The organism is Pseudomonas sp. CDFA 610 (assembly GCF_021147865.1).
Lineage (GTDB): Bacteria > Pseudomonadota > Gammaproteobacteria > Pseudomonadales > Pseudomonadaceae > Aquipseudomonas > Aquipseudomonas alliivorans.
In genome coordinates, this window is the sequence record NZ_JAGTPM010000002.1 from 1 (window position 1) to 115343 (window position 115343).

A 115343-nucleotide genomic window follows, 5' to 3' on the forward strand; every position below is an offset into this window, starting at 1 on the left:
GGGGGGGGGGGGGTTTTTTTTTTACCCCCCCCCCCCACCCCCCCCCCCCCCCCCCCCCCCCCCCCCCCCCCCCCCTCCCACGGGTATGCATTCAGTCAGACGCTTTCGTTATGACCCTTTGCGCGTCTCCCGGGCCTATGTACAGGGAGAGCGGTCCGCATCGGTAAGCATCCTGCTCGACGCGAACGCAACCGTAGCTCCCCCCACAGCCCTCCCCCTCAAATCCCGCTGAACCAGTTGTACCCCTGATCCTCCCAATACCCGCCCGGATTCTCATTGCTGACGAATATCTCGACGATGTGCTTGGGGTTCTTGAAGCCCAGCTTGGTCGGAACACGCACGCGCAGCGGGTAGCCGTAATCGGGTGACAGCGCGACGTCACCGAAGTCCAGTGCCAGCAACGTCTGCGGATGCAGCGCGGTGGGCATGTCCAGGCTCGAGTAATAACGGTCGGCACACTTGAAGCCGACAAACCGCGCCGTGGTATCTGCGCCAATGTATTCCAGAAAGGTCTTCAGCGGCACGCCGCCCCACTGCCCTATCGCGCTCCAGCCTTCAATGCAGATCAACCGGGTGATGTCAGTGCGCTGCGGCAATTTACGCAAGGCTTCGATCGTCCAGGGCTGCTTGTCGCGCACCAGCCCGGACACCGCCAGGCGGTAATCGGCCAGATCAAGCTCGGGCACGTTGTATTCGGGGTAGAACGCATTGAACGGGAACGGGTTGGTCAACTGTGCCTTGCTGTAGGTCGGCGCCAGTTTCTGGCCATTGAACAGCCAGGCCTGAACCCGGTCGTTCCAGCGCGACATGGCCCACAGCGCCTTGTCGACCTGATCGCCATCCTGCAGGTTGCAGCCGGTCAGCATCGACATGGCACCCACGGTCAGACCGGTACGCAAAAAGGAACGGCGCTGGATGTCGATCAATTGCGTCTGTTGCGCAGGCTCCAGTCGAATGCGCTGGGTGATACGTTTGCGTGGCTCATTCATGGCTTGGCAGCCCCCTCTTCGTTCGGCTGGCGGCCGCCGGTGATCATCGGCAACAGGGTTCGCGGCACCAGCAACACCAGCGCCAAATGGACGACCACAAACGCGCCGATGGCCGTCATGGCGCCGAAGTGCACCCAGCGGGCAAAGTCATAGCCGCCCAATAGGTTGGCCAGTTCCTGAAACTGCACCGGTTTCCAAAGCGCCAGACCCGACACCACCACCAGCACACCCATGGCGAGCACCAACCAATACATCAGGCGTTGCACGGCGTTGTACTGGCCTTTGATGTGAGCCAGTTTGAAACGCAAGGCGTTGACCACGTCGCGCTTCACTTCGCCGGGCCGTACCGGCAGCAGATCACGCTTGAAGTGCCGACTGAACAGGCCGTACAGCACGTAGATCAGGCCGTTGACGACCAGCAGCCACATCACCGCGAAATGCCAGGCAATGGAACCACCCAGCCAGTCGCCAAGAGTCAGGGACTTGGGAAAGGTGAACGGCATCAGGGGTGCCGCGTTGTAGATGGCCCAGCCGCTCATGAACATGCAGACCATGCCAACGGCGTTGATCCAGTGCGTGAGACGCACCGGCCAGGGATGGATCGGGCGGGTTTTCATTGTATTGTTCCTCGGCATGAGGCGATGCAGAACGACAAGGCAGACAGGCGACCCAAGTCGCCTGCCGTTGCCGTCGTCAGCAGTGATTACATCGGAGGCGTGAAGCCGTCCTTGCCAACCGCGACACCGCGTGCAGACTTGCCGTCATCGGCGGGGAACAGCACAACCTTCGCACCGGCTTTCAACTCGCTGCGCTGGCCCGGTTCAACGTAGGCGATCGGCACGTCTTCCGGCACCACTAACTGCTTCTCGCCGCCCTTGTACTGAACGGTCAGTGTGCGGCCGTTGGCCTTGGACAGCGTGCCGACGGTGCCATTGGTCATGGTGCCGGTGCTGCCGTCGGCATTTTCCCAACCATAGTGACCTTCGCCGCTGCCCTTCAGGCTGGCTTCGAACACCGTGACTTCAAGCGCTTTCAGCGTTCCGTCGGCCTGTGGAATGGCGGCCGAGCCGACAAAGCTGTCAGCCTTGATGGTTTCCAGATCGGCCTTGGACACCAGGCGGATACCGGTTTTGTCGGTCAGCTGGATGCTCTGGTGCTGACCGGCGCGAGTGGTGAAATTCAGCGTATCGGCCTGGAGGCTGTCGACGGTGCCGCGCATCGGCTTGACCACCGGCATGTCGGCGGCCTGAGTCATGACAGCGGCGCTGAGCAGAAGCAGGCCGAACGTTGTGGACAGTGCAGTCTTCATCGGTAATTCCTTGGCAGAGGGGTCTGGACGCATCTTTACACCGCTACCGGCACCGCAGAATGACCGGGCAATGACATTTTTGTCATTCGCCGGACACCTTCCCGGCAACTGGTTAGACTTCGGCATCGGCGTGCTGAGGGCGCCTGCAGAGCGTAGCGGACATCACGATGCATATCCTTCTGATCGAAGACGACACCAAGACCGGGGAGTACCTGAAGAAGGGCCTGGGCGAATCCGGCTATAAAGTCGACTGGACTCAGCACGGTGCCGACGGCCTGCACCTGGCGCTGGAAAACCGCTACGACCTGATCGTGCTCGACGTGATGCTGCCCGGCATCGACGGCTGGCAAATCATCGAAGTACTGCGCGCCCGACAGGACGTACCGGTGCTGTTTCTGACCGCCCGCGATCAATTGCAGGACCGCATTCGCGGGCTGGAACTGGGGGCCGACGACTACCTGGTCAAGCCGTTCTCGTTCACCGAACTGCTGCTGCGCATCCGCACCATCCTGCGCCGTGGCGTGGTGCGCGAAGCCGATCATTTTCATCTGGCCGACCTTGAACTGGACCTGCTGCGTCGCCGGGTCACGCGTCAGCAACAGGTGATCGTGCTGACCAACAAGGAGTTCGCCCTGCTGCATCTGTTCCTGCGTCGCGAAGGCGATGTGCTGTCGCGCACCCAGATTGCCTCGGAGGTCTGGGACATGAATTTCGACAGCGACACCAACGTCGTGGATGTCGCCATCAAGCGCCTGCGCAGCAAGATTGACCTGCCCTACCCGGTCAAGCTCATCCACACCGTGCGCGGCATCGGTTATGTGTGCGAGGTGCGGCCATGCAGCGCAGACGCCAACCTTCCCTGACCCTGCGCTCGACCCTGGCATTTGCGCTGGTGGCGATGCTCACGGTCGGCGGTGCCGGACTTTACCTGTATCGATCAATCGAACAGACCGTGATGCAGCGCTCCGACCACGCCGTGCTGGCGCGTCTGGATCACTTTCGCAAACTGCTGCGCTACGACCTGACCATGGACAACCTCAAGGGCAGCCCGCAACTGTTCGAGAACATGCTCGACAGCGAGGAAGACATCTTCATCATTGGCGAACCGGGCAAGCCGCCGGTGATCTCGGTCAACCCGCAACGTGCGCCATTGCCGGAGCTGCCGACCGTGGCTCAGGATCAGCCGTTGCGTGTCGAAGACTTGCGAAGCGGCATGAGCCTGCAAGGCGTGCCCTTGCGTGCGGCGGCTGTGCAAGTGATGTCCAATGGCGTTGAAGTGCGTTTGCAGGCCGCACACCTGATGGTCAAGGAAATGGCCATGCTCGCGACGTTCCGCGAGCGTATCTACGCGGCCGTGGCGCTGGCCTTTCTGGTCACCGCCCTGCTCGGCTATATGCTGCTTCGGCGCGGTCTGCGGCCACTGCGCAGAATGGCCGCGCATGCCGCTGCCATCACCCCCGCCCGCCTGCACAGCCGACTGGACAGCCAGGACACCCCCGTCGAACTGCAACAACTGAGCGATGCGTTCAATGCCATGCTCGACCGGCTGGATGACGGCTATCGTCGCCTGACCCAGTTTTCCGCCGATCTGGCACACGAGATCCGCACGCCGGTGGGATCGTTGATGGGCCATTGCCAGGTCGCGTTGCGCCAGAACCGCAGTGCCGACGAGTATCAGGCGTTGCTGGCCTCCAACCTGGAGGAGCTGGAACGGATCTCACGGCTGGTGGAAAGCATCCTGTTTCTGGCCCGGGCCGACGAAGCCCAGTCTGCGCTGGAGCGCAAACCGCTGGACCTGAACGTTGAGCTGCACCGAGTGGCGGGCTATTTCGAAGGGCTGGCCGAAGAACGCAACATGATCCTGACACCCAGTGGTCAGGGCACTGTGCAGGCCGACCCCATTCTGCTGCGCCGCGCGTTGAGCAATCTGGTCGCCAATGCCATCCGCTATGCAGACGAGAACAGCGAGGTCCTGATGCGCGTTGCTGCGCTCGAAGGACACTGGAAAATCGACGTGGAAAATCAGGGGCCGGACCTGCCGCACGCCAGCCTGACGCGCCTGTTCGACCGTTTCTATCGCGGTGATGCCTCACGCCATCAACGCTCGGACTCCAACGGTCTGGGACTGGCCATCGTGGCCGCAATCATGCACCTGCACGGCGGTCGGGTCGAGGTTGCGCAACCCGCCGCCGGGCGTATCTGTTTCAGCCTGATATTTCCGGCGACGTGACGGGACCTGCCGGCCGGATCATTTCTTCTCGTGGGCAATGGCCAGCTTGTAGAACGTCGCCGAACCGCCCTCAGTGGTGTAACCGGTGTTGTCCTGGGTGTAGACCCCGGCCTTGAAGTAGAACAGCTTGGTGCTCCACGCTGAATCGAGCTTGGCCACCCAGACAGCATCGAAGGCGTTGACCGTCAGATCTCCCGACGGCGACAGGTTGATCGCGTAGTTGAACCGATGATTGAGCGGCACGCCCTGGGCAATCGTGATGACTTCGATTTCCGAGTCCGGGGTACGGCGAAACTTGGCGACGATGTTGCCGGTCTGCAATTTCTCCTTGTACTGGTACTCCACTTTCAGCAGCGGCTCGGTGCTCTGGTAGCAATGGATCTGGCCGATCACGATCTTGCCGCTGGACGGCACCTGGTCGACTTCCAGCGTGGCACGCAGAAAATTGTCGGCGCTGGAGTAGTTCCAGTTGAACGCCCTGCCATCAGACGTCGTTTCGCGTAGCTCGGAACGGGGGTACTTGGCGTTCTCTGTTGTAGAACCCGTCACAGGCGCCCAGAAGAACAGTGTATCGCCGGAGCGAAAATAACCGTCCTGATAACCCTTCATCAGTTTCGGGGTTTCGATGATGGTCGCGGGCGTCCCGACGGGGACGGACAGATTCCAGGTGGCAAGATCGATCATGGCGTTGCTCGCAAGGTGCGCGTCGCGCATCAGCAGAAGGGCTCTGGAACGGGCGCTCTGGCCCATTCGGTTCAACCAGACTATCGGCTGAATCGTTTATTTTTTAAACAGTATCGACAAAGCATTGGCGCCAATAAAACGTCAATTTATGGCTGAAGCCACTATTTTGATGTCAATTTTGAGAAGAGAGCCATTTGCCATCTTTGACCTGAACGCATCGGTCTGAGCGGACCTTGTCATTTCGGCAAGGCGTCATTTTTTTGAAGGAAGACCTTGAAAATCGATCATTGATCGGGTTATTTACCGACGAACGGTAGGCATTATTTTTATAGAAGAGGAACTTTTTCCGGATTTGGCTTACTACGCACGACCGTTTATCGCTGTATTGCGACCGACATCGCATCCCAGAGGCCCTGGCAATCTGAAAGGCACCGCTGAGCGATTCGAGGTTGACTGAAACAACTTGTTACGGGATATTAGTTAGCAAGCTACTAATATCCTCGCTAACAATATCGCTCCTAACTAAATTTCAGGTTGTTTTCCATGTCTGTCGATGCGCTTCACAGGGCGATCAGCAGCGGTTTGGTTGCGGCATCACGCCACTGGCGACGCAACTGCCAGACCACGCTGATCACCTACGGTATTTCCGAAGCCTGCGCGGGGCCCTTGCTGGCCATTGCGCGGTTGGGAGACGGCGTGCATCAGGTCAAAGTGGCGCATGCCGCAGGAATGGAAAGCCCGACCCTGGTCCGCCTGCTGGACCAGTTGTGCAAGGCTGGTATCGTCTGCCGCACCGAAGACCCCAACGACCGTCGTGCCAAAGCCTTGAGCCTGACCGACAAGGGCCGCGAGTTGGCCGGCTCGATTGAAACCGAGCTGACGCGCTTGCGTGCCGACGTTCTGAAGAACCTCGCCCCTGAAGACCTTGACGCTGCACTACGGGTGTTCCAGGCGTTTTCCGAAGCCGGACACGCTGATAACGGGGCTCAGGCATGAAGGGCTTCTTCTCCAGTGTGCCGCCGGCACGCGACTGGTTCTATGGCGTGCGCACCTTCGGCGCCTCGATGCTGGCCCTCTATATTGCGTTACTGATGGAAATGCCGCGCCCTTACTGGGCCATGGCCACCGTCTACATCGTGTCCAGCCCATTCGTGGGCCCGACCAGCTCCAAGGCGCTGTATCGCGCTGCCGGTACGCTGGCAGGCGCTGCGGCGTCGGTGCTGCTGGTGCCTATGTTCGTCCAGACGCCGTTCCTGCTGGCGGTGGTGGTCGGATTATGGACCGGCACGCTGCTGTTTCTGTCCCTGCACCTGCGCACGGCCAACAGCTACGCGCTGATGCTGGCGGGTTACACCCTGCCATTGATCTCGCTACCCGTGGTGGACAACCCGCAGGCGGTGTTCGAGATCGCGGTGTCGCGGACCGAAGAGATCTTTCTGGGCATCATCTGTGCCGCCGTGGTCGGTGCGATGTTCTGGCCCAGACGCCTGGCCCCGGTGTTTCAGGCGACCACGGAAAAGTGGTTCAGCGATGCTGCGAGCTACAGCGAACACTTCCTCAGCCGCACCTGCCAGCCTGAAGAGATCGGCACACTGCGCAACTCGATGGTCGGCAGCTTCAACTCGCTGGAAATGATGATTGGCCAGTTGAGCCACGAAGGCGCCCGCAGACAGACCGTGCGCAATGCCCACGAACTGCGCGGCCGTATGATTCATCTGCTGCCGGTCATCGACGCCCTCGACGACGCGCTGTGGGCGCTGGAACGGCGCACGCCGGAACTGCTCGCCAGCCTGTCGCCCCTGCTGCTGCAAACCCGCGACTGGCTGGCCAACACCGCCAACGGTCCACAACTGGAACAATGGCAGCAATTGCATCGATCCATGGAGCATCTGCAGCCGAACTCCGCCCAACTGGACGACCGCGATCAACTGCTGCTGTCCAACGTGCTATTCCGGCTGGGCGAATGGATCGACCTGTGGCAGGACTGCCGCTCCTTGCAATATGCGATCAAGACCGACGATCAATCGCAATGGCGCGCGGTGTACCGCCACTGGCGTCTGGGTCGGCTGACACCTTTTCTCGACCGTGGCCTGATGCTGTATTCCGTGGCCTCGACCGTACTGGCGATCATCGTCGCTTCAGTACTATGGATTCTGCTGGGGTGGAAGGATGGCGCAAGTGCCGTGGCGCTGGCCGCCGTGTCGTGCAGCTTCTTCGCCGCCATGGACGACCCTGCGCCGCAGATCTATCGGTTCTTTTTCTGGACCATGCTGTCGGTGGTATTCGCCAGCCTGTACCTGTTCGTGGTGCTGCCCAACCTGCATGACTTTCCGATGCTGGTGCTGGCGTTTTCGGTGCCCTTCATCTGCGTAGGTACGCTGACCGTACAGCCGCGCTTCTTTCTGGGGACGCTGCTGACCATCGTCAACACCTCGTCTTTCATCAGCATCCAGAGTGCCTACGATGCGGACTTTCTGAATTTCCTCAACGCCAATCTGGCCGGGCCTGCAGGTCTGCTGTTTGCCTTTATCTGGACCCTGGTGTTCCGTCCGTTCGGTGTGGACCTGGCAGTCAAGCGCCTGACCCGCTTCAGCTGGCGCGACATCGCCAGCCTCAGCGAAGACTCGACCCTGGCCGAACACCGGCGCATGGGCGTGCAGATGCTTGACCGTCTGATGCAGCAACTGCCGCGCCTGACGCTGACCGCGCAGGACACCGGCATCGCTCTGCGTGAACTGCGCGTCGCGTTGAATATGCTCGACCTGCTCGCCTACACCCGCCGCGCGACGCCACAGGCTCAGGTGTTATTGCGCCAGGTGATCGATGAAGTCAGCGGCTATTTCCGGCACTGCACCAGGGCTGGCGAGCGCCTGCCTGCACCACGGGGCCTGTTGATACTCATGGACCGCGCACGTCGCTCGCTGACCGATCAGGACATGAGCAACGACCCGGCCCGCGTCCACCTGCTACACGCGCTCAGCGGCCTGCGCCTGTCTCTGCTGCCGGGTGTGGAAATCGTTACCGTGGCCGACGAACTGACCGAGCAACTGCCGCACAACATCGATGGAGCGCCCTTATGATCGGCGATCTGGACGTCAGCGGGATCTTCGTCCCCACCTTTCTGGCCATGATGGGCATCGCCTATCTCATATTTCTCGGCGTGCATGCTGTGCTGTCGCGCGCCCACTTCTACCGCCTGGTCTGGCACCGGGCTTTGTTCAACGTAGGTCTATACGCTTTGTTGCTCGGCGCCGTGGATACTCTCAGTCGATACCTGATGACATGAAAAAACCGATACTGACTCTGGGCCGCGTGGTCCTGACCCTGCTGGTGGTGACGCTGGCCGCCGTCGTCGTCTGGCGCATGGTGATGTACTACATGTATGCACCCTGGACCCGCGACGGCCACATTCGCGCTGACATCGTACAGATCGCTCCGGACGTGTCCGGGCTGATCCAGAAGGTCGAGGTCACCGACAACCAGCCGGTGCAAAAAGGCCAAGTGTTGTTCACCATCGATCAGGATCGCTTCCGACTGGCCTTGCGCCAGGCCCAGGCCACCGTCGCCGAACGCCAGGAAACCTGGGAACAGGCGCGCCGCGAGAACAAGCGTAACCGAGGGCTCGGCAATCTCGTGGCACGCGAGCAACTGGAAGAAAGCCAGTCACGCGAAGCGCGTGCATTGTCGGCACTGGGCGAGGCCCGTGTGGCGGTGGACGCCGCGCAACTGAACCTGGACCGCTCGGTGATCAGGAGCCCGGTCGCCGGCTATCTCAACGACCGTGCCCCGCGCGAGCATGAGTTCGTCAGCGCCGGACGCCCGGTGTTGTCCGTAGTGGACACCGCCTCGTTCCACATCGACGGCTACTTCGAAGAAACCAAGCTCGATGGCATTCATGTCGGCCAGGGCGTGGACATTCGGGTCATTGGAGACAACGCGCGGCTGACCGGTCACGTGGTCAGCATTGTCGCCGGCATCGAAGACCGCGACCGTACCAGCGGCTCGAACCTGCTGCCCAACGTCAACCCGGCCTTCAGTTGGGTGCGGCTGGCCCAGCGCATTCCGGTGCGTATTGCCTTTGACGATGTGCCGAAGGATTTCCGCATGATCGCCGGGCGGACTGCGACGGTGTCGATCATCGAAGACACTGGGGAGGCCACACGATGAAACGGGCTCCTCGCCTGATGGTGCTGGGTTTCAGCGCCCTGTTGTCGGCCTGCCAGATGGTCGGGCCAGACTATGAATTGCCCAAGGATGGCGCGATCAATCGCCCGGATTTGCAGGGCGAACTGGCGGGCCAGTCGGTGAACACCGTGTCGGCGCCGGTGCCCGCGCACTGGTGGCGGCTGTATCGGGACCCGAAACTGGATGAGTTGGTGCGCCAGGCTATGGCATCGAACACTGACCTGCGCATCGCCGCCGCCAACCTGCAACGGTCACGCTATCAGGGTGCCGAAGCCGATGCCGCAGGTGGTTTCACCCACAGTGCCAAAGTCGGCGCGCAGCGCTTGCAGGAGTCGGGCGAAGCCTTTCTGCTGCCCGATAAAGTGCCCGTGGCCAATGTCGGCGATATCGGCCTGACTACCTCCTATCAGTTCGACCTGTTCGGCACCCTGCAGCGTGGCATCGAAGCCGCGCAGGCCAACATCGACGCGAGTCAGGCGGCGGCAGATACGGCCCGAATCACCGTGGTTGCCGACGTGGTACGCGCCTACACGCAAGTGTGCGCCGCCAATGAAGAGCACGACATCGCCCGCGAGTCGCTGGACCTGCAACAGCAGAGCGTGAAGCTGAACCAACGCCTGCGCGATGCAGGGCGTGGCGATGAAACCCAGGTCACCCGCTCCCAGACCCAGTTCAAATCTCTGCGTGCCGAACTGCCGCGTTACGAAGCGCAGCGTCAGGCGGCACTGTTCCGGCTGTCGATGCTGCTGGCCCGGCCTGTCGAGCAATTGCCTGCAGGCATCAGCACCTGCAATGAACTGCCGCACATCGCGCAGGTGATGCCGGTAGGCGATGGCGCCGCACTGCTCAAGCGCCGCCCGGACATTCGTCAGGCCGAGCGGCATCTGGCGATGTCCACGGCGCAGATCGGCGTTGCGACCGGCGAGCTGTACCCGGACATCAGCATCGGCGCGAATATCGGCACCGTTGGCATGATCGAGAACCTGGGCAAACCGGCGGCCAATCGCTGGGGCTTCGGACCGCTGCTTAGCTGGACCATCCCGTCCAACGGCTCACGCGCCCGCATTCATCAGGCCGAAGCCTCGGCACAGGCGTCACTGGCCCGTTTCGACGGTGTGGTACTCAACGCCATCCGCGAAACCCAGACGGGTCTGGCCCAATACACCGCCCTGCTCGACCGCCGCGACGCCCTTAAAGATGCTGAACAGTCGGCAAAAGAGGCTGCGGACCAGACCCACCGCTTCTACCAGGCCGGCCGGGCCTCATTCCTTGCCGACCTGCAGGCCACCCGCACCTACACCGACGTCCGCGCTCAACTGGCCGAAGCCAACACCGAGGTCGCTATGGGCCAGATCAACCTGTTCCTGGCGCTGGGTGGCGGTTGGGAGAAGGATGAGGTAGCGGGCCAATAACCGCCCTGCGTTCGTTTGAGTCTGTGGTGCGGAGCATGGGTACGATGAGTTGACATCACAACTTGCACTCCAGCCCCCATTACTCCTAGGCTCAGCCGATCTCTGACTCGGAATGCACCATGGACACCTCTCTCAGCCGCCGCGAGCGACTGCATATCGTTATTTTCGAGGCCGACACGCCCGCAGGGCGTCGCTTCGACAAGGTCTTGCTGGTCCTCATCCTGCTCAGCCTGCTGGTCACGATCATCGACAGCATCGAGCGCATTCATCGCGACTACTCACAGGTGTTTGCCTGGGTGGAATGGGGCTTCACGCTGATTTTCGCCATCGAGTATGCCCTGCGTCTGTATTGCTCGCCCCGACCGCTCAAGTACGCCTTCAGCTTTTACGGGCTGGTCGACCTGCTGGCCATCGTGCCGGGTGTGCTGGCGATCTACTACAGCGATGCACAGTACCTGCTGATCGTGCGGATCATCCGTATGCTGCGGATCTTCAGGGTATTGAAACTCGGCACGTACCTGCGTCAGGCCAACTACCTGCTTTCAGCATTACGCGGAAGCAAGCAGAAAATCATCGTATTTCTGGTCGCCGTGTCGACGCTGGTCACGGTGTTCGGCACCTTGATGTATGTGATCGAAGGCCCGGAACATGGCTTCACCAGCATACCCAAGGGCATCTATTGGGCTATCGTCACCCTGACAACAGTGGGCTTTGGCGATATCGTGCCCAAGACGCCAGTCGGTCAGATGCTCTCTTCGCTGGTGATGATCACCGGTTACTCGATCATCGCCGTGCCCACCGGTATATTCACTGCCGAGCTGGCCAATGCCATGCGCGGCGAACAGTTGAAGCATGACTGCCCGGTGTGCGCGAAGACATTCCACGAGCATGGCGCCGCGTTTTGCTCACGGTGTGGCAATCAGCTTTTTCCCAGAGAAGTCAATCAGGCATAAGCACAGACGTTTTTGGTATTTAGGCACTGGGATGCACGACTGATAGTGTCGCGGCATTGAGCCATCAGACAACAATGACCCTCCTTTCAAGGACTTTGCAGTGAACAGACTTTTCGCCGCTTCGCTACTGGCCGCAGGCCTGGCCCTTTCCAGCGCCGCCCAGGCAGCACCGACGCTGCTCAACGTTTCCTATGACGTGATGCGCGACTTCTACAAGGACTACAACAGTGCCTTCCAGAAGCACTGGAAAGCGGAGAAAAACGAAGACGTGATCGTGCAGATGTCCTTCGGCGGGTCGAGCAAGCAGGCGCGTTCGGTCATCGACGGCCTGCCGGCTGACGTGATCACCATGAACATGGCCACCGACATCAATGCTCTGGCCGACAACGGTGAGCTGGTGCCAAAGGACTGGGTCAGCCGTCTGCCGAACAACAGCGCACCCTTCACGTCCGCCACCGTGTTCATCGTGCGCAAGGGCAACCCGAAAGCGCTGAAAGACTGGCCGGACCTGATCAAGGACGGCGTGGAAGTCATCGTGCCCAACCCCAAGACCTCGGGTAACGGTCGTTATACCTACCTGTCGGCATGGGGCTACACCCTAAAGAACGGCGGCGATGAACAAGCGGCGAAGGATTTTGTCGGCAAGCTGTTCAAGCATGTGCCGGTACTCGACACCGGAGGTCGTGGCGCGACGACCACCTTCATGACCAACCAGATCGGCGACGTGTTGGTGACCTTTGAAAACGAGGCCGAGATGATCGCCCGCGAGTTCGGCCGTGATCAGTTCGAAGTGGTCTACCCTTCCGTGTCGGCAGAAGCCGAGCCGCCGGTGAGCGTGGTGGACAAGGTCGTGGACCGCAAGAAGTCCCGCGTTCTGGCCGAGGAGTACCTGAAGTACCTGTGGTCGCCGGAAGGTCAGGAAATCGCCGCCAACAACTACCTGCGTCCGCGTGACCCGGCGATTCTGGCCAAGTACAAGGACCGCTTCCCGAAAGTGGACTTCCTGTCGGTGGAGAAAACCTTCGGTGACTGGCGCACCGTGCAAAAGACCCACTTCATCGACGGTGGCGTGTTCGACCAGGTGTATTCAGGCAAATAAGCCGCCCCGCGCAATGCAAAACGGCGACCTTCAAGGTCGCCGTTTTCATGTGCGGCATTCAGTTGCTGAACTGACGCCCCAGCCCTGCCGGCACGCCGCTGGCGTCGGTCGGCTGCCACGGGCCGTTCGGGCTGGTCGACCAGCTCCAGCCGTTATTCCACTGGTAGTAAGTACGCTGGCGATAGAACGTGTTGCTCTGGTCGTCCATCACGTACACGCCCATGCGCGCATCCCAATGGCTGTTGCCGCCCGGCGGTGGCGCGAAGCTGGCCGATGTTTTCGGGCCTGTGGACGGTGCCTTGACGGGGGGTTTGTTCGGCGCCGGCGTCGGACGCGGAGCGCCGGGCTGCTGACCACCGGGTAATGACTGAATCGGCTCCTGGCTCGTCGGGGCCGGTGGCTGAACCGCACAGGCGCTCAAGCCCAGAGCAAGACCCAACAAGGTGATACGTGCAGTGCGATACATAAGCGCTCTCTTCTTCTCTGGCTGTCTATTTATCAGGGCTGTCGATGATCAGCGCCTGCTGCGCCCCGCTGTCGCTGGCCAGTGGCTGGCTGCGACCGACCCACTCACCGCGGGTCGGTTGCCCTGCGCGGGACACGCGAGCTACCAGTTGGACTTGCGGGAAGTTCGACAGTTTCAGCTGCGGCATCATTGCGTCGGCATCGCTGAGTTCGACCTCGGCGGGCAGCTCGGCAACCGTGATGCGTTTGACCGCCAAAGGCGCCGACGGGCCATCGATAGCGCGGACGAAAATGAACACACTGTCACGTGGCTGAACCTTGTCTTTCAAGGCGGGTGCCAGATCGACCCGCACTTTTATCGAGGCAGGCCTGTTGGCAGCCAGCGCCGGTTTCGCTCCTGCGTTCAGGTTGTCTCTGGCACGGGCGATTCCACCTTCCAATGCAGAACGCGATGGATCCTGCGCAGGCAGTGCGTTTAGCAGTCGGGTCCAGTAATCGACCGCCGCCTGATAGCGCTCGGTTTCAAATGCCGCGATGCCCAGCAACCCCAGGCTGGTGACTTCTTTAGGATCCGCCTTGAGCGCTTCGTCGGTCAGGGCCTGCACCTGCGGCGTGAAATGCTTGTCGCTGGCGAAATACAGCGCCTGCGCCCATTGCCCCAGCAGTTCGGGAGGCCGACCGGCCAGTGCTGCGGCGCGTTCGAACATGCGTGCCGCATCGCCCGGACGGTTCTGAGCCATGTAGCCGCGGGCCAGAAAATACAGGCTTTCGGAAGAATCGGGCTGAGCCTGCACGGCGCGTTCCAGACGCCGGGTCATGTCGGCCAGCGACGTGGGCGGCTGAGAGAATTCGCGGCTCAGTTCGACCCTGTCACTGGCCCCAAGCTGCAGATAAGCCCCCATGCCCAGCACCGGAACCAACACCGCCGCCAGCAACAGCCAGGGCTTGCCAAGCCGTGCGGTTCGAGCCTTTTCAGCACCCTCGGTGTCGGCCAGCAGCTCCCGCGCGGCTTCGTCACGCGCGCTCTGCACCAGCGCGGCTGAAAGAACGCCCTCTTCCTGCTGGCCTTGCAACTCGCTGAGCCGTTCCTGATACAGCGCAACGTTCAGCGCCGTACGGTCCTCTTCACGCTGTGCCCGCTGCCCGCGCAGCACCGGGATCAGCAGGAAACCCAGCGCCACCAACAGCAACAGCCCGGTTGCCATCCAGAAATCGATCATTTTCGGTGTTCATCCAGCAAATGGGCGAGGCGTTGCCGTTCCTCATCGGACAGCGTATCGACTTGCCCGGCAGTCAGGTTGCGACGTCGTCTGACGATCACCGCCATCACCACCAGCCCCCCAAGCAGCAAGCCTGCCGGACCGAACCACAACAGCCAGGTTCTGGCAGTCAGCGCCGGTTTATAGCGCACGAAATCGCCGTAGCGATCGACCATGAAGTCGATAATCTGCTGATTGCTCCGGCCGTCGCCCAGCATGCGGTAGATTTCCTTGCGCAAGTCGGCGGCGATCGGCGCATTGGAATCGGCGATATCCTGATTCTGGCACTTGGGGCACCGCAGCTCTCGGGTCAGCTCGGCATAGCGGGCGCGCTCGGCATCGTCGCGAAAGGTGTAAGCGTCGATGGCTGACTGAGCGATGCCGCTGAGCGCCAGCCCGATCACCAACAGCACAGCGCTTGACAAGCGGCTCATGGTCTCGCCTCGTCCACCAGCGCCTGATACCGCCCGGCAAGTTGCTCACGCCAGACGGTATCGTCGATGACACCGACGTATTTGTGACGAATAACCCCCCTGGCATCGATCAGAAAGGTTTCCGGCGCGCCGTACACGCCCAGGTTCAAGCCCAGCGAGCCTTCGTCATCACGAATGTTGAGGCGATAGGGATCATGAAAATCCTTGAGCCACTTCAGCGCGTCGGCGTTGGTATCCTTGTAGTTGACGCCGTAGATCAGCACGCCCTGCTGCGCCAGCCGGTTAAGCACCGGGTGTTCTACGCGACAGGCGATGCACCAGGTTGCCCAGACATTGACCAGCGCGGGTTTGCCCAGCAGATCGGCGCGGGTCAGGGTGCGTTCGCTCTGCACTTCACGCAGGGAAAACTCGGGGAATGGCTTGTCGATCAGCGCCGAAGGCAACTCGGCAGGGTCCAGGTACAAGCCGCGAAACAGAACGGCTGCCACGCCGAGAAAGACCACCAGCGGCAACACCATGATCCAGCGCTTCATGCGGTGGCCTCCGACAGGCCCAGTGCGTCACGCACCCGGCCTTTGACCTTGATGCGATAACGTCGGTCGGTGGCCGCCAGCACGCCGCCCAACCCGGTCAGCACGCCGCCGAACCAGATCCAGCGTACAAAGGGCTTCACATGCACCCGCACCGCCCAGGCGCCGTCGCTCAGCGGCTCGCCCAGCGCGACATAAAGATCGCGGCTGAAACCGGCATCGATGCCCGCTTCAGTCATCACCGACTGCTGCACGGTGTACAGGCGTTTCTCCGGGTGCAATGCCGTGACCTGTTCGCCATCACGCAGAACCCGGATGGTGCCGCGGTCCGAGGTAAAATTCGGCCCTTCGTAGTGCCTGGCGCCTTCGAACACGAACACGTAGCCGCCCAGTTCGACGGACTGGCCGGGCGCCAGACGCAGGTCGCGTTCGGCGCTGTTCTGGCTCGACAGCACCACGCCCAGCGCGCACACGGCAATGCCGAGGTGCGCCAGTTGCATGCCCCAGTAACTGCGGTGCAGGCTGCGTGCGCCCTTGATCAGGCCATTGTGCCGCGTTTTATCGAGCAGATCGCGCGCGCTCGCCAGCAGCACCCAGGCCGCCAGCATGAAGGTGGCCAGAACCGCCCACTGGAAATCACCCAGCGCCAGCCCGGCGATCACCGCCAGTACCGCGCTGCCGATCAATACCGGAGCCAGCATGCCCAGCAGCCATCTGACCGGCGTGTCTTTCCAACGCACCAGTACGCCCACCGCCATCACCACCATCAACAGGCCCATCAACGGCACGAACAGCGCGTTGAAATACGGCGGACCCACCGACATCTTCGCGCCGCTCATGGCATCGACCACCAACGGATACAACGTGCCGAGCAGAATCATCGAGGCCGCGACCACCAGCACCAGGTTATTGCCCAGCAGCAGCGTCTCCCGCGACCACAGACCAAAACCGACCTGGCTCTTCACCACGGGCGCACGGATGGCGAACAAGGTCAGCGAGCCGCCCACCACCATCAACAGGAAGATCAGGATGAATACCCCACGGGCCGGGTCGGAGGCGAACGCATGCACCGAGGTCAGCACCCCGGACCGCACCAGAAAGGTCCCCAGCAGACTCAGGGAAAAGGCAGCGATGGCCAGCAACACGGTCCAGCTCTTGAACACGCCGCGCTTTTCGGTGACCGCCAGTGAATGAATCAAGGCTGTGCCCACCAGCCAGGGCATGAACGAGGCGTTTTCCACAGGGTCCCAGAACCACCAGCCGCCCCAGCCCAATTCGTAATAGGCCCACCACGAACCCAGGGTGATGCCGACGCCGAGAAAGGCCCAGGCCACCAGCGTCCAGGGCCGAGACCAGCGTGCCCAGGCGGCGTCCAGTCGCCCGCCGAGCAAGGCCGCGATGGCAAAGGCGAAGGCCACGGAAAAACCGACATAGCCCATGTACAGCATCGGCGGATGCACGATCAAGCCGATGTCCTGCAACAACGGATTCAGATCGCGGCCGTTGGCTGGCATCTGCGGCAAAAGCCGCGCAAACGGATTGGAGGTCAGGATCAGGAACGACAGAAAGCCGAGGCTGATCATGCCCATCACTGCCAGCACCCGCGCCAGCATCACCTGCGGCAATTGTCGGGAGAACACCGATACGGCAAAGGTCCAGCCGCCCAGAATCAGTGCCCAGAGCAGCAGCGAGCCTTCGTGCGCGCCCCACACGGCACTGAACTTGTAGAACCAGGGCAGCGCCGTGTTGGAGTTCTGCGCGACGTAAGCGACCGAGAAGTCGTCGATCATGAAGGCGTAGGTCAGGCAACCGAAGGCAAAGATCAAAAAGCTGAACTGGCCCCACGCCGCGGGACGCGCCATGCTCATCCAGAGCGGATCGCCGCGCCATGCGCCGATCAGAGGAATGACGGCCTGCACGAGGGCAAAGCCCAGCGCGAGAATCATGGCCAGATGGCCGAGTTCGGGAATCATCGATCAACCCTGTTTCGATAGGGTGGAAGGCGCAGCAGGTGCGGCCTGGCCGCTGTCGCGCAACGCCTTGCTCACTTCCGGCGGCATGTACTTCTCGTCGTGCTTGGCCAGCACTTCGTCGGCCACCACCTCGCCTTGTGCGTTCAACCGGCCCAACGCGACGATGCCCTGCCCTTCGCGGAACAGGTCCGGCAAGATGCCACGGTAGGTGATGGTCACCGACTTGTTGAAATCGGTCACCACAAAGCGCACGTCCAGCGAGTCTGCCGAACGTTGCAACGAGCCCTTTTCGACCATGCCCCCCGCCCGGATGCGCGTGTCGACGGGCGCTTCGCCATTGGCAATCTGGCTCGGTGTGTAGAACAGATTGATGTTTTCCTGCAGCGCACCGAGGGCCAGCGTCAGGGCCAGACCGATGCCCGCCATGATGGCCAGAATGATCAACAGGCGCTTTCTGCGCAGCGGTTTCACGTGCGTTTCTCCCGACGCACACGACGCGCCTCTTGTTGCAGATGACGGCGACGCGCCGCCACCGGCAGCGCCACATTAACCAGCAGCACCAGCAGACAGAAGCCATACGCCGACCAGACGAACAGGCCATGGCGGCCCATGGCCAGAAAATCGCCGAACGAATCAAAACTCACGACACGCGCTCCGATTGACCGAGGCTGCGCAGGATCTCGGCCTGCACCCACTGGGTACGCGATTCGCGCCGCAACACCTCAAGGCGCATGCGCATCAGCAGCACGGCACCAAAGAAGCAATAAAACCCCAGCGTGGTGAACAACAAGGGCAGCCACATCTGCGCAGGCATGGCCGGTTTTTCCGTGAGGCTGAACGTCGCGCCCTGATGCAGCGTGTTCCACCATTCGACTGAATATTTGATGATCGGGATGTTCACCACCCCGACAATCGCCAGTACCGCACAGGCCTTGGCCGCGCTGTCACGATTGTTGATGGCATTGCCCAGCGCGATTAGACCGAAGTACAGAAACAGCAGAATCAGCATCGAGGTCAGGCGCGCATCCCATACCCACCAAGCGCCCCAGGTTGGCTTGCCCCAGATCGCACCGGTCGCCAGCGCCAGCGCGGTCATCCATGCGCCAACGGGCGCGGCCGATTGCAGGGCAACGTCCGCCAGTTTGATCTTCCACACCAGCCCGATCACGCCACAGATCGCCAGCATCACGTAGCAGGACTGCGCCAGCATCGCGGCGGGCACGTGGATATAAATGATGCGAAAGCTGTTGCCCTGCTGATAATCCGGCGGCGCGAACGCCAGCCCCCAGACCACACCGATGCCAATCAGCAACAACGCCGCGATGCTCAACCACGGCAGCAGACGTGTGCTGAGGCCGTAGAAGACTTTCGGCGAGCCAAGCCGGTGCAACCAGGCCCAACCGATGCTGCTCTTTTTAAGGGAATCGCTTTTCATCACGGTGCATCCAGGGTCTTACCGGGCGCCTGACAGGCAGGCCCCGGAACCTCAATTATTCGCCGACACTGATCTTCAGGCCAGCGGCTATCGCAAAAGGTGTCAGGGTAACCGCAAGTGCGGTCAGGCTGCCCAGCCACAGCAGATGACCGGTTGCGGGCATGCCTTGCAAGGCAGCCTGCAACGCGCCGCTGCCCAGAATCAGCACCGGGATGTACAGCGGCAGAATCAGCAGCGCCAGCAACAGTCCGCCACGTTTGAGCCCGACGGTGAGCGCGGCACCCACGGCACCCAGCAGGCTCAACACCGGAGTGCCCAGCAGCAGCGACAGCATCAGCACCGGCACGCAGCGTCCCGGCAAACCCAGCATCAAGGCCAGTAGAGGCGCGACCAGCACCAGCGCCAGCCCGGAAAAGATCCAGTGTGCCAGCACCTTGACCAGAACCAGAAGGGCCAGAGGGTGCGGCGAAAGGACCCACTGCTCCAGCGATCCGTCCTCGAAATCACTGCGAAACAGCCCATCCAGCGAGAGCAGGACGGCCAACAGCGCCGCCACCCAGACCAGTCCCGGTGACAAGGTTTGCAACAATTGCGTCTCCGGCCCGACAGCCAGCGGAAATAACGCAATCACGATGGCGAAGAACACCAGCGGATTGGCCAGCGCTGCCGGACGCCGCGCCAGGAGTCGTGCCTCGCGCTGCAGCAACAGGATGAAGACACTGCTCATACCGGCCCGCTTCCCGGACTCAGTTGTCGATAACCGGCAGGCTTGAGGTCCAGAACATGATGAGTGGTCAGCACCACCGCGCCACCCCGCTCGCAGTGTTCAGCCAGACAGGCTTCCAACTGGCTGATGCCCTGCTGGTCCAGCGCAGTGAACGGTTCGTCGAGTATCCAGATCGGCGGACCCGGCAGGTAAAGGCGAGCCAGCGCAACACGACGTTGCTGTCCGGCCGACAAGGTATGGCAAGGCACGTCTTCGAAACCGCTCAACCCGACGGTTTTCAACGCCTGATCGAAATCGGCAGGCTCGCCGCCCCCCTGCAGCGCATACAGCCAGGACAGATTTTCCAGTGGCGTCAGCAACTCCTTGAGCCCCGGCGCATGGCCGATCCACAACAGGAGACCGGCCAGCTCCGGGCGCTGACGATCAAGCGCAACGCCGTTGAGCATGACCTGCCCCTCTGTCGGCTGCATCAGCCCGCACAGCAACCGTAACAGGCTGGTCTTGCCGCTGCCATTGGGACCGCAGACCTGCAGCATGTCGCCAGCCTGCATCGCCAGATCGAGGTTCTCGAACAGCAGCCGTCCGTCGCGCTCGCAGGTCAGCGCAGTGGCATGCAGAAGAGGAGTCACAGCAGTCATCGAGCGCTTCCAGTATCGCGTTGTCTCGAAATGCGCCGAAAACAGCACAAACGGAGGAAGTGACAGTTCAAGTAGAGCATCATGCGGCCGTTACATGAAGGGAACTTAATGACGGCCAGAACGCTTTGGGTCGGTAGTATACATACGAGTCCTGACACCCAAGGGGCAATTTCTCAGGTCGGATATTCAATGACAGGCGATATCACCAGCGTTCCCGCAGCGGTCCCGACGACTGCACAGCTACGCGCCAGCGTCACCCAGGCGCAGGTCCTGACGTTGCTGCAAGCGTCGGCCCAGTTGATACCGGAAGGCCAGACCGCCGAAGCCGAAGTGCTGACCCTCAAGCAGGTCGACCAGAATTTCCAGTTACTGCTCAAACTGATACTCGCCAACGGCACCCAGACCAACCTGCCCGTCAGCAGCGCCGTGCCTTTCACACCCGGCAGCCTGTTACAACTGACACAGGCCTCGCCCAACGAGTTGACGCTGACTTTGCAGCAACTCAACAGCGCGCTGAAAAACTCGCTGACCAGCATCGATACACGGCAAATGCCCGTAGGCACGCTCTTGCAGGGCAAGGTGTTGACGACTCAGGTGATCGCTCAAGCGGTCAGCCAGTTGACCAACATGCCGGCGACCGCCGTCGCCGCGCCAGCCACTTATCGCTCTATCGTGATGCTGCTGAACACTGCACTGGCCGGCTCCAGCCTGACCATCGACAGCCCGCAGCCCTTGAAGGTCGGCAGCCTGCTCAGCGCTCAGGTGCAGGGCAATCAGGCCTTGAACTTTGTCGCCCTGCCCGGCCGTTTCGATCAACTGGCTGTGGCACAGCAACTGGCCACCCAGCAGAGCCGTCAGGGCTCACTGGAAAACCTGTTCAATGCGCTGCAAAACCTGCCGCGCAACAGTCCGGCGATCAGCGCGCCGTTGCAGGCCAGCATCAACCAGTTGCTGGACGACATCCCGGATATCGAACAGATGACCTCGCCCAGAACCGTCGCCCAGGCCCTCAACGCCAGCGGCCTGTTTCTGGAGGCGAAACTGCAGGCGGGCATGAACCCTATGCAGGTGCCGGACCTGAAGGCCAGCCTGACCCGCCTGATCGCGCAGATCCTGCCGGGTCTGCCGGATAACACCACCTATAACGCAGCAGCGGCGTCCAATACCCTGGCGCGGGTCATGCCCAACGCCATCCGCAACGCACTGGGCACTCTTGGGCTGGTGGCAGCGCGTACCCAGCCAAGCGTCTTTCCGCTGCCATCACGCTCGGTCAGCGGCGGCGAAAAGGAAGAGGACCTGGAAATCCTTCTCAAGCTCGCCGCAGCCGCCGTTTCACGCGTGCAAAGCCATCAACTTGGCGGGCTGGACCAGACCCGCACCAACGCAGACGGCACTCAGGTCACCACCTGGCAAATGGAAGTACCGATGCGCAACGCTCACGACATCGTGCCGTTGCAGGTCAAAGTGCAGCGCGAGGACAGGTCGGACGAAGAAGCCACGCATGAAAAGGCTGATGGTGACGTTCAGGAAACACGGGAAAAGCTCTGGAAGGTCGATCTGGCGTTCGATCTCGAACCGCTGGGGCCGATGCAGGTACACGCCCAGCTGTTGCGCGGCACGTTATCAAGCCAGCTATGGGCGGAGCGGCCCGACAGCGCAGCGTTGATCGGCCAGGAACTGGGCCATCTGCGCGAACGGCTGATCGCCTGCGGCCTGGCCGTCGGCGAACTGGCCTGCAACCACGGAACGCCACCCCAGGGTCCGCGAACGGCTCTGGAACAACGCTGGATTGACGAGAACGCCTGATGACCCGAACCGATGACACACCGCGCCAGGCGATCGCACTCAGCTACGACGGACAAAGCGCTCCGACCCTGAGCGCCAAGGGCGACGACCAGCTGGCCGAAGCCATTCTGGACATCGCCCGCGAATACGAAGTCCCCATCTACGAAAACGCTGAACTGGTCAAACTGCTCGCCCGCCTGGAACTGGGCGACAGCATCCCCGAGCCGCTGTACCGCACCATCGCTGAAATCATCGCGTTTGCCTGGCATTTGCGGGGCAAGTTTCCCGAAGGCCAGGACCCGGATGCACCGCCGGTGGAGCGGGATATTACGCCGCGTCGGTGAGGCGGGTCAGGTCATCGCGAAATAGTCTTGCGGCTCGTCTGTTGAGTGAAGGTAGGCCGGGCATGGATCTCAAATGGGTGTTTACTTAAGTCACGAGCATGTTTTGGAGAGCTTCGTGATGGACCACACTGCACGCAAGAATACTCATGCCAACCCGATTTCAGCAGAACTGCGATGTAAGCGCTCAGATACCGGGCTGATTTCATTGATCCCGGTACGCAGGGATCTGAAATTCGATTTGCCCCCTGATCGCGTCACGGACTGGCACGGCGGCTGCGTTCAGACCACCCATCTGTTCAACACCATTTCCATCATCACACCGCTGGCTGAGCGATATGTGATTGAGGGGCTGCATCAGTTCCGAAACAGTATCGACGACGCTGATCTGATCGAAAAAATCGACGGACTCGTGGCTCAAGAAGCCATTCATACTCGCGAACATCGGCGCTATAACGCGCTGCTTGATCAGGCCGGGCTACCCGTAGAGGAAGTCATGCGGTGGTGGCAAACATTATTCGACGCGACTCGCAGAACATGGGTAGCCCCATGGTTCAGACTGGCTGCAATCATGATGCTTGAACATCACACCGCCGCTGCCTCCTCAAGGCTACTGAAAATGCCCTGGTTTCTGGAAGACAGCGTAGAAGGTTATCGGGAGCTGTTGACCTGGCATTCTCTGGAAGAAATCGAGCACAAGTCGGTCTCATTCGAAGCGTGGGAGCAGGTGGTGAAACCCGGGTGGCGACATTACGTCTACCGCACCTTCACAACTCTGGTCATAAGCCCGCCGTTCTGGATAGCGTTTTATGCCTCGTTGTTTCGAGTGCTGCAGATGGACAAGCGGTCTGCCAAACCGCTCATGGGTTACTGGCATCTGTTCATGCTGATGTTCGGCCCGAGGGGGCTGATCACTTCCAACGCATGGGTATGGATCCGGTATTTCCTTCCCGGTTATCACCCATGGAAGGAAGACAACAGCGAAGCACTGGCATGTGCTATGAAGGCGTTGGTAAAACGCCGCACAGCACGTTAATGAAAAGACGCCTGTCGGCGCTTACATTGAAATCGGCTTGCGCCCAGCAAACGAGTGCGCCAGCGTGCCGCCATCGACCAGATCCAACTCGCCCCCCAGCGGCACGCCGTGGGCGATTCGCGAGGCGATGAGACCTTTCTGGTTGAGCAACTGAGCGATGTAATGGGCAGTGGCCTCGCCTTCTACAGTGGGGTTGGTGGCCAGGATGACCTCGGTGAACGTGCCCTGCCCGGCGATGCGCTCCATCAGTTGTGGAATGCCGATGGCCTCAGGGCCAAGACCATCGAGTGGCGACAGGTGGCCCTTGAGCACGAAATAGCGGCCGCGATAACCGGTCTGCTCCACGGCGTAGACATCCGTCGGTCCTTCCACCACGCACAGCAACGTGTCGTCGCGGCGCACATCGGCGCATTGCGGGCAGAGTTCTTCTTCGGTCAGCGTGCGGCACAGACGGCAGTGGCCGACACCTTCCATCGCCTGACCCAAGGCCAGCGCCAGCCGCGAACCGCCGCTGCGATCACGCTCCAGCAACTGCAACGCCATACGCTGCGCGGTTTTCTGACCGACACCCGGCAGTACACGGAAGGCATCGATCAACTGGCGAATCAGGGGGCTGAAGCTCATGAAGAAAAGTCCGACAAAAACACAAGACGCGGTTTATACCCGCGCGTTGCCGCCAGCGTCAATTCGGGGTTGAAGGGGTGCGACCAATAGCAGGTGTACACGATGCCTGACTGCGGGAGGCGGCTTGCCGGCGATCTGCCGGGAACCGGCAGCCAAATCTGCCTGTACGGTGCATCAGGTGTAAACGGGGGCCGTCCTCACTCCTTTAACGCCATCTCCAGAAACTCCATCAGCGCCTGCACCCGCGCACTGCGTTGTTTACGGACCGGTACCAGTAAATTGATGGGCGCGCGGGTCAGTTGCCAGTCGGCGAGCACGCGCACCAGTGCGCCGCTGGCGATGGCGTCGCTGACATCCCACTGAGAACGCAGCACGATGCCCAGACCCTGCTCGGCCCAGCGGCGGGCGACAGAGCCGTCGTTGGTCAACAGCGCCGGCTCGATACGCAACGTCTTCTTCGCGGCGCCTTTACTCATGTGCCAGAGGGTCACGTCTTCGTCGTTTTCCCGGATACAGATGCAGCGATGACCTGCCAGTTCATCAGGCGAGGCGGGAATACCCTGCTGCTCCAGATAAGCAGGGCTGGCGCACAGCCAGCGGTTGTTGTGGGCCAGCGTGCGGGCGATCCAGAGGCTGTCGTTGAGGCTGCCGATATGAATCACTGCATCGCTGTCATGCCGGTCCGGCCAGGGTGTTTCACGCAGATCGAGGTGCAGGCGCAGTTGTGGATGCAGTCTGGCAAAGCGCGCCAGCAGCGGCGCGATGCGCTGGCGACCATAGCCGAAGGGCGCGGCCAGCCTGAGCGTGCCGACCAGACGTTCGTCTCGCTGTTTGAAGGACTCAGGAAGTGCTTCCAGTTGCTCCAGCAACTGCGCGCTTTCCCGGGCAAAGCGCTCGCCATCGGCAGTCAGGCTCAAGCGCCGGGCATCACGGTTGGCCAGCGTAATACCCAGTTGCGTCTCCAGCCTGCGTAGCCGCATCGACAATGCAGGTGGAGAGACATTCAGTACCCTGGCCGCCGCGCTGAGTGACTCGCAACGCGACAGGGTCGCGGCCAGACGCAAATCTTCGATGGCAATCATTCACTTCAGCTTAAGGATTGATGAAGCCTGATTGAACCACAGCTTCATCCTCGAACAGTAGAGTGACTGCGTCCCCCGCCACGCGAGCGAAACGCATGTCAGCCGAATTGATGCCTAACGTACCGCCATTCCTCGACACGCCTGTCGCACTGATCGACGTGTCGCGCATGCAGCACAATATCCAGCGCATGCAGCAACGCATGAATCACCTTGGCGTGCGCCTGCGTCCGCACGTCAAGACCAGCAAATCGCCGCCCGTCATAGAGGCGCAACTCGCTGCCGGCGCCTGCGGCGTGACGGTCTCGACACTCAAGGAGGCCGAGCACTGTTTTGCCAACGGCATCGACGACGTGTTTTACGCCGTGGCGATGGCTCCCGGCAAACTGCATCAGGCGCTGGCCCTGCGCCGCAAGGGTTGCCGCCTGAGCATCCTGACTGACAGCATCGTTGCCGCGCACAGCATCGTTGCGTTCGGCCAGGAGCATGACGAGCGTTTCGAGGTGTGGATCGAGATTGACTGCGACGGCCATCGCTCCGGTCTGGCGGCTGATGACGAAACATTGGTGACCGTGGCGCAATTGCTCATCGAGGGCGGCATGCAATTGCGTGGCGTGATGACCCACGCCGGGTCCAGCTACGATCTGGATACGCCCGAAGCACTGCAGGCGATGGCCGAACAGGAACGCGCTCTGTGCGTCAGTGCTGCCCGGCGAATTCGTGATGCCGGACTGCCCTGCCCCGACGTCAGCATCGGCTCGACGCCCACGGCCCTGTCGGCGCAAAGCCTGGAAGGCGTGACCGAGGTCAGGGCCGGCGTTTACGTGTTCTTCGATCTGGTGATGCACAACATCGGTGTCTGCGCGGCCGATGAGCTTGCGCTGAGTGTGCTGACCACGGTTATCGGTCACCAACAGGACAAGGGCTGGATCATCGTCGATGCAGGCTGGATGGCCATGAGCCGTGATCGCGGCACACAGCGTCAGCGCAAGGATTTCGGCTACGGTCAGGTCTGCACTGAACGCGGTGACTGGATCGAAGGTGCTCGCGTCACTGGCGCCAATCAGGAGCACGGCATTATTACCCTGGCGGCCGAGGACAGTGGCGGCATCACCGAGCGTTTCCCGATTGGCAGCCGTCTGCGCGTCCTGCCCAACCACGCATGCGCCACGGGCGCGCAATTTCCTGATTATCACGCGCTGGATGCCGAAGGCAGCGTGCACACCTGGAGTCGCTTGCATGGCTGGTGATCTCGAGCTGATCCACACGCCTGATGCCGCAACGCCGGGCGGGCATTATTCCCAGGCCGTGCGGCATCAGGGTGTGCTGCATGTTTCAGGACAGTTACCCGTGCGTGCTGATGGCAGCCATAGCCTTGACGAGCCGTTCGAGATCCAGGCGGCCATCGCGCTGGATAACCTGCTGGAGATTCTCGCCGCAGGCGGGTGCTGCACCAATGACCTGATCAAGGTCACGGTCTACGTCACAGGCGTCAAACACTGGCCCGCTTTCGACCGAATCTACGCCCGGTATCTAGGCGAGCATCGGCCGGCCCGCGCCGTGGTTCCCGTCCCGGAATTGCACCATGGTTACCTGATCGAGATCGAAGCGCTGGCACGCAGCGTGTCGTGACGATTCACCCACCACAACCAGGGAGACCCCATGTCCAGGCAGCTCAAGCCGGTCACCCAGGCGATCGGCTGACAGCGGGTCTTGCACTGCCGAAACAGCTCCATGCGCTTAGCGGCCCGCATACAGCAGATTATTCTTCGCAGCCTTGAAGATCGGCGCTTTTTATCCAGATCGCTTTGTTAGCTTATTGATATGAAACGGATTGGCCTTCGCAGCCATCCGCCGCAGCCGATCCTCTATTGCTCCAGGGAGCCCGCTGGATGACCACACATTCCCCGAACAGCCATCGCGTCGATCCGCACACAGCGCAGCAGTTTTACATTGATGGTCGCTGGTGTTCTCCAGTAGTCGCGGCCACGCTGCCAGTGATCAATCCGGCCACCGAAGAGGTGGTGGCGCACGTCGCCAGTGGTACAGCGGCAGACGTGGATCGCGCCGTCGCAGCGGCACGAGCGGCCTTTGCCGGCTGGTCCTGCACTCCGGCAGCAGTGCGGGCTCAGGTGATTGGCCGCATTCATGAGTTGATCATCGAGCGCAAGGAAGAGTTGGCGCAGGCGCTGTCGCTGGAAATGGGTGCTTCCATCAGCTCGGCGCGGGCGATGCAAGTGCCGCTGGCGGCCGAGCACGTTCGGGTTGCACGGGATCTGTTGGGCACTTATGCGTTTCAGAGCGTTGAAGGCAGCACTGCGATCCAGCGCGAACCCATTGGGGTCTGCGGTCTTATCACGCCGTGGAACTGGCCGCTGTATCAGATCACCGCCAAGGTTGCTCCGGCCATCGCCGCAGGTTGTACTGTGGTGCTCAAGCCCAGCGAACTGTCGCCCTTGAGCGCATTGCTGTTCGCGCAACTGGTACACGACGCAGGCCTGCCTGCCGGGGTCTTCAACCTGGTGAATGGCAGCGGCCCGGAAGTCGGCGGTGCGATGGCCGCGCACGCTGACATCGACATGATTTCCATCACCGGCTCCAATCGCGCAGGCGCCCTTGTCGCCCAAGCCGCCGCGCCGACCGTGAAACGTGTGACACAGGAACTGGGGGGCAAGTCCCCCAACGTGTTATTGCCCGACGCCGATTTCGCCAAAGCCGTGCCGCTGGGCGTCATGGCGGCGTTCCGCAACGTGGGCCAGTCGTGCAGTGCGCCGACGCGCATGATCGTGCCGAAGAATCGTCTGGCGGAAGTCGAAGCGCTGGCTATCGAAACCGCCAACGCGATCATTGTCGGTGACCCGCAGTCGGAAAGCACAGTGCTGGGCCCGATTGCCAACGAAGCGCAGTTTCATCGCGTGCAGGCGATGATCGAGGCGGGACTTGGCGAAGGCGCAACGCTGATCTGTGGTGGGCCGGGTCGCGTCGAGGGCTTCGAGAAAGGCTTCTATGCGCGCCCCACCGTGTTTTCCGAAGTGAATACGTCAATGCGCATCGCTCAGGAAGAAATCTTCGGCCCGGTGCTGTGCCTGATCACCTACGAGACGGTGGATGAAGCCGTGACCATCGCCAACGACACGGTCTATGGTCTGGGGGCCCACGTGCAAAGCCAGGACCTGCAACAGGCTCGTGCCGTCGCTTCGCGGATTCGGGCCGGTCAGGTGCTCCTCAACTACCCGGCCTGGAACCCGATGGCGCCGTTCGGCGGCTACAAGCGCTCCGGCAATGGGCGCGAGTATGGGGTGCAGGGGTTTGAAGAGTATCTGGAGACCAAAGCGATTGTCGGGTTCGGGACGGACTAAGCCAGGCAGCGAACGTTCAGTCGGTACTCCGGAACGCGGAGCGTGACGTTCGAGAGCGTCCTGAGCGGCGTTGCCATGCTGGAGCGAAACGAACGGAAGTCGCCTTCACGCTGGTTGTGCCCATGCCCTGCGTGGACATGCAGCCCGGGACGCTCCGCATCCCATCTGCCCGGTCACACAGACGTTTCAGCGCCCGGCAAAACCCTGCGCCCAAAAAAATGCCAGGCACATGGCCTGGCATTGATACCCGCGACAGCGACCGTCAGAACGGCAGCTTCATGCCTGGCGGCAGTTGCATGCCGGCGGTCATGGAAGCGGTCTTTTCCTGGCTGGCCTGTTCGATCTTGCGCACGGCATCGTTGACGGCCGCGGCGATCAGGTCTTCCAGCACCTCCTTGTCTTCCTGCATCAGGCTGTCATCGAGATTGATGCGCTTGACGTCATGACGACCGGTCATCACGACGCTCACCAGGCCTGCGCCCGATTGACCGGTGACTTCCGCGTTGGCCAGTTCTTCCTGCATCTTGGCCATTTTTTCCTGCATTTGCTGGGCCTGCTTCATCAGGCCAGCCATGCCACCTTTCATCATGGGATATCTCCTCGAATATGGATGGTTCGTTTGCGCAGCGCGAGAGGCGCCGTGCCGTCAGTTATTGAGCCTGCGCTGCCGGAGCGTCCACAGGCTTGATCGTGTCTTCTCGAATCATTGCGCCAAACTGTTGCAGCATCTGCTGGATGAACGGATCGGCATGAATCGAGGCCTCGGCCTGGCGCTGGCGCTCGGCACGCAAACGCGATGCGGCCTGGGCAGGCGTTTCCTGCTCGGGCTTGATCAGCTCGATAGACAGATTGATCGTACGCCCCATTAACTGGTTCAACGCATCGTTCAACCGACGTTGCTGGGTCGCGTTGAACAGTGCGCTGTGCGCGGGGTCCAGGTGCAGCAACCAGTCGTCGCCCTCCTTGCCCATCAGCGTACAGTTGGCAGCGATGCTGCCGGTCATGCCAGAGATGGGCAGGCCGGGAAACATCTCCAGCCATTCCAGCGCAAGGCCCGTGGCAGGCATCGCAGCGGGCGTCGGCTCGGGTTCGACCGGTTCGGCGTCACCGACGCTCTCATGCGCCAGCTCATCGAGATAGGCGTAGGACGCAGGGTCGATGTCGACATCCGGTTCGACATAATCATCGTCCGGTGGCGGCTCATCGTCGCGGTCCATGGGGGCTGACAGATACGCCGCGTCCGGAATGGCTTCGAGCATGGCGGGCGTGACAGCCTGCCCGGCAACCGGCTGGGGTTCTTCGGCCGGCTGTTCCTGCGCCTGTTGCTCCTCGACCTGCGGCGCGTCCGGAACGGGACTTGCGGGCGCAGGCGTCGGCATGGGCGTCAGATCAGGCTGTTCGCCAAGGGTTTCCAGAACAGGCTCGGCAACCGGCACTTCGGCGGGTTGCGCGACGGGCTCAGGCGTCGCCTCGGCGACGGGCGTTTTCGGCTCGTTCCACGGCAGGTCGACTTCTTCGGCAGGCGCTGGCGGTGCAGGTTGAGCCTGCTCGGGCTCAGGCTTGACCGGCGCAACGTTAACCGGAGCCGGTTCGGGCGCAGGCACCGTCGCCTCAAAGGCGGGATCAGGCGCGGCCATGACAGGCGGTCGGGAAGCCACCGATGCAACAGGTATTGCATCGGCCACTTCATTCCGGGAATCAACCGTGGCCTGGCTGATCCCCACTGGCTTTAGCGGCTGCCTCGGTGCGTTCTCGCTATCGGCCGGCCGGAACGCCAGCATGCGCAACAGCACCATTTCGAAACCGCCACGCGGGTCGGGAGCCAGCGGCAGGTCACGTCGGCCTATAAGGCCCATCTGATAATAGAACTGCACATCTTCGGCCGGCAGCGCCTGGGCCAGAGCAAGGACGCGATCACGGTCGCCATGTCCATTGTCGACACCTTCAGGCAGTGCCTGAGCAATCGCCACACGATGCAATACGTTGAGAATTTCCGAGAGCACACCGTTCCAGTCAGGCCCCTGCTCGGCCAGATGCCGCACAGCCTCAAGCACACCACGCGCATCGCCTTCCAGCAACGCGGTGAGAACGTCGAACACCTGACCGTGGTCCAGCGTACCCAGCATGGCACGCACGTCGGCAGCCATGACCTTGCCTTCACCAAAGGCAATCGCCTGATCGGTCAGGCTCATGGCGTCGCGCATCGAACCGTCGGCGGCGCGGCCCAACAACCACAACGCGTCGTCTTCGAACGGCACATTCTCGACACCCAGAACGTGGGTCAGATGCTCGACCACACGCTCCGGCGTCATGTTCTTCAGGGAAAACTGCAGGCAGCGCGACAGAATGGTCGCTGGCAGTTTTTGCGGATCGGTCGTCGCCAGGATGAATTTGACGTAGGGCGGCGGCTCTTCGAGCGTCTTGAGCAAGGCGTTGAACGAGTGGCTGGACAGCATGTGCACTTCGTCGATCAGGTAGACCTTGAAGCGTCCGCGACTCGGCGCGTACTGCACGTTGTCCAGCAGTTCACGCGTGTCTTCGACCTTGGTGCGGCTCGCGGCGTCGATCTCGATCAGGTCAACGAAGCGGCCTTCATCGATTTCCCTGCACACCGAACAGACGCCGCAGGGCGTCGAGGTAATGCCGGTTTCGCAGTTCAGGCACTTGGCAATGATGCGCGCGATGGTGGTCTTGCCGACACCGCGTGTACCGGTGAACAGATAGGCGTGGTGCAGGCGCTGACTGTCGAGCGCATTGATCAGGGCCTTCAACACATGTGTCTGGCCGACCATTTCGCGAAACGAGCGCGGACGCCATTTACGTGCAAGAACCTGATAACTCATTGAAAACCGTCGCGACTGGTAAGCGGAAGACCGCCAATGCTAGCCGAGCAGGGACAAAATTGCATCCGGTGTCCTGCTTATTGTGGCCTGACGGCTGAATTTGCCTGTTCGTGAACATCATTTCATCAAAGGAGGCTGTTCGCACTGTAGCAATAGCGTCATATTCCGTCGCTACGCTCGCCTGAAATCTTTGGTAACACATAATCCAGACAGGTATTCGCGATGACCGACAGACCCGACGACGAGTCCACTCTCCAGCCTAGCCGTCGTCGCTTTCTGGGCGGCATGGCAGCGCTGGGCGCGGGCGTTACGCTCAGCAGTTACGTCACTGCCGGTGAAAAGCCACCGGCTGCAGCCGAGAAGCCGCTGACCGGCGCAGCACTGGACAAGGCGCTGCGCGATAACGTCAAAACGGTCGTGGTGATCTACGCGGAAAACCGCAGTTTCAACAACCTGTTCGGCAACTTTCCAGGCGTTGAAAAGCCGCTGTCTTCCCTTGAAGCCGCTGATTATGAACAGCGCGACCGCGATGGCAGCCTGCTGGGCAAACTGCCGCCCGCCTGGGGTGGTGTTCTGCAGGTCGGTCCGCAGAGCGTTGATGGCGTTACCTACCCGGCCGGTGTGCAGTTTCAGGAAAACCTGCCCAACGCGCCCTTCGCGCTCAAGGGCCCGAACCAGGAAGACCTGCCGCTGAGTCTGGTCACCCGCGACCTGTGGCATGTGTTCTATCAGAATCAGATGCAGATCAACGAAGGCAAAAACGACCGCTTCGTGGCCTGGGCCGATTCGGGCGGGCTGACCATGGGCAACTACGCCCAGACTCAATACTCGCTGCGGTTGTGGGACGTGGCGAAAGAGTTCGTGCTCTGCGACAACTTCTTTCAGGGCGCTTTCGGTGGCTCGTTCCTCAACCACCAGTACCTTATTTCAGCCACGGCGCCGATCTATCCCGACGCCGCCAACTCGCCTGCCAAATCGCAGATCGCGACGCTGCAAAGCGACAACCCGGAAGACCCGCGCCTCAAGCCGCTGGACAAGTCTCCTGCCAGCGCGATGGAAGGACCGCCGCAGTTCGGTCCCAGCGCGATCACGCCGGACGGCTACGCGGTCAACACCCTCGCGCCGCCCTACTGGCCGACCTGGCTGCGCGATCCGCAGAACCCCGACTATTCCAAACCGGACCTGGCCAACGTGCTGGTGCCGCAGAATCATGAACACATCGGCGACAAGCTGTCCAGGAAAGACATTGACTGGGCATGGTATGCGGGGGCCTGGCAGGTCACGCTGGATGAATTCAAGGACTCCACCGGCATCCCGAAGATCCCCAACTTCCAATACCATCACCAGCCGTTCAATTACTTTGTGAAACAAGGTCCGCAAAACCCTGCCGAGCGTAAGCGGCGATTGCGTGATGGCGGCCTGGGCGACGAGTCGAGTACCAATCGTTTTCTGGCCGACGCCGAAGCAGGCAAGCTGCCCGCAGTCACCTTCTATAAACCTCAGGGCAACCTGAACATGCACGCAGGCTATGCTGATGTGGCCTCGGGTGACCGGCATATAGACCGCGTGGTCAAGGTGCTGCGCAACAGTCCGCAATGGGAAAATATGGTAATCGTGATCACCATGGATGAGAACGGCGGCTGGTGGGACCACGTTGCACCGCCCAAGGGTGACCGCTTCGGCCCCGGCACACGCATTCCGGCACTGGTCATCTCACCGTTTGCCCGCAAAGGCACGGTCGACCACACGATATACGACACCGCCTCCATTCTGCGCCTGATTACCCGCGTTCACGGCCTGGAAAAGCTCGACGGCCTCAAACGCCGGGATGACGCAATGATCGCCCGCGGCCAACAGCCTATGGGCGATCTGACCAACGCCCTGCAGTTCAGCAACCACCACAAAGCCTGAATCGGCCGTCAGGCCTGAGCCTTGTCCATCTCCAGAGCGGTCCGTTTCGACGCTCTGGACTCGGGCAGCGACGCCACATACACCGTGCGTGAAGGGAAGGCAAAGCGCACATCCATGTCGGCAAACGCCTCCATGATTCCCAGATTGATCGTCTGCTGCACATCCATATAAACGTTGTAACTGGGGTCGAGCACGATGTAGACCGTCTCGAACTCCAGCGACGTCTCGCCAAAGCTGCGGAAGTGCGAGCGGTCGAAACGCGCGTTCTTCTGGCGGCGGATGATTTCTTCAACCTTCCTGGGCACTTCACGCACCTGATCCACGGAACAGTCGTAGGTCAGCCTGAAGTCGAAGACAATGCGCCGCTCCTGCAACCGCTTGTAGTTCTGAATGGTGCTGCCGATCATGTCGGCATTGGCCATGACAATCTGCTCGCCGCCCAGACTGCGGATGCGCGTGGTCTTCAGGCCGACGTGCTCGACGGTACCTGAAAGCGAACCCACGACAATGAAGTCGCCGATCTCGAACGGTTTATCCACCGCGATGGCCAGCGAGGCGAAGACATCCCCGAGAATGTTCTGCACCGCCAGCGCCACGGCAATACCGCCTACGCCGAGGCTGGCCACGAACGCCGTGATGTTGACCCCGACGTTGGACAGCATCGCCATCAGCACCGTGGCCCACAACAAGACCTTGGCACCCCAGAGACTCAAGGTCGCCAGCGCGCTGCCCTGAAAGGTGCTGGTGCTGCTGTGCCGTGCAAAATAACGATACAGCGCCAGCGCAATTGCCCGATTTGCCCATAGCCCGACCTGCAGCGCCGCAACCACGAACCACAGGCTGCTAACCCGCCCGAGCCAGCGCTCCGGCAGATCGAGCATGCCGACGCCGATCAGCAGCGATGCCAGCAATATCAGCGTATTGCTGGTGCCGGACAACACCTCAACGGCGATGTAACTCAGATGCGCATTGGGCGCAGAAGATCGCGTGCGGATCTTGCGCAGCACAAACCCGATTGCACCCCGAACCAGCACGAAGCTCAGCGTCGACGCGACGATGGCCAGAATCCAGTTCGCCAGCGATATGCCCAGAAATTGCGAGTCTGTAAAAAAAACGATGATGTCATGTTCCATTCGATCCCCCGGCTGCATTGCTGCGAGACGCCCGACCGAAAAGCCTTTGACACCCGCAGCGACCTGATATGCCCCTTGCCGTAACACGGTTTCAAGCGACGCGTAGAGGATTAGGCGGTGTTGATAATAAGGGGTTCAGTATAATTTTCTGTACATTCATCCAACCGTTACATTGGCGGACAATTTGCAGACAAATAGGCAGACTTGAACTAAGGATCTGCTGAAACCTGCCGATACGCCTCGTTCATGGCGTCCTGCAAGGGGCACCGTAGAGCGCTCGCGACACATAAGCGGGCACTTATCGCACTCATGCACTGAAAGAGTGAGCATCACCATCAACTAACCGAATTGTCGAACAAAAAGACAATTCCTCAACTAAGCGAACGACCGTATTCACGGCTTTATATATATTCATGAGCTGAACCCTTCAGCCATTCACACAGAACAGAATGGACTCAACCATGCTTTCGGTATCGACAGCACTTTCCAGCTTTTTGCACATGCATCAGGTGGACAACGCAACCTTTCACTTCAACCATCCACCCTCAGCAGAACTGCTCGACTCCGTCAGCCGCTGGTTCGACCAGCCCAAGAGCAAATCCCGCAAACGCATCAGCGGACCGTTGCTGGTGGGCGACACCCGGCTGTTTGCCAAGTCCCAACTGCTCGAAAGCCTGAAATCACGCCTGCGCGTGACACTGGGGCGACAGACCGCCGACGGCCGCTATGACTGGGCCGTGGAAGAACTGCATAACACCCTGGCCGCCAGCCAGCGCGGAATACCCTCACCCTCCATCATCGGCTTCGGTTACATACGCCGCGGCTTGGGGCTGGTGCAGGAAACACTGCTGCTCACCGAGCTGCTGGACGGGTATTGCGACGGCCAGGACTGGCTCGAGCAAAACCCCGAACGCGTTCACTGGTTTGTGGAACATGCACTTGAGTTACTGCGGCGCAGCAATGCCAAGGGCATCTACCACATGGACTACTCCGCGCTGAACATCATGCTGGACGAGAACAACGCCGAACCGATGAAAGTCATCGACATGGAAAACTGCTTTGTCGGCCCGACACCCTACGCTGCCGAAACGCTCGCCTTTCAAACGGGCTTTCTTTACAGGCGTGGCTTGTACAAGTTCATTACCGAAGCGGACTACGACAGGCTGGTTTATCGAATGACCCAGCGTGACAACGTCGTAATGAGCCGCTTCGACGCGCTTTACAACGTGTGCAAACACGAGAACATAGGCCGCAAGGAACGCCGCCGGATATTTCTTGAGGGTGAGCTGTAGGCAGACAGATGCACTGAGCGTTGGCGTCGATTATCCAGGGAGCGGATATCGATGGCTGAGGCGAACGCATGAGCGGACGAAAGATTCAGATCGGGTGATTCAGAAAGGTCAGGTGCGTTGCTGCGTCGAGGACCGACAGAGGTTCGTTAAGGTGGTGCCCCCACCAGCCACACCCCGGCACACAATGTTCCCGCTGTGGCTGCTTCCTTCCGGATCTGACCAGGTTCACGGGTAATCGTTGCGGGGGGACCGATGGGGTCACCATAACGACGCTCACCAGTTGGCGAGCCGCGCCATTGTACCGGTCTGGAGCGAGTTTACAACCACTGGTTTCGATAAAAATTTCGATCAGGCTCAAGCACTTGTGTGACGGGGCCGGGACGAGCTTCGAGCGCTGGAAGAGAGGCAGAATGATCCTGTACTCTGCCACTCCGATCATTATCAGCCACCAGGTTGCCCATGCAGACTCGACTGGTCAGCTACGAAGCACTCACGCCGACACAATGCCAACAGCTCGAACGCCTCCAGATCGCGCCGGAACAGATCCAGTTCTCTGGCGATATCCATGCTGCGCTCAATACCCTGCTGGTCAATCCCAGCGCCGACATCGCGGGCTTCGTATTTTTGGTCGATGAAGTGCCCAAGGGCTTTTTCATGCTCAAGCGTGGGGGTTGCCTGCCGCACTGGGCACTGGAAGAGGCCACTGCGACCTTGCATGCGTTGCAGATTGATCGGCGAGAACAGGGCAAAGGTCTGGGCAAGGTGTGCCTGAAGGCGTTGCCAGCGGCACTGGGCTTGAAATGGCCGGATATCCAGCAACTGATGCTGTCGGTGGATGCCGACAATGCGGCGGCTATCGGGTTGTATGTCGGGCAGGGCTGGATCGATACCGGCGAAGCCTATCGCGGACGGATAGGCTTCGAGCGCCGACTGGTATTGAAGCTTTAACGCCAGCGCCCGGTTCTGCGGGAGGCGCGCTTTCCCTGCGGCTTACTGAGCCTGCAACACCTCATCCGCCTTGCCGCCGGCATCCTGGATCACCAGATGGATGAAGTGCAGTTTGGCAATGACCGCGGGCGGCAGTACAAACGGGTAGAAATCCGGCTGGCCCATGCTGCGTGACAGCTCGTTGAGCATCCCGGCCAGTTCGATCCAGGCGTTGACGAACGACAGGAATGCCGGGCCGCCGGGGTGCTGTGGATCGAACAGCGTTTCCAACGGGAACGGCTGATAGTCGAGCTCCATGTCGCGAGCGCTCATGCCGAACCCCAGCGCCGTGTCGACCGCATCCATCATGTGCAGGTAATGCGCCCAGGTCTCGGCCCAGTCTTCCCATGGGTGCATGGTGGCGTACGCACTGACGAAGCTTTCCTGCCAGTTGTCAGGTGCACCGTTCTTGTAATGATGATCCAGCGCATCGGCATAGCTGGCGCGCTCATCGCCGAACAGGTTGCGGTAGCTTTCCTGCCAATACGTATTGGCGATCAGCCGATCCCAGTAATAATGGCCGACTTCATGGCGGAAATGGCCGAGCAAGGTGCGATAGGGTTCATGCATCTGCACGCGCATGGCTTCGCGGTGTGCGTCGTCCGCTTCTTCGATATTCAGCGTGATCAGGCCGTTGGCGTGACCGGTGGTGGGCAGCTTGCCTTCCAGATCGACGCCAACAAAGTCGAACGCCAGACCCGTTTCTTCATCGATTGTCTTGGGAATGACCTGCAGCCCCAAGGAAATCAGCTGCGCGACCAGACGCCGCTTGGCAGTCTCGACCTTGCGCCAGCGCTCGCCATTTTCCGGGACGGACAGGTCCGGGATGGTCCGGTTGAGGCTGCAGGCAACGCAGAACTCACCCATGTTGTGGGCCGGAAACAACCAGTTGCAGGCCGCAGGCGTGTCCAGGTTCGCGCAACGTCGATAGAGACCTGCATCCGGCTCATCGCTCAGGCGCCACGTAGTGGGCTCAGGCCCTGGCTCCAGCGCCGCAATACGCCCCTGCTCAGGCAGGTAACCCAACGCCGCCGAACACGCCAGGCATTGGGTATTGGGAAAAAACACCGACTGTCCGCACTGACACTGCCAGACTTTACTGTTGCGTTTGGTCTCACCGACGAAAGGCGCAGTGATACGTGAACTCAATTGCTCGAAAAAGCGATACATGGCGATCTCCCGTGGGCCTTGCATGGACTAGATCATGCGAGGGCTTCAGGGGTTCAAAATATTATTCGGACAAGTGAATGAAGGCGAAAAACGGCGGTTCTCCGGGCCAGAGTGATGCTTTCATTTGAACAGCGATGACCATGCCCATCGCGCCGGATGGGCATGCATCCCGTGACGCTCAGCGTCACAAATGGCAAGGAATGCGAGTTCAGTGAGCCGGGCGCATGGCTCACGCCACACTTTCGCCCAGCTCGGTCAGACGCTTGAGCAACTCATCTTCGTCCAGCACTGTGAGCTCCAACTCTCGGGCCTTGGTCAGCTTCGACCCCGCGCCCGGCCCTGCGACCACGGTATGTGTCTTGGCTGAGACCGAGCCGGACACCTTGGCACCCAGACGTTCAAGCTTCTCCTTGGCGACGTCGCGGCTCATGCGTTCCAGCGTGCCGGTCAGCACCCAGGTCTGTCCGGCCAGCGGCAGCCCTTCGACTGCCTTCTTCTCGCTGCGCCAATGCATGCCGAACTCCTTGAGCTGGGCTTCGATGGCGCGTGCGCGCTCGGCGTTGGCGGTGTCGTCAAAGAAATCGCGTACGGCCTTGGCCTGTTTCTCGGGCAGCGCCTGGCGCATGTCCAGCCAGTCTGCGCCGATGATCGCGTCCAGCGTGCCGAATTTCTCGGCCAGCTTCAGCGCCGCACCTGGCCCTACCGAAGGCACGTGGAGTTTGTCGATCAGGCCGTCCAGTGTGGTGCTGGCGGCAAATTCGGCGCCCAGTTCGCCCTGATCCTGCAGTTGCAGGCCACACTCGCCCAACAGCGCGTCGATCACGTTGCGGTTGTGCTCGTCCTCGAAGAAGCTATGGATCTCGTAAGCGACTTCCATGCCGATGTCCGGCAGGTAGGTCAACACTTCCGGCAAGGCCTTTTGGACACGGTCCAGCGACGCCAGCGAACGCCCCAGCACCTTGGCCGTTTCCTCGCCGACATCCGGGATGCCGAGCGCATAGATAAAGCGCGACAGCGTCGGCTGACGGCTGTCGGCAATCGCCTTGAGCAGTTTTTCACTGGAGATTTTGGCAAAGCCCTCCAGATCGATGATCTGTTCGTACTCCAGCTTGTAAAGATCGGCGGGCGAGCCGATGAGTTTTTCGTCCACCAGTTGCTCGATGGTCTTGTCGCCCAGGCCTTCGATGTCCATGGCACGACGCGACACGTAATGGATGATTGCCTGCTTGAGCTGCGCGCCACAGGCCAGACGCCCGACGCAACGGTAAACCGCGCCTTCGCTGACGGTTTCCCTGCCCTTGCTGCGCTTGATCAGTTGGGTGCGTTCGACGTGCGAGCCACACACCGGACAGGTCTGCGGGACCTCCACAGGCCTGGCCCCCTCAGGACGGCGCTCCATCACCACCTGCACGACTTGCGGGATGACATCACCGGCCCGACGGATGATTACTGTGTCGCCGATCATCAGTCCCAGACGCGCCACTTCATCCATGTTGTGCAGGGTCGCGTTGGCAACCGTCACACCGGCGACCTTGACCGGCTTGAGGCGCGCAACCGGCGTCACCGCCCCCGTACGCCCGACCTGGAACTCAACGTCCAGCAGTTCGGTCAGCTCTTCCATGGCCGGAAATTTGTGAGCGATCGCCCAGCGCGGTTCACGGGCGCGAAAACCCAGTTCACGCTGATCAGCGAGCGTGTTGACCTTGAACACCACACCGTCGATCTCGTAGCTCAATGACAAACGTCGCTCGCCGATATCGTGGTAATAAGCCAGACACTCTTCGATGCCGTTGGCGAGCTTGAGCTCGCGACTGACCGGCACACCCCATTCCTTGAGCTGATTGAGTACACCGACGTGGGTGTCGGCCACTTCTGCGGATATCTGCCCCAGGCCGTAACCACAGAACTCCAGCGGACGGTTGGCCGTGATCTTTGAATCCAACTGACGCAGGCTGCCGGCTGCGGCGTTGCGCGGGTTGGCGAACGTCTTGCCGCCGACTTCCAGCTGGCTGGCGTTGAGCCGCTCGAAACCGGCCTTGGACATGAACACTTCGCCCCGCACTTCCAGCACTTCAGGCCAGCCGGTGCCATGCAGTTTGAGCGGGATATTGCGCACGGTGCGCACGTTGACGCTGATATCTTCGCCGGTCGCCCCGTCCCCCCGCGTCGCGCCACGTACCAGCGCTCCGTCGCGATACAGCAGGCTGACCGCCAGGCCATCGAGCTTGGGCTCGCAGCTGTACTGAACCTTGCGGCTGCCCTCGGGCAGGTCCAGACCTTCGGTCACCCGTCGGTCGAACTCGTGCATGTCGTTTTCTTCGAAGGCGTTGCCCAGACTGAGCATCGGCATTTCATGCCGCACCTGAGTGAACGCCGACAGGGCGGCGCTGCCGACCCGCTGCGTGGGCGAGTCAGGTGTGACCAGATGCGGGTTCTCGGCTTCCAGCGCCTTGAGTTCGTGGAACAGGCGGTCGTACTCGACATCGGGAATGCTGGGCTCATCCAGAACGTGGTAGCGGTAGTTGTGCTGATCCAGCTCTGCGCGCAGTTCCAGGATTCGGGTTTCGACGGCCTTCATACGGTGTTCTCTCGAAAAGCAAAAGAGCAGCCTGGGCTGCTCGATCGGGTGGTTTTGTTGTACCGGTCTCCAGCCCTTGCCGAACGCAGCGATTGCGGTTCGCCAAGGGCTGGCACAGCAAACTCAGCCGCGACGCTGAGTCAGGGCACGGCGCTCGAATTCGACGATGCGCTGGCGGTAGTGCTCGATGGTTTGCGCGGTCATCACGCTGCGCTGGTCATCTTTCAGCTCGCCGTCCAACTCATGAGCCAGCTTGCGTGCTGCCGCCACCATGACGTCGAACGCCTGCTTCGGATGACGAGGACCTGGCAGACCGAGGAAGAAGCTCACGGCACGGGTGCTGAAATGGTCGATGTCGTCCAGATCGAAAATGCCAGGCTTGACCGCGTTGGCCATGGAGAACAGCACTTCGCCGTTACCTGCCATGCTTTCGTGACGGTGGAAAATGTCCATTTCGCCGAAACGCAGGCCGCTTTCCAGAATGTTCTGCAGCAACGCAGGCCCCTTGAAGCCACTTTCGCTGCGCGAGATCACGCTGATGACCAGCACTTCCTCGACCGGCGGCAGGTCTTTCTCTTCGGTGATGATCTGGGTCGGCTTGTCGTCCGGGAAGTCATCGTCACGGCCGGTGAACAGGCTTGGGCCGTCCATGTCCAGATTCAGGTCGCCCTGATGCGGTTCGCCCTTGCGCTTCCTGTCACTGTTGCCGCGCTTGCTCTCGCGAACGTTCTCGCGGGCATTGTCTCGCGGACTGGCGCTCATCGACGGCAGGTCGTGCTCGTCCAGTTGAGGTTCTTTATGGGTATCCAGCACACGAGGCGGCCCCAATACCTCGGCCGAGCCTGGTTCCTCGTCGTCCGGCAGGTTGGAAAAGCTCCGGTCAAGCCTGAATTTCAGTTTTCCCTTGCCGCCGCGCATACGGCGCCAGCCATCGAAGAGAATACCGGCAATGACAATTATGCCGATGACGATCAGCCACTCGCGCAGACCGATTTCCATGTAATCCAGTGCCTCTAATGAAGAATTCTGAAAATAAGGGCCTAAACCCCTTTAATACGTGGTGCCAAGTCTATGTTCTGACTGGCATTTTGCCCACGGAAAAATAAAAAGTAGCCGCTAAACTAGCACGACCAAAGGTAACTTTACACCGTCTGTTACACCTCTTTGGTGCGCAAATTGATATCTACCGCACGACCGTCACACTTTCAGGCATCCACAGGCCGTTTTCCCTCATGAAGCACAGGTCCCGACCTAGGCATCCACCAGCGCCATGGCCTCTTCCACATCCACCGCAACCAGCCGCGAGCAGCCCGGTTCATGCATGGTGACGCCCATCAATTGATCAGCCATTTCCATGGCGATCTTGTTGTGGGTGATGTAGATGAATTGCACGGTTTGTGACATTTCCTTCACGAGCCGGGCATATCGACCGACGTTGGCATCGTCCAGTGGTGCATCGACCTCGTCGAGCATGCAGAACGGTGCCGGATTGAGTTTGAAAATGGCAAAAACCAATGCCAGTGCAGTCAGTGCCTTTTCCCCGCCGGACAGCAAATGAATGGTGCTGTTCTTCTTGCCGGGGGGGCGCGCCATGATTGTCACCCCTGTATCGAGTAAATCTTCGCCCGTCAGTTCCAAATAAGCGGAGCCACCACCGAAAACTTTTGGGAAAAGTGCCTGAATTCCGCTATTTATCTGATCGAAGGTCTCCTTGAAGCGATTCCGGGTTTCCTTGTCGATCTTGCGGATCACGTTCTCCAGTGTCTCCAGCGCCTCCACCAGATCGGCGTCCTGAGCATCCAGATAGCGCTTGCGCTCGGACTGCTGCTGGTACTCGTCGATGGCTGCGAGGTTGATGGCACCGAGGCGCTGAATACGTCCGGCGAGACTTTCCAGTTGCAGCTCGGCAGCCTGTTCGCTGGCCTCGGGTGTCAGCGTGGCGAGCACGCCGTGCAGATCGTAGCCGTCTTCATGCAATTGGTCCTGCAAGGCTTTGCGGCGCACCGTCAGGGCCTGCCATTCCAGACGCTGCTGCTCGAGCTGCCCGCGCAGCAGCTGCGACTGCTGCTCAGCCTGCGTACGGCGCTTCTCGGCGTCGCGCAGTTCGCGATCAGCGTCTTCCAGCGCGTTCTTGGCGATGCGCATCTCGTCATCGACCACCATGCGCCGCTCGAGCAACTCTTCCAGTTTGAGCCGCAACTCTTCCAGCGGCGCCTCACCCTCTTCCAGATTGAGGCTCAGTTGTTCGCGCTTCTCCGTCAGGCGCTCGGACTGCATCTGCAGACGCTCCAGCGCCTGACGTGTCGAGTCGTGCTGCGCCTTGAGCGAACCCAGACGGACTGCCAACTGATGGCTGCGGTCCTTGTGCAGACGGGCTTCCTGACGCACACGGTCGAGCCGCTCGCGCAGACTGTCGCGCTGGGCCTGAAGCACTTCGCGTTGTTCGGTGTCCAGCGCCATGGCGTCGAGTGCGTCCTGCAATTGCAGACGTGACTCGCCCAGGTGCTCATGTTCAAGCGCACGTTGCTCGCCGAGTTCGGCCAGCTCTTCATCCAGACGGGTGCGGCGCAGGGTCAACTGTTCGACCTTGGCCTTGGCCGCCGACAGCTGTGCCTTGAGTTCGCTCTGCTGGCGGGTCTCGTCCTGCACACGACGGCGCAGTTGCTCTCTCGATTCTTCCTGCTGCGCTTGCTGTTCGCGCAGGCTCGACAGCTGTTCTTCCAACGCCGCCAGCGTCGCTTCGCGTTCATCACGTTCCAGACCGAGCTGCTGCAATTCCTGACCACGGGCCAACACGCCGCTCTGTGCTTCGCTGGCACGTCGTACCCGCAGGAAGTGACGCCCGACCCAATAGCCGTCGCGGCTGATCAGGCTCTGTCCCGTTGTCAGTTGACCACGCCGGGCCAGCGCCTCGTCCAGATCGTTGACCGGGATCACCTGTCCCAGCCAGGCCGACAGGTCGATATCGCTTTCCACCTTGTCGAGCAGGCTGCCTGCAATGCGCTGCGTATCGGCTCCGGCGCTCAACAGGCGCAGATCACCCTGCTGAAAGTTCGCCACGTCCAGCCCGTCGAAATCATCGACCAGTACAGCCTGCAGATCGGCACCGAGTACCGTTTCGACCGCCATTTCCCAGCCTGCGTCCACCTTGAGGTTTTCCGCCAGACGCGGACGCTGATCCAGTTGCTGATCGCGCAGCCACTCGGCGGTGCCGGTGTCAGGGTCGAGGGCGGCCTGCTGCAAGGCTTCCAGCGAGGCCAGACGCCCGTTGAGGCGCTGCAATTCGCCCTGCGCCTGCTGCTGATCCTGATTGGCGCGCTGCAAGGCTTCACGCAACTGCTCAAGCAGCTCTACCGCCTGCTCTTCGCCCAAGTGCAGTTCTTCGAGGGTCATGTCGCGGGTGGCGAGGTCTTCGCTCAGTTCCAGAATCGCCGCGTCTTCAGGGTCGGCAGCCAACAACTGACGTTCCTCGCCCAGACGCCGCTGACGCTCGGCCAGCCGCTCCATGCTTTGCTCCAACTGCTGGATGCGCGACTGCTGAACCTGCGCCTGACGTTGCGGCTCGGCGGACTGCTGATTGAAGACGTCCCACTTTTCCTGCCAGCCATGCATGGCCGCTTCGGCGTCTTCCAAAGCAATGGCCGACTCTTCGGCCGCCGCGCTGGTCATCTCCTGCTCGGGTTCGAGCATTTCCAGCTCTTCGCTGAGCGTGGCCAGCAAGGTGGTGTCGTGCCCCAGATGCGACTCGGTTTCCTGACGCGCGCGCTCGGCTTCACGCAGGTCGTCCTGCAACTGGCGCAGACGCTGCTGGCCGTGCTGAATGCTTTGCTCGACCCGGGCAATGTCGCCACCCACCGAGTAGAAGCGCCCCTGCACCAGATTGAAACGCTCGGAGAGATCGTGATGGCCGTCGCGCAATCGTTCGATGCTGGCGTCGGCACTGCGCTGATCGGCGACCAACGCTTCGAAGCCGACCTCCTGGCCGCCGATCACGGCTTCGCGCTGACCGACCTGTTCATTCAGTGCCTGCCAGCGCAGGGCAGACAACTGCGCCTTGAGCTGGCGTTCTTCGGCCTTGTATTCCTGATATTTCTCGGCGGCCTGGGCCTGACGATGCAGACGCTCGAGCTGGCGCTCCAGCTCTTCACGCAGGTCGGTCAGGCGCGCCAGATTCTCATGGGTGCGGCGGATCCGGTTCTCGGTTTCACGGCGACGTTCCTTGTACTTGGAGATGCCCGCCGCTTCTTCAATGAAGTTACGCAGATCCTCGGGCTTGGCTTCGATCAGCTTGGAGATCATGCCCTGTTCGATGATCGAGTAGCTGCGCGGCCCCAGGCCGGTGCCGAGGAAGATGTCGGTGATATCACGACGACGGCATTTGGTGCCGTTGAGGTAGTAACTGTTCTGGCTGTCGCGGGTCACTTTACGGCGAATGGAAATTTCCGCATAGGCGGCGTATTCGCCCACCAGCGTGCCGTCGGAGTTGTCGAACACCAGCTCGATGCTGGCCTGACTGACCGGCTTGCGACTGGTCGAACCGTTGAAGATGACGTCGGTCATCGACTCGCCGCGCAGATTCTTGGCCGAGCTTTCGCCCATGACCCAGCGCACGGCGTCGATGATGTTGGATTTTCCGCAACCGTTGGGGCCGACAACGGCAGCCATGTTGCTGGGGAAGTTCACCGTGGTGGGGTCGACGAAGGATTTGAACCCCGCCAGCTTGATGCACTTCAGACGCATGGGTTCAGCCTGCCGTCAGTGCAGCGAGCACCAGTTGACAACTGCGCTGGCCGTAGTTGATGAGCACCACACGAACCTGCGCCAGATCGCGCGCAACTACGGCTGCAAGCAATTGCCCGAACAGCTCGAGGTAATCACTCATCTCTGCCTTGCGCTGCTCGAGGGCCAGGAAGTAGCTGCGACTCATGGACGGCTGCAGATTCTCGATGGTTTCCTCCAGATACGGGTTATTGGCGAATGGATACGCCGCACGCATGACATTAAAGCTTTCCTCGACGAACGCCTTCACATCCTGGCTCTCCAGACTGGCCCGCAGACGCTGCTGGATGGCCAGAAACGGAGCAAGGTCCGCCTCGGTCTTCCAGTGTTCGGCCACGGCATTGGCCTGCAGAATGTACAGCTCACTCATCAGCGTGCACAGGCTGGTGACATTGTGGGCATTGAGCACCGTGACCTGCGCACCACGACGCGGCAGGATCGCCACCAGATGACGGCGCTCCAGAATCAGTAATGCTTCGCGCACTGAACCACGACTGACGTTCAACGCCTGCGTGACCTTTTGCTCCTGAATCCGCTCTCCAGGCTTGAGTTCACCGCGGATGATCCGTTCTGCAAGGTGATGGGCTATCTGCTCAGCGAGGCTGTCCGGGGCCTTGAACGTCATGAGTATCCTTCAAAAACCAATTCTTCGTACAAGAGGCGGAGTGTATCGCAACCCAAGGGCATGGCGCAGGGCCATAATCCTCGAATCCGGCACGAAACACGCAAAACCTCGACCATCGCCTGACAGGCGATTCAACAGGTGTGACGTCTTTGATCGGCAGAGGTGCCGAAAACCTGATTTCCTGACTCGAAAGTCAGAAACAAATTGACCCAATAAACAAAGCTGATAGATTCATCGACATGTCCGATGGAAGCCAATTGAGGGCATTACGCCGTGATTCAGTTCCTTTTGAACCAAGAGCTAAAGACCGAGCGAACCCTCGATCCGAACATGACCGTGCTGACCTACCTGCGCGAGCAGGCACACAAGCCCGGTACCAAGGAAGGGTGCGCCAGCGGTGACTGCGGCGCCTGCACTGTTGTTGTGGGCGAGCTGCACATCGACGCGACAGGCGAGCAACAGCTGCGTTATCGCAGCCTCAATTCATGCCTGACGTTTGTGGCGTCGCTGCACGGCAAGCAGTTGATCAGTGTGGAGGACCTCAAGCACCAAGGCCGCTTGCACAGCGTGCAACAGGCCATGGTCGAGTGCCATGGCTCGCAATGCGGTTTCTGCACGCCGGGTTTCGTGATGTCGCTGTTTGCCCTGCAAAAGAACAGCGATCAGGCCGATGCGCATCAGGCCCACAAAGCACTGGCCGGCAATCTATGCCGTTGCACGGGTTATCGCCCGATTCTCGCCGCTGCCGAACAGGCGTGCGAACGGCATGAGCCCGATCAGTTCGACCAGTGTCAGGCACAGACCATCGAACGCCTGCGCGCCATCACCCCGCAACAGACCGGCGAGCTGAACGACGGCGAAAAACGCTGCCTGATCCCGCTGACGGTGGGCGATCTCGCTGACCTGTACGACGCCCACCCTCAGGCTCGCCTGTTGGCGGGTGGCACTGACCTTGCACTGGAAGTCACCCAGTTTCACAAGCCACTGCCGGTCATGATTTACGTGGGACACATTGAGGCGATGAAACGCGTCGAGCGTTTCGAGGATCGGCTGGAGATCGGTGCCGCTACGCCGTTGACCGATTGTTACGCCGCACTTGAGGCCGAGTACCCCGATTTCGGCGAACTGTTGCAGCGCTTCGCATCGCTGCAGATTCGCAATCAGGGCACGCTGGGCGGCAATATCGGCAACGCCTCCCCTATCGGCGATGCCCCGCCGCTGTTGATCGCCCTAGGCGCGCAGATCGTTCTGCGCAAAGGCGAGACTCAGCGCACCCTGGCGCTGGAAGACTACTTCATCGATTACAAGGTCACGGCGCGCCAGGAAAGCGAGTTCATCGAAAAAATCATCGTGCCGACTGCGAATAATCGCCAGGTATTCAAAGCCTACAAAGTCTCCAAACGGCTGGACGACGACATTTCCGCCGTCTGTGCCGCATTCCGCCTGCACATCATCGACGGTGTCATCGAGGAGGCACGCGTGGCGTTCGGCGGCATGGCGGCGATTCCAAAGCGAGCGACTGCGTGCGAGCAGGCGTTGTCCGGTCAGCGCTGGAACAGCGAGACCGTCGAGCACGCCTGCGCCGCACTGGGCGATGACTTCATACCGCTGTCGGACTTCCGCGCCAGCAAGGAATACCGTCTGCTAAGCGCCCGCAACCTGCTGCGCAAGTGCTTCATCGAGCTGCAGACGCCTCACACACCAACGCGGGTGACTCACTATGTCTGACCACGCCCCGCTCACCCAGGCCGAGATGGCAGCTCTGTTCGAGCAAGGAATCACCACCGGCGCAGGTCGCAGCGTCAAGCATGACAGCGCCGACAAACATGTCAGCGGCGAGGCCGTGTACATCGATGACCGGCTGGAGTTTCCCAATCAACTGCACGTGTATGCACGGCTTTCGGACCGCGCCCATGCACGTATCATCAGCATCGACACTGCGCCGTGTCATGCCATCGACGGCGTGCGGATCGTCATCACTCATGAGGACATTCCGGGCCTGAAAGACATTGGCCCGTTGTTGCCCGGCGATCCACTGCTGGCCATCGACAAGGTCGAGTTCGTCGGCCAACCGGTGCTGGCCGTGGCCGCACGCGATCTGGACACCGCCCGCAAGGCCGCGATGGCCGCGGTGATCGAATACGAAGACCTGGAGCCTGTACTGGATGTGGTGCAGGCCCTGCGCCAGAAGCATTTCGTCCTCGACAGCCATACCCACAAACGCGGGGATTCGACGACCGCCCTGCAAGGCGCGACCCATCGCCTGCAAGGCAACCTGCACATCGGCGGGCAGGAGCATTTCTATCTAGAGACGCAGATCGCCTCGGTGATGCCCACCGAAGATGGCGGCATGATTGTCTACAGCTCGACCCAGAACCCCACCGAAATCCAGAAGCTGGTTGCCGAGGTGCTGGACGTCCCGATGAACCGGATCGTGGTCGACATGCGGCGTATGGGCGGCGGCTTTGGCGGCAAGGAAACCCAGGCGGCAAGCCCTGCGTGCCTGTGCGCTGTCGTGGCGCGCCTCACCGGCCAACCGACCAAGATGCGCCTGCAGCGTGTCGAAGACATGATCATGACCGGCAAGCGCCACCCGTTCTACATCGAGTACGACGTGGGTTTCGACGACAACGGTCGTTTGCAGGGTATTGAACTGGATCTGGCAGGCAACTGCGGTTATTCGCCTGATTTGTCGGCCTCCATCGTCGACCGCGCCATGTTTCACGCCGACAACGCCTATTACCTGGGCGAGGCCACGATCAACGGCCATCGCTGCAAGACCCACACCGCGTCCAATACGGCCTACCGTGGCTTCGGCGGTCCGCAAGGCATGGTCGCTATCGAAGAGGTCATGGATTGCATCGCCCGCTATCTGGGCAAGGACCCGCTGGCGGTGCGCAAGGCCAACTACTACGGCAAGACCGAGCGCAATGTCACTCACTATTACCAGACGGTCGAGCACAACCTGCTGGAAGAAATGACGGCCGACCTGGAGCAGAGTTGCGAATACGCCGAGCGTCGTGAAGCGATTCGTGCGTTCAATGCCGGCAGCCCGATCCTGAAGAAAGGCCTGGCGTTGACCCCGGTCAAATTCGGCATTTCGTTTACCGCCAGCTTTCTCAATCAGGCCGGTGCGTTGATCCACATCTATACCGACGGCAGCATTCACCTCAACCACGGCGGGACCGAAATGGGCCAGGGGCTCAACGTCAAAGTGGCGCAGGTAGTAGCCGAGGTGTTTCAGGTGGACATCGAGCGTATCCAGATCACCGCCACCAACACCGACAAGGTGCCCAACACTTCGCCGACCGCTGCATCCAGTGGCACTGACCTCAACGGCAAGGCCGCGCAGAACGCAGCCGAAATCCTCAGACAGCGGCTGGTCGAGTTTGCCGCGAAACATTTCAAGATCGAGGAAAACCAGGTCGAGTTTCGCAATGGCCATGTGCGGGCTGGCGATACCCTGCTGTCATTTGCCGAGCTGGCTCAGTTGGCGTGGATGGGTCAGGTCTCGCTGTCCAGCACAGGCTATTACAAGACGCCGAAGATTTTCTACGACCGCAGTCAGGCACGGGGGCGGCCCTTCTATTACTTCGCTTTCGGCGCGGCCTGCGCCGAGGTGATCGTCGACACCCTGACCGGCGAGTACAAGATGCTGCGCACCGACATCCTGCATGACGTCGGCGCCTCGTTGAACCCGGCCATCGACATCGGTCAGGTCGAAGGCGGCTACATTCAGGGCGCGGGCTGGCTGACGACCGAAGAGCTGGTGTGGAACGCCAAGGGCAAATTGCTGACCACAGGTCCCGCGTCGTATAAGATCCCCGCTGTCGCCGACATGCCACTGGAGTTGCGGGTCAAGCTGGTGGAGAACCGCAAGAACCCTGAAGACACGGTGTTTCATTCCAAGGCCGTGGGCGAACCCCCATTCATGCTGGGCATCGCCGCGTGGTGCGCGATCAAGGACGCCGTTGCCAGCCTGGGCGACTATCGCCACCAACCTCGCATCGACGCGCCTGCAACGCCGGAAAAGGTCTTGTGGGGCTGCGAACAGATGCGCGAGCTGGGGAAAACCGCATGCATGTGATCCTTGATGAGGGTTCCTCACAGAGCACGGGCAGCCTCAGCACCGGACCGGTGGGGTGCGCCCGTGAATAACTGGATAAGCGCCCTTGCCGAACTTCAGGCCCGCGGCGAGCCGGCGGTTCTGGTGACGATCATCGAGGAGCTGGGTTCGACGCCACGCAATGCCGGTTCGAAAATGGTGGTCAGTGCCGAGCGGATTCATGACACCATCGGTGGCGGACACCTGGAATACAAGGCCATGGAGATCGCCCGTGAAATGCTCGCCAGCGGCACGCGGCAGACCCGACTGGAACGCTTCAACCTGGGCGCAAGCCTCGGTCAGTGCTGCGGCGGCGTGAACGTGCTGCTGTTCGAACCCATGGGCGAGCCGGTCGCGCAGATTGCCGTATTCGGTGCCGGGCATGTAGGCCGCGCGCTGGTGCCACTGCTGGCCAGCCTGCCCTGCCGGGTACGCTGGATCGATTCCCGTGAGAACGAATTTCCGGAATCGATGCCTGATGGCGTTACGAGGATCATCAACGACGAACCGGTCGATGAAGTCGCGAATCTGCCCGCAGGCAGTTACTGCATCGTCATGACCCACAACCATCAACTCGACCTTGAATTGACCGCCGCCATTCTGAAGCGTGGCGATTTTGGCTATTTCGGTCTGATCGGTTCGCGCACCAAGCGGGTCAAGTTCGAGCACCGGCTGCGTGAACGCGGTTTCGACGCGGGCCTGCTGCAACGCATGCGCTGCCCGATGGGTCTCGCCGAGGTCAAAGGCAAGCTGCCCATCGAGATCGCTGTGTCCATCGCCGCCGAGGTCATCGCCACCTACAACGCAGACTTTGGCCAGCAAAGCGCCAACACCCAACCTATCGCCAAACTGCTGCCCGCCTCGCGCCGCAGCAGGTCGTCATGAGATGCCCATGAGTTCAGTTACGTCCGTTAAAGCCTATCGCGCCGCCATCATCCACAGCATTGCCGACCCTGCCGACGTGGGGCCGGACGCGTCCTTCGAATACTTCGCAGACGGCCTGATGATCGTCGAAAACGGCTGCATCACTTCGCTCGGTCACGCAGGCGACATGCTGGATACGCTGGATGACGATGTCGAGCTGATCGAATACCCGGACGCCCTTATCACTCCAGGCTTCATCGACACCCACATTCACCTGCCGCAGACCGGCATGATCGGCGCGTATGGCGAGCAGTTACTGGACTGGCTCAACACTTACACCTTCCCCTGCGAGCGCCAGTTCGCCGATCCTGAGCATTCGGCGCAGGTCGCGGATATCTTCATCAGGGAACTGCTGCGCAACGGCACCACGACGGCGCTGGTGTTCGGCAGCGTGCACAAGGCGTCGGTCGAGGCGTTCTTCAGCGCCGCGCAACAGCTCAACCTGCGCATGATTGCGGGCAAAGTCATGATGGACCGCAACGCACCGGACTATCTGGTGGACACCCCCGAGTCAGGCTACGCCGACAGCAAGGCGCTGATCGAACGCTGGCATGGTCAGGGTCGTTTGAGCTATGCCGTCACACCGCGTTTCGCCCCGACCAGCAGTCCCGAGCAACTGGCGCTGGCCGGTCAACTGCTGCGCGAACACCCCGGCCTGTACATGCAGACCCACATCAGTGAAAACCTGCAGGAAGTCGAATGGGTCAAAGCGCTATTCCCCGAAAGCAAGCACTACCTGGACGTCTACGACCACTTCAACCTGCTGAGCGAACGCTCGGTGTTTGCCCACGGCGTGCACCTGTGCGACGAGCAGTGCGCAAGACTGGCTGAAACCGGCTCGGCCATCGCCTTTTGTCCCACCTCGAACCTGTTTCTGGGCAGCGGCCTGTTCAACCTGCCGATGGCCGAGAAGCACAAAGTCAATGTGGGGCTAGGCACCGATGTGGGGGGTGGCACCAGCTTTTCGATCCTGCAAACGCTGAACGAAGCTTACAAAGTGATGCAACTGCAGGGCGCACGGTTAAGCCCGCTCAAGTCGCTGTATCTGGCGACACTCGGTGGTGCTCGGGCATTGCGCCTTGAGGACAAGGTCGGCAGCCTCAAAGCCGGCAACGAAGCCGACTTCGTAGTGCTGGACTACAACGCCACACCATTGCTGTCCTACCGCTTGAAGCAGGCGAAGGACATTGAGGAGATTCTGTTCGTGCTGATGACCCTTGGCGACGACCGGGCCATCAAGGAGACGTGGTCGGCGGGTGAGCGGGTGCACGTGCGGGAGTGATTGCAACGTGCCCACTGTCTGGATCGGGTTCGTTCAGTGAACCAGCCGTTGCCCGGCGGAACCTGACCGCGTGTCACCCCAACGCAAGACCTTCCGCCGCCACCGGCACGACCAGAATCCCCGCCCGCAAGCCGTTCTTCACCTTCGGGTTCGGAAAGATGATCCGGGCCCCCTCTTCCTGCACTACCCAGCGTGAATCACTCACATCTTCGGCGAGCACGAAGCCTTTTTTCAGTGGAGAGAAGTTCTCCACGTCATCGGCCAGATGAAACTTGAACGCGTCACTGCGCTTGATCACTTCCCGCGCCACGCTGAACAATTGCAGGCCGTCGAGCGAGTCGTCCGGCTCAGGTTCGGTGCCTTCGATCAGTTGCTCCAGGCTTGCGCGCAACGGACCAAGATTGACCTGCTGGTTCTGACCGAACGGCCGGGCCTTGCCCAGTTCCAGAGTGAAGGCTTCAACCCCCAACTGATCGTAGGTGTAGGCGCTGAACACGATCGACGGCTTGTTCTGCAACAGCACTGCGCTCATGCCAGCAGCGCGCAAACGGGCCAGTTCGCGGCGGGAATGCTTGCGGCCTTCTTTCCATGGATACAGCGCAAACTGCTCGATTTTCGAACCGCGGATCGCGGTGTGCAGGTCGTAGTGCAGCCGATAGCGGTCCGGCAGCTTGAAGAAGCTGGCTGCCAGCCGCTCCAGCTCACAGGCCCGCAAGGCCTCGGAGCCGCCGCTTTGTTCGTGACGGCCATTGAACAGCCGGTTGACGTCCTGCTCGACAAACCGTGTGCCGCGCCGCATGGCCTCGGGGTTGCCGAACAGGAACAGAATACGTGCACGCGGTTTCAGATCGCCGCGCGCAATACCGCGGATCAGTTGATCAAGCAGCTCGATGGGGGCTGTCTCGTTGCCGTGGATACCGGCTGACAGCAGCAGGTCAGTGCCGTTGTCACGAGCCTCGGGCGGGCGGACTTCCAGTGCCCCCTCGCCCAGCCAGCGCATGCGCACGCCTTCGACGGTCAGTTGAGTCTTTTCCGCCGGCTCACGTCCGGCCAGGGTCAAATCAAGTAGTTTGCCGAGAGCGAGCATGGCGCTTCCTTACGGGTTGTTTCAGTGGTTGCAGTCAGGACCGTGCACATGGCCGTCTTCTTCGGCACCCATGTCGGCCGGTTCCATTTCCAGCTGCAGGCTGACCAGATTAGTGGCCAATGGACGCAGCAGCAGGTTGGCGTATTCGGCGTCGTCTTCTTCGACATCAACACCGATCAGCAACTGGCCGCGGCCGTCCTGCTGAATCCACAATTCCTTGCCCTGCCAGATGACGGCAACGCGGGTGCAGGAAGTTTCCAGCTGGGTGCCATCGGTGTCTTCGAGGATTAACTGCAGGGCGTCGCTCATGTTCGGGGTACTCTTGAGAGGGAAAATCATGCGCCGGGCAGTGGCTCGGCGCGCAGGTTTCAAACAAGTTGAAAAGGATAAACGGCGCCCAGTTTAAGGATTTGCGTCAGTTCATCCAATGCCGTTCGGCATTCGGTCAGCAATCGGGGATCGGCCAGGTCATTTTCGCTCATGCGATCACGGTAGTGGCGGTCGACCCATTGGGTGAGGGTTTCGTACAGCGGCGCGGTCATGATCACGCCGGGGTTGATCGCGGCAAGCTCGGTTTCATTGAGCGCAACCCGCAAACGCAGGCAGGCCGGACCACCACCGTTCTGCATGCTCTGCTTGAGGTCGAACACCTTGACCTCGGCGACCGGGCTGTCATCGGTGATCAGGCGCTGCAAATAGTTCCAGACGCTGCCGTTGGCCTGGCATTCCTGCGGCACGATCAACAGCATCGAGCCGTCGGGGCGCGACAACAACTGGCTGTTGAACAGGTAAGAGCGCACCGCATCGGACACCGAGACCTCGGCACGCGGCACGCAGATCGCTCTTAACTGGCCGCCGACACGGGCGAGCTTGTCACGGAGTTCATTCAACATCGACTCGGTGTGAAGAAACGCGTCTTCGTGATAGAACAGCACCTCGCCGTTACCCACCGCGATCACGTCGTTATGGAACACGCCCTGATCGATCACCGACGGGTTTTGCTGGCCGTACACCACACCTTCATCGCTCAGGCCGTGCAGACGTGCGACGGCTTTCGACGCTTCCAGCGTCTGCCGGGCCGGGTATTTCTGCGGCGCGGGATAACGGGTGTCGAAGGCGCTGCGCCCGAACACGAAGAACTCCACCCCGGCCTCGCCGTAGTCCCGGCAAAACCGCGTGTGGTTCGCCGCGCCTTCGTCGCCGAACTGGGCGACGGCAGGCAAGGCAGCGTGATGCGCAAAGTGCTGCGAATCGGCGAACATCGCGCCCAATACGCGACTGGTAGTCGGATGTTCAATGCTGCGGTGGTATTTGCAGTTGAGGTTGGCGGCCGTGAAATGCACGCGGCGGTCGGCCGTGTCGGCACTCGGGCTGACGGTGGCCGCGTTGGCGACCCACATGCTCGACGCCGAGCAACTGGCGACCAACAGCGGCATGTCCTGCCGGGCGGCCTTCTCGATCACCTGTTGGTCGGTGCCGGTGAAACCCAGTTGGCGCAGCCCCGCCACGTCAGGACGTTCCTGCGGTGCGAGCACACCCTGCGTGAAGCCCAGGTCCATCAGAGCCTTCATTTTGGCCAGGCCTTGCAACGCCGCCTCACGCGGGTTAGAGCACTGCTGGCTGTTGCTCTGGGACGCAACGTTACCGTAGGACAACCCGCCGTAGTTGTGGGTTGGCCCGACCAGACCGTCAAAATTCACTTCACAGGATTTCATCGGCAAGGCTCCGTGGATCTGTTTTTATAAGCAATCGTTCGTGCACTGTCAGCTCAGCCTGATGCCCGGAGTCAGCGTGGCCGGCAGCGTCAGGCTGCCGGTTTCAAGGGATGCCACAGGATACGCGCAGTAATCGGCAGCGTAATACGCACTGGCGCGATGATTGCCGGACGCGCCCACGCCGCCGAACGGCGCGCTGCTGGCCGCACCGGTCAGTTGCTTGTTCCAGTTGACGATACCGGCGCGACTTTCCAGCCAGAACTGCTGATAGCGCTCCTCGGAGTCCGACAGCAGACCGGCAGCCAAGCCGTATCGGGTGTCGTTGGCCTCAGCGATTGCAGCGTCGAAATCGGCGTAGCGAACAACTTGCAACAGCGGGCCGAACAGCTCTTCGTCGGAACGCTCACTGACCGCCGTCACATCAATGATGCCGGGCGTCAATAAGGCGGACTGGGCCAACGGCTGACGCATCTCCAGCAGCGACACCGCGCCTTTGGCCAGCAGAATGCGCTGGGCGTCCAGCAGACCGAGCGCGGCGTCCAGCGAGATCACTGAGCCCATGAAAGGCGCAGGCTGCTGATCGAACGAGCCGACTTCGATGGTTTCGCTGACCGCTACCAGCCGGGCCAGAAAGGCATCGCCCCAATCTCCTTGAGGCACCAGCAAGCGACGCGCACAGGTACAGCGCTGACCCGCAGAAATAAAGGCCGACTGGATCACGGTGTACACCGCCGCGTCCACGTCCTGAACCTGATCGACCACCAGTGGGTTGTTGCCGCCCATTTCCAAAGCGAGGATCTTGTCCGGACGGCCTGCAAACTGCAGATGCAGCGCATTGCCGGTGCGGCTGGAACCGGTGAAGAACAGACCATCGATACCCGGATTGGCCGCCAGTGCGATGCCGGTTTCGCGATCCCCCTGCAGCAGATTGAGAACCCCGCCAGGCAGACCCGCTTCGATCCAGCATTTGACGGTCAGCTCGGCCACTTTCGGCGTCAGTTCGCTGGGCTTGAACAGCACGGTATTACCGGCCAACAGCGCTGGCACGATGTGGCCGTTGGGCAAGTGACCGGGAAAATTGTAAGGGCCGAACACGGCAACTGCGCCATGCGGTTTGTGACGCAACACCGCAGTCGCGTCGCCCAGCGGGCCGCTTTTTTCGCCGGTGCGCTCGCGATAGCTCTGCACCGAGATGGCGACCTTGTTGATCATGGTGGTCACTTCGGTGGCCGACTCCCACAGCGGCTTGCCGGTTTCCTCACCGATGCAGCGGGCCAGCTCGTCGGCGTGATGCTTGAGACGCGCCGCGAAAGCTTCGAGCACGTCGATACGTTCCTGCAACGAGCGCCGCGCCCAGCCCGGAAAGGCCTGTCGCGCAGCCTGCACTGCCAGATCGACCTGTTCGGCCGTCGCCCCCTGACCTGACCATAGCACCTGCTGGGTCACAGGGTTCAGCGACGTGAACGTTTCACCTTGCCCGGCCTGCCAGGTGCCTGCGATATACAGCGTACTCATCAGACGCCCTCCCGCGCCGCCGACAGCGGCACTGCCCGCACGTTGTCGCCAGCGCTCATGCGCAGGCGTCTGGCGGTCGTCGGATCGACCACGAGCGTGCCTGCGGCAAAGCGCGCCGGGCCGACCGTGATGCGGCAGTCTTCGCGCTTGCGGTTATAGATCAGAAATTGTGGCGCATCGTCGCCCGGCGTGCCGATGGCCAGGACCAGCGCCTGACTGTCGTGCACCGCACGGATCTTGCCGGTTTCGCATTCGATGGCAGGGCCCGCGTCGAAGATGTCGACGTAACCTTGATAACTGAAGCCTTCAGCCTTGAGCATGGTCAGCGCAGGCTCTGTGTCGGCGTGTACCCGGCCGATCACGTTGCGCGCATCTTCGGAAAGAAAGCAGGTGTACAGCGGAAACTTGGGCATCAGCTCGGCGATGAACGCCTTGTTGCCGACGCCGGTCAGGTAATCGGCCTGACTGAACTCCATCTTGAAGAAGTGCCGCCCCAGGCTTTCCCAGAACGGCGAACGTCCGCTCTCGTCGGACATGCCACGCATCTCGGCGATGATCTTGTTGCCGAACAGCTTCGGAAATTCGGCGATGAACAGCATGCGCGCCTTGGACAACAGGCGGCCGTTGAGGCCGTTGCGTGCGTCACTGCGCAGGAACAGGGAGCACAGCTCCGAGTTGCCGGTCAGGTCGTTGGCCAGAAACAGCGTCGGGATCTCGCGGTAGATGCTCAGTTCCTGAGAAGCACTGACGGTCAGGCCGACCCGGTAGTTGTACCAGGGCTCGCGCAGGCCGACGGCACCGGCAATGGCCGAAATCCCGACGACATGCCCTTCATCGTCTTCGAGTACGAACAGGTAATCCGCGTCGCCCCGCTCGGCTTCGCCTCGAAAGGTCTTTTCAGCCCAGCCGACGCGATGCGCCAGGCGCTGCTCATTGGCAGGCAGGGTCGTCAGACCGGCACCGGTGCTGCGCGCCAACTCGATCAGCGCGGGCAGGTCACTGCTGCGTACGGGACGAACGATCATGTTATCTCCTCAGCGGCTCTCAAGAGCCTCGAAACTCGCTTATCAGCATTCGCAGGTCTGGCTCAGACCGCCACGATCCGCACACTGGCACCTTCACCCACACCCAGCGCCTCGGCGGCCTGCAGGCTCAGCACTACCGGGCGACCGGGCGCCCAGTCCAGCTCCAGCAGTACGGCGCGGTAATCCTGAAGCAGGCCATTGGCGACCAGATACGAACGCCCGCCCCGGCCGACATCGCTGGCATTGCCGCTGTTGGCACCGGCTTCGATCTTGACCGGCACCAGACGGCTCTGGGCAATCGAACGAATGCCGGAGACCCGTGCGTGAAGGGTCGGGCCACCGTCGAAAATGTCGATGTAGTGATCGGTTTCGAAGCCCTCGCGCATCAGGATGTCGAATGTGATCTGCGCACGCGGATGGACCTGCCCCATGGCTTCCTGCGCCTCGTCGGGCAGCAGCGGCACGTAGATCGGGTAATGCGGCATCAGCTCGGCCAGAAAGGTCCGGCTTTTCAGCCCGCACAGGCGCTCGGCAGCTGCGTAGTTGAGGTCGAAGAAGTTGCGACCGATGGCGTCCCAGAACGGCGAGTCGCCATTTTCATCGCTGTAGCCGACGATCTCGGTCACCACCGAGTCGGCGAAGCGTTCAGGATGGCTGGCGACGAACAGCAGGCGGCCACGGGAATTGAGTTCCGACCATGGCGTGCCGACCAGTTCGGGCACCACGTAAAAGCTGGTCAGCAGGCTGTTGCCGGTGAGGTCGTGACACTGCGACAGCACGTGAATCTTGTTGTGGATCTTCAGCTCGCGAGACGCATGCACAAAAGTCTCGTTGCGAAAGCTGTAGAACGGCTCGGAGTAACCGGCCGATGCGACGATGCCCGAACAGCCCACCAGTTGTCCGCTCTCGCTGTCTTCCAGCACGAAGAAGTACGTCTCTTCGCCATTGAAACTGACCTCTGCGGCGAACGAGGCCTCCGAAGAGCCGATCTTGTCGCTCAGGCGGCCAGCATCGTCGGGCAAGGACGTGACACCAATCGGGCTGTCGGCGGCGAGGCGTTGAACCTCGGCCAGATCAGCCATTTGCGCGGGGCGCATCACCAGCATGGTGCCACTCCTTGTAGATCCACAGACCGGAACGACCGGCACTAAAAAAAGCACCACGCGACGTCATGCCCGCAGGGTGCCGAAAAGAGGCCGGTGCCCGCCTTGGCGAACACCGGCAGATAACGCGTTGAATCAGGACGTCAGCTTGGCGACAGCGCGCTCGAAGCGGTTCAGGCCTTCGTCGATGTCGGCGTCTTCGATCACCAGACTTGGCGCGAAACGAATCACGTCAGGACCTGCCTGCAGAATCATCAGGTCCTGGGACTCGGCCGCATTGAAGAAGTCCTTGGCCTTGCCTTTCCAGGCATCGGACAGCACACAACCGATCAGCAGACCCAGACCACGAACCTGGGTAAACACGCCGTATTGCTGGCCGATCTTTTCCAGACGGGTCTTGAAGCGCTCGTGCTTGGCCTTGACTCCCGCCAGCACTTCAGGAGTGTTGACGACGTCGATCACCGCCTCGCCCACAGCGCAGGCCAGGGGATTGCCGCCATAAGTGGTGCCGTGTACGCCGACAGCCAGGTGTTTGGCCAGCTTGTCGGTGGTCAGCATGGCCGCCAGCGGGAAGCCGCCGCCAATGCTCTTGGCGCTGGAAAGAATGTCCGGGGTCACGCCGTAGTGCATGTAGGCAAACAGATGGCCGCTACGACCCATGCCGCTCTGCACTTCGTCGAACACCAGCAGCGCCTTGTGCTCGTCGCACAGCGTGCGCGCGCCCTGCAGGTATTCCAGCTCGCCGGGCAGCACACCGCCCTCGCCCTGAATCGGCTCCAGCACCACCGCGCAAGTCTTGTCGGAGACTGCCGCTTTCAGCGCATCGAGATCGTTGTACGGCACATGGGTGATGCCGGTGATCTTGGGGCCGAAACCGTCGGAATACTTCGGCTGACCACCGACGCTCACGGTAAACAGCGTGCGACCGTGAAAACTGTTCACCGCAGCGATGATTTCGTACTTCTCCGGACCATACAGATCATGGGCCACACGACGGGCCAGCTTGAAAGCGGCCTCGTTGGCTTCGGCACCGGAGTTACAGAAGAACACGCGATCGGCGAAGGTCGCATCCACCAGCTTTTTGGCCAGACGCAACGTCGGCTCGTTGGTGAACACGTTCGACACATGCCACAGGTTGTTGGCCTGCTCGGTCAAGGCACCGACCAGCGCCGGATGGCAGTGGCCCAGGACGTTGACGGCGATCCCGCCCGAAAAATCCACCAGCTCACGGCCCACCTGGTCCCAGACTCGGGAACCCGCGCCACGTACGGGAATAAACCCGGCCGGCGCGTAGTTGGGGACCATTACCTGGTCGAAATCGGCGCGTTGCACCGCAGCATGCTCAACGGACATCGGAGTCTCCTGATGAGGAACGCCCGCCTGAAACTGGCGAACGATAGAAAGATTGTAAGGACAGATTCGGCTTCGACCTTGCCGCCAGGCGACAACTTGTTACAGCGCAAAACCGTGTTTTTTCAAGGTTTTCGGCAATGCGACATATTGCGTCACAAAGGCGCAGTTTAAACCGTTTGAGGGGCGGGTGTCTGGCCCGGCGCCGTTTCGATGCGGACACCATTCACAGCGTTGTGAGAGGCAGCTTGCCGGCGGTGGGGTTTATTCAGTTGCAGGTATGGCACTTTGAAAACCGGATCGCCGGCAAGCCACCTCCCACAGTGCGGTGTTTTATGCGCCACAGCGCTCCCCCAACAGAAAACAGTGCGTCCTTGACAGGTTATGCTTGAACGCTCAGCCGCGCTCGGCCGGGACCGGCGAAAGTTCGAACGGGCTGCTGCTGCGTCGCTGGTTGCGGTCTTCACGAGGCGTGGCGCCGAAGAAGTTGCGGTAGGCGCTGGAGAAGTGCGGCCCGGAGGAAAACCCGCAGGACAGGCCGATCTGGATGATCGATTTGCTGGTCTGCATCAGCATCTGGCGCGCCTTGTTCAGGCGCAGTTCCAGGTAGTACTGACTGGGGACGCGATTGAGGTACTGCTTGAAGATGCGCTCCAGTTGACGACGCGACACGCAGACATGCTGGGCAATCTCATCGGTGGTCAGGGGCTCTTCGATGTTGGCTTCCATCAGCAGCACCGCCTGGGTGAGCTTCGGATGGCTGGAGCCCAGTCGATTCTGCAACGGAATGCGCTGACGCTCACCGCCCTCGCGAATACGCTCCACCACCAGCTCTTCGGACACTGCCCCCGCCAGCTCCGCGCCATGATCACGGGACAGTACCGCCAGCAAAAGGTCGAGCACCGACATGCCGCCGCAGGCCGTCAAGCGGTCGCGGTCCCAGTCGAACAAGTGACTGGTGGCAATGACTTTCGGGAAGCGCTCGCTGAAATCGTCCTGCCAGCGCCAGTGGACGGCGGCGCGATAGCCGTCGAGCAGCCCGAGTTGCGCCAGCGGGTAAACGCCTGCCGACAGACCGCCGATCGAGCAGCCGGCACGCACCAGTTGCTTGAGCGCACTGCCCAGCACCGATGCAACCGGGGCTGGAGGTTCATCGGCCAGCAGAAACAGCTTGTGCAGCCCATCCAGACGCCCGGCCCAGGGGTCGCCCGGCAATTGCCAGCCGCCATCGGCGACGGCAGGCTCGACCTGCAGAAACGACAGTTCATAGACTACTTCAGGGTGCACGCGCTGGGCCACGCGCAAGGCTTCCTCGGCGAGCGCCAGGGTCAGGGCTTTGGTGCCAGGCCAGACAAGGAAACCTATTCGATGGGCAGTCATTGGGACATCCGATACGTATCGCCGCAAAAGCCAAGCCCATTGACAGGCTCGATCTGGAATCTCCAGGTCATGTCGCGTGTCGCGCAGCATGCCCTGTTCTACTGCAAAAAGGCACCGCCGGGGCGGTGCCGCTCATCACTTCAAGCTGCCAGACAGAAACTGCTGCAGGCGTTCGGTCTGCGGGTTAGCCAGCACCTCACGCGGGTCGCCGCGCTCCAGTACCACGCCCTGATGCAGGAATACCAACTGGTTGGAGACTTCGCGGGCAAAGCCCATTTCGTGAGTCACCACCACCATGGTCCGGCCTTCCTGCGCCAGCCCCTGCATGACCTTGAGCACATCGCCGACCAGTTCCGGGTCGAGCGCCGAAGTCGGCTCATCGAACAGCATCACTTCAGGCTCCATGGCCAGCGCACGGGCAATTGCCACGCGCTGCTGCTCGCCACCGGACATGTGCCCCGGATAGGCATCCTTGCGGTGTCCGACGCCGACCTTGGCCAGGTAGTACTCGGCCTTCTCCAGCGCTTCCTTCTTCGGAACGCCCAGCACATGCACCGGCGCTTCGATGATGTTCTGCATAGCGGTCATGTGTGACCACAGATTGAAATGCTGGAACACCATGGAAAGGCGCGAGCGCATGCGCTGCAGCTGCTTGCCGTCCGCCGCTTTCAGGCCACCGTCCTTGTTCGGGACCAGCTTCAGTTCTTCACCGTTGAGCAGGATCCTGCCGGCATGGGGCTGTTCGAGCAGGTTGATGCAACGCAGGAACGTGCTTTTGCCCGAGCCGCTGGAGCCGATGATGCTGATCACATCGCCAGCGCTGGCCGTCAGGGACACGCCCTTGATCACTTCGTGGCTGCCATACCGCTTGTGCAGGTCCTGGACTTCCAGTTTGTTCATGCTTTGGTTTCTCACGGAACGATCAATCACTGAGCAGGCGTCCCTGGCGCAGCGCCGTGCGCCCCGCCACTTTGGCCAGCCAGAAACCGGGTTGAGCGTAGCGAAGCCGCTCGATGGCAAACAGCACACCGGCAGTATTCGCGCAAATGGTGCTGACCTGATCGGACAGCGGATCGATGACTTCGAACAGTGGTTCGCCGGGCTCGACCCACACACCAGGGGCACGCAGGAACGTCACCACACCGGGATGAGGCGCGTAGAGCAGCTCCGTGCCTTCGAACGGCATGCCTTCGCAAGCCTGGTGCGCGGGCTGAGGCCAGTCGCCACTGATAAAACCCTGCTCGGCCAGAAACGCCAGAATGCCTTCGGCATGGGCCTGGGCTTCAGGCTTGCCAGTGTCGGCCTGACCGCCCAGCTCGATGGTGGTCGCCAGACAGGCGAGCGGAATCTGCGCCTGCGGGAAGATCCGCGATAATCGCAGCCACGGCAGCGAACAGGCTTCGTCGAACGAGCTGCCGCCCGAATCTTCGGCCAGCAACCCGACCTTGACGTTCAGGTGCGCCGCCAACGAACGCCACTGCGGCCAGTGCTGGGGCAAGGCGTACATGTGCAGCGCAGCATCCGCGTCACAGTGCAGATCCAGCACCACGTCAGCCACGCAGGCGTGCTTGAGCAGAATCCGTTGCATGCCCTGCAACTCGCATTGCGGCGCAGGCAGACGCTCGAGCACGGTGCTCATGGCTTGACGAATCAACCGGGTATTGGCACGCGGATCGTCGCCCAACTGCCCTTCCAGCCATTCGGCAACCGGTTCGCTCAATTCAGTGAAGTCGCGGTTGAAGTTCTTGCCGCTGCCGAACTCGAAACGCCCCTGGTGCGCGCCTTGCAACAACTGGCCCAGGCCCAGCGGGTTGGCAACCGGGACCAGTTCGATGACACCTTTGAGCGCGCCCTGCCGCTCAAGCTCGGTGAGGCGTTTCTTCAGCTCCCACGCAGTGCGCATGCCCGGCAGTTCATCGGCGTGCAGACTGGCCTGAATGTAGGCCTTGCGCTCGCCGGAACCAAAACTGAACACGCTGAGATGGCGCTGGGTGCCGAGGGTACTCCACGGCAATAAGTGATCGACTCTTTGCATTTCAGACCTTCCGTGGGGCCATGTAGCCCAGCCAGCGACGTTCGGCCATCTTGAACAGTCGCACCAGAATGAATGTCAGGCACAGATAGAAAACGCCTGCGGTGATGTACGCCTCGAAAGGCAGGTAGAACTGGGCGTTGACCGTACGGGCCGCGCCGGTGATATCGATCAGGGTCACGATGGACGCCAGACTGGTGGTCTGCAGCATCATGATCACTTCGTTGCTGTACTGCGGCAGCGCCCGGCGCAAGGCCGAGGGCAGCAGAATGCGGCGGTACATTTTCGTGCGCGACATGCCCATCGCCCGCGCCGCTTCGATTTCACCGGCAGGCGTTGCCTTGAGGCTGCCTGCAATGATCTCGGCGGTGTAGGCGCTGGTATTCACGGCGAAGGCCAGACACGCACAAAACGTCGCGCTGGACAGCCATGGCCACAGAAAACTTTCGCGCACGGCTTCGAATTGAGCCAGGCCGTAATAGATCAGAAACAGCTGCACCAGCATCGGCGTGCCGCGAATCACGTAGGTGTACAGCCAGGCCGGCATGTTCACCCACGGATTTTTAGACACCCGCATCAGGCCCAGCGGCAAGGCCGCGAGCAGACCGAAGCCCAGGGAAATCGCCAGCAGCTTGAGGGTCACCAGCAGACCGCCGAAGTACAGCGGCAGGCTTTCCCAGATGACGTTGTAGTCGAAGATCATAGGTCAGCCGCCCTGACGCCTACGGAGTAGCGTTTTTCCAGATAACGCAGGGCCAGCAGCGAAACGCTGGTAATCACCAGGTACATCGCTGCGACCGCGAGAAAAAAGGTGAAGGGTTCGCGGGTGGCATCGGCCGCCTGCTTGGCCTTGAACATCATGTCCTGCAGACCGACCACGGAAATCAGCGCGGTGGCCTTGGTCAGTACCAGCCAGTTATTGGTGAAACCGGGAATCGCCAGACGGATCATCTGCGGCACCAATATGCGGAAAAACACTTTGCCGCTGCTCATGCCATACGCCATGCCAGCCTCGGCCTGCCCCTTGGGGATGGCCATGAACGCGCCACGGAACGTCTCGGACAGGTAAGCGCCAAAAATGAAGCCCAGTGTGCAGATACCGGCCGCGAACGGGTCGAGATCGATGTAATCCTCAAAACCCAGCATCGGCGCGACACGATTGAGCAGATCCTGACCGCCATAGAAAATCAGCAGAATCAGAACCAGATCGGGAATACCACGGATCACGGTGCTGTACAGATCGCCCATCCAGGCCAGCCAGCGCACCGGCGACAGACGAAGCGCCACGCCGATCAGACCGAGAACGATCGCCAGGGCCATCGATGACAGCGCCAACTGCAACGTCAGCCAGGCACCTTCGAGGATCACAGCCCCGTAGCCTTTCAACATCATGTGCGGTCCTCAAGCGTGGAATAAAAAATGGCGCAAGCCAGCGAGTCTGTTTGCGCCATTTCGGTCAGTACCCTGCGGCAGTTTTATTTGCCGTAGATGTCGAAGTCGAAGTATTTGTCCTGGATTGCCTTGTACTTGCCGTTGGCACGGATTGCAGCAATGGCGGCATTGATGCGGTCAAGGTTGGCCTTGTCGCCCTTGCGCACAGCGATGCCGATGCCGTCGCCGAAGTATTTCGGGTCAGTGAACGACGGGCCGACGAATGCATAGCCTTTGCCAGCGTCGGTTTTCAGGAAGCCGTCCTGCAGCAGGGTCGCGTCAGCCACTGTGCCGTCCAGACGTCCGGCACCGATGTCCAGATAGATTTCGTTCTGCGAACCGTATGGCGTCACTTCGACACCCAGAGGCGCCAGCGTTTCACGAGCGAAGCGCTCATGGATCGAACCACGCTGCACGCCGATCTTCTTGCCCTTGAGCTCAGCCAGGTTGTCGCTGACCGTGGTGCCTTCCTTCATGACCAGACGAGCCGGGGAATTGTAGTACTTGCCGGTGAAGTCCACGGACTTCTTGCGGTCTTCGGTGATGGACATCGAAGACAGGATCGCGTCGATCTTGCGGACTTTCAGCGCAGGGATCAGGCCGTCGAATTCCTGCTCGACCCACGTGCACTTGGCTTTCATTTCTTCACACAGCGCGTTGCCGATGTCGTAGTCGAAACCGACGATGCTGCCGTCCGGTGCCTTGGAGGCAAACGGAGGGTACGCGGCTTCAATACCGATTTTCAGCGGCTTTTCGTCAGCGAATGTCGGCTGGGCAAGCACGGACAACGCCAGCGCGCCAATAAGCATGAGCTTTTTCATTTACAGAACTCCATCGGTAAAGCACGACAAGTGGCAGAGTGGGCAGCGCCCATTATGCGAAAGGACCATCCAGAGAGAGCGACATCAGGCATCCGATACCGTGTTTCGGGTCACCGGCCTCTGACGAGTGAGGGGCATTTTAACGACAGGCTCGAAGTCGATATTTCTTCAATGCGACAACAAGTTACAGAAGCGCCTGAAAAGCACCCCACCCCTGTTGACGAAGCTGGAATCCCGTGATCCAGCAATACAGGCTCAACCTGTTGAAGCGGCAAAAAGCGCGCCCATTATTGGCAAAGCCTTCTAATCCGGCAAGCCCAGCGTGTGATCGATTCGGAGAGCAGCCTTGGGGATCAGCTTATTCCTACAAATAACGGAACGAATGTCCCACAAGGAAGCAGGCGGAAGAAACGGCGGGTAGACACGTAACAGGTCGATATATCCCGGCCGGAATATTCGACGCTACGCAAATCAATGCCAAGCGACTGAAGGCATACCCACAGCCCGTTGGTGACAGCAAGACTTGTGCAGAACGATGAGCGCGGAGTGGGAAGTATCACTGAAGTGCGCCGCGCCGCTGGGAACACGAGGGTTGCGGTAGGCATTCCCGCGCAGGCGCGCGGGAATGGACCAAAATTGAGCAGGACTGCCTGTCAGGCAGCGCTCATGGTCTTGTGAGTGTCGATCAGGTGCTGCACGACGCCCGGATCGGCCAGGGTGGAGATGTCGCCCAAGGCGTCGTACTCGCCGGTCGCGATCTTGCGCAGGATGCGGCGCATGATTTTGCCCGAGCGGGTTTTCGGCAGGCCCGGCGCCCACTGGATGAAGTCCGGCGAGGCAATCGGACCGATTTCCTTGCGCACCCAGTTGCGCAGTTCGACACGCAGCGCTTCGTCAGCCGTTTCACCGGCGTTGAGCGTGACGTATACATAGATGCCCTGCCCTTTCAGGTCATGCGGCACACCGACCACAGCCGCTTCGGCGACTTTCGGGTGCGCGACCATCGCACTTTCGATTTCGGCAGTCCCCATACGGTGGCCGGAGACGTTGAGTACGTCGTCCACGCGACCGGTAATCCAGTAGTAACCGTCCTCGTCACGACGCGCACCGTCACCAGTGAAGTACATGCCACGGAACGTCTTGAAGTAGGTATCGACGAAGCGGTCGTGATCGCCGTACAGGGAGCGCGACTGGCCCGGCCAGGAATCGAGAATCACCAGATTGCCTTCGGCTGCGCCTTCGATCAGGTTGCCCAGGTTGTCCACCAGCGCCGGAATCACACCAAAGAACGGACGCGTTGCCGAACCAGGCTTCAGCGCGGTCGCACCTGGCAGCGGGCTGATAAGAATGCCGCCAGTCTCGGTCTGCCACCAGGTATCGACGATCGGGCAGTTTTTCTTGCCCACGGTGTCGTAGTACCAACCCCATGCCTCCGGATTGATTGGCTCGCCCACCGAACCCAGCAGGCGCAGGCTGGAACCGTCAGCGCCTTCAACCGAACGCGTGCCCTCGGCCATCATGGCCCGAATGGCGGTCGGTGCGGTGTAGAGGATGTTGACCTTGTGCTTGTCGATGATTTTCGACACGCGGGTGATGTCCGGGTAGTTCGGAACGCCTTCGAACAGCAGTGTGGTGGCGCCATTGGCCAGCGGGCCGTAAACAATGTAGCTGTGGCCGGTGACCCAGCCCACATCCGCGGTGCACCAGTAGATCTCGCCTGGCTTGTAATCGAACACGCGCTCGTGAGTCAGTGCCGCGTAGAGCAGATAACCGGCCGTGGTATGCAACACGCCCTTGGGCTTGCCGGTGGAACCGGAGGTGTAAAGGATGAACAGCGATTCCTCTGCGCCCATTTCTTTCGGCGCGCAGGTGCTTGATGCCACTTCCAGCAACGCGTGATACCAGATGTCCCGGTGACGGTTCCACTCGATCTCGCCACCGGTGCGCTTGCAGACAATAACCTTCTGCACGCTGCTGGTTTCCGGGTTGGTCAGGGCGCGGTCGACGTTGGCCTTGAGCGGGGTTTTCTTGCCGCCTCGCAGGCCTTCGTCAGCGGTGATGACCACTTTGGAACTGCAATCGATGATGCGGCCGGCCAGCGCTTCCGGCGAGAAACCGCCGAACACCACCGAGTGAATCGCTCCGATCCGGGCGCACGCCAGCATGGCGACCACAGCCTCGGGGATCATTGGCATGTAGATAGTCACCACGTCGCCACGGTGCACGTCCTGGCCGCGCAAGGCGTTGGCAAACTTGCAGACTTCGGCGTGCAGTTCGCGGTAGGTGATTTCACGGTGTTCGGACGGATCGTCGCCTTCCCAGATGATCGCGATGCTGTCGCCGCGCTCTTCAAGATGACGGTCCAGGCAGTTATAGGCCACGTTCAGCGTGCCGTCGGCGAACCATTTGATGTCGACGCGGTGATCGTCGAAGGAGGTCTGTTTGACGTTTGTGAAGGGCTTGATCCAGTCGAGGCGCTTGGCCTGCTCACGCCAGAAGCCATCGGGGTTGACCACCGACTGCTGGTACATGGCCTTGTAGGTTGCCTCATCCGTCAGCGTGTTCGCTGCGACTTCTGGGCGGACGGGGTACAGGGAAGCTGCACTCATCTTGGTTACCTCGGTGGATAGTTGTTGTTTTATGAGTCCGTTGTATCCCGACCTACCTGACAGGACCATTCGACGTTGGTCTTACCGGCCTGGGCAGCCTGATTCACGTCTGCACACACGGCATGACCGCAGGCACCATTAAGGGATTGTTACCGTTTCGATGAAAAGGCTTATCAAAAGCCTTTATATATGTCGCCTGGCCAGAAGCCTAGAATCACTTCCGCCAACATGGCAAACACCAACAGCCCCCCACAGGCACGGTTCAAATCCATCGTAATGTTTCCTGAACGCAATCATTCGTCAGGCGCATTCGCTCGCACTCAAGAAGGTAATCAGCAATGAAAGCTTCATTCGCGATTCTGGCACTTTGCGGTCTCAGTACACTGGCCATGGCCGAAGAGTCGCAAACCAAGGTCGCCGCTCAACAGGCACGCGTCGAGGAATATACCTATGGCACTCACCTGGATATCGCCAGGGTTATTTCCACCAGCCAGATCCCCAATGTCTGCCAGGTCGTCCCGGCCCGCATGGTCTACGAAGACTCGCACGGCAAGCAGCACATCATGAGTTATCAGGTCATGGGTAACGGTTGCAGCAACGGCTGACACGTGCTCGATTGGCGCGACGCCTCGCAGGTTATTGTGCAGATCATCATGCGAGGCGCCTCCTGAAACACGCCTGTTACAGGCGCAGGTTTTTCAATAACGCGCGGCGTTATTCAATCTGCTTGCCTACCTCATATTCACGCAACTTGTTGGCAATGGTTGTATGTGAAACGCCCAGTCTTTTACCCAGTTGTCGACTGCTGGGATATTGCGCATACAGTTGTTCCAGCACCGACTTCTCGAATCGCCCGATAATGGCGTCAAGTCCGCCATCCAGCGAAACATCGGTCAATGTCTGTCGCACGCCATAATCAGGTAGCCGAATATGTTCGGCCTGTACCTGAGCGCCGTCGCACAATGAAACAGCCTGAAACAACACATTCTCCAACTGTCGCACATTGCCCGGCCAGTGATACTGACTGAGACGCTTCATGGCGGCAGGTGCAATCCCCGGCAACCCACAGCCGATCTGGCGACTGGCCTGATCGAGAAAGTGCTCGACCAGAGGCGTCAGGCCATCCAGGCATTCGCGCAGCGGCGGAATGTGCAGCGTCAGCACATTGAGCCGGTGGTAAAGGTCCTGTCGGAAAACACCCTGGGCGCAGAGCTCGGACAGATCGACCTGCGTCGAGCACATCACGCGTACGTCGAGGTACATGTCCTCGTCGCTGCCCACCCGGCGAAAGCAGCCATCCTGAATGAAGCGCAGCAACTTGGCCTGCATGCGTGCGCTCAGCTCGCCGACGCCATCGAGAAACAGCGTGCCGCCCGCCGTCAGCTCCAACAGGCCCAGCCGTCCTTCCACGCGCGCGCCTTCGAACGCTCCGGGGTCATAACCGAACAGCTCGGTCTCAGCCATGGATTCGGACAGTCCCGCGCAATTCAGCGCCATCAGCGGCGACTGACCGCGCGGGCTGGACAGGTGGCAGGCGCGAGCCAGCAGCTCCTTGCCGGTTCCAGTCTCACCCTCGATCAGCAACGGCGCATCCAGTGGAGCCATGCGGCGCGCCTCACGCACCACCGCAGCCATGACTTTCGAACTCTGGAAGATGCTGTCAAAGCCGCGCAATTCCTGCTTACGCACGTGATAGATGCGCTCGCCTACCCGGTCGGCCCGGTGCAGCGTCAACACTGCGCCGGCCATCGCCTCGCTGTCGTCATGCTCCGACTGCAACGGCGCGATATCGGCCAGAAACACATCGCCACGCACCTTGATGCGCAGGCCGTTGATCCGCGACTTGTTGGCACGCACCAGCGCGGGGAGATCGAAATCCTCAGCGTAACGTGACAGCGCAATGCCCGGCACCTCATCGACCCGCACACCGAGCAACTGGGCTGCCGCCCGATTGGCGGCCACGATGGCACCGGCCATGTCGATGGACAGCACCGGGAACTCCAGCGCGCCCAGCAAGGCGTTCAGCTCCATGTGCCGCCGTTCGCTGGGCATCAATCCGACGCGCTTGACGCCGAACACCCCGGCGATTGCCTCGAACCGGGGACGCAAGGCCTGGAACTGCAGGTTGATCAGGTTTGGACAGTGCAGGTAGATGGCATCGCCATGCTCACCGCCCACCTCACCCCTGGCCACGTTGACCCCGTAGGCGACCAGCAGGTCAAGAATGTCTCGAAGAATACCGATGCGATTCTGGCAATGGACCTTGATACGCATGGATGCTTGTTCCTCAGGGCGTTTTTTGTTGTAGCGCGAAGTTTACCGTCAAGAATACGTGACAGCCCAGCACAATGACGGACCAGGAGAACCACGATTCATCTACTCGACAAAGCATCCGTAAAGTTTTCGTTACGCAAGAAAGGAAAAATCATTGAGACCGCGCAGCGCAGTCCACTGACGTTGCGCGGGATTTGCGCTATTTCTGGGTCATTGCGCTTTGCATAGAAAACAGCTCATAACAACAACAGCGCTCTTCAGGAGACCAGCATGGCCCAGACGCACTACGTAGCGCGTGAGCCCGACGCAGAGGGCTTCATCGATTACCCGGCCGCCGAACATGCGGTGTGGAACACGCTGATCACCCGCCAGATGAAAGTCATCGAAGGCCGTGCCTGCCAGGAATATCTGGACGGCATCGAGCAGCTTGGCCTGCCCCACGACCGGATTCCGCAACTGGGCGAAATCAACAAGGTGTTGGGTGCGACCACTGGCTGGCAGGTCGAACGCGTGCCTGCGCTGATTCCGTTCCAGACCTTTTTCGAACTGCTGGCCAGCAAGCGCTTCCCTGTCGCGACGTTCATACGCACTGAGGAAGAACTGGATTACCTGCAGGAACCCGACATCTTCCACGAGATTTTCGGTCACTGCCCGCTGCTGACCAATCCCTGGTTCGCCGAATTCACCCACACCTACGGCAAGCTCGGCCTGAGCGCGACCAAGGAACAGCGGGTGTACCTGGCCCGCCTGTACTGGATGACCATCGAGTTCGGGCTGGTGGATACGCCACAGGGACGCAAAATCTACGGCGGCGGCATCCTGTCTTCACCCAGGGAGGCGGTGTACAGCCTGTCGCCGGCGCCTGAGCATCAACCCTTCGATCCGCTTGAAGCGATGCGCACGCCTTATCGCATCGACATCCTGCAACCGGTGTATTTTGTTCTGCCCGACCTCAAGCGCCTGTTCGATCTGGCGCAGGAAGACATCATGGGGCTGGTCGAGCGCGGTATGCAGATGGGTCTGCATGCGCCAAAATTTCCGCCCAAACCTAAACACCACGCGGCCTGAACGCCTGATCGGCAGCCGCGCGTCATAAGGAATCCTGTTCATGACTACACTCAACCAAGCCCACTGCGAAGCCTGCCGTGCCAACGCGCCGCAAGTCAGCGACGCAGAGCTGCCGGAACTGCTCAAGCAGATTCCGGACTGGAACATCGAAGTGCGCGACAGCGTGATGCAGCTGGAAAAAGTTTTCCTGTTCAAGAACTTCAAATTCGCCCTGGCCTTTACCAACGCGGTCGGGGAAATTGCCGAAGCGGAAGGCCATCACCCTGGCCTGTTGACCGAATGGGGCAAAGTGACCGTGACCTGGTGGAGCCACTCGATCAAGGGGCTGCATCGCAATGACTTCATCATGGCCGCCCGCACCAACGAGGTGGCCAAGGACGCAGAGGGACGCAAATAATGCATTTCAGGGACATCCAGCGCGTACCGGGCGATCCGATCCTGGGTCTGATCGAGGCTTACGCCAACGACGCGAACCCCGACAAGTTCGACCTGGGCGTGGGTGTCTACAAGGATTCACAGGGCCAGACGCCGGTACCGCGAGCAGTGAAAGCGGCGGAACAGCGGCTGGTCGACCGGCAGATGACCAAAACATACATCGGCAGTCACGGCGAGCCGCGCTTCGGCACGCTGATCAGCGAACTGGTGCTGGGGATCGATTCGCCGCTCATCGAGGCAAAGCGTGCAGGCGCCACCCAGACGCCGGGCGGTACCGGCGCGTTGCGTCTGGCGGCAGACTTCATCGCTCAATGCCTGCCTGGCAAAGGCATCTGGCTGAGCGACCCGACCTGGCCTCTGCATGAGACTATCTTTGACAAGGCTGGCCTGAAGGTTGGCCATTACCCCTACGTCGGCAGCGACAACCGGCTGAACGTAGATGGCATGCTCGACGCGCTGCGTCAGGCTCCTCAGGGCGATGTGGTGTTACTGCATGCCTGCTGCCATAACCCGACCGGCTTTGACCTGTCTCACGATGACTGGCGTGCAGTGCTGGAGATCGTACAGATCCGCAAGCTTTTGCCGTTGATCGACTTTGCTTATCAGGGGTTCGGCGACGGACTGGAAGACGATGCCTGGGCGGTTCGCCTGTTCGCCGAAACGCTGCCGGAATTGCTGGTCACCAGTTCATGCTCGAAGAACTTCGGGCTGTACCGCGAGCGAACCGGCGCGCTGATCGTCTGCGCCGACGATGCGCAAAAGCTGATGGATGTGCGCAGTCAACTGGCAAGTATCGCGCGTAATCTTTGGTCGAACCCACCGGATCATGGCGCGGCGGTGGTGGCCGAAATTTTGGGTGATCCCGAACTGAAAAGCTTGTGGGCCGACGAGGTTGAAGAAATGCGCCAGCGCGTGGCGCAACTGCGCAGCGGACTGGTCGAGGCCCTGACGCCGTTGGGGCTGGCTGAGCGTTTTGCTCACATCGCACAGCAACGCGGGATGTTTTCCTACACCGGTATCACCCGCGAGCAGGTCACCCGGCTGCGTGAAGAGCAAAGCGTGTACATGGTCAATGATGGACGAGCCAACATGGCCGGTATCGATGCCAGCCGCCTGGACCAGCTGGCGCAGGCGATTGCGGCGGTTTGCAAAGGATAAGGGGCAATGCTGGGTGCGTCCTTGCTTCTGACACAACGGTTTCGGACAGCAAACACCTCTCATCCTTTATCGCCCCCTGAGAGACTGCATTGCGCCAGAACGGTGTCGGCCCAGCGGCACAGATTGCAATGAGCCACCTCATAGAGGCTTATTGCCAGCCAATCCGCCCAAGACAGTAAAATCCCTTTTTTGTTTCGCCACTCAGCCCATCAGTTGAAAAAAAACTCGGGATTGTCATTTTCAGTGGGGTATCCTGCGCAGGCTTTTTTAAAGCACGGTTCTATCTGCAACCCCTTGCGAGGAGCGATGACGATGCATGAAATCCCTAACTTCCCACCAGGCCAACAGGAACCAAAGCAGTCGACCCTGGCTCAACAGGAGCTTGGTCAACCTGCCGCAATGAAAGCTGCACCCTCGGCTCAAGACAGCCAGAAAGCCCGAAGCAAAGACTGAAGGCGTTTGTTTTCAGGCGTATCGAAAAACGGTTCTGCCGAGTTTCAATACGCCTGGAAAACCGGTAGAGGCAAACGGACACACCGATGAGCGAATTCACTGAAACCCAGGCCAGCGCACTGATCGGCACCGCCGAAAAGATGATCGAGATATGGTCGCGCCTGAGCCCGGAAAAGCAGCAAACTCTGCTGGCCCGCTTCGGCACTCAGGAAAATGCCCTGGCAGCACTGGTCACTACGCACCTCGTTGCGCCTTCCGGCTCCTGATCCTCCAATCTGCTCCCCAGTCTAAAAGCATCCCCCTGCCCTGCAGATTTATTGCAATCTGTTACCAGCATCGTCCGATGCGCCGTATGATGTTCATATCGAGAGCTTGCTAAGGGTTTTTCCCGCACGCTTTTCCATCGCACCGCTTTAACGCCACACGTCCACTTCATGATCAGAATGAAACCTCTCTCCATGCCCGAGACAACGACTGCTGCACCGCAAACCCCGATGGCCATAACGCTGACGGTGGTGTCCATCGTCATGTTCACCTTCATCGGCTATCTGAACATCGGCATCCCGTTGGCCGTTTTGCCGGGTTATGTCCACAGCGATCTGGGTTTTGGCGCAGTGATAGCCGGTCTTGTCATCAGCGTGCAGTACCTCGCCACCGTGATCAGTCGCCCTTGGGCGAGCCGAATCATCGACAACCTGGGCAGCAAGAAAGCCGTGCAGATAGGCTTGGCCGGGTGCGGTGTGAGCGGCGTGTTCATGCTGGTGCCCGTCTGGCTGCAAGCGTGGCCGATGGCAAGTCTGGTGGTGCTGCTGATCGGTCGGGTGATTCTGGGCAGCGCGGAAAGTCTGGTGGGTTCCGGCTCTATTGGCTGGGGCATTGGCCGGGTCGGCGCACAGAACACGGCCAAGGTGATTTCCTGGAACGGCATCGCCAGCTATGGCGCGCTGGCCATCGGTGCGCCATTGGGTGTCTGGATGGTGAAAGAATTGGGCCTGTGGACGGTTGGCGTCAGCATCATGCTGTTGTGTGCCACCGGGTTGCTGCTGACCTGGAAAAAACCGGGGGCGCCCATCGTACACGGCGAGCGCCTGCCGTTCATGCATGTGCTGGGGCGCGTCTTTCCTCACGGCATGGGCCTGGCGCTGGGCGGTATCGGCTTCGGCACCATCGCGACCTTCATCACCCTGTATTACGCCAGCAATCACTGGCCAAACGCCGCTCTGTGCCTGACCCTCTTCGGGGCCAGCTTCATCACGGCACGTTTGCTATTCGGCAATCTGATCAATCGGCTGGGCGGCTTTCGCGTGGCGATTGCATGCCTGTCGGTTGAAACGCTGGGCCTGTTGCTCCTGTGGATGGCCCCCACGCCCGGCCTGGCGCTGGCCGGTGCGGCACTGACGGGTTTCGGCTTTTCGCTGGTGTTTCCGGCGCTGGGCGTGGAGGCGGTCAATCTGGTTCCGGCGTCCAGCCGTGGCGCGGCAGTGGGTGCCTATTCGCTGTTCATCGATCTGTCGCTGGGCATCACCGGGCCGCTGGCCGGGGCAATTGCAGCCGGTTTCGGCTTTGTCTCGATCTTCCTGTTCGCCGCGCTCGCATCGCTGAGCGGGCTGGGCCTGAGCATTTATCTGTACCGTCAGGCGCAGGCCCTGAGGCAGCAACAGGCAGATTGATTGCGCTTCAGTTCAATCGGCCCTGACCTTCTTCTTGCCCAGCAGGTGCGAGAACACGGCCTGCAAGTCATCCGAACTCGCGTCTTCGTCCAGGTTGAGCTTGCTGTCGATGTGATCCATGTGGTGCATCATCAACTCAACCGCCAGCGCCGCATCCCGTGCCTCGATCGCGTCAATCAACCGGTTGTGCTCATCGTAGGAACAGTGCGTGCGGTTGCCGGTTTCGTACTGCGCAATGATCAACGATGTCTGGGAAACCAGACTGCGCTGGAAGCTGATCAGCGGCGCATTTCGAGCCGCAACGGCCAATTGCAGGTGAAACTCGCCAGACAGGCGAATGCCTGCTCCTCGATCCCCACGGGCAAAACTGTCGCGCTCATCGCTCACCATCTGACGCAACAGGGTGAGTTGCGTGGCCGTGGCATGCTCGACAGCCAGCTCGGTGATGGCCTTCTCCACCATGCGCCGGGCAAAAAATACCTGACGAGCTTCCTCGACACTGGGACTGGCGACCACCGCCCCCCGATTGGGGCGCAGCAGCACGACGCCTTCATGTCCGAGACGCGACAGTGCACGGCGAATGATGGTGCGGCTCACACCGAATATGTCGCCCAGCGCCTCTTCACTCAGCCGGGTGCCTGGCGCCAGACGCTGTTCGAGGATGGCGTCGAAGATATGCGCATAGACGATGTCGTCCTGAGTCGGGCTATTGCCAGCGCTGGCAGGTCGCGTCGGTTTCTTGAGAGGCAGGGACTGATCGTTCATGGGCACTCGGGCGCGGATGGATGACGGCGTCGCAACGCGCGCATTGTACACAGGGCAAAACCGGAAAGGCTTGCCCACGTCCGACGACCTGAGCCGCGCACAGAAAAAAGCCCGCAGTGTGCGCGGGCAAGCGAGTATCAGCTGCCCCGGTACGTCGAGTAGCTGTAGGGCGAGATTAACAGCGGCACATGAAAGTGCGCCTGACCTGCGTCAATACCGAAGCGCAACACCACCACATCGAGAAAGGCCGGCTCGTGCAGCACCACGCCTCGCGCCCGGTAGTAATCGCCCGCGTGGAAATGCAGTTGGTAGACGCCGGATCGATACTCATCATCTTGCAACAGCGGCGCGTCGCAGCGTCCATCGCTGTTGGTGACGGCGCTGGCGACCTTGAGCATCTGCTCGCCTTCAACGCGGTACAGCTCGATGACAATGGCGGCACCCGGACAGCCATGCGCGGCATCCAGAACGTGTGTGGTCAATTTTCCCAAGGCGCAGCTCCTTGCCGAGATGATTGCGACGAAACCGCACCAACAGAGTGCTCGTCGTGGCGCAGTTGTCAGCGATTAAGACACTTTTCAAAAATCCTGTACATGCTCGGGCCGAAACCATCAGGCCTTGCATGCCCTGATCCGGCCGGATTGCACCGATTTCAGTGAAGCGAAGGAAATCAATCAGGTTTTTCCGATTAAGCTGACCAGTCAGGCAGGTTTCTTGCTTGTACTGATCCTGCAGAGGCTTCGTACAGTTGTCATCGCGCTTGATGACAGAGAGCGAGGTTACAATTTCAAAAATAAATTGTATACAATCCTCGCACTGCGGACGCCCTGCCTCTACCGCACCCGACCTGATTTCACGCCTATCGCCTATAAGGAAGCCAGCAGTGAGCGCCGAATACCCACGCGACCTGATCGGATATGGAAACAACCCGCCTCACCCTCGCTGGCCGGGCAACGCACGTATCGCGCTGTCATTCGTGCTGAACTATGAGGAAGGCGGCGAGCGCAATATCCTGCATGGCGACAAGGAATCCGAAGCGTTTCTCTCCGAAATGGTCGCTGCGCAACCGCTGCAGGGCCAACGCAACATGAGCATGGAATCGCTCTATGAATACGGCAGCCGCGCAGGCGTGTGGCGCATTCTCAAACTGTTCAAGCAGTTCGATATCCCGTTGACGATCTTTGCCGTGGCGATGGCCGCGCAACGTCATCCGGACGTGATCCGCGCCATGGTCGCCGACGGTCATGAGATCTGCAGCCACGGCTATCGCTGGATCGATTACCAGAACATGGACGAAGCCCAGGAGCGCGAACACATGCGCCAGGCAATCCGCATCCTTGCCGACATCAGCGGCGAACGTCCGCTGGGCTGGTACACCGGGCGCACTGGTCCAAATACGCGTCGGCTGGTGATGGAGGAAGGAGGCTTTCTCTACGACTGCGACACCTACGACGACGACCTGCCCTACTGGGAACCGAACAACCCGACCGGCAAGCCGCATCTGGTGATCCCTTACACGCTGGACACCAACGACATGCGCTTTACCCAAGTGCAGGGTTTCAACAACGGTGAGCAGTTCTTCCAATACCTCAAGGACGCGTTCGACGTGCTATATGCCGAAGGTGAAGAAGCACCGAAAATGCTTTCCATCGGCCTGCACTGCCGACTGATCGGACGGCCTGCCCGCCTTGCCGCACTCAAACGGTTCATCGAATACGTCAAAGGCCATGAGCAGGTGTGGTTCACGCGCCGCGTCGACATCGCGCGTCACTGGCATGCCGAGCATCCGTTCAACGCCGAGGCGGCACAATGACCGACTTCTCGAATGTTGCCCCGTCGAAAATGGGTCGCGACGCATTCATCGCCACCTTCGGCGATATCTACGAACACTCTCCCTGGGTCGCGCAGCAGGCCTACGAACACGGGACACTGGCGGCACTGGACCAAATCGAAACCCTGCATGAGCGCATGAGCGACATCCTGCTCAGCGCCACGCGGGCGCAACAACTGGCACTGATCAACGCTCACCCGGACCTGGCCGGCAAGGCCGCCGTCAAGGGCGAATTGACCCAGGCCAGCAGCAATGAACAGGCAGGCGCAGGCATCCACCTATGCACGCCGGAAGAGTTTCAGCGCTTCACCGAGTTGAATGAGGCTTACAAGGCCCGCTTCGGCTTTCCGTTCATCATGGCGGTCAAGGGCAGCGACAGGCACAAGATACTGGCGGCGTTCGAACAACGTCTCCATCACTCGCCGGAGGCCGAGTTCGCTTGCGCCCTGGCCGAGATCAACAAAATCGCACTGTTCCGTTTGCAGGCGCTTCAAGCGCCTCGCTCATCCAACGTTTAAAAGGCAGACAAGAAGCATGAAAGTTTACGCCGCACCGTTCGAGAAGTTCGTGAACCTGGCTGATGCGCGTCTGGGCACGAAGGTTCTGTCCGTGACCGACGACTGGTTCGCCGACGCCAACCGCCTGTTCCAGCCGACGCCTGCGGTCTGGAAGGAAGGCGTGTTCGACGACAACGGTAAATGGATGGACGGCTGGGAATCGCGCCGCAAACGCTTCGAAGGTTACGACAGCGCGGTGATTCGCCTGGGCGTGGCTGGCACCATCAAGGGCGTGGACATCGATACCTCGTTCTTCACCGGCAACTTCCCGCCATCCGCCTCGCTGGAAGCCTGCTTTCTGGCTTCGGGCGAGCCGGACGAAAATACTGCATGGACCGAAGTGCTGCCGTCCGTGGAGCTGAAAGGCAACAGCCATCACTATCACGAAATCAGCCACGATCAGCCGTTCAGCCATTTACGCTTCAACATCTACCCGGACGGCGGCGTGGCGCGCCTACGGGTGCATGGCGTGCCGCATCGCGACTGGACCACAGTCGGTGATGGTGAGCAGATCGACCTGGTGGCGGCGCTCAATGGCGGTCGTTCCATTGCCTGTTCGGACGAACACTACGGCAGCATGAGCAACATTCTCAATCCGGGCCGTGGCGTGAACATGGGTGACGGCTGGGAAACCGCCCGCCGCCGCACGCCTGGCAATGACTGGGTCATCGTGGCGCTGGGGCATCCGGGCGAAGTCGAGAAAGTCATCGTCGACACGCTGCACTTCAAGGGCAACTACCCGGACAGCTGCTCGATCCAGGGCGCGTTCGTGAAAGGCGGCACCGACAGTCAGATCGAAACCCAAAGCCTGTTCTGGCGCGAACTGCTGCCCAGTCAAAAACTGACCATGCACGCCGAACACGAGTTCGCCGAACAGATCAAGGCCATCGGGCCGATCACGCACATCCGCCTGAACGTGTTCCCGGACGGAGGCGTCAGCCGGCTGCGGGTGTTGGGGAAAGTGTCGCGGTAAGCTTCAGTGTTGATCGTGCCCATGCTTCGCGTGGGCATTCAGCCCGTGACGTTCTTCGTCATACTCTGGAGCGGACGCAGAGCGTCCTGAGCAGCGTTACCATGCAACGCGTGGCAACGATCATGGAATTCAAAACAGAAGAACCCGCATGCGCAAACTGATAATCGAGCCGTTGACCAAGGACGCCTTTGCGCCGTTCGGTGATGTGATCGAAACCGATGGCAGCGATCACTTCATGATCAACAACGGTTCGACCATGCGCTTTCATCGTCTGGCAGAGGTGGAAACCGCTCAGCCGGACGACAAGGCGATCATCAGCATCTTTCGCGCCGAGGCGCTGCCGATGCCGTTGACCATCACCATGCTGGAGCGTCATCCGCAGGGCAGTCAGGCGTTCATACCGCTGCTCGGCAACCCTTTTCTGATCGTGGTCGCGCCCCTTGGCGATGCACCTGATTCAGAGCTGACCCGTGCCTTCGTGTCCAACGGCAGGCAGGGTATCAATTACCATCGCGGCGTCTGGCACCATCCGGTGCTGACGATCGAAAAGCGGGATGATTTCCTGGTGGTTGATCGCAGTGGAACCGGCAATAACTGCGATGAGCATTACTTTGCAGAGCACCAGTTGCTGGTGCTCGATCCCGACTCCCAGGAAGGGCCTGAGCACCCGTGAAGTGGTGACAGGTATTTAGGTAAGCACCGTGGCGGCACATCTGATGGAATGGCTGAATCTGGGCGTACGCTGGATTCACATGATTGTGGGCGTCGCCTGGATCGGCGCATCGTTCTACTTCGTCTGGCTGGAAAACAACCTCAATCGCAAGAACCCCCGTGACGGGCTTTCGGGTGATCTCTGGGCCATCCATGGGGGTGGCATCTATCATCTGGAGAAATACAAGCTCGCCCCGCCGACCATGCCGGAGAACCTGCATTGGTTCAAATGGGAAGCCTATTCAACCTGGCTGTCGGGCGTAGCCCTGTTGTGCGTGGTGTTCTATGCCAACCCGACGTTGTACCTGCTGGCACCGGGCAGCAGCCTGTCGGGCGCAGAAGGCGTGCACATCGGACTGGGTTCACTGTTCGTCGGCTGGTTCATCTACAGTTTTCTGTGCGACTCGGCGCTGGGCAAGCGCCCTGCTCTGCTGGGCCTGATCCTTTTCATGCTGCTGGTCGCAGCGGCCTACGGGTTCAGCCAAGTGTTCAGCGGTCGCGGCGCGTACCTGCACGTCGGGGCGATCATGGGCACCATCATGGTCGGCAACGTGTTCCGCATCATCATGCCGGCACAGCGCGCGCTGGTCGCGGCCATCGCCGAGAACCGCACGCCGGACCCGAGCCTGCCGGCCAAGGGACTGCTGCGTTCACGGCACAACAACTACTTTACCCTGCCAGTGCTGTTCATCATGATCAGCAATCACTTTCCGAGCACCTACGGCAGTGAATACAACTGGCTGATTCTGGCGGGCATCGCTCTGCTGGCGGTATTGGTGCGGCATTACTTCAATACCCGGCATGACAGCCATCGCTTCGCCTGGACACTGCCGGTCGCCGCCCTGGGCATGCTTTGCCTGGCGTACGTCACCGGACCTGCGCAACCGCCGCAGGCAACAAAAATCGTCTACCAACCGTTGCCCGGCACGGCCGTGGGCGGGCATCGCGCCGATGAGAAGCCGCCGGAACCGGTCGCTGCACCAGCCCAGCCGGAACCCTCCAAGACAGCCGGTGCAGGCTTCAATCAGGTCCACGACGTGATCCGGCAACGCTGCACTGTCTGCCACTCGGCCAGCCCCACCAGCCAGTTGTTCAGCGTCGCTCCTGCCGGTGTGATGTTCGATACGCCGCAGCAGATCCAGCAGCAGGCGCAGCGAATCAAGGCCCAGGCCGTCAACTCACCGATCATGCCATTGGGCAACATCACTCAGATGACCCAACAGGAGCGCGAGCTGGTTGGCGCCTGGATCGATAAAGGCGCGAAGCTGGACTGAGTCACTCGGGCGGCCCGCTGCACAACGGCCGCCCCGTTTTTGCCCCAGCCGCCCTGCGCTGGAGCACTTGAGGCGGATGACGCGAGCCAGTATCCTCCGCCGCCGCTGCAAAAACAGGCCGATACCTGCCTTTTTAGTCGAATCCGATTGCCCACCCCGCCAACAGGCCGGGCATTGCGGTGCCTGGAACTCCAGAAAACAACCAAAACCGACATCAATATGGCGGTTTTCGTATTACGTCAGCTTTTTTTTCGGCGATTGGCGCAGCTCTTGCTAACTAGTGGAAGTTGACCAAACAGACAAATTATTACACCCCTGGACAAGGTGCCATTCAGAGCACCGGTCTGCTCGATCATGATCTTACTCAAGGGATACACCGAATGAATCGCACACTTTCCAGCGTGTTACTGGCCAGCAGTCTGCTGGCCGCAGCACCCGCCATGGCCGGGGATATCTTCCAGTGGCAGAGCAACAGCCTGACCTATCTGAATGGACGGGACTTCACCGTCAACCCTGAAATACAGCAGACCTTCACCTTCGAACATGCGGACAGCTGGAAGTACGGCGACAACTTTCTATTCGTCGACAAGATCTTCTACAACGGCAAGAAAGATGCGAACGCGGGCGACAACACGTACTACGGTGAAATCTCTCCGCGCCTGTCGATGGGAAAGATATTCGGACAGAAATTCGAGTTCGGCCCCATAACCGATGTGCTGCTGGCCGCCACTTACGAGTTCGGTGAAGGCGACAACGAGTCCTACCTGATCGGTCCTGCGTTCGACCTGAAGATACCGGGCTTCGATTACTTCCAGCTCAACTTCTATCAGCGCCACACCGACGGCAATCGTCCGGGCGATGGCGTATGGCAGATCACACCGGTGTGGTCGTACACCATTCCGGTAGGCAAATCGGATGTATTGATCGACGGCTTCATGGACTGGGTCGTCGACAACGACGAGACATCACGCGGCACTTACCACTCCAACCTGCACTTCAACCCGCAGATCAAATACGACCTGGGCAAGGCGCTCAACTACCCGGAGCGGCAGTTGTACGTCGGTATCGAGTATGACTACTGGACCAACAAATACGGGATCGAGGATACCGGTTCGTTCGACACCGACCAGAACACTGCGAGCCTGCTGGTAAAAGTGTTTTTCTGATAACACGTCGGAACGCGGAGTGTCCCGAGCGGCATTCCCACGTGGAGCATGGGAACGATCAATACACCGATCGTGCCCACGCTCTGCGCCCCTTTGCCACTCCACGCCCGCTCGGTGCTACGCCCGCGCAGCCTTCCACGCCTTGCCGGCGAAGGTGACGATCACCACCAATACCGCACCGGCGATAATGCCCGCGACGGCATCGATCAGCGTCGGGATGATCACTGACAGGCCTCCCACCGCACCCGCAGCGCTTGCCGTTATGCCTTCGACCCAGTGATGGGCGAATGGCAGGCCGTGGACCAGAATCCCGCCACCGACCATGAACATGGCCGCCGTGCCGAGGATCGACAGCAGCTTCATCAATACCGGAGCGAGCCACAGCAGGCCAGCGCCGAGTTTCTGTGCGAACGAGCTGGCGCTCTTCTTGAGGTACAGACCCAGATCATCCAGCTTCACAATACCGGCCACCAGACCGTAGACACCCACCGTGATCAGCACCGCCACGATGACCAGCACACCGACCTGATCCATGAACGGCCGCGCCGCTACCACGCCCAGAGCCAGTACAATGATTTCCGCCGAAAGAATGAAGTCAGTACGGATCGCGCCTTTGATACGCTCCTTCTCGAACGCCACCATGTCCACCGACGCATCGGTGGTGGCCTGTTTGCGCTGTTCGTGTTCATCGGCGCCTTCCTTGTGCAGCCATTTATGGGCGATCTTTTCGAAACCTTCGAAACACAGAAACGCACCGCCAATCATCAACAACGGCAGGATCGCCCATGGGGCGAAGGCGCTGATCAGCAGCGCAGCAGGCACCAGAATCGCCTTGTTGAGCAGAGAGCCCTTGGCAACGGCCCAGACCACCGGCAATTCTCGGTCGGCCGACACGCCTGTGACCTGCTGCGCATTGAGCGCCAGATCATCACCCAGCACGCCTGCAGTTTTCTTCGTGGCCAACGCCACGTCATCCAGCAGGGTGGCAATATCGTCAAGCAGGGTAAGCAAGCTTCCAGCAGCCAAAATCAAAATCCTTGAGCAAGTAGAAAAACAAAACGGCGCGTATTGAATCACAGGCTACAGTCAGTCACATCACTCTGACTCGCAGCGTGCGGGAACGTTTGGTCGCACGCACTCAAGTCTGATGCCTTACAGCAATTATTTCCAATACCTCACCATACCCGTACTGTTCTGATTGCCGCTCTTGAACAGGGAGCGATCATGAACAGCATTTTCTGGCCCAAACGACAACAACATATTATCCGGGCCGTTCGGCTCGAGAAGCCTGAGAAGTTTTCCCCGGCGCTGACCGGCGCATTGAACCAGCTTGTGCGGCAGGCCAATCTGATTCGTGAGCTGGAGCGCGCAGGCGAGAAGGATTCGATGCTGGTGCAGACCATTCTGGTGACGATTGCCAACCAGTTGGCGACGGCATCAGGGCAACTGGAAGACGAAGCGTCCCGTGATGCGATGGGCCTGATCGCCGAAGGGTTGATGGGTTCCGTCTGGATCAAGGACACCGGTGCTCAACTGGCGGGGCTCGATGAGCAGGAACTGGTGAGCTACGTCGGCCCCTTGTCGACCTGGCTGGGAAAATCCCGGGAGACCGGCTTTTCGGCATTCTTCGGCACGCCGAACTTCAGGCTTCAGGCCGTATCGGATATCGTCGATCATTACCTCGACGCCAGCGTGGCGAGGCTCTCCCGGCAGCTCGGTGCCGAACTTCAACAGTTGCCTGCGTGCTCGTACAAGATCATCGACCTGATCGCCATCGGCGGCGAGGCTGATACGTTCCCCAAACATTTCGCCTACTTCATGCCTGAAGATCAGGGCATCAAGTATTCACCCGTCAAACGCACCATTGTTTTCGCCAACACCTACCTGAATCTTTACCAGCAGATTTCGCGGGAGCAGAAAAGCATCTTTGGCTGGACCGATGATGACCTCCCCGCCGATCAGGACATCGAGCGCTACCTGATGAGCTGGTTCCGGGGCCACGATCTGGGGCACTCCATCGTCTTGCCTGCCACCGACTACCGTCGCCTGAGCCGTCGTGACCGCTGGGGCTCGATGGTCGCTCAGGAAGCAGTGGCTGATGTGTTCGGCTTCCTGCTCGCCCTTTCTCCCGATGTCGCCGACTGCCTTGAACTGGAATCTGACAGAATGGTGCGGTTCTATGTTCTGGAGCTGTTCCGCTACCTGCGGCGCGGCCCCGAACAGTTTCCGGACTCCGGTGCCGCCTACGCGCAGCTTAAAATGCTCGAAGACGCAGGCGTGCTTTCAGTGATTGCGCCAGGCAGCATCCGCATCGATTGTGCAGCCTTTCCGGCCGCCATGATGCGCATCGCCAGAACACTGCTTGATGCCGTAATGTCCGACAACCTGGAAACCTTCGAGCGTTTTCTGCGAACCTATGGCGTGCACCACGCCAAAAACACGGATGTATTGTTCGGACTGTCGCTGTGCGAAACATCCCTTTTCTATGAACAGTCCTTGCTGGAGAGCGAGTAAGTGGAGTTTTACAACGGTTTTTTACTGAGTCTGTCGCTGTGCCTGGAAATCGGCCTGGCCAACATGGCCATGATCACCCTGTCGATGCAGCGCGGCTTCAGGCAAGGTGTCTGGCTGGGCTTCGGGACCTGTATCGGCGACATGGTCTACGCGATTCTCGCCCTGGCGGGCATGGCGGTGTTGCTGCAGTACGAGGCGGTACGCTGGGCACTGTGGCTGGGCGGTTCGGCGGTGCTGGCCTACCTGTGTGTCAAGATGGTCGCCAGCGCCGTACGGGTAAAAACCGGGGTCAGCGGCTCGGAAACGCAGTGGGGGCGCACCAACTTCGCGCTGTTTTCCAAAGGTATCGTGCTGGCGATGTCGTCGCCCAGCGCGATCCTGTGGTTCGCCGCCGTCGGTGGCGCAATCATCGCCAAACAGGGCGTCGACATGAACAGTTCGATTCTGTTCCTCTCGGGTTTTTTCAGCGCCGGGGTCTTCTGGACGCTGGTGCTGTGCGGCCTCGCCTACCATGGCGGGCAACTGCTGGGCGAGAAGATGCTGAGATGGACGTATATAGCATCGGCGCTGATCTTCGCCTATTTCACGTTATACGTGGTGGTTTCCGGCTACATGGAGTTTGTCAGCCCTCAGCCCGTCTTTGAGCATTGAGGCGTAACGCATCGGTGAAATACCCATCACCTTGCGAAACGAATTGCACATGTGGCCCTGGTCGTAGAAGTACAACTCGGTAGCGACCCGGGCCGCTGCATCCCCCCGACGCAGCCGTTTGCGCACCTCGATCAGCCTGAGCTGTTTCAGGAACTGCATCGGCGCCAATGACTTGGTCATCTTGAAGCTGCGCACCAGGTGGAACTTCGAGATGCCCGCCATGGCGCTGATATCCTGAAGATCAATGTCTTCGTACAGATTATCCTGCATGAATTCCACGACCCTGGCAGCCATGTCGGGCTCCGCAATCACCGGGCCCTCGCCGCGAAATCTGGAAAGCTCGGCCAGCAATTCGTAGGGCGCTTCTTCGCGTCGCGATGCATCATTGGCCGCATGCAACGTGACAATGGCGTTGAACAGCGCATCGTCCTTGAGCGCGCCTTCATCGAACAGCGGCCCCTGCACCTCGCCGAACACCGACGCGACGTGCGCTGCATCGAGGTGGACGCTGATGAAGCGTGCGCCTGTCGAGTCGAACAGGGAGGACTGCACCGTCATGGGGTTGTAGAGCGTGACCTGCCCAGGCTGTACGTCCTGGGATCGACCGTCATACCAGATCCGTTCGCTGCCGGAGAGGTTGGCGCTGATCACATACTCTTCGTGGGTATGGCGGGGAAACTCGGCGTTGTGGGCCGACACCAGCGAGCATTCTGCAAAGGGTTGTTTCGATAAGGCTTCGATGATCGGCGTCATGTTGTCATTCCTTGAATGGCACGCGATGTCCTGTCCCTGCGCAAGCAGGCGAGATTATCAGCGGCCCCCTGATCAGGCAATGCGCTCGCGTGCCCGTCGTCGGGCTATGTGCAGCGCGAGCCTCAGAGCGGAATGTGAGTGGTCGACAGCACCTGACGCAAGCCCATGAACGAACGGATCTGCCGCACGCCCGGCAAATACAGCAACTGTTCGGCATGCAAACGGTTGAAGCTCTGGCTGTCTCTGGTGCGCAGCAGCATGAAGTAGTCGAACTCGCCGGTGACCACGTGAAATTCCATGCACCCGGATACCTTCTGCGCCGCCGCTTCGAACTGCGCGAAAGAATCCGGCGTCGAGCGGTCCAGCACCACGCCGATCAGCACCACCATGCCGGCCTCCAGCACTTCACCGTTCAACAGCGCCACCACGCCCTTGATAACGCCGCTTTCCTTCAGTCGCTCCACGCGCCTGAGACAGGCCGGCGGGCTGAGTTTGACCTTTTCCGCCAGCGCGACATTGGAGATGGACGCATCACGTTGCAGTGTCTTGAGAATGGTGCGGTCAATCCGGTCCAGCGGCGGCGTCCTGTCTGGCGCGGGCCTTTTGCCGTGTTCATTTATTGCTTTCATATTCATTTCCACGAAATAAATAAACGTTTCATTGCGCTGACACTAACGATAATTCACTAATTGAACAATTCTTTGCAACCACGATTATCCAGCTATTTCCTATGATAGGACCTGTCTCAGGCACAGCGTCAACGCCTCATGCCTGGCCTCACCTCTCAACGGAGACTCGATATGAACCTGAGCAAGTTCAAGCGCTACCCTCTGACATTCGGCCCCTCGCCCATCACGCCGCTCAAACGCCTGAGCGAGCACCTGGGTGGCAAGGTCGAGCTGTACGCCAAGCGAGAGGACTGCAACAGCGGGCTGGCCTTTGGCGGCAACAAGACGCGCAAGCTGGAATACCTCGTACCTGAAGCCATCGAGGGCGGCTACGACACGCTGGTGTCGATTGGTGGCATCCAGTCCAACCAGACCCGCCAGGTCGCAGCGGTGGCGGCGCATCTGGGCATGAAATGCGTGCTGGTCCAGGAAAACTGGGTCAACTATTCCGACGCGCTGTACGACCGGGTCGGCAATATCGAGATGTCCCGCATCATGGGCGCCGATGTGCGTCTGGATTCGGCAGGTTTCGACATCGGGATTCGTCCGAGCTGGGAAAAGGCGATGGCCGATGTGGTCGAGAGCGGCGGCAAGCCCTTCCCCATTCCGGCAGGCTGCTCGGAACACCCATACGGCGGGCTCGGTTTCGTACGCTTTGCCGATGAAGTGCGTCAGCAGGAAGAAGAACTGGGCTTCAAGTTCGACTATATCGTGGTCTGCTCGGTCACTGGCAGCACCCACGCCGGTATGCTGGTGGGCTTTGCCGCCGACGGACGCTCGCAGCGGGTCATCGGTATCGACGCCTCGGCCAAGCCGGACAAGACCCGCGAACAAGTGCTGCGTATCGCCCAAAACACCGCGAAGCTCGTCGAACTGGGCCGCGAGATCACCGCCGACGACGTCGTGCTCGACACCCGATACGCCTACCCGGAATACGGCCTCCCCAACGACGGTACCCTCGAAGCCATCCGCCTGTGCGCGCGCCTTGAAGGCGTGCTGACTGACCCGGTCTACGAAGGCAAATCCATGCACGGCATGATCGACATGGTCCGCAACGGCGAATTCCCGGAAGGCTCGAAGGTCCTCTACGCCCACCTGGGCGGCGTTCCGGCCCTTAACGCCTACAGCTTTCTGTTCAAGGATGGCTGAGGGCTGATTGCAAGCCTTTGTGACGTTACCGACAGCCCGCGAGTATCGCGGGCTTTCCCATTCGATACGCTTATGTCAAAGCGTCCAGGACTTGAAGCACCTGGTCTTTGCTGACAGTAACTTTCCCTCCTGACCCGATCCGCAACATCGATTTCCAAAATTCGACCAACCAGTGAACGCTCGACGCACTTGTACGCTCTAACCGCGCAAGCTCCGCCTATTTACCAGAGCGTCAAAGTCGATGGATAACCTCCACTCTTCTCAATCAAACAACACGGGCGAACTGTGCTTTCCCGAAGAGGGCGCAGAGATCGGGGCGCTTCTGCAAACGGCGGTGATGAATCAGTCGCCTCTGGGGCATCCTTCCCAATGGTCCGGTTGCCTGAAGAGTCTGATCGCCACCGCCCTTCCCGTGCATGCACAGATCGTTCTGTTCTGGGGCCCGCAGTTCATTGCGTTGTACAACGATGCCTATGCGCCGAGCATTGGCGACAAACACCCTCGCGCGCTGGGCCGTCCGGCCGTCGAGAACTGGGGTGAGTTGTGGGACGATCTGGAGCCGCTGCTGCGCGGCGTGCGTGAAACAGGAAAGACGTTCTCGGCCAAGGACCGTCCGTTCTACATAAAGCGCTTCGGTGCCCGGGAAACCGTTTATTTCAATGTGTCCTACTCCGCTGTTCGCGAGACTGACGGTTCGATTGGCGGCGTGTTGTGTATCGTCACGGAAACCACAGAGCGTGTGCAATTCGAACGGCGTCAGGCGTTCCTGATCGAGCTGGGCCGGACGCTGCCCTCCACCTCCGATCCGTGCGCCATAGAGCGCCACGTGCTGAGCCGTCTGAGGGAAGAATTGGCGCTTCAGCACATTGCACTTATCGGGATTGACGATGACGGTGCTCACCTGAAGACACTGTCGGCAGACCCGAATGATTCATCGTCCGCGATCCCGCACTTGCCCGAATGGACGGACAGCATGTCAGCGGACCTGCGCGCCAACCGCGCTGTGCTGCATGAAATCGCAGCGAGTCCGATCATCCCGGCCAATACGAGGATGGCCCGCTACACCGTCACCAGGCCACCCTGCACCGTCTACGTGCCGGTGGTCCTGCATGGCAAGCTGGAAGCGGTGCTGACCATTCAGCCGTCGATCACGAGCACCTTTGGCGATCATGAGCTGCACCTTGCCCAGGAAGCCGCAAAGCAGGCCTGGTTATGGATCAATCAGGCGCGGGCCGAACGCGCACTGCGCGACCTGAATGAAAGCCTTGAACAGCGCGTCGTGACCATGCTCGCCCAGCGCGAAAAAGCCCTCGCCCAGTTGCACGAGTCACGCAAGATGGAGATGGTCGGCCAGCTCAGCGGCGGCGTCGCGCACGACTTCAACAACCTGCTGACACCGATCATGGCGTCACTGGAACTGGTTCGCCGTCGCGTGGAAGACCCGCGTTCCACGAAGCTGCTCGACAGCGCCATGCTGGCCGCCGATCGTGCCCGCACACTGGTGGGCAGGCTGCTGACCTTCGCACGGCGCCAGACGCTCGTCCCGGAAGCGATCAGGCTTGATGGTCTGGTGGCAGAACTGAAAGACCTGATCGAGCGCTCGCTGGGGCCGATGATCGTCATCGAAGTCGATATTCCCGACAGTCTGCCGGCAGTGTTCGTCGATCCGCACCAGCTGGAACTGGCGATCCTCAACCTGACGGTCAACGCGCGTGACGCGCTGGACGACGGGGGACATGTGAAGATCAGTGCGCGGTCCGAATCCCTTGAAGCGAAATTCGGCAATCATGTACGGCTGACCGTCAGCGACAACGGCTGCGGCATGAGCGAAGACACCCTCAGGCATTGCGTGGAGCCGTTCTACTCCACCAAAGGTGTGGGCAAAGGCACCGGACTGGGTCTGTCGATGGTTCAGGGACTGGCTTTGCAGTCGGGCGGCGAGTTCGACATTCGCTCCAGACCCGGTCAAGGCACCCAGGTCAGCCTCTGGCTTCCAGTGGCCAGCGGCCCGGTCATGCAGGCGGAATCCAGAGCGCTGGAAACTCCGCAGATCAAGGGTTCGGTTCATGTGCTGCTGGTCGATGACGAAGACCTGGTCAGGGACAGCACCGCTCACCTTTTGCAGGATCTGGGTTATCAGGTCACCGAGGCACCGTCCGCCGCAGTGGCGCTCGATCTGTTTGACGCAGGCCTGAGACCGGACGTGCTGGTCACCGACTACGTCATGGCCGATATCACCGGTGTTCAACTGGCCCGGCAGTTCCGCCAGCGCATCAACGATCTGCCCATTCTCATCATCACCGGCTACACCAATGCCAAACCGGTGCCGACGGATGATTTCGAGATTCTGGCCAAGCCGTTCCGCCGTCAGGACATTGCTTCGCGTCTGGCTCAACTTGTCCAGAGCGGTGCTTGAGCAAATGCCTGGCCAGAGCCGAACGCTAGAGCCGGAATGACTGCCGCATGGCATTGCCCAGAAGGTCCACCGCTTCATCCATCCGCGAAACCGGTGATCTCAGAAACACCACGTCATGCTCGGCAATGTCGGGCAGCCCTTCCAGTATCTGCATGCCTTCGGTGACGCGGGAACGGTCGATCAGACTGATCCCCAGCCCTGCTTCCACGCAAGCTTTCACTGCCTGATTCGAAGGGCTTTCCAGCACGATACGCACCTTGCGGCCACACTCGGCGAGCGATTCGATCATCGCTTGCCGATACGGACATTGCGCCGCATGCACGGCCAGTGGAAGCACGTCAGACATCTGCAGAGACTGCCCTTGTGGCCCGACCCACACCGGCCGGGTCGACACCAACCTCTTTGCATCGTCGCCCGCCTCGCCCCTCGGCAACGCCACCACTGCCGCCTGAAGCTTGCCGCGCTGCACCTGCTCGCGCAGGGTATAGCTGGGTGCGGTTTTCAATTCCAGCACCACATTGGGCCAGGCTGCGGTAAAGGTCGGCAGAATGTCGCGGATCACATGGGTGGCATATTCATCCGGGACACCCAGGGTGATACGTCCGGCCAGTCGGGTCCCATGCAGGTCGGCCAGCACTCGGTCGTGAGTCGCGAGAAGCTCGGTGGTGGATAACAACAGCCGTTTGCCCAGCGCGGTGAGAGAAACAGACTGGTTGTCGCGATTGAGCAAGCGACCGCCAGCAACGGCCTCAAGCCGCTGGACGTGTACGCTCACCGCGGCCGGGCTTTTATGCAGCTGCTCAGCCGCAGCCGAGAATTTGCCGATCCGGGCAACCGCATGAAAGGTTCTGATCAGTTCGATATCGAGCGTCGGCGTCATGATTCAATCTTTGTGAACAACTGATGTGGTTTATTTTGATTTATTAGACTACTCCCGTTTCGTAGCCTGTGGGCATGAACCAGCACTTATCGATAAAACACAGCGAGACCCTTCGACCCGGCCTTCGGCGATCCATTCCGTTACCGCTGCTCGAAGCAGGACTGATCCTGACCTGGAGTTCCGGATTCATCGGCGCCCGTTTCTCGATTGATTACGCACCGCCCTTGTTGGTGGTGTTCTGGCGCTGCGTGCTGGTCTGTCTGATTCTTTTGCCCTTCGTGTTCCGGCAGTTGCAGCGGACCTCCCCTGCCGTGTTGCTGAAAAACGCAGGCATTGGTCTTTTGGCCATGACCGGCTATCTGGCGGGCATCACACAGGGCATCGCGCTGGGCGTTCCGGCCGGGCTCGCAGCGCTGTTCGCCGACCTGCTGCCCATCGGGATGGCGCTGCTGGCGGCGCTGTTTCTGGGCCAGCGACTGGCCTGGCGCGTCTGGACAGGTCTGGTCATCGGTCTGTCAGGCGTCGTCATCGCAACACAAGGCGCGCTGGCCTGGGGCAAAGCGCCGCTATGGGCTTATGGCCTGCCGTTGCTGGGCATGCTCTCGCTGGCCGTGGCGACGCTCTGGCGCAAACGGTTGACCCCATCGCAAACCATGGGGCTGCTGCCCAATCTTTGGCTGCAATGTTGCGTGTCCGGCATCGTGTTCGCGGTTGTCGAAGGGGTTCAAGGCGGACTGGCACCGATACCCGGCACAGGGTTTGCGCTGAGCGTGGCATGGACTGCCGGCTTGTCCACCCTGGGTGGCTATGGGCTTTACTGGGTGTGCCTGCGCCGCGCTTCCGAAACGCGCGTGGCCAGCGTGTTGTACCTCAGCCCGCCAGTGACCATGCTGCTGGCCTGGATAATGTTCGACGAGCCGCTGTCCTGGCAGATGGTGTCAGGCATGGTCGTGTCGGGAATCGGTATCTGGGTGGTGATCAGGACGGAGCGGCGCAAGGCTGAAGCGGCCAGGTAGATAGGCCGCCCTTTGTCTCTGACACTGCGCGGTATCAAAGCGAACACCGGACTCTGGGTGGGCTTGCGACCTCGCCGCAAGCCCATTTTCCAGACGTCAGATACGGAACCGCGCCACCATGTTCTGCAGATCACTGCCGAGACGCGCCAGCTCAACAGTCGAGGCGGCGCTCTGTTCGGTCGCTGCTGCCGACTGATCGGCGATGTCGCGCACGCTGAGCACGCTGCGGTTGATCTCTTCGGTCACGGCGCTCTGCTGCTCGGCGGAGGCGGAAATCTGCTGGCTCATCTGTTCGATGGTGCCGATTGACTGGTTGATTTCCACCAACGCCTGCTCGGCCTGACGCGCCAGCACCACAGTGCCTTCGGTGCGTTGCAGGCTGGCGTCCATCAGGCCCGAGGCTGCGCTGGTGCCCTGCTGCAATGCCTGAATCAGCGCTTCGATTTCGGTGGTGGAATTCTGGGTGCGCTGCGCCAGCGAACGCACTTCATCGGCCACGACAGCAAAACCGCGACCCTGCTCGCCTGCGCGTGCTGCTTCGATGGCGGCGTTGAGCGCAAGCAGGTTGGTCTGTTCGGCAACCGCCTTGATCACGTCGATCACGCTGCCGATCTTGCCGCTGTCTTCGGTCAGGCGTTGCATGGCCTGGCCCAGTTCCTTGACCTCCCCCGCCAACTGACCGATTTCCCGTGTCGCGTGCTGCACCACGCTGCTGCCGTGGGCCGCACGTTCGCTAGCCTGTTTCGCAGCCTTCGAGGCGTCTTCGGTGTTGCGGGCAACTTCCTGAACAGTCGACGCCATCTCGTTCATGGCCGTGGCAACCTGATCCACTTCGTTCTTCTGCTGGGCGACGCCAGCGCTGGTCTGTTCGCTGCCCGCCGAAAGTTCTTCGGCAGCGGTCGCGATCTGAGTGATGCCGTTGCCGATGCCGCCGATCAGTCCACGCAGCGACACGGTCATGTGCTGCATGGTGTTCTGCAGCAGACCCAGCTCGTCCTGACGCGTGGTGGCGGTGTCGTGGGTCAAGTCGCCTTCAGCGATGCGGCGAGCGGCAATCACCGTGTCACTCAACGGCACAGTGATCTGCCGGGTAATGATGACGGCCGCGAAGACGCCGATCAGCAACACCACCAGGGCCACGCTCAAAAGCTGCATCACAGCGGTGTTCTGTTCACCTTTGGCACTGACCACCTGCGCGGCCGCCAGCTCATCGGCACTGGCCGCTGTAGCGATGGACTGTTGTTGCAGGGTGCTGCGGATCTGATCAGTCTGCTGCAGCATGTCGGAGATAGACGCCATCAGCACCTTGTACTGCTTGAGCGCGTTTAACGCCGTGTCCACTGCGTTATTGGCTTCCACCGGCAACTGGCTGCGTGCAGCGGCCACCTGAGCGATCAGTGCGTCGGCAGCGTTGTAGGTCGCCTGACGATTGTCGGCAGTCGGAATGCTCAGATAGCGGCGAAATATCAGGCGAAAGTTGGTCATGCCATTGCGCAGGTCTCCAGCGATCTTGACCTGCTGAATGCCCGTCTCGCTCGGCGCACGCACGGTGTCGTCGATGGTTTTCTGCAGGAGGTTTTCGAAGGTCGCACTGACCTCGTCAGAAACCTTGATCAGCGGCTTAAGCGCGTCATCGACTTTCTGGTTGATGCTGACCAGCTGATCGAATGTCTGCTTCAGACCGCCGACCTGTTCCTTGATGCTCCTCAACTTCTGCAGGTTGCTCGATACAACGAACACGTTCAGTCCCTGCTCGACGCTACGGCTCAAGGCCTCCAGCGCACTGCCATACACCTGCACACCGGCAGCGGTGGGTCCGGTTGCATAGGCTTGCGCAGCAATGCGTGCGTTCAGGACATCGTCCTTGATTTCGGCGATTTTGCTGCTTTTGCCCAGACGTTCGATCAACAGGTTGGTGCTTGAGTAACCAATGGCCGTCACGGTCAGCACCCCCAGCAGAATCGCCGCGAAGCCCAGGGCGAGCTTTTTACTGACGTTAAGATTGTCCAACCATTTAGCGCTCATAGCATGTGTGCCTCGATTTTTCGGAATGCACGGGAATCGGCGCCTGGTGGGCTAACTTGATGGCTAAGTTGATCGACAGAACTGATCAATTCATAGGTATGCCGCACAAGGCCCGGTTTACGGGGCCTTCAAGAATATTAATATTTATTTAAATTATCGGGATTAATCGTTTTCAGACGACTGGTAACAGGTTGCTGCATCTCAGCACCTGCTGATTCATGTCCGATGGCTGTCTATCCGCGCGGCGCTTTCGATGCAGGCAGTCAGCGCCTGGGCTTTAAGATGGCACTCCCCACAGATGCGGCGGTCCTCTGTTAACACCCCTTACTTCATAACGGAGCCCTCATGATCACTGTTCACCACCTCAACAACTCGCGCTCGCAACGCATTCTCTGGCTGCTGGAAGAGCTGGGTCTGCCCTACGAGATCAAGCGTTACGAGCGCGATACCAAGACCAACCTCGCGCCCCCCGAACTCAAGGAAATCCATCCGCTGGGCAAGTCGCCGGTCATTCAGGACGGCCCTCACGTGATGATCGAGTCGGCCGCCATCATTGATTACCTCATCCGCCGCCACGGCGAAGGCCGTCTGCAACCGGACCCTGCCGGTGCGACGTATGACGAATACGTGCAATGGCTGCACTTCGCCGAAGGCTCGGCAATGCTGCCGCTCATGCTTGACCTGTACGTCGGACGCCTGGGCGATGCAGGCGCACCGCTGCACCCGCGTATCGAATCGGAAGTGGCCAACTACCTCGGCTACCTGAACGACACGCTGGGTCTGACGCCTTATCTGGTGGGCGAAGAGTTGACCGGGGCCGATATTCAGATGAGCTTCATCGGTGAAATCGCCAAGGCACGTGGCAAGCTGCAGCCTTATCCGAACCTTGCTGCGTGGGTCGACAAGCTTCAGGCCCGGCCTGCGTATCGCGCGGCACTGGAAAAAGGCGGCGAGTATTCGTTCGCAAAATAATGGGGCGAGTCAGCCAGGCGTCCTGTGACGCCTGGTGACTGTTCAACAGGCTTCAGCGATTGTTGCGCAGTATCGAGAAATTCAGCGCGGCTGCCACGCACAGCCAGACCAGATAGGGAAACAGTATCAGTCCGGTGATCACATCCAGACTGAGCGCCATGACCAGCATGGCTGCCACGACCAGCCACAGCAGAGTAATGATCACCATCCCGGCAAAGGGTTTGTGCGCACCGAAGAACACCGGCGTCCATAAAGTATTCAAAGCGATCTGCGCGGCCCAGAGCGCCAGTACTGCCTGACTTCCGGGTATCAGGCTCAGACGATAACCGGCCCAGGCGAGTAGCAGGTAGATAATTGTCCAGGCCACCGGGAACAGCCAGTTCGGCGGTGTGAAGCCGGGTTTTTTCAGCGATTCGTACCACTGTCCGGGCTGGAAAATAATGCCGGTGCTCGCGGCGGCCGCGCAGGCGAGGAGAAAAATGAAGAAGGTCATCGTCGGTCCTTGAGGGGGATAGGGGTCTGGCGCTTACCCTTCAATGACTCGCTTGCCGTGTCAGAAATTCAATACGTCGGTGAGGTTTGTCATGTGGCGCTGTAAACACCCGGTCGTGGGAGGCGGTTTACCGCGACGATTTTCCTGACATACCGCGTCGACTGCATCGCCGGCAAGCCGCCTGCCACAACCATTTCTGCAATCAGCACGTTAGGCGATAACCCGCCACTCAGAACCGGCACTCAATGACTGATCATCCACGGCCGCCCCGCCGCCTTGCCTTTCAGCGCGTGCGGATTCGCCTTGGTCGGGACCGGTCGGGTGGTGGGACCGCAGCAACTGCAACCGCTCGGATGGCCACGGCTTTCCTTGTATTGGTCGAGCGTTTTCGGCTCATGAGCGCTTCGCTCGTTGCGGGCGATGGCGCTGCGGGTGTTGCCCGCCATGGTGCTCAGGCCCGGTGCCGAAAGGATCACGCGCATGCTGGACGCGCCGCACTCGGGGCACTCACAGGGCAGCGCGCTCTCGGCCATGGGCCGCAGTGACGTGAAGTCGCCGCAGTGTGGGCAGTCGTACTCGTACATGGGCATGCTGAATTCCTCTGAATTGAGATCGACGCAGTGCGAATGGACGCCGCTCGTCTTTCACGAGCGGCGTCCCGCACAACCTACTTGTCCTGAGCGATCGGCAAATCGACAGTGCCGTCGATGAACTTCGTCGGTCCGTTGGCATTGGGGTTGATATCGAACTTGAAGATCTCCGTCGGCAGCCACAGCGTCGCGCAGGCGTTGGGCACGTCCACTACGCCGCTGATGTGGCCCTGAACCGGCGCCGAACCCAACAGCGAATAACCTTGCGCAGGCGAATAGCCGAACTTGGTCATGTAATTGATCGCGTTCAGGCACGCCTGACGGTAGGCGACGTTGACGTCCAGATAATGCTGCTGGCCCGCCTCATCGACCGAGATACCTTCGAAGATCAGGTAGTTGTTGTAGTTCGGCACGATGGGGCTGGGTTTGAAGACCGGGTTCTTGATTCCGTACTTGGCCATGCCGCCTTTGATCAGCTCGACCCGCATGTGCACCCAGCCGGCCATTTCGATGGCGCCGCAGAAGGTGATTTCACCGTCGCCCTGGCTGAAGTGCAAATCCCCCACCGACAGCCCCGCGCCATCGACGTAGACCGGGAAGAACACTTTCGAGCCGCGGGACAGGTCCTTGATGTCGCAGTTGCCGCCGTGTTCGCGGGGCGGCACGGTGCGTGCGCCAGTCGCGGCCGCCATGTCACGGGCCGGCCCCTTCAGCTTGCCCAGATGGGCAGTCGCGGCAAACGGCGGGCAGGCCAGCACGGGAACGCGATCAGGGTCGGTGTCGATCAGCTCCTGTTCGCGGCGGTTCCATTCGGCGAGCATCTTGTGGTCGGGCAGACAGCCGATCAGACCGGGATGGATCAGACCGGCAAACTCGACACCCGGGATATGCCGCGAGCTGGTCATCATGCCCTTGAAATCCCAGATGGATTTCTGCGCCAACGGGAAGTGTTCGGTCAGAAAACCGCCGCCGTTCTGCTTTGAAAAAAAGCCGTTGAAGCCCCATTGCGAATCCGCGCGGGCACCGATATCCAGCAGATCCACCACCAGCAGATCACCGGGCTCAGCGCCATGCACGCCGACCGGGCCGGACAGGTAGTGCACAGTGGTCAAGTCAACATCCCGTACATCGCTGGCATCGTCATCGTTCTTGATCGCGCCTGCGGTCCAGTCGTAGGTCTCGAGGATGAAATCGTCACCCGGTTTGACCCAGCAGGCCATCGGAATGTCCGGGTGCCAGCGGTTGTGAATCTGCTCGTTTTCGGTGACGGGCTGGTTCAGGTCGACTTTGATCAGGGTTTCGGTCATGGCGGTTCTCCTGCGGTCTCGGGTCAATTCGATGGTTAGGTAAGGTCACTGCAGTTAATAAAGAGGGGACACGGGTCGCGGGCTACACCGACAGGTAGCGGCTGATCGTCGCTTCGTCGACATTGGCGCGGGCTTCCTCGACCACGAAGCGGCCCTTCTCGATCACCAGGAATCGGTCGGCGATTTCCAGGGTGAACGACAGCACCTGCTCGGAGACCACAATGGTCAGGTTGCGCAGGCTGCGGATCTCTTTGAGGGTGCGGGCAATGTCCTTGATGATCGACGGCTGAATGCCTTCAGTGGGCTCGTCGAGCAACAGCACCTTGGGGTTGGTCGCCAGCGCACGGGCGATTGCCAGTTGCTGTTGCTGCCCGCCGGACAGGTTGCCGCCACGGCGCCCGCGCATGTCGAACAGCACCGGGAACAGTGCGTACAGGTCCTCCGGCACCTTGCCGTTGGCTGACGCGGGCAGTCCGGTCTGGATGTTTTCCAGCACGCTCATTGACGGAAAGATCATGCGGCCCTGCGGTACGTAGGCCATGCCGTGCTCGACCCTTGAATGGGTTTCCAGCGCGGACACATCAACGCCGTCCACCTGCACTTGCCCGCCCCATTGCGGCAGGATGCCCATCAGGCTCTTGAACAGCGTGGTCTTGCCCATGCCGTTACGGCCCATGACGGCGACGATTTCCTGTTTCTCGACGTTGAGGTCCAGGTCATGAAGAATCTGGCTCTGGCCATAGCCACAGCTCAGCTGTTGAATCGTGAACATGCTGTGCTCCTCAGTGGCCCAGGTAAACTTCGATGACTTTCGGGTTCTTCTGCACCGACTCCATGCTGCCTTCGGCCAGCACCTTGCCCTGATGCAGCACCGTGACCTTGTGGGCAATGCTCTTGACGAATTCCATGTCGTGCTCAATCACCAGCACCGATCGGCCCTGGCTGATGCGGTTCAACAGATCAGCCGTCTGTGCGCGTTCACTGACGCTCATGCCAGCCACCGGCTCATCGAGCATCAGTAGTTCCGGGTCCTGCATCAGCAACATCCCGATTTCCAGCCACTGCTTCTGGCCGTGGGACAGAAGCCCGGCCTGCTGCTCCAGCAGGTCACCGAGAAAAATGTCGGCGGCCACCTGCCGGACCCTTTCCAGCACTTCGCTGGAGCGCCTGAAGAACAGTGCGCCGAACACACTGCGTCCTGCCGGAAAGGACATTTCCAGGTTCTCGAACACGCTCAGGTTGTCGTAGATCGACGGGGTCTGGAATTTGCGTCCCACACCGGCACGCACAATGTCGTACTCGTTCATCCGGGTCAGTTCACGGTCCTTGAACTGGATGCTGCCGCCCGTGGCGCGGGTCTTGCCGCAGATCAGATCGAGAACGGTGGTCTTGCCTGCGCCGTTGGGGCCGATCACTACTCGCACCTCGTTGCGGTCGATGTACAGGTTGAGATCATCGACCGCCTTGAAGCCGTCGAATGACACCGTCAGCCCTTCGATGGCCAGCACCGGCTTGTTCATCTGGAAACCTGTCGGGCTGTTCATGGCTGGGTCTCCAACGGGCGGGCGGGTTGTTTTTCAGTCGTCAACGATGGGGGCACCTTGCTTACTGGCGCCGGCCTGGGCGCGAATCTGCCCAGCCATTGGCGAGCGTGGCTTTCCCACAGACCGGCCAGGCCGTTGGGGAAGTACATGACCACCGCGATGAACAGGCCGCCCATGAGGTACAGCCACAGTTCAGGGAAGGATTCGGAGAAATAGGTCTTGCCGTAATTCACCAGCAGCGAGCCGTACACCGCGCCCAGCAGCGACATGCGTCCCCCCACCGCGGCAAAGATGACCATCTCGATGGACGGCACGATGCCGACGAACGACGGCGACATGAAGCCCACCTGCAACGCGAACATCGCCCCGCCAATTGCGGAAAATCCGGCAGCCACGCAGTAGACGAAGACTTTGAAGGCGGCCACGTCGTAGCCCGAGAAGCGCACCCGTTCTTCCTTGTCGCGCATGGCCATCAGCAGTCGGCCGAGCTTGGAATAAAGAATGAATTTGCCGATCAGGATGCAGCCGAGCAGCAGTGCGGCATTGATGAAGTACAGCGTCAGCTTCGCGCCGTCGCCGCGAATGTCCCAGCCTAATAGAGTCTTCAGGTCGGTAATGCCATTGACGCCACCGGTCAGGCCTTGCTGGCCGATGATCAACACCGTCAGGATCAGCGCGATGGCCTGGGTCACGATGGAAAAATACACATCGCCCACCCGCCGCCGAAACAGCGCGGCACCGATGATCAGCGCGAGGATCACTGGCACCAGCACCACGGCGATCACAGTGAAGGTAAAGCTGTGAAACGGCACCCAGAGCCATGGCAGTTCGGTGATCTGGTTCCAGTCCATAAAGTCCGGAATGCCCGGTGTGGACTGGATTTTGGTGCTTTGCGGGTCCGACGCCTCCAGCTTCAGGAACATCGCCATGCAGTAACCGCCCAAGCCGAAGAACACCCCCTGCCCCAGGCTGAGAATGCCACCGTAACCCCAGCACAACACCAGCCCGACCGCGACGAAGGCGTAGGTCAGGTATTTGCCGACCATGTTCAGGCGAAAGGCGTCCAGAGTCAGCGGAAACACCACCAGAATCAGGGCCGCGAGGATCAGCAGGCCGACCACACCCTGGCGGCCACCGAGCATTTTGTTGAGTGCGTTCATCGTTCGGCCTCTATTTGCGGACTTTGCTGGAAAACAGGCCTTGCGGGCGCATCAGCAGGATCAGAATCACCGCCGAAAGCGTCAGCACCTTGGCCATCGAGCCACTCATGAAGAATTCGGAAATCGACTGCGCCTGGGCAATCGCGAACGCTGAAGCGATGGTGCCGAACAGGCTCTGTGCGCCGCCGAAGACCACCACCAGAAAGGTGTCGACGATATACAGCGAACCGGCCGTGGGCCCGGTGGAACCGATGGTGGTGAAAGCAGCCCCCGCGACACCGGCCACGCCGCAGCCCAGAGCGAAGGTCATACGGTCGACCTGGCGGGTGTTGATGCCGACGGCGCGGCTCATGATGCGGTTCTGCACCGTGGCGCGAACGTGCAGCCCCCAGCGGGTGCGATACAGCATCAGGAAAATGCCGCCGGTCATGAGCATGCTGAGGCCCATGACGAAAAGGCCGTTACGGGGAATTTCGATGGCATCGGTCAGGTTCACGGCACCCATCAACCATTCCGGCGGCGTGGCGCTGACTTCCCGCGCACCGAAGATCGAACGAAACGCTTGCTGCATGACCAGCGACAGACCCCAGGTCGCTAGCAGGGTATCGAGCGGCCGGTGGTAGAGGCGGCTGATCATCACTCGCTCCACCACCCAGCCAATCGCACCGGCCACCACGAACGACAGCGCGATGGCGAAGAAAAAGTAGTACGGCTGCATCCACGGCAGATAGGTCTGCACCAGCGTCGAGAGCACGTACGTGGTGTAGGCGCCAATGGTGAGAAACTCACCGTGGGCCATGTTGATCACGCCCATCTGGCCAAAAATGATTGCCAGCCCCAGCGCCATCAACAGCAGCACGCAGAACACGGACAGACCGTTGAACCCCTGCATGGCCGCGATGGCACCAAATTCCGATAGCCATTCCATGATGGTGGTCTCCAAGGGTGAATGACGGGGGGCGCGAGGCTGTCGGCGTGACGCCGCGGACAGCCCCGCTCCAGTACACAGCGTTCAGGCAGTTGCTGTTACTGGTAACCCTTGGGGAAAGGATTGGGCTCGATCAGGTCCGATTCGTAGATCACTTTGAACTGGCCGTCAGCCTGGACTTCACCGATGCGGGTCTTGCTCCACAGGTGATGGTTCTCGTGAACCTTGACGTAACCTTCCGGCGCGGTTTTCAGCTCGATGCCTGGCGACGCTGCAACCACCTTGTCGACGTCGAAACTCCCGGCTTTCTCGACAGCAGCCTTCCACAGCCAGGGACCGAGATAGGCCGCCTGGGTCACGTCACCCATGACCGAATCCTTGCCGTACCTGGCCTTGAATGCCTCCACGAAGGCCTTGTTGTTCGGGTTGTCGAGGCTTTGGAAGTACTTCATCGAGGCATAGAAGCCCTGCATGTTTTCGCCGCCGATGCCCAGCAGTTCATCCTCGGTCACCGACAGGGTCAGCAGGTTCTGTTTGGCCGAGGTCACGCCTGCGGCCTTGAGCTGTTTGTAGAACGCGACGTTGGAGCCGCCCACGACAGCGGCAAACACCACATCGGGCTTCTTCAGCTTGACTTTGTTGATCAGCGAACCGAACTGGGTATTGCCCAGCGGGTAGTAGTCTTCGCCGACCACGGTGCCGTGCAGGACATTCTCGATGTGCTTGCGCGCGATCTTCATGGAGGTGCGCGGCCAGATGTAGTCCGAGCCGATCAGGTAGAAGGTCTTGGCGCCCTTCTCCCTGGCGATCCAGTCAAGGCTTGCGAGGATCTGCTGGGTGGCTTCCTGGCCGGTGTAAATCACGTTTTTCGACTGTTCCAGCCCTTCGTAGAAGGTCGGGTAGTACAACAGGCCGTTTTCCTTCTCGAACACCGGCAACACGGCTTTGCGTGAGGCCGAGGTCCAGCAGCCGAACACCGCGGCCACCTTGTCGCCGACCAGGAGCTTCTTGGCTTTTTCGGCGAAGGTCGGCCAGTCGGAAGCACCATCCTCCTGGACGATTTTGATCTGCCGCCCGAGGATGCCGCCCGACGCGTTGATCTGGTCGATGGCCAGCCGCTCGGCCTGGATCGAGCCGGTCTCGGAAATCGCCATGGTGCCGGTGGCCGAGTGCAACTGGCCGACGGTCACTTCGGTAGCCGTCACGGCAAGCCCGGTGGTATTGGCCTCATCGGCCAGGGTCGCCTGGCTGAACACACTGGCGGCAATCAGCGAGATCGCTGCCGCACCCAACGCCAGGCGTCGGGGAAAAAAGCGTATGGGGCCTGTCTGTCGTGAATCCATGTTCCCGCTCCTGTGCTGGTGAGTCGCGGCGAGACCGGTCAGAGCCGTCGCGAGTAGGAGCAAGCATGAGCGTGACGCCGGAAACGGGGTATACGCAGCATGACGTATCGGCATACGTCATTTGACGTAGGGTGTGGCTGCAGGATCAAGGGCATGATTGCGCCTGTGCTGCATGCCATCTGCGTGAGCCCGAAGAGCGGCGCAGCGGCCCCTGATTACAGCTGACACAGCGCGTGCGCCGGTTCTGCTGCCGGTGCCCGGCAGATCGCCTCCCACGGTCCGGTGTCTGCTGTGCGACAGCGCTGCGTCGAAGACGTGGCAAGGCAGCCAGACAGGCACAGAAGTTGCTGCCTTCCCCCGTGTCGGCAACGTACAGGGATTTGCGTGAGTCATTAACCCTCAGGAATCCACTCAGTGCGCCCCTCTGGCTCTCAACGCATCATCAAAGTGCGCCGCGATTACAACCGGCTGGTCGCCGACGAGACCATGGAAGACTACGCCCTGCGTTTCACGCCGAAATCCTTCCGCAAATGGTCGGAATTCCGCATCGCCAACACCGCTGTGGGTGCCGTGTCGTTTCTGGCGCTGGAGGCCATTGGCGGCGCGCTGGTGATGAGTTACGGCTTCACCAACACCCTGTGGGCGATCATCGCCATGGCGCTGGTGATTTTCCTGACCGGCCTGCCCATCAGCTACTACGCTGCCCGCTATGGCGTGGACATGGACCTGCTGACCCGAGGCGCAGGGTTCGGCTATATCGGCTCGACCATCACTTCACTGATCTACGCCAGCTTCACCTTTCTGTTCTTCGCCCTGGAAGCGGCGATCATGGCGTTGGCACTGGAGTTGTATTTCCACATTCCGCTGGCGCTGGCTTACGTGATCTGCTCGATCATCGTCATTCCGCTGGTGGCCTACGGCATCACCCTGATCAGCCGTCTGCAGATGTGGTCGCAGCCCTTGTGGCTGACACTGCTGATCGTGCCCTATGTGTTCGTGATCTGGAAAAACCCGGACGCGCTTTCGGACCTTACCTCGTTCGCCGGGCGCGAAGGTGAAGGCGGCACCTTCAACCTGCTGCTGTTTGGCGCGGCGTTCAGCGTAGCGCTTTCGCTGGTGACGCAGATTGGTGAGCAAGTGGACTACCTGCGCTTCCTGCCGGAGAAAACCCGTCGCAACCGTAAACGCTGGTGGGCCGCGCTGTTGATGGCCGGACCTGGCTGGGTGATCCCCGGAGGCCTGAAGATCATGGCCGGCGCGTTTCTGGCCTTTCTGGCCCTGCAGCATCAAGTGCCCATCGAACGCGCTGCCGAGCCGACGCAAATGTACCTGGTGGCCTTCAACTACGTGTTCCTGTCACCTGAATGGGCACTGGCGGCCATGGTGCTGTTTGTGATCATTTCCCAGATCAAGATCAACATGACCAACGCCTACGCCGGGTCGCTGGCCTGGTCGAATTTCTTCGCCCGCGTCACCCACAGCCACCCCGGCCGGGTGATCTGGCTGGTGTTCAACGTCGCCATCGCCCTGATTCTCATGGAGCTGGGCGTGTTCGACGCCATTGAAGAAGTCCTTGGCCTGTACGCCAATGTCGCCATCGCCTGGATCGGTGCGCTGGTGGCCGATCTGGTGATCAACAAGCCGCTGGGCCTGTCACCCAGACATATCGAGTTCAAGCGTGCGCACCTGTACGACATCAACCCGGTGGGCGTCGGCGCGATGTTCATCGCATCGCTGCTGTCCATTTGTGCTCACTTCGGTGCGTTGGGTGAACTGGCCAGAGCTGCACCGCCGCTGATATCCCTGACCACCGCCCTGATTGCCGCGCCGCTGATCGCCTGGCTGACCAGGGGCCGCTACTATCTGGCGCGCGACAGCAACCCGCTGCTGCTCTTCCCCACTGGTCGGCAGGCGAGCCTGCACTGCGGGGTCTGCAGCAACGCCTTCGAATCCCCGGACATGGCCTGGTGTCCGGCCTACGGCTCGCCGATCTGCTCGTTGTGCTGCTCGCTGGACGCCCGCTGCGGTGATCAGTGCAAGACCCGTTCGCGGCTGTCCATGCAGTTCGAAGACCTGATCGGTGGTCTGCTGCCTCGCCTGCCACGTCGCTACCTGCACACGCGACTCATGCAATACCTGGGCTTGCTGAGCGTGCTGGTGCTCGGTCTGTCCGGCGCACTGGCGTTGATCTACAGCCAGGTTTCACATGGCCTCACCGACCAGTCGCCACAGGCGCACCACACGCTGATGCTGGCGTTTCTCAAGGCGTTCCTGACCTGTTGCGTCTTCGCCGGTGTGCTGGCCTGGTGGGTGGTGCTGACCCGGGAAAGCCGCCGCGTGGCACTGGAAGAATCCGAACGTCAGACCGCTCTGCTGATGCAGGAAATCGAAGCTCACCACAAGACCGATCAGGCCTTGCAGGAGGCCAAGGAGGCGTCGGAAGCCGCCAACGCGGCCAAGAGCCGCTACGTCACCGGCCTGTCCCACGAGTTGCGCACGCCGCTGAACAGCATTCTCGGCTTCACCCAGATTCTGCAACGCGACGCCGCCACGCCGAGCAAGCACCTGGACTCGCTGGCGACCATCATGCGCAGCAGTTCGCACCTGCTCTCGTTGATCGACGGCCTGCTCGACGTCGCCAAGATCGAGGCTGGCAAACTGCGCCTGGAACCCTCGGAAATTCTCTTTCGGGAATTCCTCGATGATCTGCAGAAAATGTTCACCGGCCCGGCGCGCGACAAGGGCCTGACCCTGCGCATGGAGCTGCTCGGACGCATGCCGGATGTGGTGCGCGGCGACGAAAAGCGCGTGCGCCAGATCCTCATCAACCTGCTGGGTAACGCGATCAACTTCACCGACAGCGGCGAAGTCTGTCTGCGGGTCAGCTATCGCCTGGAAACGGCGATTTTCGACATAATCGACACCGGCATCGGTATCGCCCCGGAACAGCTCGAACGGATCTTTCAGCCGTTCGAGCGCGGCGGACTGGTGCGTCAGGACAACGGTGTCGGCCTTGGCCTGACCATCACCCGTATGCTCACTGCCTTGATGGGCGGCGCGCTGTCTGTCACCAGCCAGCCGGATGAAGGCACGCGCTTTCAGGTTCGGCTGTTCCTCTCGGAAGTCCGGGTGCCCAAGGCAGTCGTGGCCACGGACCATGACCTCATCGGCTACGAAGGACCCCGGCGGCTGATTCTGGTGGTGGACGATCACATCGAACACCGAAAGGTCATCAGCGGCATGCTCACTCCCCTCGGCTTCAACGTCGCCCAGGCGGCCAACGGGCAGGAGGCGATCAGACAGGTTTCGCTGCTGCACCCGGACCTGATCCTGATGGACCTCTCCATGCCCGACATGGACGGCTGGGCCGCCAGCCGCCTGATCCGCCGTAACGCGCTGTCCCAGGCGCCGATCATCGTGCTGTCGGCCAACGCCAGTGGACTGGCCGACGACAAGGAGCGCAACCTGCAAGTGTGCAACGATTACCTGCCCAAACCGGTGCACCTGCAACGATTGCTGGACCGCCTGCAACATCACCTGCAACTGACCTGGCAACGTCGCGCGCACAACGCTCCGGCACCTGCGCTGTCTGCGCGCGGGTTGCCTGCGCGGGTGGACCTGGAAGAACTCTATGAATTGTGTGGCCTGGGCTATGTCCGGGGCATTCAGCAAAAGCTCGACGCAATCGAGCGTGATGGCGCAGGCAGTAGCGGCTTCGTCGCTGAGTTGCGCACTTTGGCCTCAGGCTTTCGCCTGGATGAACTCAGCCACCAACTGAAAGAGGCGCTCCATGGACGCAATGACCCGAGCCGCTGAAAACGGCATCATCCTGATCGTCGACGACGTGCCCGACAATCTGGCGCTGCTCTCCGATGCGCTGGACGAAGCGGGCTACATGGTGCTGGTCGCGCTGGACGGCCAGAGCGCGCTGACCCGCATCCAGCGCCGCCGACCGGATCTGATCCTGCTCGACGCCATGATGCCGGGCATGAACGGGTTCGAGACCTGTCGCCAGATCAAGGCCCAACCCGATACTGCCAACATCCCGGTGCTGTTCATGACCGCCCTCACCGACAGCGAACACGTGGTGCAAGGCTTCGAGGCCGGTGCCATCGACTACGTGACCAAACCGATCCAGTGCACCGAAGTCCTCGCGCGCGTCGCCTCCCACCTGCGCACCGCACGCATCCTGCAATCAGCCCGCAACGCCTCGCAGCCCGCCAGCTTCGACGACAAACCCGCCTACGGAAAACTCTCCAGCCGCTTCCAACTGACCGACCGCGAAATCGAAGTCCTGCGCTGGGTGTCGTGCGGCAAGACCAACAAGGACATCGCCGACATCCTGCAACTGAGTCCTCGGACGGTGAACAAACACCTGGAGCATATTTACATCAAGCTGGGGGTCGAGACGCGGACGGCGGCGACGTCGGTGGCGCTGGGGGTGATAGCGGGTGGGGTTTAGGTTTTGTACGAAAAGTCGGCGAGCGAAGGTCAGGCAAGGCAAAAACAGGCGAGGAAGCGGAGTCTACGTGTTGTAAATGAGCATTCCGAGCCTGTTTTTAACGCAGCATCACCGAGCGCAGCCACTTTTCGTACAGAGCCTAGGGTGACTTCACTCCATTCCGGAGCGATTGCGGCTGAAGCGCCCAAGCCGAGGACGCTTTTGAATAACGAAGATGAGTCACCGTTGCAGACACCATCCAACAAATAGCGCACCGTGTTGCAGACAACTCAAACGCACATTGCCCAACCTTACTGTCCGGACTTCAAATGACACCCAACGCAGAGCACTACAACCCTTCCACCGAATACGCAGACAAGCTGATTTCACGCATCGGGCAAACACCGTCGTGGATCGCAAAGCGTATCGGGGTCACTGACAAGCGAATCAAGTACATTCTGGAGGGCGAAAGAACCGTCAAGGGTGAAACCACTCCGATTCAGATGACGTACACAGAGCAGTTCGCCCTGGAGTGCCTTGCTGCAGAGGCCAAAGCCCTGAAGAAATAGGTTTGCATGCGCCATTTCTGTCGCTTTTTTTCTGGCCGCGGCCCTGTCAGGGACTGGACTTGATCCAGCCCCGGATCGCAATGCGCAGACCGTGGCGCAGGATTCAGCGGTGCCTCGCGCCCTCCTTCGCTGCGCTGAACCAATCGCGTTCACAACGCTCGAGTCTCTGCCGTCCTGCCTCAGGGAATCTCGATGTTCTGGAAGGACTGTAAACCCTCCAGGGTGTTCAGGCGTATCCCCAGCACTTCACCTGAAACACGCTGCAAGACTGAATGGTCGGCGTCTACTGACGTCCCCGTGCGACGGTCCAGGGCTGACGCTTCAAATGGCGGACTGAAGAGTAGAGCCTGGCGATAACGACGAACCTGAGTGCCGACAGGATAGTGAACAGGGCCGAAGTCAGTCTCGCGATTCAATACGCCGTCCCATCCGAGCACATCACCATAAGGCCTGTTCAGCCGCATGCTCAGCCAGCGCAGCTCCATCCCCAACAGTGAGCTTGAGGTATCCCCGGTGCTTGCCTCCCATTCCTTGTTCTGCGTGGAAAACACCTTCACGGGGCCCGCCCAGACAATGCCACCCAGCGTGCTGCCGGGCGCCAGCGTGCAACCGTAAAAGTGCCACTCGGAAAAGTTGAAAGGGGCTCCGAACGGGAAGTGGAATTCGACTTCGCCCGGTGCGCACTTCCAGCCTTGCAGATCGTTGACCGCTGTTGTCTCGATCGTCGCAGAGCCTTGGTGTTGCCACAGTTCCAGGCGACGTACGCGCAGCCCCATGACGTTGCCTGGCGTACGGTCGAAGTCCGCCTGTTCGAGGCTCCGCAGACCATAGGGCACAGGATTGCCACTCAAGTCGTTGAACGGCTCCAGGTACTCCAGCCGAACCTGCGTACCCGCCGGCAGCACCAGGTCGCCCACTACCTCTTCCTGCTCAAGACGCGGATTATGCGCGCGCCAGTCACGCCACTCGGTGACCTCGCTCCAGACGTAGGGCACGCTGGCGAGCGTCAGGCCGATGATCATCAACCCGAAACGCCAGCGCCGCGCCAGCATGTAACGCCTGCAACGCGGAATGAAAAAGGCCAGCAGGCAGGCAATCAATAACCCGAGCAGGACTTGAGAGAAGATGAAAATCAGAAAGCCGATCATCATGGCCAGCGGGTTGATAGGGATCATGGATGCTCTGGTAAACCTCAGGACAGGTGGGCAGACTCAGTCATGCCACGGTGGTTCCTATGTGGATCGACGCGAAATCGAAGGTTTCACGCAGGGGATATCGTTGACAGGCTTCAGAGAGCTCATTGTAATACCCGCCGTTTATGGATGAAGCAAGGGACCTGCCATGACCTCAACACGATCCTCCGACCGGGGCGATCTGCTCCGCGCACTGATTTTCATACCCTTGGGTCTTTGCCTGCTCTTCATCACCTTTTGGCTGGTCCAGGACCGACTCGGCTTTCTAGCCCATGCGCAACGCGCCGAAGGGCATGTCAGCGCTCTGAACTCGGGCAGCAGCCACCCGCAAATCGACTTCACTGACGCCTTGGGGAAGGTATTCAGCTACCCCGAAGGCGGGTTTATCTTCGGTTATAGCGTGGGCGACTCAGTGACTGTTCTCTACAAAGCAGAAGCGCCCTCCAGCACTGCAATAATTGAAGACCGTGGCGCGCTGTGGGGAACGAGCCTGTTGGCGGGATTATTCGCTATCGTATTCACCGCAGGGGGCAGCTATCACTCGGCTGCATGGCTGCGCCGAGGGCGCGAAGCGCAGGCCTTGTAAGAGACTCAGCTGAAAATCCCGATATCAATAGGCTGAATTCTCATACAACGGCATCGTGATGGTCAGTCAGCACGCTCCGGCAGAGCAGCGGTCGGGAGCGCGCGCATCCAACGCTGCACGAAACGATGAAACGATCGAATATCACGGAAAAGGCAATTGTCCATGACACAAAAAACCGACCAAGCATTTTATGACCGGGCCGACGCTCATATCAATCTGGCAAACCAGCAGATCGACAAGCCCGAAGACCTCGGCAAAGTGAGCGCTTCGATGACCTTCGGCGCTACGCGATTCAATGCATGGGTCACTTCACGCAGCTTTGAATCCGGAATTGAAATGGCCGAAGCGCGGGAGGAAATCGTCAGGTACTTCTGTGAACAGTATCGAATGATGCTTGAAGACAATATTGACGACCATATCCAGAATTTTGACCGATACAAGGCCGGCAGCAAGAACTGACGCACATCGCGATGCCGCTGGTAGTGCGGCAGTCGGTTGATGGGCCCCCTGTTCGCAATTGCTGCGCTTTACCCTCCCGTCCTGACTCTTCATCGAGAGGCCCAACTCGAACAATAGGCTGTCAGCGGGTGGCGTGCGCCGAAAGCAGCGCCAGAGGAAGTCACGCCCACATGTAACCCTAAAAAAATGTTTGACAGGTTACAAAAGCAAAGAGTAACCTGAATTTTCAAAATTTGTGGTTACACAGGTCGACTTATGAACGCTTCCAAATCAGTCGCAACCGCCGGTCTCGCAGCCTCCCTGCTTGCTGGCGGTGCCCATTCCGCCGATTCGACCCATCCGGTTCACTATCGCTACGAGCAGGTCGGTGATGTGAAGGTGTTCTACCGTGAGGCAGGTAATCCCAGCGCCCCGACAGTGCTGTTGCTCCACGGCTTCGCTGCCTCATCATTCATGTTCCGCGACCTGATTCCCGAACTGGCCGATCGTTATCACGTCATCGCGCCGGACCTGCCGGCATTTGGCTTCACCGAAGCACCCGCGAAGGATCAGTACAGCTACACCTTCAGCCAACTGGCGACGACCATCGGCCAGTTCACCGAACAGCTCAAACTCGACAACTACGCATTGCTGGTGCATGACTACGGCGCGCCAGTGGGATGGCGTCTGGCTGTCGCCCACCCTGAGCGAGTCACCGCGATCATTTCCCAGAATGGCAATGCCTACGAAGAGGGGCTGGGCGATGGATGGGTTCCAATCCAGAAGTACTGGCGTGAGCCGACGCCACAGAACCGGGAAGCCTTGAAGGACTTCCCGACACCGGCCTCGATCAAGTGGCAATACCTCGAAGGGGTCGCCGACAAGAGTTCGGTATCACCAGACGGCTACACGCTGGAAGGGTTGCAGATATCGAAGCCGGGTAATGCCGACATTCAGCTCGACCTGGTACTGGATTACGCCTCGAACGTTGCGATGTACCCGACCTTTCAAGCGTACTTTCGCACGTACCAGCCACCATTACTGGCGGTCTGGGGAAAGAACGATCCGTTCTTCATGCCGGCCGGAGCCGAGGCCTGGAAGCGTGATATCCCCAAGGCAGACATCCGCTTCTATGACACCGGACACTTCGCACTTGAAACCCATGGCAAGGAAATCATTCCTGTGATTCGTGAGTTTCTCGACAAGAACGTCCGGTAACGAACGCCTTCCAGTGTGCTAGGTTTTGTACGAAAAGTCGGCGAGCGAAGGTCAGGCAAGGCAAAAACAGGCGAGGAAGCGGAGTCTACGTGTTGTAAATGAGCATTCCGATCGGACTCGCGCACGAGCCTGTTTTTAACGCAGCATCACCGAGCGCAGCCACTTTTCGTACAGAGCCTAAGGGCGATGGCAGGCAGCGCAATGCTGCCTGCTCATCAATGACCAGCAACCCATTGACCGGACTGCCTGACACCTTGGGTAAAACCATGCGATCGCGCTCGGGATGTAATGACCAGCCCACCCAGCAGCAACACCAACAGCACCCAGGGGAATGAACCTGCGCCCCATTGGCCGAGCAACACGCCGCCCACTATTCCGCCGCCTGCAATAGCGCTGTTCCAGACCACCACATTCATCGACAGCGCAACGTCAGCGCCCTCCGCTGCCGAGTCGGCAAGGGCGGTTTGCAGCAGTGTCGCGGCACCGCCAAACGTCAGGCCCCAGATGAAGACTCCGATGTAGATGGCCAGGGCAGAGCCCGGAAACAGGCCGAAGAAAACCGACACCGCAGCGAATGTCACGAGGCTGGCCAATACCGTCGCACGCAGATAACGATCCACCAGACGCCCCGTGCCCCAGATACCGAGCAGTGCCGCGATACCGAACGCCAGCAACACCACATCGACGTCATTCGCCAATCCGGCCCCGGCAATAAAAGGAGCGATATAGGTGTAAAGAATGTTGTGCGCCAGCATCCAGGTGAACACAACGCCCAGCACCGAGCGCACGCCCGGCGTGAAAAAGACCTGACGCAATGCCATCCTTTCGGAAGAAGACTGACCCGGATAGTCCGGTACCTTGATCAAAACCCAGGCGATCAGCACCAGGGTCATGCCAGACATCAGTCCGAATGCCATGCGCCAGCCCATGAAGCCACCCAGCCATGTTCCCAACGGCACCCCGAGCGACAACGCGACGGGCGTACCCACCATCGCTATCGCCATTGCCTTGCCCTGCAATTGGGGAATGACCATGCGCCGTGCATAGCCCGCAATAAGGCTCCAGGCCAGACCCGCAGAGGCGCCAGCGAAAAATCTTGCGACCAGAGTCAGCCAATAGTTCGAAGACAGCGCCGTGACGGAATTGAATATCAGAAAGCCAAGGATCGGCAGCAGCAACACCGTTCTGCGACGCCAGCTTTGCGTGGCAACGGTCAGCGGTATCGCCGCCAGTAGCGACCCGAGCGCGTAAACCGTCACCATCTGGCCCGCCAACGACGGCGAGACGCCCAGCCCACTGCCGATCTCCGGCAGTAATCCGGCAGGTAAGGTTTCAGTCACGATGCAGATGAAACCTGTCATCGCCAAGGCCAGTAAAGCACCCAATGGCAGTTTTTTGCCGTCTCTCTCATCCATCGTCATCAAGCTCACTCCACTAATATACTGATCGGTATAAATGTAGAGAGCACGCGCACAGTAGTCAACGACTTATGTATCGATTAGTATTTAAGTGCCTCTGCAGGAGATCCGACATGGCACAGATGGGCCGCCCGCGTACGTTTGACCGTGACACAGCAATCACTCAGGCCATGCATTTATTCTGGGAGCATGGATATGATGCGACCTCGCTCAGCCAACTCAAGGCGAGCATCGGTGGCGGCATCACCGCGCCGAGCTTTTACGCCGCGTTCGGCTCGAAGCAAGCCCTGTTCACCGAGGTGATGGAGCGTTACCTCACCACCCACGGGCGCGTCACCGATAGCCTGTTTGATCAGACCCTGCCGCCCAGAGAAGCGATCGAACTCACCCTTCGTCGCTCGGCCAAAATGCAGTGTGAAGACGATCATCCCAAGGGATGTCTGGTGTCGCTCGGGCTGATGAGCGCGTGTTCAGACGAGAGCAAGGCGATCTCCGCGCCTCTGGCACAGGCAAGAGACATGAACCGTGCGGCATTGGTTGCCTGCGTCGAACGCGCTGTCGAATCGGGGGCATTACCAAAGACTGTGATACCGAAAACCCTGGCTGCGGTGTTCGACAGCTTTATGCTGGGCTTATCGACATTGGCGCGCGATGGCGTTTCTCATGACACGCTGGATGCTGCGGTCACCCAAATAATGGAGTTATGGGATAGTCTGAGCGTGAATGTCCATGGTCAGTGATCCGCAAGCTTTGACCGCAGTGTTCAATACGTCGCAGCATAGGCCGTTCCACAACCATGCAGTGTGCGGAAACTGATGAAGTGACGCGCCGGAGCAAGATCAATCAATGCCAAAGAAACCTCAAACCCAAGTGGCGACTGCCGCTGATATCGAGCGCTCCATCCAGGCGCTTAATACCATGGCTGAACGCCTGTGGGGCGATGGTCGGGAGTCTGAGGCGAAAGCATTGCTCGACGCTCTGGATGCTTTGAACAGAGCACTCGACAGAATCAGGATCGGGGAAAGCCGCAGGGTCCTTCATTGACCCGCCAGCCCACGTGTGTTTTTTTTACCAGCGAGCGTCTGGCACCCGATCAGAACGTCAAAAACACTCCATGATTCGATGGACACCCGCCTGATCATGCGCCGGATATCAATGCCCAAGCTGATGAATCGTTACGTGATACGACACCTGTTGTTTCCCCTGCCACTCTTCTTGCTGTGCCAGCCAGTCCAGGCATCGGCGTGGCAAATATGCCTTATGGAATTGCGCATCACCGATGTGGTGAAAAAGCCTTATCCGGCATTACAGGCACAGATTTTGAAATCACGCCCGGCATCGCCCGCCGTAGAGTGCCCGGAAGAAGGGACCCGCTTCGTTTTTACGCCAGAAACGAAGGACTACCAGAACCCGCTGCCGCGTCGAAAGTGGCCCCAAAAAGGGCAGTCTGTACAGGTCGACTACCGCTATCTGGACGGCCTGTGCAAAGGCGACGGCCAAACCCATGAATGCCGCATCAGGCACTACCCGTTGGTTGGGCCTTGAATGTCAGCAGTCGAACAAGCTCCCCATCCAGAAGTGCCTGATTGATCGTTGGCGTTGCACAGCACTCCACCGACGCAATCAGGCCAGGCGTCCACACCGCCTCGCGAAAATACGGATCACACCACGAACCGGTTGACCAACTGATTCAGGTTGACCGCCAGTTTCGACATCTCACCGCATGCACTGGCCGTCTGGCTGGCGCCTGCGGCGCTCTGGGTCGCAAGCTCGCGGATACTGACCAGGTTGCGGTCAACTTCGCGGGCAACATGGGACTGCTCTTCCGAGGCTGTTGCGATCATGAGATTGCGCTCATTGATCTGGACGATGGCCTTGGCAATCTGGTCCAGCGAAGTACTGGCTTCCTGGGCGACACCCAGCGACTCGGTCGCCAGATCCTTGCTCGTATTCATCGCTTTCACCGCCAGATCGGAATCGGTCTGAATCGCCGCGATCATCTGCTCGATTTCCTGTGTCGACACCTGAGTTCGATGGGCAAGCGCTCTTACTTCATCCGCGACCACCGCAAACCCTCGGCCCTGCTCGCCTGCACGGGCGGCCTCGATGGCGGCGTTCAACGCCAACAGGTTGGTCTGCTCGGCAATCGCCCGAATCACTTCGACCACTTTGGAGATGCTCTGGGCACGATTGGACAAACCTTGAATCTGTTCGCTGGTGTTTTCAACGTTACCGTTCAGTTTCTGGATCGATTTCAACGTCTGGGCGACTCGGGCCGAGCCTTCTTCGGTGTAACCCTGGGTGCGCTTTGACTCTTCGGAAGCCGACTCTGCGTTACGAGCCACCTCGTCAACGGCCGCACTCATTTCGGTGACCGCCGTTGCCGCCTGGTTGACCTCGTCATTCTGGGCAACAAGACCCCGACTCGACTCCTCTGTAACCGCCGTCATTTCTTCCGAGGCGGACGCCAACTGTGTGGATGAATCGGAAATC

General features: G+C 60.4%; 106 protein-coding genes, 1 other RNA gene and 1 pseudogene (1 of these 108 running past the window's edge). 49 read left to right on the forward strand and 59 right to left on the reverse strand.

The window, feature by feature from the left end:
- Positions 1-218 precede the first annotated feature (218 nt).
- The 3 genes from KDX39_RS03145 to KDX39_RS03155 form a co-directional block, all read right to left on the reverse strand.
- Positions 219-989, reverse strand: coding sequence for a molybdopterin-dependent oxidoreductase (locus tag KDX39_RS03145; RefSeq protein ID WP_231659360.1), 771 nt, complete (start codon positions 987-989; stop codon positions 219-221).
- Entirely contained in the window at positions 986-1606 is a 621-nt protein-coding gene (locus KDX39_RS03150) for a cytochrome b/b6 domain-containing protein (RefSeq protein ID WP_231659361.1), read from the reverse strand. Before KDX39_RS03150 ends, KDX39_RS03145 begins: the two co-directional genes overlap by 4 nt.
- An 86-nt stretch (positions 1607-1692) precedes the next feature.
- Positions 1693-2298 (reverse strand): hypothetical protein, encoded by a 606-nt coding sequence (locus tag KDX39_RS03155; protein ID WP_088235590.1) that lies wholly within the window; start codon positions 2296-2298, stop codon positions 1693-1695.
- Positions 2299-2465: 167 nt separating this feature from the next.
- Between KDX39_RS03155 and KDX39_RS03160 the strand changes: the two genes are divergently transcribed.
- Together KDX39_RS03160 and KDX39_RS03165 are read left to right on the forward strand one after the other, a co-directional pair.
- Positions 2466-3161 (forward strand): heavy metal response regulator transcription factor, encoded by a 696-nt coding sequence (locus KDX39_RS03160; RefSeq protein ID WP_004883845.1) that lies wholly within the window; start codon positions 2466-2468, stop codon positions 3159-3161.
- On the forward strand, positions 3134-4528 hold the full coding sequence (locus tag KDX39_RS03165) for a heavy metal sensor histidine kinase (RefSeq protein WP_231659362.1): 1395 nt from the start codon (positions 3134-3136) through the stop codon (positions 4526-4528). The genes KDX39_RS03160 and KDX39_RS03165 overlap by 28 nt, the downstream gene beginning before the upstream one ends.
- Before the next feature lie 18 nt (positions 4529-4546).
- On the opposite strand, the gene KDX39_RS03170 is transcribed toward KDX39_RS03165, so the two are convergent.
- Positions 4547-5212 (reverse strand): polysaccharide lyase family 7 protein, encoded by a 666-nt coding sequence (locus tag KDX39_RS03170; protein ID WP_099228527.1) that lies wholly within the window; start codon positions 5210-5212, stop codon positions 4547-4549.
- A gap of 543 nt (positions 5213-5755) precedes the next feature.
- Here KDX39_RS03170 and KDX39_RS03175 point away from each other — a divergent pair.
- The 7 genes from KDX39_RS03175 (at position 5756) to KDX39_RS03205 (ending at position 12861) form a co-directional block, all read left to right on the forward strand.
- Positions 5756-6208 carry a MarR family winged helix-turn-helix transcriptional regulator gene (locus tag KDX39_RS03175; RefSeq protein WP_231659363.1) on the forward strand — a complete coding sequence of 151 codons (453 nt, stop codon included), beginning with the start codon at positions 5756-5758 and terminating at the stop codon, positions 6206-6208.
- Positions 6205-8292 (forward strand): FUSC family protein, encoded by a 2088-nt coding sequence (locus KDX39_RS03180; RefSeq protein WP_231659364.1) that lies wholly within the window; start codon positions 6205-6207, stop codon positions 8290-8292. The genes KDX39_RS03175 and KDX39_RS03180 overlap by 4 nt, the downstream gene beginning before the upstream one ends.
- Positions 8289-8498: a DUF1656 domain-containing protein gene (locus tag KDX39_RS03185; RefSeq protein ID WP_231659365.1), complete on the forward strand. Its 210-nt coding sequence runs from the start codon at positions 8289-8291 to the stop codon at positions 8496-8498. Before KDX39_RS03180 ends, KDX39_RS03185 begins: the two co-directional genes overlap by 4 nt.
- Positions 8495-9379 (forward strand): efflux RND transporter periplasmic adaptor subunit, encoded by an 885-nt coding sequence (locus tag KDX39_RS03190; protein WP_184319734.1) that lies wholly within the window; start codon positions 8495-8497, stop codon positions 9377-9379. The genes KDX39_RS03185 and KDX39_RS03190 overlap by 4 nt, the downstream gene beginning before the upstream one ends.
- Positions 9376-10809 (forward strand): efflux transporter outer membrane subunit, encoded by a 1434-nt coding sequence (locus KDX39_RS03195; RefSeq protein ID WP_099228337.1) that lies wholly within the window; start codon positions 9376-9378, stop codon positions 10807-10809. Before KDX39_RS03190 ends, KDX39_RS03195 begins: the two co-directional genes overlap by 4 nt.
- Positions 10810-10928: 119 nt before the next feature.
- The gene (locus KDX39_RS03200) at positions 10929-11762 is read left to right on the forward strand and encodes an ion transporter (RefSeq protein WP_099228336.1); all 834 of its coding nucleotides are present in this window, start codon (positions 10929-10931) and stop codon (positions 11760-11762) included.
- Between the two features lie 100 nt (positions 11763-11862).
- The gene (locus tag KDX39_RS03205) at positions 11863-12861 is read left to right on the forward strand and encodes a sulfate ABC transporter substrate-binding protein (protein WP_231659366.1); all 999 of its coding nucleotides are present in this window, start codon (positions 11863-11865) and stop codon (positions 12859-12861) included.
- A gap of 58 nt (positions 12862-12919) precedes the next feature.
- Here the strand turns inward: KDX39_RS03205 and KDX39_RS03210 are convergent, their stop codons facing one another.
- From KDX39_RS03210 to ccmA, 10 genes are read right to left on the reverse strand one after another with little or no spacing between them, the layout of a single operon-like run.
- Positions 12920-13327: a hypothetical protein gene (locus KDX39_RS03210; protein WP_231659367.1), complete on the reverse strand. Its 408-nt coding sequence runs from the start codon at positions 13325-13327 to the stop codon at positions 12920-12922.
- A gap of 25 nt (positions 13328-13352) precedes the next feature.
- Positions 13353-14546, reverse strand: a complete 1194-nt coding sequence (ccmI, locus tag KDX39_RS03215; RefSeq protein ID WP_231659368.1) for a c-type cytochrome biogenesis protein CcmI — start codon at positions 14544-14546, stop codon at positions 13353-13355.
- A complete protein-coding gene (locus tag KDX39_RS03220; RefSeq protein WP_231659369.1) occupies positions 14543-15019 on the reverse strand; it encodes a cytochrome c-type biogenesis protein in 477 nt (158 codons plus the stop codon). The genes ccmI and KDX39_RS03220 overlap by 4 nt, the downstream gene beginning before the upstream one ends.
- Positions 15016-15552, reverse strand: coding sequence for a DsbE family thiol:disulfide interchange protein (locus tag KDX39_RS03225; protein ID WP_231659370.1), 537 nt, complete (start codon positions 15550-15552; stop codon positions 15016-15018). Before KDX39_RS03225 ends, KDX39_RS03220 begins: the two co-directional genes overlap by 4 nt.
- Positions 15549-17522, reverse strand: coding sequence for a heme lyase CcmF/NrfE family subunit (locus KDX39_RS03230; protein ID WP_231659371.1), 1974 nt, complete (start codon positions 17520-17522; stop codon positions 15549-15551). Before KDX39_RS03230 ends, KDX39_RS03225 begins: the two co-directional genes overlap by 4 nt.
- Positions 17523-17525: 3 nt before the next feature.
- A complete protein-coding gene (ccmE, locus tag KDX39_RS03235; RefSeq protein WP_231659372.1) occupies positions 17526-17993 on the reverse strand; it encodes a cytochrome c maturation protein CcmE in 468 nt (155 codons plus the stop codon).
- The gene (gene ccmD / locus KDX39_RS03240) at positions 17990-18166 is read right to left on the reverse strand and encodes a heme exporter protein CcmD (RefSeq protein ID WP_099228328.1); all 177 of its coding nucleotides are present in this window, start codon (positions 18164-18166) and stop codon (positions 17990-17992) included. Before ccmD ends, ccmE begins: the two co-directional genes overlap by 4 nt.
- Positions 18163-18957, reverse strand: coding sequence for a heme ABC transporter permease (locus KDX39_RS03245; protein ID WP_184319717.1), 795 nt, complete (start codon positions 18955-18957; stop codon positions 18163-18165). The genes ccmD and KDX39_RS03245 overlap by 4 nt, the downstream gene beginning before the upstream one ends.
- A gap of 55 nt (positions 18958-19012) precedes the next feature.
- Positions 19013-19684: a heme exporter protein CcmB gene (ccmB, locus tag KDX39_RS03250; RefSeq protein ID WP_231659373.1), complete on the reverse strand. Its 672-nt coding sequence runs from the start codon at positions 19682-19684 to the stop codon at positions 19013-19015.
- On the reverse strand, positions 19681-20322 hold the full coding sequence (gene ccmA / locus KDX39_RS03255; protein WP_231659374.1) for a cytochrome c biogenesis heme-transporting ATPase CcmA: 642 nt from the start codon (positions 20320-20322) through the stop codon (positions 19681-19683). Before ccmA ends, ccmB begins: the two co-directional genes overlap by 4 nt.
- Positions 20323-20511: 189 nt before the next feature.
- On the opposite strand from ccmA, the gene fliK reads away from it, so the two are divergent.
- From fliK to KDX39_RS03270, 3 genes are all read left to right on the forward strand, one after another.
- Positions 20512-22128 carry a flagellar hook-length control protein FliK gene (fliK, locus tag KDX39_RS03260; RefSeq protein ID WP_231659375.1) on the forward strand — a complete coding sequence of 539 codons (1617 nt, stop codon included), beginning with the start codon at positions 20512-20514 and terminating at the stop codon, positions 22126-22128.
- A complete protein-coding gene (locus KDX39_RS03265; protein WP_099228323.1) occupies positions 22128-22451 on the forward strand; it encodes an EscU/YscU/HrcU family type III secretion system export apparatus switch protein in 324 nt (107 codons plus the stop codon). Before fliK ends, KDX39_RS03265 begins: the two co-directional genes overlap by 1 nt.
- A gap of 73 nt (positions 22452-22524) precedes the next feature.
- Positions 22525-23484 (forward strand): metal-dependent hydrolase, encoded by a 960-nt coding sequence (locus KDX39_RS03270; RefSeq protein ID WP_231659376.1) that lies wholly within the window; start codon positions 22525-22527, stop codon positions 23482-23484.
- A gap of 21 nt (positions 23485-23505) precedes the next feature.
- On the opposite strand, the gene recR is transcribed toward KDX39_RS03270, so the two are convergent.
- Together recR and KDX39_RS03280 are read right to left on the reverse strand one after the other, a co-directional pair.
- On the reverse strand, positions 23506-24108 hold the full coding sequence (gene recR, locus KDX39_RS03275; RefSeq protein ID WP_231659377.1) for a recombination mediator RecR: 603 nt from the start codon (positions 24106-24108) through the stop codon (positions 23506-23508).
- Between the two features lie 197 nt (positions 24109-24305).
- Entirely contained in the window at positions 24306-25190 is an 885-nt protein-coding gene (locus tag KDX39_RS03280) for a LysR family transcriptional regulator (protein ID WP_231659378.1), read from the reverse strand.
- Between the two features lie 110 nt (positions 25191-25300).
- On the opposite strand from KDX39_RS03280, the gene KDX39_RS03285 reads away from it, so the two are divergent.
- The 3 genes from KDX39_RS03285 (at position 25301) to KDX39_RS03295 (ending at position 28546) form a co-directional block, all read left to right on the forward strand.
- Entirely contained in the window at positions 25301-26437 is a 1137-nt protein-coding gene (locus tag KDX39_RS03285) for a DSD1 family PLP-dependent enzyme (RefSeq protein ID WP_231659649.1), read from the forward strand.
- Positions 26427-26819, forward strand: coding sequence for a RidA family protein (locus tag KDX39_RS03290; protein ID WP_231659379.1), 393 nt, complete (start codon positions 26427-26429; stop codon positions 26817-26819). The genes KDX39_RS03285 and KDX39_RS03290 overlap by 11 nt, the downstream gene beginning before the upstream one ends.
- Positions 26820-27079: 260 nt before the next feature.
- Positions 27080-28546 (forward strand): aldehyde dehydrogenase family protein, encoded by a 1467-nt coding sequence (locus tag KDX39_RS03295; RefSeq protein ID WP_231659380.1) that lies wholly within the window; start codon positions 27080-27082, stop codon positions 28544-28546.
- A 262-nt stretch (positions 28547-28808) separates the two neighbouring features.
- Here the strand turns inward: KDX39_RS03295 and KDX39_RS03300 are convergent, their stop codons facing one another.
- Together KDX39_RS03300 and dnaX are read right to left on the reverse strand one after the other, a co-directional pair.
- Positions 28809-29135: a YbaB/EbfC family nucleoid-associated protein gene (locus tag KDX39_RS03300; protein ID WP_004886053.1), complete on the reverse strand. Its 327-nt coding sequence runs from the start codon at positions 29133-29135 to the stop codon at positions 28809-28811.
- A gap of 61 nt (positions 29136-29196) precedes the next feature.
- The gene (gene dnaX / locus KDX39_RS03305) at positions 29197-31389 is read right to left on the reverse strand and encodes a DNA polymerase III subunit gamma/tau (protein ID WP_231659381.1); all 2193 of its coding nucleotides are present in this window, start codon (positions 31387-31389) and stop codon (positions 29197-29199) included.
- Between the two features lie 222 nt (positions 31390-31611).
- On the opposite strand from dnaX, the gene acpA reads away from it, so the two are divergent.
- The gene (gene acpA / locus KDX39_RS03310; RefSeq protein ID WP_231659382.1) at positions 31612-33300 is read left to right on the forward strand and encodes an acid phosphatase; all 1689 of its coding nucleotides are present in this window, start codon (positions 31612-31614) and stop codon (positions 33298-33300) included.
- Between the two features lie 8 nt (positions 33301-33308).
- On the opposite strand, the gene KDX39_RS03315 is transcribed toward acpA, so the two are convergent.
- On the reverse strand, positions 33309-34433 hold the full coding sequence (locus KDX39_RS03315) for a mechanosensitive ion channel family protein (RefSeq protein ID WP_099228316.1): 1125 nt from the start codon (positions 34431-34433) through the stop codon (positions 33309-33311).
- Between the two features lie 461 nt (positions 34434-34894).
- Between KDX39_RS03315 and KDX39_RS03320 the strand changes: the two genes are divergently transcribed.
- The gene (locus KDX39_RS03320; protein ID WP_231659383.1) at positions 34895-35725 is read left to right on the forward strand and encodes a lipopolysaccharide kinase InaA family protein; all 831 of its coding nucleotides are present in this window, start codon (positions 34895-34897) and stop codon (positions 35723-35725) included.
- A gap of 158 nt (positions 35726-35883) precedes the next feature.
- On the opposite strand, the gene ffs is transcribed toward KDX39_RS03320, so the two are convergent.
- An RNA gene (gene ffs / locus KDX39_RS03325) (signal recognition particle sRNA small type) lies at positions 35884-35980 on the reverse strand.
- A gap of 204 nt (positions 35981-36184) precedes the next feature.
- Here ffs and KDX39_RS03330 point away from each other — a divergent pair.
- A complete protein-coding gene (locus KDX39_RS03330; RefSeq protein ID WP_231659384.1) occupies positions 36185-36673 on the forward strand; it encodes a GNAT family N-acetyltransferase in 489 nt (162 codons plus the stop codon).
- Positions 36674-36715: 42 nt separating this feature from the next.
- Here KDX39_RS03330 and KDX39_RS03335 read toward each other — a convergent pair whose 3' ends face one another.
- The 5 genes from KDX39_RS03335 to KDX39_RS03355 all read right to left on the reverse strand — a co-directional run bounded on the left by KDX39_RS03335 (position 36716) and on the right by KDX39_RS03355 (position 45864).
- Positions 36716-37882, reverse strand: coding sequence for a zinc-binding metallopeptidase family protein (locus KDX39_RS03335; protein ID WP_231659385.1), 1167 nt, complete (start codon positions 37880-37882; stop codon positions 36716-36718).
- A 229-nt stretch (positions 37883-38111) separates the two neighbouring features.
- Positions 38112-40460 (reverse strand): NAD-dependent DNA ligase LigA, encoded by a 2349-nt coding sequence (ligA, locus tag KDX39_RS03340; protein ID WP_231659386.1) that lies wholly within the window; start codon positions 40458-40460, stop codon positions 38112-38114.
- 123 nt (positions 40461-40583) lie between these two features.
- Positions 40584-41459 (reverse strand): cell division protein ZipA, encoded by an 876-nt coding sequence (gene zipA / locus KDX39_RS03345; RefSeq protein WP_099228312.1) that lies wholly within the window; start codon positions 41457-41459, stop codon positions 40584-40586.
- A 252-nt stretch (positions 41460-41711) separates the two neighbouring features.
- Positions 41712-45200, reverse strand: a complete 3489-nt coding sequence (gene smc, locus KDX39_RS03350) for a chromosome segregation protein SMC (RefSeq protein ID WP_231659387.1) — start codon at positions 45198-45200, stop codon at positions 41712-41714.
- Positions 45201-45204: 4 nt separating this feature from the next.
- Complete coding sequence (locus tag KDX39_RS03355; protein WP_184319675.1) at positions 45205-45864, reverse strand: GntR family transcriptional regulator; 660 nt, start codon at positions 45862-45864, stop codon at positions 45205-45207.
- A gap of 273 nt (positions 45865-46137) precedes the next feature.
- On the opposite strand from KDX39_RS03355, the gene xdhA reads away from it, so the two are divergent.
- From xdhA to guaD, 4 genes are all read left to right on the forward strand, one after another.
- Positions 46138-47592, forward strand: coding sequence for a xanthine dehydrogenase small subunit (gene xdhA / locus KDX39_RS03360; RefSeq protein ID WP_231659388.1), 1455 nt, complete (start codon positions 46138-46140; stop codon positions 47590-47592).
- On the forward strand, positions 47585-49951 hold the full coding sequence (xdhB, locus tag KDX39_RS03365) for a xanthine dehydrogenase molybdopterin binding subunit (RefSeq protein ID WP_231659389.1): 2367 nt from the start codon (positions 47585-47587) through the stop codon (positions 49949-49951). The genes xdhA and xdhB overlap by 8 nt, the downstream gene beginning before the upstream one ends.
- Before the next feature lie 63 nt (positions 49952-50014).
- Complete coding sequence (gene xdhC, locus KDX39_RS03370; protein ID WP_231659390.1) at positions 50015-50854, forward strand: xanthine dehydrogenase accessory protein XdhC; 840 nt, start codon at positions 50015-50017, stop codon at positions 50852-50854.
- A gap of 7 nt (positions 50855-50861) precedes the next feature.
- Positions 50862-52175 (forward strand): guanine deaminase, encoded by a 1314-nt coding sequence (gene guaD, locus KDX39_RS03375; protein WP_231659391.1) that lies wholly within the window; start codon positions 50862-50864, stop codon positions 52173-52175.
- A 73-nt stretch (positions 52176-52248) separates the two neighbouring features.
- Here the strand turns inward: guaD and astE are convergent, their stop codons facing one another.
- The 14 genes from astE to acs form a co-directional block, all read right to left on the reverse strand.
- Positions 52249-53262: a succinylglutamate desuccinylase gene (gene astE, locus KDX39_RS03380; RefSeq protein ID WP_231659392.1), complete on the reverse strand. Its 1014-nt coding sequence runs from the start codon at positions 53260-53262 to the stop codon at positions 52249-52251.
- A 21-nt stretch (positions 53263-53283) separates the two neighbouring features.
- Positions 53284-53571: a hypothetical protein gene (locus KDX39_RS03385; RefSeq protein WP_004886111.1), complete on the reverse strand. Its 288-nt coding sequence runs from the start codon at positions 53569-53571 to the stop codon at positions 53284-53286.
- A gap of 59 nt (positions 53572-53630) precedes the next feature.
- Entirely contained in the window at positions 53631-54977 is a 1347-nt protein-coding gene (astB, locus tag KDX39_RS03390) for an N-succinylarginine dihydrolase (protein ID WP_231659393.1), read from the reverse strand.
- Between the two features lie 48 nt (positions 54978-55025).
- Complete coding sequence (gene astD, locus KDX39_RS03395) at positions 55026-56495, reverse strand: succinylglutamate-semialdehyde dehydrogenase (RefSeq protein ID WP_231659650.1); 1470 nt, start codon at positions 56493-56495, stop codon at positions 55026-55028.
- A complete protein-coding gene (gene astA, locus KDX39_RS03400) occupies positions 56492-57517 on the reverse strand; it encodes an arginine N-succinyltransferase (protein ID WP_231659394.1) in 1026 nt (341 codons plus the stop codon). Before astA ends, astD begins: the two co-directional genes overlap by 4 nt.
- Positions 57518-57579: 62 nt before the next feature.
- Positions 57580-58623 (reverse strand): arginine/ornithine succinyltransferase subunit alpha, encoded by a 1044-nt coding sequence (aruF, locus tag KDX39_RS03405; RefSeq protein WP_099228300.1) that lies wholly within the window; start codon positions 58621-58623, stop codon positions 57580-57582.
- Positions 58624-58755: 132 nt separating this feature from the next.
- Positions 58756-59973 (reverse strand): aspartate aminotransferase family protein, encoded by a 1218-nt coding sequence (locus tag KDX39_RS03410; protein WP_231659395.1) that lies wholly within the window; start codon positions 59971-59973, stop codon positions 58756-58758.
- Positions 59974-60366: 393 nt separating this feature from the next.
- The gene (gene argR, locus KDX39_RS03415) at positions 60367-61350 is read right to left on the reverse strand and encodes a transcriptional regulator ArgR (RefSeq protein WP_180274327.1); all 984 of its coding nucleotides are present in this window, start codon (positions 61348-61350) and stop codon (positions 60367-60369) included.
- Positions 61351-61485: 135 nt separating this feature from the next.
- Entirely contained in the window at positions 61486-62250 is a 765-nt protein-coding gene (locus KDX39_RS03420) for an ABC transporter ATP-binding protein (protein WP_099228297.1), read from the reverse strand.
- A gap of 22 nt (positions 62251-62272) precedes the next feature.
- Positions 62273-63385, reverse strand: a complete 1113-nt coding sequence (locus KDX39_RS03425; RefSeq protein WP_231659396.1) for a succinylglutamate desuccinylase/aspartoacylase family protein — start codon at positions 63383-63385, stop codon at positions 62273-62275.
- A gap of 1 nt (position 63386) precedes the next feature.
- Positions 63387-64085, reverse strand: coding sequence for an ABC transporter permease (locus KDX39_RS03430; protein WP_099228295.1), 699 nt, complete (start codon positions 64083-64085; stop codon positions 63387-63389).
- Entirely contained in the window at positions 64082-64771 is a 690-nt protein-coding gene (locus KDX39_RS03435) for an ABC transporter permease (RefSeq protein WP_099228523.1), read from the reverse strand. The genes KDX39_RS03430 and KDX39_RS03435 overlap by 4 nt, the downstream gene beginning before the upstream one ends.
- 86 nt (positions 64772-64857) lie before the next feature.
- Positions 64858-65634, reverse strand: coding sequence for an ABC transporter substrate-binding protein (locus tag KDX39_RS03440; protein ID WP_099228294.1), 777 nt, complete (start codon positions 65632-65634; stop codon positions 64858-64860).
- Positions 65635-66287: 653 nt separating this feature from the next.
- Positions 66288-68243, reverse strand: a complete 1956-nt coding sequence (gene acs / locus KDX39_RS03445; protein WP_231659397.1) for an acetate--CoA ligase — start codon at positions 68241-68243, stop codon at positions 66288-66290.
- Between the two features lie 338 nt (positions 68244-68581).
- Between acs and KDX39_RS03450 the strand changes: the two genes are divergently transcribed.
- The gene (locus KDX39_RS03450; RefSeq protein ID WP_099228292.1) at positions 68582-68848 is read left to right on the forward strand and encodes a DUF2790 domain-containing protein; all 267 of its coding nucleotides are present in this window, start codon (positions 68582-68584) and stop codon (positions 68846-68848) included.
- Between the two features lie 109 nt (positions 68849-68957).
- Here KDX39_RS03450 and KDX39_RS03455 read toward each other — a convergent pair whose 3' ends face one another.
- Positions 68958-70517 carry a sigma-54-dependent transcriptional regulator gene (locus tag KDX39_RS03455; RefSeq protein ID WP_099228291.1) on the reverse strand — a complete coding sequence of 520 codons (1560 nt, stop codon included), beginning with the start codon at positions 70515-70517 and terminating at the stop codon, positions 68958-68960.
- A 270-nt stretch (positions 70518-70787) separates the two neighbouring features.
- Between KDX39_RS03455 and phhA the strand changes: the two genes are divergently transcribed.
- The 5 genes from phhA to KDX39_RS03480 all read left to right on the forward strand — a co-directional run bounded on the left by phhA (position 70788) and on the right by KDX39_RS03480 (position 75301).
- Positions 70788-71585 carry a phenylalanine 4-monooxygenase gene (gene phhA, locus KDX39_RS03460; RefSeq protein ID WP_231659398.1) on the forward strand — a complete coding sequence of 266 codons (798 nt, stop codon included), beginning with the start codon at positions 70788-70790 and terminating at the stop codon, positions 71583-71585.
- Positions 71586-71625: 40 nt separating this feature from the next.
- The gene (locus KDX39_RS03465) at positions 71626-71982 is read left to right on the forward strand and encodes a 4a-hydroxytetrahydrobiopterin dehydratase (RefSeq protein ID WP_231659399.1); all 357 of its coding nucleotides are present in this window, start codon (positions 71626-71628) and stop codon (positions 71980-71982) included.
- Complete coding sequence (locus tag KDX39_RS03470; RefSeq protein WP_231659400.1) at positions 71982-73178, forward strand: amino acid aminotransferase; 1197 nt, start codon at positions 71982-71984, stop codon at positions 73176-73178. The genes KDX39_RS03465 and KDX39_RS03470 overlap by 1 nt, the downstream gene beginning before the upstream one ends.
- Positions 73179-73717: 539 nt before the next feature.
- Entirely contained in the window at positions 73718-73897 is a 180-nt protein-coding gene (locus tag KDX39_RS03475) for a hypothetical protein (RefSeq protein ID WP_231659401.1), read from the forward strand.
- 192 nt (positions 73898-74089) lie between these two features.
- Positions 74090-75301, forward strand: a complete 1212-nt coding sequence (locus KDX39_RS03480; RefSeq protein WP_231659402.1) for an MFS transporter — start codon at positions 74090-74092, stop codon at positions 75299-75301.
- Between the two features lie 12 nt (positions 75302-75313).
- Here KDX39_RS03480 and KDX39_RS03485 read toward each other — a convergent pair whose 3' ends face one another.
- Together KDX39_RS03485 and uraH are read right to left on the reverse strand one after the other, a co-directional pair.
- Positions 75314-76066, reverse strand: a complete 753-nt coding sequence (locus KDX39_RS03485) for a GntR family transcriptional regulator (RefSeq protein WP_231659403.1) — start codon at positions 76064-76066, stop codon at positions 75314-75316.
- 137 nt (positions 76067-76203) lie between these two features.
- Positions 76204-76557 carry a hydroxyisourate hydrolase gene (gene uraH, locus KDX39_RS03490; protein WP_210040853.1) on the reverse strand — a complete coding sequence of 118 codons (354 nt, stop codon included), beginning with the start codon at positions 76555-76557 and terminating at the stop codon, positions 76204-76206.
- A 392-nt stretch (positions 76558-76949) separates the two neighbouring features.
- Between uraH and puuE the strand changes: the two genes are divergently transcribed.
- From puuE to KDX39_RS03520, 6 genes are all read left to right on the forward strand, one after another.
- Positions 76950-77879 carry an allantoinase PuuE gene (gene puuE, locus KDX39_RS03495; RefSeq protein WP_231659404.1) on the forward strand — a complete coding sequence of 310 codons (930 nt, stop codon included), beginning with the start codon at positions 76950-76952 and terminating at the stop codon, positions 77877-77879.
- A complete protein-coding gene (uraD, locus tag KDX39_RS03500; protein ID WP_231659405.1) occupies positions 77876-78415 on the forward strand; it encodes a 2-oxo-4-hydroxy-4-carboxy-5-ureidoimidazoline decarboxylase in 540 nt (179 codons plus the stop codon). Before puuE ends, uraD begins: the two co-directional genes overlap by 4 nt.
- 16 nt (positions 78416-78431) lie before the next feature.
- Positions 78432-79427: an allantoicase gene (gene alc, locus KDX39_RS03505; RefSeq protein WP_184319619.1), complete on the forward strand. Its 996-nt coding sequence runs from the start codon at positions 78432-78434 to the stop codon at positions 79425-79427.
- A gap of 148 nt (positions 79428-79575) precedes the next feature.
- Positions 79576-80100 carry an ureidoglycolate lyase gene (locus tag KDX39_RS03510; protein WP_099228279.1) on the forward strand — a complete coding sequence of 175 codons (525 nt, stop codon included), beginning with the start codon at positions 79576-79578 and terminating at the stop codon, positions 80098-80100.
- 28 nt (positions 80101-80128) lie between these two features.
- A complete protein-coding gene (locus KDX39_RS03515) occupies positions 80129-81412 on the forward strand; it encodes a urate hydroxylase PuuD (protein WP_099228278.1) in 1284 nt (427 codons plus the stop codon).
- A 380-nt stretch (positions 81413-81792) separates the two neighbouring features.
- A complete protein-coding gene (locus KDX39_RS03520; RefSeq protein WP_099228277.1) occupies positions 81793-82578 on the forward strand; it encodes an outer membrane protein OmpK in 786 nt (261 codons plus the stop codon).
- A 117-nt stretch (positions 82579-82695) separates the two neighbouring features.
- Here the strand turns inward: KDX39_RS03520 and KDX39_RS03525 are convergent, their stop codons facing one another.
- Complete coding sequence (locus tag KDX39_RS03525; protein WP_210040847.1) at positions 82696-83604, reverse strand: DUF808 domain-containing protein; 909 nt, start codon at positions 83602-83604, stop codon at positions 82696-82698.
- Between the two features lie 198 nt (positions 83605-83802).
- Between KDX39_RS03525 and KDX39_RS03530 the strand changes: the two genes are divergently transcribed.
- Both KDX39_RS03530 and KDX39_RS03535 read left to right on the forward strand, forming a co-directional pair.
- Complete coding sequence (locus KDX39_RS03530; protein WP_231659406.1) at positions 83803-85092, forward strand: hypothetical protein; 1290 nt, start codon at positions 83803-83805, stop codon at positions 85090-85092.
- Positions 85093-85743 (forward strand): LysE family translocator, encoded by a 651-nt coding sequence (locus tag KDX39_RS03535; protein ID WP_099228274.1) that lies wholly within the window; start codon positions 85093-85095, stop codon positions 85741-85743.
- Here KDX39_RS03535 and KDX39_RS03540 read toward each other — a convergent pair.
- Positions 85681-86496 carry an AraC family transcriptional regulator gene (locus tag KDX39_RS03540; RefSeq protein WP_231659407.1) on the reverse strand — a complete coding sequence of 272 codons (816 nt, stop codon included), beginning with the start codon at positions 86494-86496 and terminating at the stop codon, positions 85681-85683. The two genes, KDX39_RS03535 and KDX39_RS03540, sit on opposite strands and share 63 nt — an antisense overlap.
- A 122-nt stretch (positions 86497-86618) precedes the next feature.
- The gene (locus KDX39_RS03545) at positions 86619-87125 is read right to left on the reverse strand and encodes an Lrp/AsnC family transcriptional regulator (RefSeq protein ID WP_231659408.1); all 507 of its coding nucleotides are present in this window, start codon (positions 87123-87125) and stop codon (positions 86619-86621) included.
- 171 nt (positions 87126-87296) lie between these two features.
- Between KDX39_RS03545 and KDX39_RS03550 the strand changes: the two genes are divergently transcribed.
- Both KDX39_RS03550 and KDX39_RS03555 read left to right on the forward strand, forming a co-directional pair.
- Positions 87297-88313: a 1-aminocyclopropane-1-carboxylate deaminase gene (locus KDX39_RS03550; RefSeq protein ID WP_184319605.1), complete on the forward strand. Its 1017-nt coding sequence runs from the start codon at positions 87297-87299 to the stop codon at positions 88311-88313.
- A 241-nt stretch (positions 88314-88554) separates the two neighbouring features.
- Positions 88555-90729 carry an ATP-binding protein gene (locus tag KDX39_RS03555; RefSeq protein ID WP_231659409.1) on the forward strand — a complete coding sequence of 725 codons (2175 nt, stop codon included), beginning with the start codon at positions 88555-88557 and terminating at the stop codon, positions 90727-90729.
- Between the two features lie 25 nt (positions 90730-90754).
- Here the strand turns inward: KDX39_RS03555 and KDX39_RS03560 are convergent, their stop codons facing one another.
- A complete protein-coding gene (locus KDX39_RS03560) occupies positions 90755-91609 on the reverse strand; it encodes a LysR family transcriptional regulator (RefSeq protein ID WP_231659410.1) in 855 nt (284 codons plus the stop codon).
- Between the two features lie 74 nt (positions 91610-91683).
- On the opposite strand from KDX39_RS03560, the gene KDX39_RS03565 reads away from it, so the two are divergent.
- Positions 91684-92625: a DMT family transporter gene (locus tag KDX39_RS03565; RefSeq protein WP_231659411.1), complete on the forward strand. Its 942-nt coding sequence runs from the start codon at positions 91684-91686 to the stop codon at positions 92623-92625.
- Positions 92626-92721: 96 nt separating this feature from the next.
- Here the strand turns inward: KDX39_RS03565 and KDX39_RS26510 are convergent, their stop codons facing one another.
- Complete coding sequence (locus KDX39_RS26510) at positions 92722-93435, reverse strand: methyl-accepting chemotaxis protein (RefSeq protein WP_442964524.1); 714 nt, start codon at positions 93433-93435, stop codon at positions 92722-92724.
- 33 nt (positions 93436-93468) lie between these two features.
- Positions 93469-94650: pseudogene (locus tag KDX39_RS26515) on the reverse strand (methyl-accepting chemotaxis protein); the annotation flags it as partial.
- 345 nt (positions 94651-94995) lie between these two features.
- Between KDX39_RS26515 and KDX39_RS03575 the strand changes: the two are divergent.
- On the forward strand, positions 94996-95622 hold the full coding sequence (locus tag KDX39_RS03575) for a glutathione S-transferase family protein (RefSeq protein ID WP_210070290.1): 627 nt from the start codon (positions 94996-94998) through the stop codon (positions 95620-95622).
- A 52-nt stretch (positions 95623-95674) separates the two neighbouring features.
- Here the strand turns inward: KDX39_RS03575 and tspO are convergent, their stop codons facing one another.
- The 8 genes from tspO to urtA all read right to left on the reverse strand — a co-directional run bounded on the left by tspO (position 95675) and on the right by urtA (position 102987).
- Entirely contained in the window at positions 95675-96115 is a 441-nt protein-coding gene (gene tspO / locus KDX39_RS03580; protein ID WP_231659413.1) for a tryptophan-rich sensory protein TspO, read from the reverse strand.
- Between the two features lie 242 nt (positions 96116-96357).
- Positions 96358-96705: an FmdB family zinc ribbon protein gene (locus KDX39_RS03585; protein WP_099228264.1), complete on the reverse strand. Its 348-nt coding sequence runs from the start codon at positions 96703-96705 to the stop codon at positions 96358-96360.
- A gap of 77 nt (positions 96706-96782) precedes the next feature.
- Positions 96783-98012 carry a formamidase gene (gene fmdA / locus KDX39_RS03590; protein WP_184319596.1) on the reverse strand — a complete coding sequence of 410 codons (1230 nt, stop codon included), beginning with the start codon at positions 98010-98012 and terminating at the stop codon, positions 96783-96785.
- A gap of 82 nt (positions 98013-98094) precedes the next feature.
- Positions 98095-98784 carry an urea ABC transporter ATP-binding subunit UrtE gene (gene urtE / locus KDX39_RS03595; protein WP_099228262.1) on the reverse strand — a complete coding sequence of 230 codons (690 nt, stop codon included), beginning with the start codon at positions 98782-98784 and terminating at the stop codon, positions 98095-98097.
- A 10-nt stretch (positions 98785-98794) separates the two neighbouring features.
- The gene (urtD, locus tag KDX39_RS03600; protein ID WP_099228261.1) at positions 98795-99556 is read right to left on the reverse strand and encodes an urea ABC transporter ATP-binding protein UrtD; all 762 of its coding nucleotides are present in this window, start codon (positions 99554-99556) and stop codon (positions 98795-98797) included.
- Positions 99553-100716, reverse strand: coding sequence for an urea ABC transporter permease subunit UrtC (gene urtC, locus KDX39_RS03605; RefSeq protein ID WP_099228260.1), 1164 nt, complete (start codon positions 100714-100716; stop codon positions 99553-99555). Before urtC ends, urtD begins: the two co-directional genes overlap by 4 nt.
- 10 nt (positions 100717-100726) lie before the next feature.
- Positions 100727-101644, reverse strand: a complete 918-nt coding sequence (urtB, locus tag KDX39_RS03610; protein WP_180274326.1) for an urea ABC transporter permease subunit UrtB — start codon at positions 101642-101644, stop codon at positions 100727-100729.
- Between the two features lie 98 nt (positions 101645-101742).
- Positions 101743-102987 (reverse strand): urea ABC transporter substrate-binding protein, encoded by a 1245-nt coding sequence (urtA, locus tag KDX39_RS03615; RefSeq protein ID WP_231659414.1) that lies wholly within the window; start codon positions 102985-102987, stop codon positions 101743-101745.
- 414 nt (positions 102988-103401) lie between these two features.
- Between urtA and KDX39_RS03620 the strand changes: the two genes are divergently transcribed.
- From KDX39_RS03620 to KDX39_RS03630, 3 genes are all read left to right on the forward strand, one after another.
- The gene (locus KDX39_RS03620; protein WP_231659415.1) at positions 103402-106803 is read left to right on the forward strand and encodes an ATP-binding protein; all 3402 of its coding nucleotides are present in this window, start codon (positions 103402-103404) and stop codon (positions 106801-106803) included.
- Complete coding sequence (locus tag KDX39_RS03625) at positions 106778-107449, forward strand: response regulator (RefSeq protein WP_231659416.1); 672 nt, start codon at positions 106778-106780, stop codon at positions 107447-107449. Before KDX39_RS03620 ends, KDX39_RS03625 begins: the two co-directional genes overlap by 26 nt.
- 308 nt (positions 107450-107757) lie before the next feature.
- On the forward strand, positions 107758-107997 hold the full coding sequence (locus KDX39_RS03630) for a hypothetical protein (RefSeq protein WP_004886708.1): 240 nt from the start codon (positions 107758-107760) through the stop codon (positions 107995-107997).
- A 179-nt stretch (positions 107998-108176) separates the two neighbouring features.
- Here the strand turns inward: KDX39_RS03630 and KDX39_RS03635 are convergent, their stop codons facing one another.
- Positions 108177-109172 (reverse strand): hypothetical protein, encoded by a 996-nt coding sequence (locus KDX39_RS03635; RefSeq protein ID WP_231659417.1) that lies wholly within the window; start codon positions 109170-109172, stop codon positions 108177-108179.
- Positions 109173-109338: 166 nt separating this feature from the next.
- Between KDX39_RS03635 and KDX39_RS03640 the strand changes: the two genes are divergently transcribed.
- The 3 genes from KDX39_RS03640 to KDX39_RS03650 all read left to right on the forward strand — a co-directional run bounded on the left by KDX39_RS03640 (position 109339) and on the right by KDX39_RS03650 (position 111432).
- A complete protein-coding gene (locus KDX39_RS03640) occupies positions 109339-109776 on the forward strand; it encodes a DUF3592 domain-containing protein (protein ID WP_231659418.1) in 438 nt (145 codons plus the stop codon).
- A 162-nt stretch (positions 109777-109938) separates the two neighbouring features.
- Positions 109939-110235: a DUF3144 domain-containing protein gene (locus KDX39_RS03645; protein WP_231659419.1), complete on the forward strand. Its 297-nt coding sequence runs from the start codon at positions 109939-109941 to the stop codon at positions 110233-110235.
- 255 nt (positions 110236-110490) lie between these two features.
- Positions 110491-111432, forward strand: coding sequence for an alpha/beta fold hydrolase (locus KDX39_RS03650; RefSeq protein ID WP_231659420.1), 942 nt, complete (start codon positions 110491-110493; stop codon positions 111430-111432).
- A 215-nt stretch (positions 111433-111647) separates the two neighbouring features.
- On the opposite strand, the gene KDX39_RS03655 is transcribed toward KDX39_RS03650, so the two are convergent.
- Positions 111648-112853 (reverse strand): MFS transporter, encoded by a 1206-nt coding sequence (locus tag KDX39_RS03655; RefSeq protein WP_231659421.1) that lies wholly within the window; start codon positions 112851-112853, stop codon positions 111648-111650.
- A gap of 110 nt (positions 112854-112963) precedes the next feature.
- Between KDX39_RS03655 and KDX39_RS03660 the strand changes: the two genes are divergently transcribed.
- The 3 genes from KDX39_RS03660 to KDX39_RS03670 all read left to right on the forward strand — a co-directional run bounded on the left by KDX39_RS03660 (position 112964) and on the right by KDX39_RS03670 (position 114395).
- Positions 112964-113590 (forward strand): TetR/AcrR family transcriptional regulator, encoded by a 627-nt coding sequence (locus tag KDX39_RS03660; protein ID WP_231659422.1) that lies wholly within the window; start codon positions 112964-112966, stop codon positions 113588-113590.
- Positions 113591-113696: 106 nt separating this feature from the next.
- Positions 113697-113894, forward strand: coding sequence for a hypothetical protein (locus KDX39_RS03665; protein WP_231659423.1), 198 nt, complete (start codon positions 113697-113699; stop codon positions 113892-113894).
- A 78-nt stretch (positions 113895-113972) separates the two neighbouring features.
- Positions 113973-114395 (forward strand): hypothetical protein, encoded by a 423-nt coding sequence (locus tag KDX39_RS03670; RefSeq protein WP_331462070.1) that lies wholly within the window; start codon positions 113973-113975, stop codon positions 114393-114395.
- A 116-nt stretch (positions 114396-114511) separates the two neighbouring features.
- On the opposite strand, the gene KDX39_RS03675 is transcribed toward KDX39_RS03670, so the two are convergent.
- Positions 114512-115343 carry the 3' portion of a methyl-accepting chemotaxis protein gene (locus KDX39_RS03675; protein ID WP_442964521.1) on the reverse strand. 830 nt of this gene lie beyond the right edge of the window, so the window shows 832 of its 1662 coding nt (coding positions 831-1662); the start codon falls outside the window, past its right edge — the gene reads right to left on this strand; its stop codon occupies positions 114512-114514.

Excerpts from the sequence above, each read along its gene's own strand:
- KDX39_RS03195 (WP_099228337.1), top strand. The coding sequence starts at position 9,376 with ATGAAACGGGCTCCTCGCCTGATGGTGCTGGGTTTCAGCGCCCTGTTG.
- KDX39_RS03270 (WP_231659376.1), top strand. The coding sequence starts at position 22,525 with ATGGGTGTTTACTTAAGTCACGAGCATGTTTTGGAGAGCTTCGTGATG.
- smc (WP_231659387.1), bottom strand. The coding sequence starts at position 45,200 with ATGCGTCTGAAGTGCATCAAGCTGGCGGGGTTCAAATCCTTCGTCGAC.
- KDX39_RS03285 (WP_231659649.1), top strand. The coding sequence starts at position 25,301 with ATGCCTAACGTACCGCCATTCCTCGACACGCCTGTCGCACTGATCGAC.
- KDX39_RS03560 (WP_231659410.1), bottom strand. The coding sequence starts at position 91,609 with ATGACGCCGACGCTCGATATCGAACTGATCAGAACCTTTCATGCGGTT.
- KDX39_RS03290 (WP_231659379.1), top strand. The coding sequence starts at position 26,427 with ATGGCTGGTGATCTCGAGCTGATCCACACGCCTGATGCCGCAACGCCG.
- KDX39_RS03670 (WP_331462070.1), top strand. The coding sequence starts at position 113,973 with ATGGACACCCGCCTGATCATGCGCCGGATATCAATGCCCAAGCTGATG.
- urtC (WP_099228260.1), bottom strand. The coding sequence starts at position 100,716 with ATGAACGCACTCAACAAAATGCTCGGTGGCCGCCAGGGTGTGGTCGGC.
- KDX39_RS03225 (WP_231659370.1), bottom strand. The coding sequence starts at position 15,552 with ATGAAGCGCTGGATCATGGTGTTGCCGCTGGTGGTCTTTCTCGGCGTG.
- urtA (WP_231659414.1), bottom strand. The coding sequence starts at position 102,987 with ATGGATTCACGACAGACAGGCCCCATACGCTTTTTTCCCCGACGCCTG.
- ligA (WP_231659386.1), bottom strand. The coding sequence starts at position 40,460 with ATGAAGGCCGTCGAAACCCGAATCCTGGAACTGCGCGCAGAGCTGGAT.
- KDX39_RS03655 (WP_231659421.1), bottom strand. The coding sequence starts at position 112,853 with ATGACGATGGATGAGAGAGACGGCAAAAAACTGCCATTGGGTGCTTTA.
- uraD (WP_231659405.1), top strand. The coding sequence starts at position 77,876 with ATGACCGACTTCTCGAATGTTGCCCCGTCGAAAATGGGTCGCGACGCA.
- KDX39_RS03520 (WP_099228277.1), top strand. The coding sequence starts at position 81,793 with ATGAATCGCACACTTTCCAGCGTGTTACTGGCCAGCAGTCTGCTGGCC.
- KDX39_RS03440 (WP_099228294.1), bottom strand. The coding sequence starts at position 65,634 with ATGAAAAAGCTCATGCTTATTGGCGCGCTGGCGTTGTCCGTGCTTGCC.
- KDX39_RS03320 (WP_231659383.1), top strand. The coding sequence starts at position 34,895 with ATGCTTTCGGTATCGACAGCACTTTCCAGCTTTTTGCACATGCATCAG.
- dnaX (WP_231659381.1), bottom strand. The coding sequence starts at position 31,389 with ATGAGTTATCAGGTTCTTGCACGTAAATGGCGTCCGCGCTCGTTTCGC.
- KDX39_RS03475 (WP_231659401.1), top strand. The coding sequence starts at position 73,718 with ATGAGCGAATTCACTGAAACCCAGGCCAGCGCACTGATCGGCACCGCC.
- KDX39_RS03175 (WP_231659363.1), top strand. The coding sequence starts at position 5,756 with ATGTCTGTCGATGCGCTTCACAGGGCGATCAGCAGCGGTTTGGTTGCG.
- KDX39_RS03435 (WP_099228523.1), bottom strand. The coding sequence starts at position 64,771 with ATGTTGAAAGGCTACGGGGCTGTGATCCTCGAAGGTGCCTGGCTGACG.
- KDX39_RS03625 (WP_231659416.1), top strand. The coding sequence starts at position 106,778 with ATGGACGCAATGACCCGAGCCGCTGAAAACGGCATCATCCTGATCGTC.
- aruF (WP_099228300.1), bottom strand. The coding sequence starts at position 58,623 with ATGCTGGTGATGCGCCCCGCGCAAATGGCTGATCTGGCCGAGGTTCAA.
- ccmA (WP_231659374.1), bottom strand. The coding sequence starts at position 20,322 with ATGACTGCTGTGACTCCTCTTCTGCATGCCACTGCGCTGACCTGCGAG.
- KDX39_RS03555 (WP_231659409.1), top strand. The coding sequence starts at position 88,555 with ATGGATAACCTCCACTCTTCTCAATCAAACAACACGGGCGAACTGTGC.
- KDX39_RS03165 (WP_231659362.1), top strand. The coding sequence starts at position 3,134 with ATGCAGCGCAGACGCCAACCTTCCCTGACCCTGCGCTCGACCCTGGCA.
- KDX39_RS03230 (WP_231659371.1), bottom strand. The coding sequence starts at position 17,522 with ATGATTCCCGAACTCGGCCATCTGGCCATGATTCTCGCGCTGGGCTTT.
- KDX39_RS03510 (WP_099228279.1), top strand. The coding sequence starts at position 79,576 with ATGCGCAAACTGATAATCGAGCCGTTGACCAAGGACGCCTTTGCGCCG.
- KDX39_RS03355 (WP_184319675.1), bottom strand. The coding sequence starts at position 45,864 with ATGACGTTCAAGGCCCCGGACAGCCTCGCTGAGCAGATAGCCCATCAC.
- KDX39_RS03565 (WP_231659411.1), top strand. The coding sequence starts at position 91,684 with ATGAACCAGCACTTATCGATAAAACACAGCGAGACCCTTCGACCCGGC.
- guaD (WP_231659391.1), top strand. The coding sequence starts at position 50,862 with ATGAGTTCAGTTACGTCCGTTAAAGCCTATCGCGCCGCCATCATCCAC.
- KDX39_RS26510 (WP_442964524.1), bottom strand. The coding sequence starts at position 93,435 with ATGAACGAGATGGCGTCGACTGTTCAGGAAGTTGCCCGCAACACCGAA.
- KDX39_RS03665 (WP_231659423.1), top strand. The coding sequence starts at position 113,697 with ATGCCAAAGAAACCTCAAACCCAAGTGGCGACTGCCGCTGATATCGAG.
- KDX39_RS03425 (WP_231659396.1), bottom strand. The coding sequence starts at position 63,385 with ATGCAAAGAGTCGATCACTTATTGCCGTGGAGTACCCTCGGCACCCAG.
- urtB (WP_180274326.1), bottom strand. The coding sequence starts at position 101,644 with ATGGAATGGCTATCGGAATTTGGTGCCATCGCGGCCATGCAGGGGTTC.
- KDX39_RS03145 (WP_231659360.1), bottom strand. The coding sequence starts at position 989 with ATGAATGAGCCACGCAAACGTATCACCCAGCGCATTCGACTGGAGCCT.
- KDX39_RS03540 (WP_231659407.1), bottom strand. The coding sequence starts at position 86,496 with ATGACGCCGATCATCGAAGCCTTATCGAAACAACCCTTTGCAGAATGC.
- KDX39_RS03640 (WP_231659418.1), top strand. The coding sequence starts at position 109,339 with ATGACCTCAACACGATCCTCCGACCGGGGCGATCTGCTCCGCGCACTG.
- KDX39_RS03245 (WP_184319717.1), bottom strand. The coding sequence starts at position 18,957 with ATGAAAAGCGATTCCCTTAAAAAGAGCAGCATCGGTTGGGCCTGGTTG.
- ccmB (WP_231659373.1), bottom strand. The coding sequence starts at position 19,684 with ATGAGCAGTGTCTTCATCCTGTTGCTGCAGCGCGAGGCACGACTCCTG.
- KDX39_RS03450 (WP_099228292.1), top strand. The coding sequence starts at position 68,582 with ATGAAAGCTTCATTCGCGATTCTGGCACTTTGCGGTCTCAGTACACTG.
- KDX39_RS03160 (WP_004883845.1), top strand. The coding sequence starts at position 2,466 with ATGCATATCCTTCTGATCGAAGACGACACCAAGACCGGGGAGTACCTG.
- KDX39_RS03180 (WP_231659364.1), top strand. The coding sequence starts at position 6,205 with ATGAAGGGCTTCTTCTCCAGTGTGCCGCCGGCACGCGACTGGTTCTAT.
- KDX39_RS03575 (WP_210070290.1), top strand. The coding sequence starts at position 94,996 with ATGATCACTGTTCACCACCTCAACAACTCGCGCTCGCAACGCATTCTC.
- KDX39_RS03210 (WP_231659367.1), bottom strand. The coding sequence starts at position 13,327 with ATGTATCGCACTGCACGTATCACCTTGTTGGGTCTTGCTCTGGGCTTG.
- argR (WP_180274327.1), bottom strand. The coding sequence starts at position 61,350 with ATGACTGCCCATCGAATAGGTTTCCTTGTCTGGCCTGGCACCAAAGCC.
- astA (WP_231659394.1), bottom strand. The coding sequence starts at position 57,517 with ATGATCGTTCGTCCCGTACGCAGCAGTGACCTGCCCGCGCTGATCGAG.
- KDX39_RS03150 (WP_231659361.1), bottom strand. The coding sequence starts at position 1,606 with ATGAAAACCCGCCCGATCCATCCCTGGCCGGTGCGTCTCACGCACTGG.
- KDX39_RS03410 (WP_231659395.1), bottom strand. The coding sequence starts at position 59,973 with ATGTCCGTTGAGCATGCTGCGGTGCAACGCGCCGATTTCGACCAGGTA.
- KDX39_RS03315 (WP_099228316.1), bottom strand. The coding sequence starts at position 34,433 with ATGGAACATGACATCATCGTTTTTTTTACAGACTCGCAATTTCTGGGC.
- zipA (WP_099228312.1), bottom strand. The coding sequence starts at position 41,459 with ATGGAAATCGGTCTGCGCGAGTGGCTGATCGTCATCGGCATAATTGTC.
- ccmI (WP_231659368.1), bottom strand. The coding sequence starts at position 14,546 with ATGATCGATTTCTGGATGGCAACCGGGCTGTTGCTGTTGGTGGCGCTG.
- KDX39_RS03300 (WP_004886053.1), bottom strand. The coding sequence starts at position 29,135 with ATGATGAAAGGTGGCATGGCTGGCCTGATGAAGCAGGCCCAGCAAATG.
- KDX39_RS03455 (WP_099228291.1), bottom strand. The coding sequence starts at position 70,517 with ATGCGTATCAAGGTCCATTGCCAGAATCGCATCGGTATTCTTCGAGAC.
- astE (WP_231659392.1), bottom strand. The coding sequence starts at position 53,262 with ATGCTCGCTCTCGGCAAACTACTTGATTTGACCCTGGCCGGACGTGAG.
- urtD (WP_099228261.1), bottom strand. The coding sequence starts at position 99,556 with ATGAACAGCCCGACAGGTTTCCAGATGAACAAGCCGGTGCTGGCCATC.
- KDX39_RS03200 (WP_099228336.1), top strand. The coding sequence starts at position 10,929 with ATGGACACCTCTCTCAGCCGCCGCGAGCGACTGCATATCGTTATTTTC.
- KDX39_RS03485 (WP_231659403.1), bottom strand. The coding sequence starts at position 76,066 with ATGAACGATCAGTCCCTGCCTCTCAAGAAACCGACGCGACCTGCCAGC.
- KDX39_RS03295 (WP_231659380.1), top strand. The coding sequence starts at position 27,080 with ATGACCACACATTCCCCGAACAGCCATCGCGTCGATCCGCACACAGCG.
- recR (WP_231659377.1), bottom strand. The coding sequence starts at position 24,108 with ATGAGCTTCAGCCCCCTGATTCGCCAGTTGATCGATGCCTTCCGTGTA.
- KDX39_RS03420 (WP_099228297.1), bottom strand. The coding sequence starts at position 62,250 with ATGAACAAACTGGAAGTCCAGGACCTGCACAAGCGGTATGGCAGCCAC.
- KDX39_RS03465 (WP_231659399.1), top strand. The coding sequence starts at position 71,626 with ATGACTACACTCAACCAAGCCCACTGCGAAGCCTGCCGTGCCAACGCG.
- xdhB (WP_231659389.1), top strand. The coding sequence starts at position 47,585 with ATGTCTGACCACGCCCCGCTCACCCAGGCCGAGATGGCAGCTCTGTTC.
- KDX39_RS03185 (WP_231659365.1), top strand. The coding sequence starts at position 8,289 with ATGATCGGCGATCTGGACGTCAGCGGGATCTTCGTCCCCACCTTTCTG.
- KDX39_RS03220 (WP_231659369.1), bottom strand. The coding sequence starts at position 15,019 with ATGAGCCGCTTGTCAAGCGCTGTGCTGTTGGTGATCGGGCTGGCGCTC.
- acs (WP_231659397.1), bottom strand. The coding sequence starts at position 68,243 with ATGAGTGCAGCTTCCCTGTACCCCGTCCGCCCAGAAGTCGCAGCGAAC.
- KDX39_RS03530 (WP_231659406.1), top strand. The coding sequence starts at position 83,803 with ATGAACAGCATTTTCTGGCCCAAACGACAACAACATATTATCCGGGCC.
- KDX39_RS03470 (WP_231659400.1), top strand. The coding sequence starts at position 71,982 with ATGCATTTCAGGGACATCCAGCGCGTACCGGGCGATCCGATCCTGGGT.
- KDX39_RS03650 (WP_231659420.1), top strand. The coding sequence starts at position 110,491 with ATGAACGCTTCCAAATCAGTCGCAACCGCCGGTCTCGCAGCCTCCCTG.
- KDX39_RS03155 (WP_088235590.1), bottom strand. The coding sequence starts at position 2,298 with ATGAAGACTGCACTGTCCACAACGTTCGGCCTGCTTCTGCTCAGCGCC.
- fliK (WP_231659375.1), top strand. The coding sequence starts at position 20,512 with ATGACAGGCGATATCACCAGCGTTCCCGCAGCGGTCCCGACGACTGCA.
- KDX39_RS03545 (WP_231659408.1), bottom strand. The coding sequence starts at position 87,125 with ATGAAAGCAATAAATGAACACGGCAAAAGGCCCGCGCCAGACAGGACG.
- alc (WP_184319619.1), top strand. The coding sequence starts at position 78,432 with ATGAAAGTTTACGCCGCACCGTTCGAGAAGTTCGTGAACCTGGCTGAT.
- KDX39_RS03170 (WP_099228527.1), bottom strand. The coding sequence starts at position 5,212 with ATGATCGATCTTGCCACCTGGAATCTGTCCGTCCCCGTCGGGACGCCC.
- KDX39_RS03430 (WP_099228295.1), bottom strand. The coding sequence starts at position 64,085 with ATGATCTTCGACTACAACGTCATCTGGGAAAGCCTGCCGCTGTACTTC.
- acpA (WP_231659382.1), top strand. The coding sequence starts at position 31,612 with ATGACCGACAGACCCGACGACGAGTCCACTCTCCAGCCTAGCCGTCGT.
- phhA (WP_231659398.1), top strand. The coding sequence starts at position 70,788 with ATGGCCCAGACGCACTACGTAGCGCGTGAGCCCGACGCAGAGGGCTTC.
- KDX39_RS03190 (WP_184319734.1), top strand. The coding sequence starts at position 8,495 with ATGAAAAAACCGATACTGACTCTGGGCCGCGTGGTCCTGACCCTGCTG.
- KDX39_RS03330 (WP_231659384.1), top strand. The coding sequence starts at position 36,185 with ATGCAGACTCGACTGGTCAGCTACGAAGCACTCACGCCGACACAATGC.
- KDX39_RS03660 (WP_231659422.1), top strand. The coding sequence starts at position 112,964 with ATGGCACAGATGGGCCGCCCGCGTACGTTTGACCGTGACACAGCAATC.
- KDX39_RS03550 (WP_184319605.1), top strand. The coding sequence starts at position 87,297 with ATGAACCTGAGCAAGTTCAAGCGCTACCCTCTGACATTCGGCCCCTCG.
- fmdA (WP_184319596.1), bottom strand. The coding sequence starts at position 98,012 with ATGACCGAAACCCTGATCAAAGTCGACCTGAACCAGCCCGTCACCGAA.
- KDX39_RS03335 (WP_231659385.1), bottom strand. The coding sequence starts at position 37,882 with ATGTATCGCTTTTTCGAGCAATTGAGTTCACGTATCACTGCGCCTTTC.
- KDX39_RS03645 (WP_231659419.1), top strand. The coding sequence starts at position 109,939 with ATGACACAAAAAACCGACCAAGCATTTTATGACCGGGCCGACGCTCAT.
- KDX39_RS03635 (WP_231659417.1), bottom strand. The coding sequence starts at position 109,172 with ATGATCCCTATCAACCCGCTGGCCATGATGATCGGCTTTCTGATTTTC.
- KDX39_RS03630 (WP_004886708.1), top strand. The coding sequence starts at position 107,758 with ATGACACCCAACGCAGAGCACTACAACCCTTCCACCGAATACGCAGAC.
- KDX39_RS03265 (WP_099228323.1), top strand. The coding sequence starts at position 22,128 with ATGACCCGAACCGATGACACACCGCGCCAGGCGATCGCACTCAGCTAC.
- tspO (WP_231659413.1), bottom strand. The coding sequence starts at position 96,115 with ATGACCTTCTTCATTTTTCTCCTCGCCTGCGCGGCCGCCGCGAGCACC.
- astB (WP_231659393.1), bottom strand. The coding sequence starts at position 54,977 with ATGAAATCCTGTGAAGTGAATTTTGACGGTCTGGTCGGGCCAACCCAC.
- KDX39_RS03280 (WP_231659378.1), bottom strand. The coding sequence starts at position 25,190 with ATGATTGCCATCGAAGATTTGCGTCTGGCCGCGACCCTGTCGCGTTGC.
- KDX39_RS03385 (WP_004886111.1), bottom strand. The coding sequence starts at position 53,571 with ATGAGCGACGCCCTGCAGTTAATCCTCGAAGACACCGATGGCACCCAG.
- KDX39_RS03480 (WP_231659402.1), top strand. The coding sequence starts at position 74,090 with ATGCCCGAGACAACGACTGCTGCACCGCAAACCCCGATGGCCATAACG.
- KDX39_RS03585 (WP_099228264.1), bottom strand. The coding sequence starts at position 96,705 with ATGCCCATGTACGAGTACGACTGCCCACACTGCGGCGACTTCACGTCA.
- urtE (WP_099228262.1), bottom strand. The coding sequence starts at position 98,784 with ATGTTCACGATTCAACAGCTGAGCTGTGGCTATGGCCAGAGCCAGATT.